Raw genomic sequence first — 115,343 nt, forward strand, 5'->3', positions numbered from 1 at the left:
TATTTCCCTCCATATGGGATATTGCGCTCAAAAAAGAGCTTTTTGAACGACAGGACATAGCGTGTCCGCCAGGGCCTGTCAATAGGCAGACCTCGGCAGGCACGCGCACAAAAAATTTATTTTTATACCAAAGGCTGACAAAAAAACAAGCTGTTAGCCAACGGGCGGCATCAGTAAGCTCGTTTTAGTGGGGCATGGAGCCTGAAAAAAAATGTATGACAAGTACCCCAAGCACAATCAGCCCGAGGCCGAGGCAGGCGGCAAGATCAAGCTTCTGCCCGAAAACCAGCAAGCCCAGAAGCGAAACCAGCACAATGCCAATGCCGCTCCAGATGCCGTATGATATGCCCATGGGCACGACATTGAGCACCTTGGAAAGCAGGTAGAATGAAATACCGTAGCCGAGCAGCGAAGCAAGGGTGGGCAAAAGACGGCTCATGCCCTCCGAATGCTTGAGACAGGCCGTGGCCCCCACCTCGACCAGAATGGCCGCTCCAAGCTGAACATATGCCAATGCGGCAGGAGTCATACCAACCTCTTTTGTATACAGGGGCAGCAAGGCTACCCTCAGGAACTGCGGCGCGGACAACAGGCAACCGCCCGCCGTCCGCGCCGCATATTCAGACCGGAAACCCCTTGGGGCGACAGCCGGTTATTCTTCGTTCAGGGCCTCGGCAAAGCGGGCACGCAGGGCCTGCATTTTTTCCTTGGCATCCAGCAGCTTTTCGGCGCGTTCACGCTCGCGGGCCACCACATCCGCAGGGGCGCGGCTCACAAAGCTCTCGTTGCTCAGCTTCATGTTCACGCCCACCACGTCTTTTTCAAGCTTGGCGATTTCCTTGTCCAGACGTGCCAGCTCGCCGTTCAGATCCACAGCGCCCTTGAGGGGCACAATAACCTGGCAGCCTTCCACCACCGCAGAGGCCGAAGCCTTGGGCGCGTGTACATCCGCGCCGATGGTGAGGGTTTCAAGCCGCGCCAGGGTGGCCATGCACTGACTGCTGGCCTCGAGCAGTTCGGCCTGGGCCGCGTCCACAGGGTGCAGCATGAGGCTGACCTTGTGGCTGGGGCTGATGCCAAGTTCCGCCTTGATGGTGCGCACGGCCACAATGATGCCCTGAATCAGTTCCATGCGACCGGCTTCCAGCGGGCGCTGGCAGGCCGGGCGAGCGGCGGGGTACAGTTCGCGGGCGATGTCTGTGGCCTTTTCGCCAGCCGCCACGGGCAAGGCGGCCCATATTTCGGCGGTCACAAAGGGCACGATGGGGTGCAGCAAGACCAGCAGCTCGCGCAGGGCCAGCCACAGCACATACTGGGCCTCAGCCTTGCGTTTGGGGTCTTCAGACTGCATGTCGGGCTTGATAAGCTCAAGATACCAGTCGCAGAATTCATTCCACAGGAATTTGTAGCCCAGCTGCGCCGCATCGTTGAAGCGGTAGTCGGCCAGGGCCTTGTCCATATCCTGCTTGACCACTTCAAGCCGGTGCAGCAGCCACTGATGGTGCAGGCCGGGAACCGTCTCGGGAGCCACCGGGGCCGGGGCTTCTTCCGGCAGGTTCATGAGGGCGAAGCGGGCCGCGTTCCAGAGCTTGTTCACAAAGTGGCGGTAGCCCTCGATGCGCTCCTCGGAAAGACGGATGTCGCGCCCCATGGCGGCAAAGGCCGTCAGGGTAAAGCGCAGGGCATCGCAGCCGTATTTGTCGATCATTTCCAGCGGGTCGATGACGTTGCCCGTGGATTTGGACATCTTGCGGCCAGAGGAATCACGCACAAGGGCATGCAGATACACATCCTTGAACGGCACTTCGCCCATGAAGTGGATGCCCATCATCATCATGCGGGCCACCCAGAAGAACAGGATGTCAAAGCCCGTAACCAGCACCGAGGTGGGGTACCAGCGGCGCAGATCCTTGGTGTCCTCAGGCCAGCCCATGGTGGAGAAAGGCCACAGCGCGGAGGAGAACCACGTGTCCAGCACGTCTTCTTCCTGCTTCAGCGCGCCGCCGCACTTGGGGCAGACTGCGGGGGCGTCTTCGGCCACCACCAGTTCACCGCAGGATTCGCAGTTCCAGGCCGGGATGCGGTGGCCCCACCAAATCTGACGGCTGATGCACCAATCGCGGATGTTATCAAGCCAGTGATAGTAGGTCTTGAGCCACGTTTCGGGAAAAATCTTGGTCATGCCGGGCACGGCGTCGCGCGCGGCAGGGGCCATCTTGGTGGCGGCCACAAACCACTGCGTGGAAACGTGCGGTTCGACCACCGTATGACAGCGGTAGCAATGGCCCACGGCGTGATCGATTTCTTCTATGCCCTCAAGCTGCCCGGCGGCTTCAATATCGGCCACGATGCGGGTGCGGCATTCTTCCTTGGCAAGGCCCGCATAGGCCCCGGCTTCGGCGGTCATGATGCCGTTTTCGTCAATGGCCTTGAGGAAGACGAGGTCGTGCTTCTTGCCCAGCATCCAGTCGTTATGGTCGTGGCAGGGCGTCACCTTGAGCGCGCCTGTGCCGAATTCGCGGTCAACATAGGCATCGGCGATAATGGGGATCTCGCGCCCAAGCACGGGGACCACGGCCTTTTTGCCTATGAGGGCGGTGTAGCGCTCATCTTCGGGGTGCACGCAAATGGCGGTATCGCCGGGGATGGTCTCGGGCCGGGTGGTGGCAATGGTGATATGCCCGCTGCCGTCGGCCAGCTGGTAGCGCACCTTCCACAACTTGCCCCGGCTCTGCTCGTGTTCCACTTCGTCATCGGCAAGAGCCGTATGGCAGCGCGAGCACCAGTTGATGATGTAGTCGCCCTTGTAGATCAGCCCTTCATTGTAGAGCTGCACAAAAACCTTGCGCACGGCTGCGGAAAGGCCTTCATCCATGGTGAAGCGCAGACGCGTCCAGTCCACGGAATCACCAAGGGCGCGCGCCTGATCAAGAATACGGTGGCCGTATTCATCGCGCCATTCCCACACCCGGTCGATAAAGGCTTCGCGGCCAAGATCCTTGCGGCTCTTGCCTTCCTTGGCCAGGGCGCGTTCCACCACGTTCTGCGTAGCAATGCCCGCGTGGTCGGTGCCGGGCACCCAGAGCACGTTCTTGCCCTTCTGGCGGGCGTGACGGCAGAGCACGTCAATAAGTGTATGGTTGAGCGCATGCCCTATGTGCAGCGCGCCCGTGACGTTGGGCGGCGGAATGACAATGGAATACGGCTCGCCGGGAGCGTCCGGATCGGGCGTAAAGGTTTTGTCATCTTCCCAGTGCTTGCGCCACCGGGCTTCAACGTCATGGGGCTCATAGCCCTTGGGTAGCGTATCCGCCATCTTGCTTTCTCCATGAAAGGCGGCGATAATGCGGTATATGTTTGCCGCACAGCCAATCTGCATTTTATGGGACGCGTCCCACATCTGGGGCCTCATGGCCTGGCGCGCTGTTCGCGCGCTGGGACTGCCCTGCCGCCTGGTTAAGGGACAAGAAATAGCCGAAGGCGCGTATTTAGGCAAGCCGGGGGGCGTCAGCCCCAATGGCGGCCCGCAACAGGGCGGCGCAGGCGTAAGCCTGCTGCTGGTTCCCGGCGGCAACGCACGGCTCAAGGCTGCGACCCTCGGCAAGAACGGGCGCGAGGCCGTGCGCCAGTGGGTGGAACGCGGCGGCAACTATCTGGGTTTTTGCGGCGGTTCAGGCCTTGCCCTGACCCACCCCAACCCCGACCATGGCCTGAATATCTGCCCCTGGGCGCGGGCCGCTTATCCTGAGCGTCTGTACCATCTTATTTCCGGGCATGTGCGCGCCCACGTTGCCAGCGGGCATGAATTTTCGCCCCGCAGGCCCGCCGCGCCAGCCTGCCTGCCCGTGAACGGGCACAATGATACTGGCTCAACTGCCCCCCTGTGCCCCGGTGTTCGCCGCGCTGCCGCGCGGCAGGCCCAGAGCGGAGCAGCGCCTGAAATATTTTTTCCCTCGCTGCCTGTCTGGTGGCCGGGGCGCTTTGCACCTGAAAAAAAAGACAACGTCACCGTGCTGGCCTCCTACGCTTCGCCGGATGCGGATTTCTGGCTGGCGGACCTGGCCCTGCAAAGCCTGCCCTCCAAGGTTTTTTCTCACTGGCGCGACCTTTACGGTCTGAACCTCTCGGCAGATTTTCTTGAAGGCCAACCCATGGCCGTGACCGGAGCTTACGGGCAGGGACGCTATGTGCTGAGCTATTCGCACCTTGAAACGCCACACAGCCCCGACGCCAACGCGTGGCTGGCCCAGTTGCTGCGCAGCATGACAGGCCTTGAGCCAACACGCGAAGATGTGCCCCTGTGGCAACTGCGCCACCCCTGCGCCGCCTGGCCAGAAGGTTCGGGCGGCCCCCTGCTGGACGCGCTGCGCCACATGCGCGAACTGCTTGATCTGGCTGTGGCCCACCACCTTTTCTTTGGGCGCACCCATTGGCTGTGGGGCTGGCGCACAGGTCTGCCCGGCGCGGCCTGCAACAACCTGCATGCGGCCTTGTGCACGGCGGCAAGCCTCGAGCCGTCAGCGGCGGCCTTAACCTACTGGCAGCAGGTGGCCCCGCGCTTTGCCAAGCTTGAAGGCCTGTTTGCCGCCGGAGCGGAAGATTATTTTCTGGCCTGCCGCCTCGCGGAGACCCTCTCCCCCACCATGCCGGACGCCATTGACAAACGCGGCCTTGACCACCAGCGCGAATCGCTGTTCGGGCACCCCATGAACGGCGGGGGCATTCTGGCCGAGCTTCTGGAAATGGTTGAAGAGCTTGTTTACCTTTCCCAGACCTCCATGCCCTGCGATCTGGCCTGATTCCGCTGCGCCCTGATCCGTCACGGCGTCATGCCCCGCCCGCCTCTGCGCGCCGCAAACGCTGGACGCCGAGGCTGCAAGCCGCTATGAGGGCTTTTTGCATCAACCTCCAATGCCAAGGCTCACATGTACGCATTTGATCTCGGCTGCGCCGCCTACCAGCGCGCCTTTGAAATACAAAAACAGGCGCAGGCTTACGTGCTTCAGGGCGGCGATGACATCCTGCTGCTTCTGGAGCATCCGCCCACCGTCACCCTTGGCAAAAACTCCGGCCAGGAGAATCTGCCCCCCAACCTCGCCAGCCTGTGGGGTTCAGCCGTGGATATTGTGCACAGCACGCGCGGCGGCAATATTACCTGCCATTTTCCCGGTCAGCTGGTGGCCTACCCCATCATCAACCTGAAAAAACGCTCCGGCGGCGTCCGGGCCTATGTGCATGATGTGGAAGAAACCGCCATCCGCACGGTACGGCGCTTTGGTATTGAAGCGGCCCGCAAGCCGGGCTTTCCCGGCGTATGGGTAGGCGGCAGCAAGATTGCCTCTCTGGGCATTGCCGTGCAGCGACACGTGACCCTGCACGGTCTGGCCATGAATGTGGACAAGAATCTTTCCCTCTTCAACATCATCACCCCCTGCGGCCTTGACGGCGTGACCGCCACCTCGGTGCAGCGGGAACAAATCGGCGACCCGGCGACTATGGATGCCGTGAAAGTCTGCTTTCTTGAGGCCTTTTGCGAGGTTTTCAGCCAGCCGCTGCCGCCCCTGCAATCGGCGCAAGCCTGCGAAGCCCTGCTCGCGGGCCAACAGTAACGGAATGCAGGACGAATCAAATCACAAGCCCAACACCAGTTCAGGCAATTTGCGGCATGCCGCCGCAGGTGCCCCAGCAAGGACGAAATAGATGACCCAACCCGATTCTTCCGGCAATTCCGGTTCTGCCAACGCCCCTCTGCGCAAGCCCGCATGGCTGCGCCGCCCGCTGGCCTCCGACAAACGCTTTTTCACCACCTCCGCCCTGCTGAACGAGCAGGGGCTTTCCACCGTCTGCAAGGAGGCCAACTGCCCCAACCGGCAGGAATGCTTTTCTTCCGGCACGGCCACATTTCTGATTTTGGGTGAAACCTGTACGCGCAATTGTCGCTTCTGCAATATCCACACCGGCCAGACCAGCGCCCCCGACCCCACGGAACCGCAGCGCGTGGCTCAGGCCGCCGTGACGCTGGGGCTCAGGCATGTGGTTGTCACTTCTGTGACGCGCGACGACCTTGCGGACGGTGGCTCTGCCCAGTTTGCCGCAGTAATTACGGCGCTGCGGCAGGCTCTCCCCGACAGCAGCGTTGAGGTGCTTATCCCCGATTTTCAGGGCAACGCCGATGCCCTGCGCACGGTCATGGACGCCAAACCCCATATCATCAACCACAATGTCGAAACGCACCCCGCGCTCTATGCGCAGGTGCGGCCCCAGGCCGATTACGAACAAAGTCTGGAACTGCTGCGCCGCGTGAACGACTGCGGCATGACGGCCAAAAGCGGCCTCATGGTGGGGCTGGGCGAGACAGACGCGCAGGTGCTTGAGGTGCTCAAGGACCTGCGCACGGTGGGCTGCTCCATTGTGACCATCGGCCAGTATCTGCCGCCCACAAGCCAGCACCACAAGCTTGACCGCTATGTGACGCCGGAACAGTTTGACGAGTACGCCGCCTACGGCAAATCACTGGGTTTGCGCCATGTGTTTTCCGGCCCGCTGGTGCGCAGCAGCTACCACGCAGCCAACTTTGCCTGATTGCGGGCCAATCGCTGGCCAGCCTCTACCTGCCGCAACCGCGCAACCATAAAAAGCGGGCTTTGCTCCCCGGATCACCGCCGGAGAACAAAGCCCGCTTTTCGTTCCTCAAATTTCAAGGACCGGCTTAAACCATGCCCAAGACCTGAAAACCCCATACAAAACCTGTCAGGGTAAAAATACTCAGTCCGTTGGCGACCACCGCCGTAAGAGCCGCTTCTTCCGGTACGGTGCTGTACACCTCGGCGATGACCGTCACCACCAGAGCCGTGGCCGTGGCGCTGACAATCACGCTGATCACGAGCCACAGGCCCGAAACACCCAGGGCCGCCAGCATGGCCCAGCACAACAGCGGGTGCAACACCAGCTTGCAGAGAATAAACCACGCTTGCCGCGCAAAGGCGTGTCCGTGCGCCTGACGGGTAGCCACCACCAGCTTTTGCCGCAAATCCAGCCCCAGAGCCAGCAGCATGCAGGGGGCCGCCGTGTAGCCCACAAGGCTCACCGCGCGGTCAAGGGGAGCCCACAACCCAAGCCCGGAGGCGGAAAGCGCTATGCCCGCCAGAGTCGAAAGCAGAATGGGGTTGCCGAGGATGAAAACCTTCAGGAGCTTGCCCACAAATTTCAGGGGATTGCCGCCGTCCCAGGCCAGCGATCCGGCCAGCGCATCCAGACGGGACTGCCCGATGATCATGACCACATTGGGCGTGAGGGTGCACAGACCAGCAATGAGCATGGCCGTGGCATTGCCGGGGAACAGGTTGGACACGATGGGCAGCCCCACAAAGGCGGCATTGCAGGCGGAACACGAAAGCCCGGCAATGACGCCCGGCCCCACGCCGCGGCGGCAGAAAATTTTGTCGCCCACGTAGCCAAGGCAGTACATCACAAGCTGGGAGCCAAGAATGCCCCCCCAGAAAGCCCAGTGGGCAAGATCCTTCAGGCTGGCCCCGGCCAGCAGGTGCAGAATCAGCAACGGCAGAGCCAGTTTGAGCACATAAATGCCAAGAACAGGGCCAGCGTTTTCGGGCAATACATCGCGACTGCGCAAAAGAACGCCCGCGCCAATAATCAGAAATACGGGCATGACGGCAAACAGCGCTTGAAACATAATCAACCTTTTCCATTCGGATGCGTTTTTCACCCACCGGCGTGTCCGGCTGGCGACGGCGAAACTATGGCGCGGCTTGTCTACCTTGTCCAGCAAAAACTGTTTGGTCGTTCAAACAGTTTTTAAAATGTATAATTACACAATATTACAAAAACCATATCATCTATTTCAAGCCTTTGGCAACCTTTTGCCAAAGGTTCAGCACCGCCGCTTTTCAGCTCAGCCTCACCCAAACCCGCATGCAGGCCATAAAAAAGCCCTCCGTCAATGACGAAGGGCTTTACCAAACATTCAGCCGTCAAATACAGCCGAAAGAATCTGTCTTACTTCTTGGCCTTGGCAGCCTTGTCGTCCTTGGGCGTTTCGGCCTTGGGGGCGGGGGCGGCTTCCGGAGTCTTTTCAGCTTCAGGCGTCACAGACTTGAAATCAAGCTTCTGCTTGTTCACAAGATCCAGCACTTCGTTGGTCACATCGCTCTTGGAGTCAAAAGCGGCGACAGCTTCAGTGCTGATGATGACGGCATAGCCCTTTTCAGTGCGGTAGGTATTGATCACGCGCTGAATGGCATCATACAGCAGGTTTACAACATTCTGCTGCTCCACCTGCATGCGCTGCTGGGCAGACATGTAGACGGCCTGCAGTTCTTTCTGCGCTTCAGCGTCCTTGGGGTTGGCTTCCAGGCGCTGCTGGATGTCGTTAAGCTTGGTCTGCATGTCGCCCTGAAGGCTTTCAAGGAACTTCACGCCGGCCTTGCCAGGTTCGCTATCGCGCATCACGCGCGCCATATCCACCACCGCCACCTTGGGCTGGGCGTTATTGTCGCCCTGTTGGCAGGCAAAAAGCATGAAGCTCAGCAGCAGAGCCAGCGGCATAAAAAAACGGATTCGCATGGTTGTGACCACTCCTCTAATAAATGCCGGGCATAGAGTTGGGGCTCGGCGTTGAAGAACATGTACGTTGTTTTTATAGGCACCACAACCATTTTTCGCTGAAATTCCCTTCTGGACGGCGCTTTGCGCACTCCTGTGCAAGGCAAATCCACATCAGCGCAGCGAGGCGTACTGGGCCTTCATTCGCTGCACCCGGGCAACGTAGAAACGTGTTTCACGGGCAGGCAGGCGCGTGGCAAGATCCCTGTAAAAAGCGTCAACCGTCATGGCGTTTATGTTGTCCACGGCTTCTTCCACGGTCTTGCCGTAGAGCCGCAGAAAACGGTTCGGTCCCATATTGTAGGCGGCAATTGCGCAATATTCCCTTGCCAGAGGGTTGTGCACCCCGGAAAAATAGCGGGTGAACAGGATGTGCAGATAGGTTGTGCCATAGCGGATGTTGGTTTCGGGCACGCGCAGGTCTTCAAAACCCACATCACCCATGCGCCCGTAAAGGTATTTGTGCACTTCATCGTTAGCTGTATCCGGCACGACCTGCATGAGGCCCATGGCCGACTTGTTGCTGACCAGGGTTGGCGAAAAGTCGCTTTCGCTGTGAATGATGGCGTACACAAGCTCGGTGCTCAAATTGTAGCGGCGCGAAAAATTCTCCACCAGATTCTGATAACGGCGGGCTCTGGCCTGTAGTTTTTCCATGTCGTTATCATCAATATCGCCCACAAAGTTATCAAAAACAGTACCGTGGCGCAGCACTTCAATGGCAGCCCTACGCACCACGCGGGGCGAATAGCCTGCCATCATGGCCGTGGGCGTCACCCAGCGCAACGGGCGGCCCGCCGCATCAAGGGCGTCGCCGTAATCGCGGGGCTGGTTGCTGACCAAAAGCGGAATGGAAACACCGTCCAGAGCCAGCAGCGGGGCAAAATCACCCTGCGCATCGCCGGAAAAGGCCAATGAGGGTTCGCCAGTATCAAGAATGACGCCGTCCGGCCCAAAGGAAACAATGCGCCTGACCAGAGCCTGACCTGTAGCCTGACCCGTGGCAGAGCCCGTCGCTGAGGATATCCCCTGCGTTTTGTGGGCACCGGATGCCCGGGCAGAGGTGCTGGCATCGACAGCCAGACGCGTCTGCGGACTACCCCCGGATGTTTGTTCAGAGTGCGGCTCCACCGCCCCGCGCACGGCCCACTGTCGTATGCCGTCGCCCTGCGCCTGAATGGGAACGGGCATGTCTTCGGGACGCAGGCGGGCCACCATGCCGCTCGCGCGGCGGCGCAGTTCCGGCCCCTCGCTCTGCGGCACAAAACCGGCCAGCAGGCCGAGTACCAGCAAGGCGGCGGCAAGGCCGAGCGATATGAGCAATATTGTGTTACGTTGTTTCATGGGCATCCCCGTGGGCGTCGGCACGGCCTTGAGCCTGCCGCCGTCTGACGGTTGTAGGGCTGATCTCATGCACCCTGCCCGCAGGCAGAATATAGCGTCGGAAATCCGACAGCCGAGAATCTTCCGCAACACTTCTTGCAATTCCTTTGCCAATTCTCCACACGTCCCAGACAAACCACTTTACAAAATGTGTACTTTAATTCAGAACAGACGGCCCCTTTTATGAGCTACCGTTGACCAGACCTTTTTTCCCACCTATACTTATTTCTGTGAAAAAAGGCTTGCACGCCATGCGCGCGAAAGCCGCCGCACAGGCCTCAAAAGAGCGCCCAAGGCAGTCATTTCTCTGGGAATCAGGCGGTTCAGCCCGGGCAACAACGTCTTAATACGCGCATAGCCGCGCCGGTTCCCCATGCTGCCAGTCAACACAGGCACCCCGGGGAAATGGAGCAAACCGTGTCCCAGCATTCGCCAGAATACATTCGCGAAGAAATCAAGCGACTCCTCAAATATGCGCCGCCCGAGATGCGCGCCGCAGCCATTGCCCTGCTGCCCGCCGCAAAGCGCTCTCTCAACACCGGCTATCACCCCTGCCTGCGCGGGGTGCCCATGCGCAGCTGGCGCTGCCTGCTCATGCTGCTCACCTCCATATCTGCCATGCAGAACGATACCGAAATGCTGCTGCGCGTTTCCAACGATCTGCTCGCCATTGCCGACCGCATGGCCCCTCCTGGGGAAGTGCTGCGGCAAAGCGCTGAAATTCTTGTCCACGCCCTGTACGCCGATATGTACGTGTGCCGCCTGCGCAATGCCAATGGAGAATGGGTGGCGCGCTCGGCCAATCAGGTGGACGGCGGCAGCATTCCCATCGTGACCCCCATGCTGGAGGAAGGCCTGCGCGAACACCCCGTGATGCGCGCCATTCTTGAAGGGCACGTCCGCTATGTGGTGTCCAACAACCTTCAGGCCCTGGCCATGGGCGGCGAATCGTTCGACTGCATCATCTACAAGGAAGGCTACCGTTCGCGTCTGGCCTTTGTGCTGCGCGAGCGCAGCAACAAACCTCCCTTCGGCCTGGTAATGTTGTATACCAAACGCGAGTATGGCTTTGAAAGCTTTGACGAACGTTTTCTTTCAAAATGTGCCAGCATTGTTTCGCTCACCGTGGGCCGCCGCGTGGCCGTTGCCCGCGACACGCTGGAAAAAGCCGCCGGAGCCATGGCCCACTACGGCAACAACGCCCTGAACGTCATGCGCAATCAGGCGGAATATTGCGGCGAACTGGTGGAAGATCTGGACGCCAACCAGGCGCGCAGTCTGCGCCTTGCGCGCGAGCTGCTGGCCGAGTTTCCTGAAAATTCGCGCGGGCGCATGCTGGGCATGGAGCTGGAACGCGCGCTCGCCCGCAACGACCTCACCGAACTTGCCGGACATCTGGGCGGCGTGCTTGAAGGTACGCGCCGCATGACGCGCATTATCAATTCGCTCAAAAAATCCGCAGACCGGCCACGCCTGATGCACTACGCCCTTGGGCACGATGTGCTGCGCCTTGAGGACGATGTAACCCGCGAGGATTAGTCATGCGAGCCGCCCGGCTTTTTCCCTTTCTTGAGACCATCAGGACTTATTCCGCCCAGGATTTCAAGGCGGACATGACGGCGGCCCTTACCGTGACGCCCATGGCTGTGCCTCAGGCCATGGCCTACGCCATTATTGCCGGGGTTCACCCGCAGTATGGCATCTACGCCTGCATGTTGCCCGTGGTGCTGGCCGCCCTGTGGGGATCATCCCGCTTTATGGCCGCTGGCCCCACCAACGCCATCTCCATGATTATTTTCTCCACCCTCGCTACCATCAGCGTGGGCGGCGAACTGATCAGCACCATGCCAGAAGAATCGCGCATGGCCTATATTTTCGGCATGGCGCTCCTGTGCGGTCTTATCCAGCTGAGCATGGGGCTGGCGCGGCTGGGCGATCTGGTCAATTTTATCTCGCACTCGGTCATGGTGGCCTTTTCCACCGGAGCGGCGCTGCTCATTGCCGCAGGGCAACTCTACATGGCCATGGGCCTGACCGGCCCCAAGCCCTCGGGCTTTTTCAACCAGATGTTCGGCGCGCTGCACGGCCTGCCCTTTATCAATTACTGGAGCCTCGGCATTGCCGTTGCCACCATTGTTCTGACAGTGGCCTTCAAGCGCCTGTCGCCGCGCTTTCCCGCATCACTGGCCGCGCTCGGCGTGATTACGCTCTTTGCCGCCGTGTTCAGCGTGGACGAAAGGGGCGTTCCGCTGGTTGGGGCCATCCCAAGCGTTGTGCCGCCTTTTTCCCTGCCTCCTTCTTTTGATCTGGACGCGGTGCGCGACCTGTTCATGCCCGCGCTGGCCATTGCCCTGCTGGGAACAGTGGAATCACTGGCCATTGGCAAACAACTGGCAAACATCAAGGGCGATGCGTTTGACGGCAGCCAGGAACTTATCGGCCAGGGCCTCGGCAATATCGCCGCGGGCCTTACTTCGGGCATCCCCGGCTGCGGTTCCTTTACCCGCAGCGCGCTTGTGGTCACATCCGGCGGCAGAACGCGCATGGGTACGGTGTTTTCCGGCATTCTCGCCCTGCCACTGCTGTTTGTGCTGGCCCCGCTCATAAGCTGGCTGCCGCTCCCCGCCCTGAGCGGCGTACTGCTGCTTATTTCCTTCAAGATGATAGACATTGACGCCATCCGCCTCTGCGTTGTGGCGACCAGCGTGGACAGGGCCGTGCTGCTCATCACCTTTATGTCCACACTGCTGTTTGATCTTGAAAAAGCCATCTTCATCGGCGTGATGCTTTCCCTCACGCTGTTTATTTACAAGACCGCCCACCCGCGTGTGAACAGGCTTCACAAGGGCGACCCGCTGCTGCGCGAAGGCCCCGCCGAGCTGCCGCAGGGCGTCACCGTGTACATGATTGAAGGAACCCTGTTTTTCGGGGCCATCCACGAGCTTGAACGCCTGCTGTATGCCGAGGACAACGAGCCAACCCGGCTTGTGGTGTTGCATCTTTCGCGCGTGTTCTGGATTGATGCTTCAGGAGCGCATGCGCTTTCGCAATTTATCGAGCGCTGCTATGCCCGTAGCCTGCCGGTTATTCTGGTGGTGGGCAGCCCTTCGGTGCGTACCATCTTGCGACGCACTGGCCTTCTGGATTATCTCAGCAACGGCTTTGTGGCCGACACCACGGGCGAAGGCCTGCGGCTGGCGGCAGCCATGCTGAACCGCTTTGCATGCAGCGATGCCCAGTGCGCGACAGTGGGCGCAGATGTCACCAACGCGCAGCCCGCGCAACCTGTGCAGGCAGCCCCGCCTGCCTCCGGCAGTTCCGGCCCGGAGTATATGGCGCAGTCTGCCCGCGTGGCGCTGGATCCCCAAGGCAACGAGCTGCCCGCCGAACAAACCGCCCCTGCGGAAAATTCCGCAGAACCGCCGCGCATGACCAAGGAGCGCCCGTGACCAAGGTTTTTCAACTGCCCACCTGCCCCGCAAACCCTGATTCCCTGCCCTTTGGCCCCGAGCATCCCTGGCTGGCCCCGCTGGCCGGGTACAGCGATCTGCCCTTTCGCCTGCTCTGCCACGAATACGGCGCAGCCGTGTGCGTTACCGAAATGGTCAGCGCCAAGGGCCTTGTTTATGAAAGCCCCGGCACCAACGAGCTGCTCATGACCCTGCCCGAAGACCAGCCGCTGGTGGTTCAGCTTTTCGGCGCGGAGGCCTCCTTTCTGGGGCGCGCGGTGGAGCTGTTGCGGCAGTCCGGCTTTGGCTGGTTTGACCTGAACATGGGCTGTTCTGTTTCCAAGGTGTTGCGCCAGAGTGCTGGCGCGGCCATGCTGGGCGATACGGAAAACGTGCTTGTTGTGGCCCGCGCCATGATTGAGGCCGCTGGCCGTGGACGCGTGGGCTTCAAATTACGCCTGGGGCTGGACGACACCCGCCCGGTGCTGCCCGATCTGGCCTTGCGCCTTGAGGATGCGGGCGCTGGCTGGCTGACCCTGCACCCACGCACGGCCCGTCAGGGTTTTGGCGGCACCGCGCAATGGGAAGCCATTGCAATGCTGGCCCAACGCCTGACAATCCCCCTGCTTGCCAGCGGTGATCTCTTTAGCGCGGAAGACGGCGTGAACTGCCTTAATAGCACCGGAGCCAGCGGCGTCATGTACGCCCGTGGGGCCATGCACAATCCCGCCATCTTTGCCGACCACGCAGCCCTGCTGGCCGGGAACGCTCCGGTTCAGGCCGATGCCCCCCGTTTGCGGGCCATGATTTCCCGGCATCTGGAGCTCGCCCGCGCCCACTGCCCCGGCAAGGCCGCCCTGTGGAAAATGCGCTCCGTGGTGCCGCGCTACGTGCGCACCCTGCCCGGCGCACGGGCCTTGCGTCAGGAGCTGTGCCGCTGTAATGATTGGGAAGAGCTTGACCGGTTACTGGATATTTTTCTGGGAAGCCCCGGCTAGCAGGGAACAAAGGTGCATGCGGTTACGCTTGCTGCGCTTCTGCAATGCACTATTGCATACAGATAATTTTTTGTTGATGGGTTGGGGTCAGGCGGGGGCAGTGCCGGCACGGCTCCACGCCTGAAAGCGCCGCCCTTTGAAGGAGAGCCATGATGGATGTTTACCGCGCCAAGACAGCGGGCTTTTGCATGGGCGTGAGTCTTGCCCTGCAAAAACTTAACACTGCGCTGGAGCGCAAGGGGGGCACCCCCGAGACGGCCCGCATCTGTACCCTTGGGCCCATCATCCACAATCCGCAGGTTCTGGCGGAATATGAATCGCGCGGCGTGGTCTGCGTCAAGGAAGCCGCGCAACTGCACCCCGGTGATGTGGCGGTTATCCGCGCGCACGGCATCACGCGGCAGGTTGAGGAGCAGGTCAAGCAAAGCGGGGCCGACATTGTGGACGCCACCTGCCCCAAGGTAAAAAAAGCCCAGCTTTCCATCGGGCGGGCCACCGCCGATGGCGCAACCCTGCTGCTTTTTGGCGAGGCGGATCACCCAGAGGTACGCGGGCTGGTTTCTTACGCCTGCGGCCCGGCCCACGTGTTCGGCACGGCGGCAGAGCTTGATTCCCTGCACCTTGCCGAAAACAAGGCCTATGTGCTGGCCTCGCAGACAACTCAGGATCGACAGATATTTCAGGAAATTGTGGAAGATCTGCGCACGCGCATTGCTGACCTTGTGGTGCTTTCCACCATTTGCGACGCCACCCGCGAGCGGCAGGAGGAGGCACGCAACATTGCCTCCTGTGTGGATGTCATGGTAATCATAGGCGGAAGGCAGAGCGGAAACACCCGCAGGCTGGCTGATGTGGCCGCTTTGAACGGCATCGACACCTACCTCGTGGAGCGTGTCGAGGAGCTGGCCGCAGAAAATTTTTCGCAAAAAAATCGTGCAGGTCTAACGGCTGGCGCATCTACGCCGAAAAGTCTTATTGACGCGGCTCATTTGTGGCTGCAGTCGCTTTAATCCCGTTTGCTCCTGAAGCGGTACTTTTCTGGAGGCAGCATGGCCCAGACCAATATTCTGCTGGAAGCCGGCACCAACGAGCTGGAAGTGGTGGAATTCTATCTTGAAGAATTTACCCCTCCTTCTGCCGACGCGCCGCAGCTGGACGAAAATGGCGAACCCGTCCCCGCCAAGCCCTATCGCGGCTACTACGGCGTCAACGTGGCCAAGGTGCTTGAAATTATCCGCATGCCCAAGGTGACGGCGCTGCCCGAAGTGCAGCACCCGAGTGTGCTGGGTGCTTTCAACCTGCGCTCGCGCATTATTCCGCTGGTGGATCTGGCCATGTGGCTGGGCAAAACCCACCCAGCAAAAGAAGAACAGCCCAAAACCATTGTGACGGAATTCAACAACGTCACCACGGCTTTCATGGTTTCCGGCGTCAACCGCATCCACCGCATCAGTTGGGAGAAGGTAGAACCGCCGAACAAGTACGTTGCCGCCGTATCCAACAATACGGTCATCGGCGTGGTCAAACTTGAAGACCGCATCATCTTTCTTCTCGACCTTGAAAAGGTGGTCGCCAACCTCAATCCCAAGCTGGGCCTGCGGCTTGACGATCTGGGTGAAGACTGGACGAATGAAGGCTACCGCGCCCTCGTGGCCGATGACTCCGCCCTTATCCGCGAAATGCAGCGCGACCTGCTGGAAAAGGCAGGCTTTACCGTTGAAGTTGTTTCCAACGGACGCGCGGCCTGGGATCGTCTGCTGGATTTCAAAAAGAGCGCCGAAGAAGGCAACCGGCCCATCACAGACTTCGTGCATGTGGTGGTTTCAGACATCGAAATGCCGGTCATGGACGGCCTCAATCTCACCTTGCGCATCAAGGAAGACTCCATGCTCAAAAAGCTGCCGGTGCTGCTTTTTTCCTCACTCATTACCGAAAAACTGCGCCACAAGGGCGTGAGCGTGGGTGCGGACGACCAGATTTCCAAGCCGGAAGTTACCCAGCTGGCTCACAGGGCCATGGCCCTCATCAAGGCCAGGGAACAGGATCAGGCTTAAAAGCTCCCAACCGCTTTTGCCGTTTTCAAGGGGACTCCTTTTCGCAAGGGGTCCCCTTTACGTTTCTGGCCGGGCGCTGTTTGCAAAGGCGCTTGCCAGAGTGTAAACTCGGCCCAAGACCACCAAGGAGCTTTTATGGCAGTAGTGCTAGGCACGGCAGGGCATATAGATCACGGCAAAACTTCGCTGGTACGGGCGCTTACAGGCATCGACTGCGATCGCCTGCAAGAAGAAAAACGCCGTGGAATCACCATTGAACTTGGCTTCGCCTGGGTTGATCTTCCCGGCGGCGAGCGGCTGGGCATCGTGGATGTGCCGGGCCATGAACGCTTTGTCAAAAATATGGTGGCTGGCGCGGCAGGCGTGGACTTTGTCATGCTGGTCATTGCCGCAGACGAAGGCATCATGCCCCAGACCCGGGAACATCTTGAGATATGCTCCCTGCTGGGCATACGCACCGGGCTTGTGGCCCTCACCAAGACAGACATGGTGGACGCCGACTGGCTCGAAATGGTGCAGGAAGAAGTGCGCGGATTCCTGCAAGGCACCTTTCTTGAAGGTGCGCCCATCTTCCCCGTTTCCGCAACCACAGGCGATGGCGTGGACACGCTGCGCGACCACCTTGCGCGCATGGCTGCCGAGCTGCCCGTCCAACGGCGCAGCGATATTTTTCGCCTGCCGGTGGACCGCGTATTCAGCATGAAGGGGCATGGCACCGTTGTGACAGGCACTGTCATTTCCGGCGTGTGCAACCTTGGCGATGAACTGCGCTTCATGCCGCCCGATTTGCCCACCCGCGCGCGCGGGCTGCAACGTCATGGCAAGGCCGCCGATTCCGTGCAGCCGGGCCAGCGCTGCGCCGTCAACGTGCAGGGGCTGGATGTGGAGGAAATCGAACGCGGCTTTGTGCTGGCCCGCCCCGGCGAACTGTTTCCCTCCAACCGCTGGCTGGTCAGGCTCACCTGCCTTTCCTCCGCCCCAAGAGCCATGCGCCAAAGGGTGGAAATCCATTTCCACCACGGTACGCGCGAATGCGCGGCGCGGGTGGTCTTTCGCGACAGGGACAAGCTGGCCCCCGGCGAAACCGCACTGGCGGAACTGCGTTTCAAGGAACCCATGGTGGGCGTATTTGGCGACCACTGCGTGTTGCGGGCCTATTCGCCCCTGCGCACGGTTGCTGGCGGGCTGCTGGTCAGTCCTCTGCCGCCCGAGTTGCGCGCCAAAGACCCTGAACTGGCCGACAAGATGCGGCTGTTGCAGGAGCTGCCCGACCTGCGCGATGCGGCAGAAGCCATCGGCGGGGGCAAGGCTGAAGCCAAGGCGCGCGATGAGGCCAGGGCCGCGCTTGCACGCGGCGCACTGACCCTGCGCGGTATCGAGGGTGCTGACGAAGCGCGGCTGCGCGCCCTGACGGGCCTTGCCCGATCCGCTGTGGAGGCGGCGCTGCAACTGCTTTCCACCCGTGGCGACGCACTCTGCTGGGACAAGGAAAACCGCTGCTGGATCGGCAAAATTCCCTTTGAAAAGCTGCTGGCCGCCAGTCTTGAGCGCGGGGCCGATCTGCACCGCCGCGAACCTCTCAAACCCGGATTCACCCGGGGAGCCCTTTGCACGGGCTGGAGCCGCAACCTGCCCCCCAAGCTTGTGCAAAAAGTGCTGGATCAGGCCCTCAAGCAGGGCGATCTGGTCACTGAAGGCGAGGGGCTGCGCCTGCAATCGCATACAGTGAGCCTGGCCGCCGATCAGGCGGGCTTGCGCCAAAAGCTTCTGGACGCGCATGCCAGCGCGGGGCTGACCCCGCCCAACGCCAAGGACGTGTTTGAAGAACTCGGCGTTTCCCCCAAGGAGGCCGCCCCGGTGCTGCGCCTGCTCTGCGAGGCTGGCGAACTGGTCAAGATCAAGGACGGCCTGTATTACCACGGCCCGGCCTTGGCCGATATTCTTGAACGTGTGCGCGGCTGGTTCACCACCCATGACAATCTTGATGTGGGCGGGCTGAAAGAACTCCTGGGGCTTTCGCGCAAATATCTGATCGCCTTGCTGGAATATATGGATAATGAGCGCATAACCGTGCGTGTGGGCGACCAGCGCCGTTTTCGCGGGCGCTAGGTTATTCCGTAAACAGGAATTGTCCTTGCATTCTTGCCTTGAATGCTCATATATCTCAGTAATGCTCATTTGCTCATAACTCTTCACTAAGGAGCCCGGATATGTCTGAAAAAATTCTGGTAGTTGGTGGTGTTGCCCTGGGGCCCAAGGCGGCTTGCCGCTGCAAGCGCCTCATGCCCGATGCGGAAGTGATGCTTGTGGACGAAAACGTCTTCATTTCCTACGGCGGTTGCGGCATCCCCTACTACGTGTCCGGTGAAATACAGAATCTCGACGATCTGCGCTCCACACCCTACCATACCGTGCGCGACACCGAATTTTTCCGCGATATGAAGGGCATCACCGTACGCACCCAGACGCGCGCCCTGGCCATTGACCGGGCTGCCAAAACCCTGCTCGTCAAGGACGTTGTTTCCGGCAAGGAAGAAAAGCTGCCTTACGACAAGCTGGTGCTGGCTACCGGCGCAAGCCCGCGTGTTCCCCCCATTGAAGGCAAGGATCTGAAAAACGTGCTTTCCCTGACCCGCCTTGAAGCCGCCGGGGCCATCCGCGCCGCTTGCCAGGAGGGCAAGGTCAGCGAGGCGGTCATTGTGGGCGGCGGCTTTATCGGCCTTGAGGCTGCCGTGGCCCTGGCCGACATGTGGGGCGTAAAAGTCAGCGTTGTGGAAATGATGGATCAGATTTTGCCCGGCGTGCTTTCCCAGCCTCTTTCGCTCATGGCCGCCAACGACTGCCTGACCCACAAGGTTGACGTGTTCACCTCTGAAAAAGTGCTGCGCCTTGAAGGCGAAAACGGCACCGTCACCAAGGTGGTCACGGACAAGCGCGAAATCCCCGCCCAACTGGTGATCTTTGCCGCTGGCTTTATCCCCAACGGGCAACTTGCCAAGGATGCCGGGCTGGAAGTGGCCCCCTTTGGAGCGGTGGTGGTGGACGAGCACATGCGCACCACCGACCCCTCCATCTATGCGGGCGGCGACTGCGTGGCCATCAAGAACATCATCACCGGCAAGATCGGCTACCTGCCCCTGGGCAGCATGGCCAACCGCCAGGGCCGCATCATCGGCACCAACCTTGCTGGCGGCAATGCCAGATTCCCCGGCTTCGTGGGCTCCTGGGCCGTCAAACTCTTTGGTCTTTCCTTCTGCGGCGTGGGCCTTACGGTTGAACGCGCCCGCAAGGAAGGCTTTGACGCCATGAGCGTCAGCGTGGAGCAGCTCGACCACGCCCACTTCTACCCCGAAAAATCCATGATGAGCCTTGAGCTAGTGGTGGACAAGGCCACCAGCCGGGTGCTGGGCATTCAGGGCGCCTGCGCCGACCCAGATTCGCTCAAAGCCCGCATTGATGCGGTGGCTGCGGCCCTGCAGTATTCCAAGCCCACGGTGGAAGACATCTCCAACCTTGAAATCGCCTACGCCCCGCCCTTTGCCTCGGCCATGGACGTGGTCAACGTGGTTGCCAACGTGGCCGACAACGCCCTTTCCGGACGCTTCACCCCCGTGACCGCCGACCAGTTCATGGACTTGTGGAAGAAGCGCAACGAAAACCACGTATTCTTTATTGATTCCCGCCCTGCGGCGGCAGGCAAGGCAGTGCAGGAAAAGCATCCCGACTGGCACGCCATGCCGCTGGAAGAAATCGCCGCCAGAATCAGCGAAGTGCCCAAGGACCGCCCTGTTGCCATTATCTGCAATACGGGTCTGCGCGCCTATGACAGCCTGCTGGTGCTGGCCCGCAATGGCGTGACCAACGTGGTCAACTCCACAGGTGGCATGCAGGCGGTCATCAAGATGGGCCTCTCGCTGTAACATGCCCGCCAGGAAAAAACGCATCTGAACGCTTTCGGGGGAGGGATCTTGCAAAAGGGTTCCTCCCTCGCTTCAATCGGGCACTGGTTTTCTCCACCCTGCGCACTCTGTCAAAATCAACATAGATTACTGCTCGCAGGGCAGATTCAGACTGGAGGCGCATCAAGGGGTCAGCCGCAGGCACCCAAAATCCGTAACATTGAACCAGGGACAAGCCGCGAACTTTGCTGCCCTGAAACATTTGTGATATTTTTTTCATTTACCCTGCGCATTCCAACGTGCCGTCATCATAGGTTTTCCCATCGGGCATGACCCAAACCACCTTGTCAGGTTTCACAATTCATCACTATTTTCCGCATGTTGCGTCTGTCACAATTTTTTTTATTGCGCCCACGATTAAACTGTTCAAACAAACAATTTTATGGTAAGCGCAAAAACGCGCATTCCGTCGGGGCAGACGAGGGTGTGCAGCAAGGCTCCAAAACAAGTGATACCAAGCTTTTTTGGTGGACGCGAAAAGCCGGATTGGGTAGGGTTTTTCTACCACGATTCCACTCCCAGCCTCCATTTTGTGTTCACTTCACGGCACTAGCCGTTGCCCGTCCCTGCCAAGTGCGGGGCCTTATCTCAGGGGCCGATCCGACCCACGCTGATTTTGTAAAAACATTGCGCGCCTGTGGGCGCCAAGGAGGAACAGATGGCTCATATGAAAACTATGGACGGCAACAACGCCACCGCGCACATTGCCTACGCTCTGTCGGAAACGGCAGCCATTTACCCCATCACCCCCTCGTCCGTCATGGGCGAAGTCATGGACCAGTTGGCGGCCAAGGGCACCAAAAACCTGCTCGGCCAGATCGTGAATGTGCGCGAAATGCAGTCCGAAGCCGGCGCCGCTGGCGCTGTGCACGGCATGCTTTCCGCCGGCGCCCTCACCTCCACCTACACGGCTTCCCAGGGCCTGCTGCTCATGATCCCCAACATGTACAAAATCGCCGGTGAACTGCTTCCCGGCGTTTTCCATGTTTCGGCTCGTGCCCTGGCCTCCCATGCCCTGTCCATCTTTGGCGACCACCAGGACGTGATGGCCGCCCGTCAGACGGGCTTCTGCTTCCTGGCTTCCTCCTCCGTGCAGGAATGCATGGACCTGGCCCTCGTTGCGCACCTTTCCGCCATCGACGCCAGCCTGCCCTTCTGCCACTTCTTTGACGGCTTCCGCACTTCCCACGAAGTGCAGAAGATCGAAACCATTGATTACGAAGACATCCGCCCCCTGGTGAACTGGGAAAAGGTGGCCGAATTCCGCGCCACCGCCATGAACCCCGAGCATCCGCACATTCGCGGCACCGCCCAGAACCCCGACATTTACTTCCAGAACCGCGAAGCTTCCAATCTCTACTACGACGCCGTGCCCGGCATCGTGCTTGAGAACATGAAGAAGGTTGAGTCCATCACTGGCCGCAAGTACCGCCTCTTTGACTACGTGGGCCACCCCGAAGCCGACCGCGTGATCGTTTCCATGGGTTCTTCCTGTGAAGTCATTGAAGAAACCGTGAAGTACCTCAACGCACAGGGCCAGCGCGTGGGCCTCGTGAAGGTGCACCTGTTCCGCCCCTTCTCCACCGAGCATCTGCTGCGCGCCCTGCCCGCCAGCGTTACCTGCATCACCGTGCTTGACCGCACCAAGGAAAGCGGCGCTCTTGGCGATCCGCTGTATCAGGACGTGTGCACCGCCTTCCTCGAAAAGGGCGAAGCTCCCACCCTGGTTGGCGGCCGCTACGGCCTGGGCTCCAAGGACTTCACCCCCGGCATGGCCAAGGCCGTGTACGACAACATGATGGCCCTTCAGCCCAAGAACCACTTCACCGTGGGCATCAACGACGACGTCACCAACCTTTCGCTTGATGTGGAAGAAGAAATCGACACCGTGCCCGCTGGCACCGTGCAGTGCAAGTTCTTCGGCCTCGGCGCTGACGGCACCGTGGGCGCCAACAAGCAGGCCATCAAGATCATCGGCGACAACACCGATCTCTACGCCCAGGCCTACTTTGCTTACGACTCCAAGAAGTCCGGCGGCTTCACCGTGTCGCACCTGCGCTTCGGCAAGGAACAGATCACCTCTTCCTACCTGATCACCAAGGCCGACTACGTTGCCTGTCACAAGGCTGCCTACGTGACCCAGTACGACATTCTTGAAGGCATCAAGGAAGGCGGCACTTTTGTGCTGAACTCCAACTGGTCGCTGGCCGACATGGAAAAGCACCTGCCCGCCTCCATGAAGCGCGTCATCGCCCGCAAGAAGCTGAAGTTCTACAACGTGGACGCCGTCAAGGTTGCCCAGGAAGTGGGCCTCGGCGGCCGCATCAACATGATCATGCAGACTGCCTTCTTCAAGCTTGCCAACGTGCTTGATTTTGAAAAGGCCGTGGGCCTGCTCAAGGAATCCATCAAGAAAACCTACGGCAGCAAGGGCGACAAGATCGTCAACATGAATATTGCCGCCGTGGACAAGGGCATGGACGCTCTGGAAGAAGTGAAATACCCCGCTTCCTGGGCCACTGCCACCGAAGGCGCCGCTGCCTGCTGCTGCGACGATGACGAATACATCAGCGCCGTTGTACGTCCCATTCTGGCCCAGCAGGGCGACAAGCTGCCCGTGTCCGCCATGGATCCGGCTGGCTTCATGCCCCTTGGCACCGCCGCCTGCGAAAAGCGCGGCTGCGCCATCGACGTGCCCGAATGGCAGGTTGAAAACTGCATCCAGTGCTGCCAGTGCTCCTTTGTGTGCCCCCACGCCGCCATCCGCCCGGTGCTCGCCACCGAGGAAGAACTGACCGGCGCGCCCGCTTCCTTTGTGACCAAGGACGCCATCGGCAAGGAACTCAAGGGCATGAAGTTCCGCATTCAGGTGTACACTGAAGACTGCCTGGGCTGCGGCTCCTGCGCTGAAGTGTGCCCCGCCAAGGTCAAGGCCCTCGTTATGAAGCCCCTTGACACCCAGATGCCCACCCAGAAAGAAAATCTGGCCTTCGCAGAAGCCAACATCACGCTCAAGGACGAGCTCATGGCTCGCGACACCGTCAAGGGTTCGCAGCTGCAGCAGCCCCTGCACGAGTTCTCCGGCGCCTGCGCCGGTTGCGGCGAAACGCCTTACGTCAAGGTGCTCACCCAGATGTTCGGCGAACGCATGATCGTGGCCAACGCCACGGGCTGCTCGTCCATCTGGGGCGCTTCTTCGCCCACCACGCCTTACTGCACCAACAAGGACGGCTTTGGCCCGGCCTGGGGCAACTCCCTGTTTGAAGACGCCGCCGAATACGGCTGCGGCATGGGCATTGCCTACGAACAGCGCCGTGGCCTGCTGGCCATGAAGGTTCAGGAAGCCCTGAAGGAAGAAACCGCTTCTCCCGAACTGAAGGCCGCCCTCCAGGGTTGGCTGGACAACAAGGACGATGCCGAAGGCTCCCGCAAGTACGGCGAGATGATCATGGCCAACCTGGAAGGCTTTGACAGCCCCCTGGCCCATGAACTGTGGCACATGGACGATCTCTTCACCAAGAAGAGCGTTTGGGTCTTCGGCGGCGACGGCTGGGGATACGACATCGGTTACGGCGGCCTTGACCACGTCCTCGCCAGTGGCGACGACATCAACGTGCTGCTGATGGATACCGAAGTGTACTCCAACACCGGCGGTCAGTCCTCCAAGGCCACCCCGCTTGGCGCCGTGGCCCAGTTTGCCGCCGCAGGCAAGCGCACCGGCAAGAAAGACCTTGGCCGCATGGCCATGACCTACGGCTATGTGTACGTTGCTTCCGTGTCCATGGGCGCGGACAAGCAGCAGGTGCTCAAGGCCTTCCGCGAAGCCGAAGCCTACAAGGGCCCCTCGCTCATCATCGCTTACGCTCCCTGCATCAACCAGGGTCTGCGCAAGGGCATGGGCAAGAGCCAGGAAGAAGCCAAGATGGCCGTGCTTTCCGGCTACTGGCCCCTGTACCGCTACAACCCCGAACTGGCCAAGGAAAAGAAAAATCCCTTCCAGCTCGACAGCAAGGCTCCTTCTGCTGACATTCAGGAATTCCTGGGCGGCGAAACCCGTTTTGCCTCTCTGGAAAAGATGGCTCCCGAAGTCTCCAAGAAGCTGCGCGCCGAACTGGCCGAAGCCTATACTGAACGCTACGCCATGCTCAAGCAGATGGCTGATCTGCCCTACCCCGGCACCAGCGCCGAGTAGAGAGGTCTGACGTTATGACTACCCGCGCCCGCCAGCATCTGGCTCCTCTCCGGGGGGCAGCCTGCTGCTGCGGGCGCGGGCTATGTCACACGCTTGGGATCAAAGGTTAAAGGCCTGGGCGCGGGGAATGCCCTCGCGCCCTTTTCGCGTTAATACCGCCAGCCTGCCGGCACAGCAGGGGAGGCACTATGCACAACGGTCTATACATCACCGCCACCGGGCCCATGACGGGCAAGAGCGCCATTGCCCTTGGGGCCATGCAGCTGCTCACCCGCAGCATGCGCAAGGTGGCTTTTTTCCGTCCCATCATCAACGAACCTCTGTGGGACGACCGCGACCCCGACATCCATCTGATGCTTGAATACTTCAAGCTCAAGATGGACTACGCCGACACCTTCGCCTACACCCAGCGCGAAGCCCGCCAGATCATCAATCAGGGTTCGCGCAACCTGCTCATCGAAAACATCATCCAGAAGTACAAAAAGCTGCTGGAAACCTATGATTTCGTTGTGTGCGTGGGCACAGACTTTCTTGCCAAAGACCCGGTTTTCGAGTTTGAACTCAATGCCGAAATTGCGGCCAACCTTGGCTGCCCGGTCCTCTTGGTCACCAGCGGCTACAATGTGAGCGCCGAAGACATTCGTGATTCGCTCCAGATCACCATGGACAGCCTTGAACCCTATGCGCTGGACGTGGTTGCCACCATTGTAAACCGCCGCAGCCTCACGCAGACAGAACTGGACGAACTGCGCGCCCACTTCAGCACGCAGGAAAGCCCAGCCCTGATTTTCTCCGTTCCCAACGACCCCACCATCGGCCAGCCCACCATGGCTGACGTGAAAAAGGGCCTGGACGCGGAAGTGCTGTTTGGCGAAAAACGCCTGGACGCGCTGGTGGGCGACTACCTTATCGCCGCCATGCATGTGGACAATGTGCTCAACTACATTGCCAAAGACCAGCTCATCGTCACCCCTGGCGACCGCGCTGACGTGCTCCTGGCAGCCATTGCCTCGCGCCTGTCGTCTTCTACTCCCGACATTGCGGGCGTGCTGCTGACCGGGGGCATCCGTCCCTCCGAAAACGTCTGCAAATTCATTGAAGGCTGGACAGGCTCGCCCCTGCCCATCCTGTTGACGCCGCACCATACCTACAAGGCCTTTATGGCCCTGCAAAGCATCATCGCCCCCATTGAACCGGGCGATCTGCGCAAGATCAACAGCGTGCTGGGCCTGTTTGAACAGTACGTCAACGGCAAGGAAATCGAAAACCGCATCGGCGGCGAGCGCAGCAGCCGCATCACGCCCATGATGTTTGAATTCGAGCTGATCCAGCGCGCCAAAGCCAACAAGATGCGCATCGTGCTGGCCGAAGGCACCGAGGAGCGCATCCTGCGCGCAACGGATATCCTCCTGCGTCGCGATGTGGCCGAAATCATCCTGCTGGGCGACGTGGAAGAAATCCGCTCCAAGGCCAGCGCCTTTGGCCTGGACATTGCCAAGGCCCGACTCATCGACCCGGTGAAATCCGACCTGTTTGAAGACTACGCCAATACCTACTACGAACTGCGCAAAAAGAAGGGCATTACCCCTGAACAGGCGCGCGACACGATGACCGACGCCACCTACTTTGCCACCATGATGGTCAAGAAGGACGATGCAGACGGCATGGTTTCCGGTTCGGTCAACACCACGGCGCACACCATCCGCCCGGCCTTTGAATTTGTGAAGACCAAGCCCGGATTCACCGTGGTTTCCTCGGTCTTCCTCATGTGCCTCAAGGATCGCGTGCTGGCCTTTGGCGACTGCGCCGTTAACCCCAACCCCACTGCGCAGCAACTGGCAGAAATCGCCATTGCCTCGGCCCACACGGCCAAGGTGTTTGGCATTGAGCCGCGCGTTGCCATGCTTTCCTACTCCACCGGTACTTCCGGCAAGGGTGCGGACGTGGACGTTGTGGTGGAAGCCACCAAGATCGCGCAGGAAATGGCCCCCGATCTCGCGCTGGAAGGCCCCTTGCAGTACGACGCGGCCATCGACCCCTCGGTTGCCAAAACCAAGATGCCTGACAGCAAGGTTGCCGGTAAGGCCACGGTGTTCATCTTCCCTGACCTCAACACCGGCAACAATACCTACAAGGCCGTGCAGCGCGCTGCTGGCGCGGTGGCCATCGGCCCCGTGCTTCAGGGCCTGAACAAGCCTGTCAACGATCTCTCGCGCGGCTGCACCGTGCCCGATATCGTCAATACCGTGGCCATCACTGCGGTGCAGGCCGCCGCCGAAAAGGCCGCGCAGAAATAGTTGCAGATAATCAGCCCCGGCTGACAGGTGCTTTCGGCGGTTTGCCTGACACGGCAAACCGCCGCATAAAGCCTGCCGCCGCAAAAACATTACTGACGCAAGGCATGCGCCACAAACTGCCGGCCCGCGATCAGAATAAACAAGTTTAAGGAAAGGAAGAGTTATGAAAATTCTGGTGATTAACGCGGGTTCCTCGTCCTGCAAGTATCAGTTGCTGGAAATGGACACGCGCAGCGTGCTCTGCTCCGGTCTTGCCGAACGCATCGGCCAGGAAGGCGGACGCCTCACCCACAAAATCGCCCCCGATACGGACAAGGAAGAAAAGCTTGTTCGCGAGGCCTTCTTCCCCACTCATGTGGAAGCCATGGAACTGGTCATCGCTCTGCTGACCGACGCCGACAAGGGCGTTATCAAGGACAAGAGCGAAATTTACGCCATCGGCCACCGCGTGCTGCACGGCGGCGAAGCCGTGAGCGATCCCGTGCTGGTGAATGAGCGTGTGAAGCAGATTGTGGAAGAATGCGCCGTACTTGGCCCCTTGCACAACCCCGCCAACCTCATGGGCATTGAAGTGGCTGAAAAGCTCTTCCCCGGCGTTCCCAACGTGGCCGTGTTCGATACCGAATTCGGCATGGGCATGCCCAAGGAAGCCTTCATGTACGCTCTGCCCTACGAGCTGTATGAAGAACTGCGCATCCGCCGCTACGGCTTCCACGGCACCTCGCACAAGTATATTGCCAACGCCACCGCCGAGTTCCTTGGCAAGCCCCTTTCCGAGCTGCGCTCCATCACCATGCACCTCGGCAACGGCTCTTCCATGAGCTGCGTGAAAAACGGCAAGTGCTTTGACACCAGCATGGGCCTCACCCCGCTGGAAGGCCTTGTAATGGGCACCCGCTGCGGCACCATTGACCCGGCCATCGTGCCCTTTGTCATGGAAAAGAAGGGCCTCAGCCCCTCCGAAGCCGACACCCTGATGAACAAGAAGTCCGGCCTGCTTGGCCTGTGCGGCTACACCGACATGCGCGATGTGCATGCCCAGGTGGACAAGGGCAACGAACGCGCCGAACTGGCCCTCAAGCTGCTCGTGCGCAGCATCAAAAAGACCCTTGGTTCCTACTTCTTCCTGCTTGAAGGCAACGTGGACGCTCTGGTGTTCACCGCAGGCATCGGCGAGAACGACGACATCGTCCGCGCCATGGTTTGCGAAGGCCTTGAAGCCTTCGGCATCAAGCTCAACAAGGAAGAAAACAGCACCCGCAAGCCCGGCGCGCGCATCATCACCACGCCGGACAGCAAGATCCCCGTGATCATCATCCCCACCAATGAAGAGCTCCAGATCGCCCTTGCCACGGTGGAAGTGCTGAAAAAGTAAGCCAGCTTACTTTTGCCTTATGCATGTCAAAGGCCGCCCCCGAAAGGAGGCGGCCTTTTTGTACTCTTGCACAGAAAAATTGAGCGGATGTGAAAACCGTCAGCTGGCTGCTCCGGCCTCGTGCTTCATGGCTTGCTCAAACTGCTGAATATAGCTTTCCAGCTTCTTTTTGTGGTTGTAGTCGTTGGAACTTTTCACATACAGGCCCCCGCCCACGGCGACTACAAGGGCAGAAACACCCCCAAATTTGGCGCTCATGTACAAGGCATCGGGCAGTCGGCGCACAAATTCATCCATGCTTTCCGTAAACAGATGCATAAGGAAGCTAAAACACACCAGCCCAACCAGAAAAACAATAGTGCTGACTTTACAAACTTTTTTCAGCGGGTACTTTTCAACCACATATTCGTTGGCACGAGCCAGACCGCAGCGCTTCATCACGGTGGCAGCGTCTGCAAATTCGTAGCTTTGAACTGTGGACTCGCCGTGGCCTGTGTTTGAGTTGGCATTGGGGGCTGCGCTGCGAACGGCATAGACCTCCAGCGGCACGCTTTCGCCGAACGAACCATTTTTTACATCTTCGACGGGACCCAGACAGCCCAGTACCAGCGAATCACCCTGTGCAGCCGCAAAGGTTTCCGGCAAGGGCAGTTGCACTTCCGTGCCGTATTCCAACTGAAGGGCAGCGCTCTGCCAGCCTTTTTCTCCACAGGGCATACGCAATGCCATGCCGGTGCTATCCCCCAGTGACACAACAGTTCCCCGCGTGTCGGCCTTGGGCGCTGTGCCCAACACAACCGCCCTTACGGTCATCACGCGAAAATTCCTGCCTTCAACTGTAAAATCCATGAAAACCTCTCTCCATAATGCGCCCGTGGGGCTTGCTTCCCTTTACCGGGGCAGCAGCGTTTCCTCAAGGGCAAGATCTACGGGAACCTCGCGCGAGGGCAGCGACTTATCTATGCGCACCGTGCCCGCAGGGGCGTTGCGCATGGGTTTGACGTGACGCACCTCGGCATACTGTATGCGTGCCCGGGCGGCGTCGCGCTGCCAGCTTTTGCAGGCGGCCAGCGCCCCGGCCTCGTCAAGAGTGCGCGGCGGCACTTCCTGCCCACCGTGGGCGCGGCGAATAATCACGTGCGAACCGGGGCCGTTTTCCGCATGCAGCCAGATATCATGCGGGGCAGCAAGCTTGCGCGCGGCCAGATTACCCTTGGAATCGCGGCCTCGCAGCAGCACAAACCCATCTGAACTTATAAACATCTGCACATTTTTGGGCAAGGTGGCGGCCATTCCGGTACCAACCGCGCGCCCGGTGGGAGCCGCCTCATCGCCAGCGCCCGCAGTGGCGCCCAGCAGGCTGCCAGGCCAGCTGCCGGGCCGGGCCTGACGCAAGGAGGCCAGTTCGTCTTCCAACGCGCCGCGCCGCACGGCCAGATGTTCCATGCCGCGTTGTCCGCGCCGGGCCGTATGAAAAAGACGGGCCATTTGCTCGCGCACTGAATACCGCAGATCCAGCGGTATTTCCCGCGCAGGGCCGTGCGGGCCTTCCTCCACGGTGACGGAAGCCGCACGAAAATCCGCAGGCCAGCGCCACAATTCGGCCTGAAGCGCCAGAGCGTCGGCCTGACAGGCCATCATCTTGCCAAGGCGGTTTTCTTCCTCGCGCAGTTTTTCCAGCAGCTTTGCGAGCTTGCGCGCGCGCCTGTCCAGAGGCTGGGCCGCTTCCCGCGCCTGATCCAGAGCCAGACGGGCAAGCACCATATCCTGCCCTGCCAGTTCGGTTAGACTCAGGGCCTCCGGTCCGCAAAATTCAGCAGTAGATGGAGCGTCCGCATTCTTGCCCTGCAAGGCTCTTTGCTGTTCCGGGGGCAGGGGCCAGGCGCTTATGGCGAGCACCGGACGTGGCATGGCCGGTGCAGAGGCATTGCCGGAGGCAGGTGCGCAGGGGCCGTAGCAGAATATATCGCCGCCCCCTGTCCGCAGGTCTTCCAGTAAGGCCCACTGTTCCGGTTCTTCAAGGCAGGCAAGGGTTCGGCGTAAGGCGGGGGTAAGCACAGGCCACTGCCGCCAGTTGTTCAGGGCATCCGCCAGTTGCGCAGGCTCGGGCCAGGTGGCCTGCTCGTCTTCCGGCGATTCATTCTCGGCCAGAAAGCGGAGCGACGGCCCTTCGCGCAAATCAAGCAGCAGCCAGGTCAGGCGCGGGGATTGCTCCGAGCCTGCATCAGCCTGCCCCAGTTGCGGCAATGGCGGCAGTTGGGGAGCCTCAGCGCCGCCAGCGAGCAGCAGCCACAAACAGCGTTCGCTCCAGCGGGCCACGCAGGCAACGATGCGCCGACCGGCGGCATACTTGCGCAGCCGCATGATGGGCGCTGAAGGTGCGCGGCCCACGCTGATGCGTTGGGATGTGACAAAACAGAACGGTTCCTTTCGCCCAAAGCGCAGGCAAAGCTGCCGCTTGCGCCCACCGCTGTAGACCATGAGGGCCAGCAGTCCATCAGCAGGTTCCTGAATTTTTTCCACCCTTGCGCCAGTGAGCAAGGGGGTCAGATCTTCACAAAAACGGCGGAAAAGATGGGCATCCATAGAAAAAACCGGCTTCAGGGCAAGGTAAATGGCTGGGGAGAAAGCGGGGGCAAGGCGGCAAGGCGCGGCAGACGGCCCGCTCGGATGGAAGGCATTACCCTGCCGAAGACAAGGCCGCACAATGTCCCCAACGCGTGCGCAGATGCAGCAGCAAACGCAGTTCCAGGTGCAACAGATGACAGACCGCAGGCTGGCATAATTGCGCAGAGGGTTCGGGTAACAGCCTCGCCAGCATATCCGATGGGCATGACGCGGCCGTTGCAACCGGGCCAGAAGTCTCGTGGACCCAGTTCGCCAGACCCCCGCCGCAAGGCGGAACCACCGGGAGTCTACCCGAAGTAGCATGCCGTCAGGCGCAAGCGGGAGTGCGCGAGCGCATCGCCCGCCTGGCCGAAAGCAACAAAAACAGTGCCTTTAAGGCAAAGAAATGACGTTAATCGCCGCGAAGGTGTTCGTCTTCTTCCTGTTTGGCTTTGCAGTTGATGCACAAACGCGTCACGGGGCGGGCCTTGAGACGGGGAACGCTGATGTCGTCGCCGCAGTCTTCGCAAATCCCGTAGGTGCCATCGTCAATGCGGGTAAGGGCTGCCTGAATCTTGCGGATCAGGCGGCGCTCACGGTCACGGATGCGCAGGGTAAAGGCCCTGTCGGATTCTGCAGTGGCGCGGTCAGCCGGGTCGGCAAACACTTCGTTGCTATCCGTCAGTTCTTCCAGGGTGCTGTCACCCTTCTGCTTCGCTTCTTCAAGCATGTCGGAAAGAAGCTTGCGAAAGTATTCTAAATCCTTGTGATCCATTTAAATCCTCCGGCGGACGCCGCTGGGGGGCGCATGAACGGTCTACTAATAGGCCTGGCAGGAGCATGCATGGAGCAAGCGATTCGCACCGCATATCCTGCATTGGCCAGCCATGCGGCGGCATGGCCCGCTCAGAGCACCTCTCAATGAAAATGCTCTTTTGATGCAATGGACTCATATAGCTACATGCGCAACCTTTGTAAAGCTGTGCCCTCAAGATTACGCAAAGCATGTACTTTGGCGACTGGCACAAACAGAAACCCCGGTTAAACCGGGGTCTAAGGTGCCATAAAAGCACAACAATAAGAAGCTATGATGATCATTGCATGGCAATCAGGCTCCAGCTGGATCGTCTTCCCGTCCGGCTTCAAGCCGCTCGGCCTCGTAGCGGGCTTCGCGGGCTGCTGCCTTGGCGGCATCCTGTGCGGCCTGCCGCTCGCGCGCTTCGGCGCGGATAACGCCCTTGATCTCGTCCCAGGCAGGCTCGTTCCACAAATCCTCACAACGCTGCGTGGGAACGGATACGTCTGTAAATTCCTCGCCACGGCGGGCGCGCACAAACACATCCCCCCCGGTGGCCACGGCCTTGGGCGCGTAGGAGGCCGTCATCTGACAGGCGGTGCGCAGCACGCCCTCGGGCCACAAGGCTCCGTTGCGGGCCAGAGCCAACGGCCCCGGCATGTCGCGCATGCGCAGGATAAGATCGTCCGGGCCTGCGGCTGCGGCCAGCAGATCATTGTCCGCGCTGTTGCGCCCAACGCACAGCCAGTAGTGGTTCTGCCCATCGCTGTGCCAGAACTGACGCCCAAGATTGGCAAGGGTAAAATCACTGGCGCTTGGCTCCGGCAAACGGGTGAGCACCAGCCAGTAGCGGCGGGCGTTCTCACGCTCGGTCAGGCGGCAGCCGCCCCCCGGCGTGGGAATTTCCTTGATGCCGTATTCCTTGGCAAGGTTCAGCTGCTCGGTGCGGCCCCGGCCCCAGATGCCCAGCAGACGCGAGCGGTCCACAAGCCCGCTTTCTTCAACAGGAGTCGGCAGCAGATGCTTGGCGCACAGTGGCCGCAACAAGATATCGGCCACGGCGGCATCACGCATGATAACGTTCAGCGTGTCGCGCCGCTGTGACATGGGACGCTGCCCCAGAACCTCGCCCGAGGCCAGGGCCTTGGCGCCCACACTTTCCATATATTTGCGGGCCTCGCGCAGCAGCAGGATCTTGCAGTCAACGCAGGGGTTCAGCACCTTGCCAAAGCCGTGTTCAGGCCTTTGGCGCAGCATGGCGGCAAACTGGGGGCCAACATCCTGAGTAACAATGTCAAGGTCGTAAATCTTGCGCCAATGTGCGGCCACCGCTTCGCCGCCAAAAAAGGGCGAATAAAAATGCAGACAGCGCACGGCAAGGCCTTGGCGTTCGAGCAGTTTTGCTGTGAGCAGACTGTCGAGCCCGCCGGAAAACAATACTATTATTTGGGGAGAATCGCTCATGCCCGCGCTTGTACGACAGCAATCGCCGGTGCGCAAGGGGCGCATGCAAGCCTTGCCCAGCTTTTGCCTGCTTGCAATTATCATTATCAGGAATTAAACTCAATTAATAGCGGCACAAGCGCAGCCTCTCCGCCGATCTGGCATTTGCCTTGCTCGCCTTGGTCTGCTACACTAATGCGCTTGAAGATATTTTTACCCGGAGCAATGAGCTATGGCGAAGAAACCGGCCATGAGTCAGGAAAACGCGCGCGCCGAAGCCTTGGGCACCGCACTTGCTACCATCGAACGCAAGTACGGCAAGGGCGCTGTGATGAAGCTTTCCGACGATGCCCACGTCAATATTCCCGTAATCCCCACCGGTTCCATCGGCCTTGATCTGGCCCTTGGCGTGGGGGGGATTCCGCGCGGGCGCATCAGCGAAATTTTTGGCCCGGAATCTTCGGGCAAAACCACGCTGACCCTCCACATTATTGCAGAATGCCAGAAAATGGGCGGCACCTGCGCCTTTGTGGACGCAGAACACGCTCTTGACATTGCTTACGCCAAACGTCTCGGCGTCATCACCGACGAACTGCTCATTTCGCAGCCCGATTACGGCGAACAGGCGCTGGATATCGCCGACATGCTCGTGCGTTCCGGTGCGGTTGACCTTGTGGTAGTGGACTCTGTGGCCGCGCTTATTCCGCAGGCCGAACTTGACGGCGACATGGGCGAAACACAGGTGGGCGGCCATGCCCGCCTTATGTCGCACGCCATGCGCCGCCTCACTGGCACCATCCATAAATCCCGCACGTCTGTGATCTTTATCAACCAGATCCGCATGAAGATCGGCGTGACCGGCTACGGCAGCCCCGAAACCACCACCGGCGGTAACGCGCTCAAGTTCTATTCTTCCGTGCGCCTTGATATCCGGCGCATCCAGACCCTCAAGGACAAGGAAGAATCGTTTGGCTCGCGCACCAGGGTCAAGGTGGTCAAAAACAAGGTTGCCCCGCCCTTCCGCAGCGCCATTTTTGACATTCTGTACGGTCAGGGCATTTCGCGCTCCGGCGAACTGCTTGACCTCGGCATTGAAGCCAAGATCATCGACCAGAGCGGCTCGTGGTTTGCATTTGGAAGCGAAAAGCTCGGCCAGGGCCGCGAAAAAGTACGGGCGCTGCTGGATGAAAACCTTGATCTGCGCAACCAGATTGAAGCCAAGGTTGTGGAATTTCTGGGCCTGAACCCCAAGGAATTTGTACCCACAGAAGAAGACCTGGACGAAGGCGAAGCCCCCACGCCCACTTACGAATAAAGGCCATTTTTTACCTGCGACCGCGCGCCTTGGTGGTGCGCGGTCGTTGTTCGCGCAGACCCCATTACGGAGCCAGTAAATGCTCACCGCCAAAGAAATACGCCGCCGCTACCTCGAATTTTTCAAACGCCACCAGCATGAAATTGTCGAATCCGGCCCCATTATTCCGCCCAACGACCCCACCTTGCTGTTTACCAATGCTGGCATGGTGCAATTCAAGAAGCTGTTTCTTGGCGAGGAAAAGCGCGCATACAGCCGCGCCACTACCTGCCAGAAATGCCTGCGTGTTTCGGGCAAGCACAACGACCTTGAAAACGTGGGCCGCACCGCGCGCCATCACACGTTTTTTGAAATGCTGGGCAACTTTTCTTTCGGCGACTATTTCAAGCGCGAAGCCATCACCTGGGCCTGGGAATTTGTGAGCAAGGAGCTTGAACTGCCCAAGGAAAAGCTCTGGGTCACAGTGTTCCGCGAGGACGACGAGGCCGCGGCCATCTGGGCCGAGGTTGCCGGTCTGCCCGCCGACCGCATCGTCCGTATGGGCGAAAAAGACAACTTCTGGACCATGGGCGATACCGGCCCCTGCGGCCCCTGTTCCGAAATTTATGTGGATCAGGGCGCAGACATGTCTTGCGGGCCGGACTGCGGCATCGGCAAATGCGACTGCGACCGGTTCCTTGAAATCTGGAACCTGGTGTTCACCCAGTTTGACCAGTCTGCCGACGGCACTCGCGTGGCTCTTGCCAATCCGAACATTGATACGGGCATGGGCCTTGAACGCATGGCCGCCGTTGCCCAGGGCAAACGCTCCAACTTTGACTGCGACCTGTTTCAGGAAATCATCCAGTACGCCGCCTCGCTTGCCAATGTGAGCTACAGCTTCAGCGCTCCCGACACCAACGATGTGGATACGGCCCTGCGCGTCATTGCCGACCACAGCCGTTCGGCGGCCTTCCTTGTGGCTGGCGGCGTGCTGCCCTCCAACGAGGGCCGGGGTTATGTGCTGCGCCGCTTGATCCGCCGCGCCCTGCGCTTTGCCACGCTCATTGGCGTGAACGAACCCTTCATGTACAAGGTGGCCCGCAAGGTTACGGAAGTGATGGGCGATGCCTATCCCGAGCTGACCGAGCATGCCGACTTTATCGCCCGCGCCGTGCATGAGGAAGAACAGCGCTTCTCCCTCACCCTGCAAAAGGGTCTGGAACTGCTGGACGAAGAACTGGCATCCCTCAAGGCAGCCGGGCAGACGCAGATTCCCGGTGAGTTCTGCTTCAAGCTGTACGACACCTACGGCTTCCCGCTCGATATCGTGACCGACGTTGCTGAAAAGCGCGGCTTCACCGCTGACGCCAAGGGCTTTGAAAAGCACATGGGCGAACAGCGCAAGCGCGCCCGCGAGCATCAGAAAAAGGGCGGCCTGCTGGGTCAGACAGACGGCGCGAATGTATTCAAGCCCCTGCTGGATGCTGGCGTAACCAGCACCTTTGTGGGTTATGAACGCCTGACCGAAACCAGCCCCCTGACCCTGCTGCTTAATGCCGCTGGCGAAGAAGTGGCCGACCTCGGCGAGGGCGATACCGGCTACGCCATTACCGCTGCCACACCTTTTTACGGCGAGGGCGGCGGTCAGGCTGGCGACATGGGCACACTGGCAAGCACCTCTGGCGAGGCGCGGGTACTGACCACCCACAAACCTGCCCCCACCCTGTTGGTGCATGAAATTGAAGTGACCAAGGGCGAACTGCACAAGGGCGGCGAGGCCACCCTCAAAGTGGACGTGGACCAGCGCAAATCCACGGCCCGCAACCACACCTGCACCCATCTGCTGCACGCTGCCCTGCGCCGCGCGCTGGGCACCCATGTGAAGCAGGCCGGTTCTCTGGTTGACCCGCACCGCCTGCGTTTTGACTTTTCGCACATTGCGGCCCTCACACCTGAAGAACTGGCGGCGGTGGAGCGCGACGTGAACCGCGCCATCATGGCCGATCTGCCTGTGGCCGCCAGGGAAATGCCCGTGGCCGAAGCAATGGCAACCGGGGCCATGGCCCTGTTTGGCGAAAAATATGGCGATATTGTGCGTGTGCTCACAGTTTCCGGCGCGGAAAAGGGCGAACCTGAATCCGTGGAACTGTGCGGCGGCACACACCTTGAGCGCACCGGCGAGGCCGGGGCCTTCATGATCGTTTCTGAAAGCGGCGTGGCCGCCGGCACGCGGCGCATAGAGGCCGTAACCGGCTGGAACGCCTATGCCCAGGCTGTTGAGCAGCGCGCGGAACTTGCCGCGCTTTCGGGCATACTCAAGGCGCGCCCCGGCCAGTTGGCCGAACGCGTGGCCGCCCTGCAAGGCGATGTGAAAAAGCTGCGCAAGGCCTCGGAAAAAGCCGCCGCCGCACCTGCCACCGGGGCCGATCTGGCCGCCCGCGCGCAGGACGTCAACGGGGTGCGCATGCTGGCCGCCAAACTTGATAATGTTCCTGTGAAAGCCCTGCGCGAAGTCATGGACGATGTGCGCTCGCGCCTTACCGACAATGCCGTTGTCTGCCTGGCAACGGCTGAAGACGGCAAGGTTGGGCTTTTGCTTTACGTTTCCAAAGACCTGCACGGAAAATTCACTGCTCCCGCGCTTATCAAGGACGTGGCCGCTCCCTGCGGCGGCTCCGGCGGCGGCAGACCCGACCTGGCCCAGGCGGGCGGCACAAAGGCCGATGGCATTGACGAGGCCTTTGCCGTGCTGAAACAACGCATCGAACAATAAGGACAAGGCCATGATAGGCATTTCCAAGCTGTATTGCGGACAGGTCGAGCCTTCCGACGCCCTGCGTTACGGACGCGAATCGGGCAAGCTGCCCTCGCACCTGCTGCAATTCTCCAAAGATAAGAAGCCCGTTGTGGTCTGGAACATGACCCAGCGCTGCAACCTCAAGTGCGTGCACTGCTACGCCCACGCCATTGAAGTTGATGGCTCGGACGATATCAATACTGCTCAGGCAAAAACCATGATCGATGATCTGGCGGCCTACGGCGCGCCGGTCATGCTGTTCTCCGGCGGCGAGCCGCTGGTGCGCAAGGATCTGGTGGAACTTGCCAGCCACGCCACCTCCAAGGGCATGCGCGCGGTTATTTCCACCAACGGTACGCTTATCACCAAGGAAAAGGCCCGCGAACTCAAGGAAGTGGGGCTTTCCTACGTTGGCATTTCGCTGGACGGCATGGAAGCAGTGCACGACAAGTTTCGCGGCGTGCCCGGTGCTTACAAAAAAGCGCTTGAAGGCATTGCCAACTGTCAGGCCGAAGGCCTCAAGGTGGGCCTGCGCTTTACCATCAACAAGCGCAACGTGTCTGAAATTCCCGGCATCTTCCGCCTGCTCAAGGATCTGGAAGTGCCCCGCGCCTGCTTCTACCACCTGGTGTACTCTGGCCGTGGTTCCGAGCTTATCAAGGAAGACCTGGATCACGCCGAAACCCGTCAGGTGCTCGATCTTATCATGGATGAAACCCGCGCCCTTTTTGACGCTGGCAAGCCCAAAGAAATCCTTACTGTCGACAACCACGCCGACGGCCCCTACGTATGGATGCGCATGAAGCGCGAAGATCCCAAACGGGCCGAAGAAGTGTTTGAGCTTTTGCAGTACAACGAGGGCAACAGCTCTGGTCGCGGCATCGGCTGTATTTCGTGGGACGGCAAGGTTCACGCTGACCAGTTCTGGCGCGACCACACCTTTGGCAACGTGCTGGAACGCCCCTTCTCGCAGATTTGGGACGACCCGCAGATCGAACTGCTGCACAAGCTCAAGGACAAGAAGACCCACGTCAAGGGCCGTTGCGCCAAGTGCCAGTTCCTGAACATCTGCGGCGGCAACTTCCGCGCCCGTGCCGAAGCCTATTACGGCGACGAATGGGCTCAGGATCCTGCCTGCTATCTGACTGATGAGGAAATCGGCATAAAGTAGCGCTCCGGCGCAGCCCTTTTTCCGCTGAATGTGCAAGCATGGCGGCGCGCCCCGGTCGTAGCCCGCTACGTTCCGCCCAGGCGCGCCGCTTGTTTTTTATGTGGACAAAAGGGCATACTGATACTGCGCAAAGCACCCGGCAACCGCTGTGCAAACAGCAACAGTCACGGCTGCCGAGCCTTTGCCATACAGAACAACTACTGCATCACCGGCAGCATTGCCGCACAGGCTGGCCAAGCACCGACCTGCAACTCGCAGAATAAAGGATAACAGCCATGACCACATTCCATAGAGGCCGCCGCCTTCGCGCCACCCCGGAACTGCGCTCCATAGTACGCGAAACCCCGCCCCTTCTGGTTGAAGACTGCATCATGCCCTATTTCGTTGTGGAAACTGACGACAAGGGCTTTCGCAAAGAAATAGGCTCCATGCCCGGCCAGTTCCAGCTCAGCCTTGCCGAACTGGAAAAGCAGGTGGAAAAGGCCGTGGATACAGGCCTGAAATCCGTCATTCTTTTCGGCATTCCCGAGCTCAAGGACGAATACGCCTCCGGCGCTTACGCCGAGGACGGCATCGTGCAGGAGGCCGTGCGTCTGCTCAAGCACCGCTGGCCCAAGCTTTACGTGATCACTGACGTCTGCCTGTGCGAATACATGAGCCACGGGCATTGCGGCATACTCATGCCCTCTGGCGAAGTGAACAACGACGCCACCCTGCCCCTGCTTGCCAAAACAGCGGTGAGCCATGCGGCGGCAGGCGCGGACATGGTTGCCCCTTCCGATATGATGGATGGCCGGGTAGCCGCCATCCGCGAAGCGCTTGACGAAGGCGACCTTATGGCAACGCCGATCATGTCCTATGCCGTCAAATATGCCTCGGCCTACTACGGCCCCTTCCGCGAAGCGGCGGAAAGCGCCCCGGCCTGCGGTGACCGCAAATCCTATCAGATGGACCCGGCCAATGCCCGCGAAGCCCTGCTTGAGGCCTTTGCCGACCTAGAAGAAGGCGCGGACGCCCTGATTGTAAAGCCCGCCGGGCCATACAGCGACATCATCCGCACCGTGCGCGACAATACCAGCGTACCTCTGTGCGCCTATCAGGTGAGCGGCGAATACTCCATGATCCGCGCGGCTGGCCTCAATGGCTGGATCGACGAGCGCGCCGTCATGCTGGAATCCCTCACGGGCCTGAAGCGAGCCGGGGCGGACATGATCATCACCTACTTTACAGAAACCATCCTGCGCGAAGGACTGGCACGATAATGAGCAATCATCCTCACACCATGGGACACCCCGGCGGGCATCCTGCCGGACACCAGGGCGGGCACCCCGCAGGCGCTGCGGGCAACCCTGCCTCCGGTCATCCGGACGGCATCTCCGCCCCCCTGCGCACCCTTGAGGACGGCAGCCCCGCCTGTCGCCTCATCGCCTGGGAAGTGACCCGCTCCTGCAATCTTGCCTGCAAGCACTGCCGTGCCGAGGCTCACACGGAGCCATACCCCGGCGAGCTGTCGACCGAAGAGGCCAAGGCCCTCATCGATACCTTCCCGCAGGTGGGCAAGCCCATCATCATCTTTACCGGCGGCGATCCCATGATGCGGGCCGACGTGTACGAGCTGGTGGCCTATGCCCACAGCAAGGGGCTGCCCTGCGCCTTTTCGCCCAACGGCACCCTCATAACCCCCGAAAACGCACAAAAAATCAAGGATGCCGGAGTCAACCGCTGCTCCATCTCCATTGACGGGCCGGACGCCGCCAGTCACGACAGCTTCCGGGGCGTGCCCGGCGCGTTCGAGGCATCGCTGCGCGGCATCGAATACCTCAAATCCGTGGGCGTGCCCTTTCAGATCAACACCACGGTCACGCGCAACAATCTGAGCAGCTTCAAAAAGATATTTGAGCTGTGCGAAAGCATCGGCGCTGCCGCATGGCATATTTTTTTGCTGGTGCCCATGGGGCGCGCCTCAGGTCTGGCAGATCAGGTCATCACCGCGCAGGAATACGAGGACGTGCTGCACTGGCTGTATGATTTTCGCAAGAGCACCAGCATGCACCTCAAGGCTACCTGCGCGCCGCACTACTACCGCATCATGCGCCAGCGCGCCAAGGAAGAAGGCATCAGCGTTACGCCCGAAACCTTCGGTATGGACGCGCTCACGCGCGGCTGTCTTGGCGGCACGGGCTTCTGCTTTATCAGCCATGTGGGGCAGGTGCAGCCCTGTGGCTACCTTGAGCTGAACTGCGGCAACGTGCGCGAAACTCCCTTTCCGCAGATATGGCGCGAGAGTAAATACTTTTTGCAGTTCCGCGACCAGTCCTGTTATACGGGCAAGTGCGGCGTGTGCGAATATCACAAAGTCTGCGGCGGCTGCCGCGCCCGCGCCCACAGCATGGACGGCGACCACATGGGCGAGGAGCCCCTGTGCACCTATATTCCGGCCAAACTGCGCCGCAAGGAAAACCCCTGAGCCACACGAGGAACGCCATGACGCAGCCCACGGCCCACGCGGCCACCACCGAAACGCTGATGGACAGCGTTGACCGTCAACTGCTGGATATCATCCAGACAGGCTTTCCCCTCACGCCGCGCCCCTATGCAGATCTGGGCCAGATGCTTGGCATCAGTGAGGAAGAAGCTTTTGAACGCGTGCGCGGCCTCAAGGCCCGCAAGATCATCCGCCGTCTGGGGGCCAACTTCCAGTCGGCCAAACTGGGTTTTGTGTCCACCCTGTGCGCCGCCAAGGTGCCGGACGACAAAATGGACGACTTTGTGGCGCGGGTAAACGCCTGCCCCGGCGTGACGCACAACTACCTGCGCGAGCATGCCTACAACATCTGGTTCACGCTTATCAGCCCCTCGCGGGAGGAAAGCCAGGCCACGCTTGATGCCCTCACTGAAGCTACCGGCATTGCCATTCTTAACCTGCCTGCCACCAAACTGTATAAAATCCGTGTGGATTTTCGCATGGATAATTGAAACAGTCAGTTAATCGGTACCCGACTGCCGGGCGCATCTGCCCACTACGTATTCCTTCAGTCTAGCACATCTCCACCTGGGGTGCCCTCACGCAAGCGCCCCCAGGTGGAGCCCCCTCTGATTGCCTGCCGTTAAAATTGAATGTTAATTTCAATTTAACACCTAAACCATTTGCCTACCAGATCCGAAAAGTCTTTTAGACAAGAACCAGCATAGGGGGGAGAATGAATATTTCTGTTAAATTCAAGGCATTGCTACTCGTCAGCGCAATGATGCTGGTATCGCTTGGTGGTTATGTTCTGTTGCTGCTCAACATGACGGCTATGGAGCAGGAATATAACGAGCAAACCAAGACTGCGGTTGAACAGAGCATCCGCACCGAGGCAGAAAAAATTAACACATATATGGCGCTGGTGCAGGAAGGTGCCGCCGCCATAGCCATAGCCGGGCAAAATCTGCGTCATGTCCAGCAGGGGCACGAAGCGGATCTCGGCGATGACGTTGCAGCCATGCTCAAGGCGAGCCTCACCCGCTACCCCGAGGCTTCGGGATGCGGCCTCTGGTTTGAACCGGGCGCTTTCCGGGCCGATCAGCGTTATTACGGCCCCTACGCATACTGGGACAAAGGCAAGATTGAAATGACCATGGAATACAGCACGCCTGAGTACGATTACCCCAGGCAGCCATGGTATACTCAGGCCATCCCCGAACAGTGGGACAGAAGCAAAAAACGCCAGGACAGCGTCTACTGGTCTGCCCCGTATCTGGACGAGACCTCCCACAAGCTCATGATAACCGTGGCGGGCATCATGCATGACCGCCAAGAGCGCATTGTCGGCGTGTCCACCCTGGACGTGAGCCTGGAAAACCTCCGCAAGACCGTGGATGGCATTAGAATCACCCCCAATTCCCGCGCCTTTGCCGTTGATTGCAGAAGCGGGCTCATTGCCGCATTTCCCGCTGACAGCGCCCTCTTGCTGCAGCCGGTGGCAAAGCTACCCTTCACCGGGGCAAAAAACGAGCTCACCACCACAGCGCCTGGGAGCCTCGCCCAGTACACACTTATGGTCAACGGTCAGCCCACCACGGTTTTTTACAGCGTATCTCCCACAGGCATGGGCCTTGGCATAGCCATTCCCGATGCCGAACTCTTTGCAGAGGCCCGGCAGCTGGCCGAGAGCAACCGCCACACCGCCATGGGTGCTGTGGGCATACTCCTTGTGCTGGCCTGCGTAGTTATTCTGGTGTTGAACAGAACCATCATCAGCCCCATTCTTTCACTGGCCTCATTCTCCCGCTCTGTTGCGGCGGGCAACCTTGAAACGCCCATCTCATCCGCCTACCAGAGCGAATTTTCCGTTTTGCGCAACGCGATGGTATCCATGCTGGAATCACTGAAAGAGAAAATGCGCGAGGCAGACAACCGCACCACCGAGGCCCGTATAAGTGCAGAAAATGCCGAGCAGGCGCAGCATACAGCAGAAGAAGCCACCCGCAAGGCCGAAAGCGCCAGAACAGAAGGCATGCGTGACGCCGCCCAGCGCCTGAGCCAGGTTGTGGCAGCCCTCACAGCGGCCCTTGGCAGTTTGGCTGCCCGTGTGGATGAAACATCGGAAGGCGTGGAAACGCAAACACACAGAATTGCGGAAACTGCTTCTGCCGTGGAAGAACTGAGCGCATCCGTGCTCGAAATAGCCAAAAACGCGGAAACCACCGCAAAGCTGTCAGAAGACTCCCGCCATGCCGCCGAGCAGGGCTCGCAGCAGTTTACAACCGTGCTGCAGGACGTAAGCGCCATTCACAAGGATTTTCAGACTGCCTGCGACTCGGTGGACGACCTGAGCAACAAGGCCGATGCCATCGGGGCCATTGCCCAGACTATTGAAGATATTGCCGACCAGACAAACCTGCTGGCCCTCAACGCGGCCATTGAAGCCGCCCGGGCGGGTGAGGCCGGACGCGGCTTTGCCGTTGTGGCCGATGAAGTTCGCAAACTGGCTGAAAAAACCATGACCGCAACGCGCGAGGTGGGGCAGTCCATTGATTCCATCCAGCAGGCAGTGAGCGGCACCCTCGGCAGCATGGGCAGCACCAAGGAAGTGCTTGAAAAATCCATTCAGGAGGTCAACAAGGCGGAAAGCCTGCTTGGAACTATTGTCAGCCTCGCCATGGAATCTTCCGATCAGGTACGCGCCATCGCCACGGCTTCCGAGCAGCAGTCTGCCGCCACAGGCGAAATCAACGCCTCCGTGTCTGCCGTGAGCAGCATTGCCGAAGGCACAGCTACTGCCATGCAGGAGGCTGCCAATGCGGTTGAGGCCCTCAAGCGCCAGTCTTCTGCCCTCGCCGAACTGATAGCAGAGCTGGAAAAAGCCTAGGCCCGAACCTAACCCGATCACAACTAACCGCCATGCCTCGTTCTTTCATAAGTTCGAAGCATGGCGGTTTTTGTAACCCACACTGGGGGAGCAATAGCTTTAAAATACATTTCATCAAGGCAGCCGTGGCTACCTTGCCATGAGCGCAAACACTCCCCAGCCAAGATACTCGCGCGTATACATGGCGTAACGCTTTGGCTCGTTGGTCAGCTGGTCGCGAACTTCTTTGGCAAAGTCGTCATCCGGGTTGGCCTCAAGCCAGCGCCGCATGGTCAGCCACTTGGCAGCTTCGTACCTGTCCCAGCCATCCTGATTTGCCAGAACCATTTCCACAACATCATAACCAAGATCACCAAATGATTCGATGAGCTTGGGCAAAGTGAGAAAGTCGGCAACGGCCGTTGCGCCGCAGCCTCTGGCAATGTCTTCCGTGGGCGGCATGCGCAGCCAATATGGCTCGCCAATGAGGACAATCCCGTCGGAGCAAAGGCTTTGCGTCAAAAGCTCAATGGTGCCCGCAACGCCGCCGCCTATCCATGTGGCCCCAACGCAGGCGGCCAGATCAACCTTTTCAGCCGCAACGTAGCCTGCGGCGTCAGCGTGGACAATCTCCACCTGACCAGTAACGCCAAGCTCCTGCGCGCGGTGCCGTGCCTGCCCGCAAAACAGCGGGCTCATGTCTACGCCAAGGCCTGTGATGCCGTAATCACGCGCCCATGTGCAGAGCATTTCGCCCGAGCCGCAGCCAAGGTCGAGCACTCGGGTTCCCGGTTTAAGACGCAGCGCGGCCCCGAGGGTAGCAAGCTTTTCTGAAGTATACGGATTATGGATGCGGTGTTCGCTTTCCGTAATGGTGAAAATACGTGGGATATCCAACATTGTAGCCTCCTTGCCTTATTTCATGTCGTTCGGGATATTGAGTGCGATACGCCATTCAATAGCCACTTTGCATGTTGCAAAAAATCAAAGACACTTCATTTCATTTTTTATAGCTATGATAGGCGTGCAGTCATCCATTGCACGCCAAACATGCACTGGAATATTATGCAATACAGATGGAAAAAGCATTCTACTTGTTATTTCAGAAATGAATAATCGCAAATATGCAACCATACATCGATTAGGCAGGAACCACTAAACTAAACAATGAATCGATTGTCACCCAGACATGACCGGCAATGGAGTGAACGTAATATCCGCCCCACCGGATCAACGCAACATCGCGCAAAAATAGCGCAAAATGGGGGACTCTGCCTGCTTGCCATAACTGCCCATCTTTAGTACACAAGCATTGCGTTGTTCCATTTAGCAAATCTCTAAACTTTTTCTCGTGGCTTTCCTCAACACATACGCCCGCGACCCCACGGCTTAGCCCGTTGCAGCCGCGTAGCGCAGCGCACTTGAGGCTTGACGTCCAGCCAACGCATAAGGACTGTGCATGACCAGCACCCGTCGTTTTTGCCTGCCGCTCCGCACGCTCTTTGCTATCGCCGCCCTGCTTTGTGCAGCCCTTCTGTCACAGCCAGGCGCTGCTGTTTCGGCCCCAGCCGTTCCGCCGCAAAGTTCCCTTGGCGTATGTTCCGCCATTTTATACGACCTTGACCGCGACGCCATACTCTTTGAGCAAAACGCCGACCAGCGCATTCCCCCGGCCTCGCTGACCAAGGTCATGTCCATGTTTCTTGCCATGGATCAGATCAATTCCGGCCTGGCCCGCATTGACAATACCACTACCATCAGCCGCAATGCGGCCCGCACCGGCGGCTCGCGCATGGGCCTCAACGAGAATGAGCTGGTTACGCTCGACCAGCTCCTCACGGGCATGGCTGTTTCTTCCGGCAACGATGCCAGCACGGCAATGGCCGAGTATGTGGGCGGCTCCGTGCCCGCGTTCATCAACATGATGAATGCCAAGGCCCGCGATCTGGGCATGCGTGACAGTTACTTTGTCAATCCGCATGGCCTCCCGGCCAAGGGGCAGTACACCACCGCGCGCGACATGCTGACCCTTGCCCGCGCCTATCTGCATACCTACCCCGATGCGTTACGCTTCCATAATACCCATGTACTGAACTACCGGGGCCGCGTCACCTGGAACAAAAATCCCCTTCTTGGGCAGTACCCTGGCGCGGACGGCCTTAAAACCGGCTGGATCAACGCCTCGGGCTACAATATGATTTTCACGGCGCTCAAGGGCGACAAACGCCTGCTGGCCGTTATCATGGGCGCGCCCGATTCGCAGATCCGCAGCATTGAAGCCTTCCGCCTGTTGGATGCCGGTTTTGAGGTATGCAACAGCGAGGCCCCCACAGTGCTGGCCGCTCTGGACACCCTGCCGCGCGAAAAGTATCACCCCGACATCCGCAAGAATGCCCGCGAGGCATACCATCAATTTGCCGGAAACGACCAGGGCGAGGGTGCCCAGACCGTACACCGTGCCAAGGCCACAAACCACAGCAAGCAGGCCAAGGCGACCAAGACGGCCAAAAACAAAAAGAAAAACGTGGAAAAAGTCGCCCGCCAGCGCAGCAATGGCACCGATGGGCAGGCAGCCCGCCGCGTTGCCAACAGCGCAAGCTAAAGCAAAGCCGCCCAACTGAAAATTTTGAAGGCCCGTGAACCACAAAGGTTCACGGGCCTTTCTTATAAAACCGCGGGGGGAGAGACGTTCCACGCTATTGCGCAGTGTAGCCACCGTCTACAGTATAACAACCGCCTGTAATGAACGATGCTTCATCTGAAAGCAAAAAAGCCGCCAGTTTGCCCACCTCTTCCGGTTTCGCCATCCGTTTCATGGGGTGTGATTCCGCCATCATCTGCCGAACGCTTTCCGGCAACTCTTTCATCCGGGGGGTATCAACATAGCCTGGGGCCAGAGCGTTTACACGTATACCTTTTTCTGCAAATTCCAGCGCAACAGATTGCGTCAGTCCCACAACGCCATGTTTGGCGCAAGTATAAGGGGCAATCCCCGGAATCCCCACCATGCCGTTGACGGCGGAAAGATTGACCACCGCGCCACCTCCGTTCCTGAGCATGGCGGGGATAGCATACTTCATCCCATAAAAAACGCCGCTCAGATCCGTCTGGATAACTTCCTGCCAGTCTTCCACATCATAATCGCATATGGAGACGCCATGCGGCCCGGTTATACCCGCATTGTTCACAAGATAGTCAATTCTTCCCCAGCGCTCCATGATGGAATCAATCAAGTTTTTGACGGAAATGTGGTCTTTGACATCTGCAATCATGGGGAAAACGCGTTGTCCGGATGGATCCATGTTCCGTGCCGTGGCCTCGATAGCCGCACTGTCCCTGGCCGTTATAACCACTGTAAGCCCACGGCCATAAAGCTCCTGAGCGATGGCTTCGCCAACGCCAGTGGAAGCGCCTGTAACTATGGCGATATTGCCCCTAAATTTCATTGGTTACGCCTTTTCCTTTCCCTTGGCGGACGAAGCTACGATTTTGCGGCAAAGGGTCGCAAAGGTTTCGCGTTCCTGTTCCGACAAGGCGGCTTCGATAGTGAGCAGCAGTTCTTTTCTGAATTTTTCCGCTCTGTTAAGAAAATCTCTTCCCTCGGGAGTGATTGATATGTCGTAACTGCGCCTGTCGGTTCCGCTTTTCTTTTGCACAATATAATTTTTATCCAAAAGCCTTTTGGTAAGCTTGGACGTGCCAGATTGCGAAATTCCACGCAGGGAGGCCAGTTCCGTGGTGGTTTTGCTGCCGTTCGCGACCAGGGCATCCAAAATTTCGTATTGCGCGGTGGTGATGCCTTCCACATTGAATCGGTTAAGAGTGTTGATTACCAAACATTGAAAAGGGATGTACGATTTTTCCAACATATCGTTTTCCATAAACACCTCATATATAGAACTGGGGAAATATATTCCTCGGTTGATATATGACTGTGTCATGTATTTAGTCAAGAACACTGCGCGCCCCCGGTGTCGCCCCAAATTAGGGCTGACCAAGGGCGTTAACATTCTTTAAATTTGTGGGATGTTGCTGTGTTGAAAAGAGAATCAGCCTCTGTCCAGCACACGGAGCGACACAGCTTCGGCCAGATGCCGCGTGGCAATGCTCGCGGCATCGTCCAGGTCGGCAATGGTCCGGGCCATGCGCAGCACTCTGGCGCATGCCCGCGCGGAGAGGGAAAGACGGTTGACCGCAGCCTCCATCAAGGCATGCCCCTCGGCATCCAGCGCGCAATGCTGATCAAGCAACGCGCCTGAAAGCTCCGCGTTACAGCGCGGCCCATTGCTGCCGTAGCGCGCCCGCTGGGTTGCCCGGGCTTTGAGCACGCGTTCGCGCATCTGTGCGGACGAAGCACCGCGGCCTGCACCGCGAAAATCCGCATAAGCCACAGCAGGCACTTCCACATGCACGTCAATGCGGTCAAGCATGGGGCCGGAAAGTCGCGACTGATAGCGCACCCGTTGTTCCTCGCGGCAGGTGCACTGGTGCGTAGGGTCGCCGTAATAGCCGCATGGACAGGGATTCATGGCTGCCACAAGCATGCAGGCAGCGGGAAAGTTCACACTGTGCGCGGCGCGCGCAATGGCAGCCACGCCGCCTTCCAGAGGCTGGCGCAGCGCCTCAAGGGCTGTTTTGCGAAATTCCGGCAGTTCGTCCAAAAAAAGAACGCCTCGGTGGGCAAGGCTCACCTCGCCGGGGCGCGGGTATCCCCCGCCGCCCACAAGGGCCACGTCGGATATGGTGTGGTGCGGCGCGCGGAAGGGCCGCACACGCATAAGTCCGGCCTCGGGCGGCAGCTTGCCCGACACGCTGTATATCTTGGTGACTTCCAGGGATTCTTCAAAGTCCAGCGGCGGCAGAATAGTGGGCAGGCGCTGAGCCAGCATGGTTTTGCCGCTGCCGGGCGGGCCTATGAGCAGCACGTTGTGGCCACCCGCCGCGGCCACTTCCAGCGCGCGTTTGGCAGCCTCCTGCCCTTTGACTTCGGCATAATCCTGCCTGTAGGCAGGAGCCTCGAGCATATCAGCCACCGGTTCGCACAGCGGCTCCAGCGGCTCCGCGCCAGCCAGAAAGGCCGCACAGCGGCCAAGCCCCTCAGGCGCGAACACCTTGAGTCCACGCACCACCGCAGCTTCCGCGCCGTTGCCAGGGGGAACCACCAAGCCTGCGGCTTCATGCTCACGCGCCAGCAGGGCCAGGGGCAGCACGCCGCTCACCGGGCGCAACGCGCCATTGAGCGAAAGCTCGCCCGCAAGGTACATACCCTGCAAAGGCTCCGCAGGTATAATCCCCGCAGCAGCCAGCAGCCCAACGGCCAGCGGCAGGTCATAGCTTGCGCCGCTCTTGCGCCGCCAAGCCGGGGCAAGGTTTACCGTAATCCGCGCCGGGGGCAGCTTGAAGCCGCAGGCTCGCAAGGCGGCAAAAACCCTGTCCTTGGCCTCGCGCACCGCTGTTTCCGCCAGCCCCACCATGGTGAAGCCGGGCAGTCCCTGCCGCACGAAGTCCACTTCCAGTTCCACGGGGTAGGCATCCACACCCTCAACCCCGCCGCTGTTCAAACGGACAACCATGCGCTCTCCTTGACCCTGCAAATGATAAGCGGCGCGGATTGTTGCATCTATCCGCGCCGCAAAAATCTTGCCGTCAGGCGCACCGGGCAAATCCCCTCTACGTCTGCAAGCAGAATGTACCGCCAGATGCTATTGCACGGCCTTGCCGATGCGATCCCAGCGGATATCACCCAGACCGCCCCACGACCAATAGATGCGCCAGGCTTTGGCGCGTATGGCGCTGCGGTCCACAAGGCCCCAGAAGCGCGAATCCATCGAGTTGTCCCGGTTGTCGCCCATGACAAAATACTTGCCTTCAGGCACGGTGATCGGGCCGAAGTTGTCGCGCACCGGCTGGATGCGGTCAGGCTCGGTAAAACGGATGTAGGCTTCCTTTACCGGTTCGCCGTTGCGGAACAGCTGCTTGTTGCGCACTTCAATGGTGTCGCCGGGCGTTCCAATGATGCGCTTGATGTAGTCCACGCTGGGATCATTGGGGTATTCAAAAATGATAATGTCGCCCTTGACCGGGTCGCTCCCCTTGTAAATGTAGGAGTGGGTAAAGGGAATCTTGATGCCGTAGGAAAACTTGCTTGCCAGCAGGTGATCGCCCACAAGCAGGGTTTTAACCATGGATTCCGAAGGAATCTTGAATGCCTGCACCACAAAGGTGCGGATGACCAGAGCCAAAATAAGCGCGACGAACAGAGCTTCGCCGTATTCCCGCCACAGGGGTTTGGGGGGGCGCTGTGATTGCAGAAGCATTGCCATGTGCGAATATTCCTCATGTGCCCTTGGGGCTGGTGAGCGTTACATTTTCGGTCGCAAAGTATGCCCTGATGCGAAAGTAAAGGCAAGGAGCAGTGCTTCTTCTCCCTGCGGTTCCGAAAAAAACAGGCCCTCGCCCGGCATCTGCCGGAACAGGAGCCTGTTCAGCAATCACAATGCGTTGCCGCTATTGAGCCTGGAGCAGGCTACCTTGCAAGGTTCGGCTGCTCCGTAAAAGACTCTAGTGGAGGCGCAGGGCAAAGTTGACCACAAAGCACAGGGCAATGACCACCATCACCACGTTAAGATCCTTGAAACGCCCAGAAAGCACCTTGATGCCGACCCAGCTCACAAAGCCAAAGCCAAAACCCGTGGCGATGTTGAAGGTAAGCGGCATGCTGATGATGGTCAAAAAGGCGGGCAAGGCAACGGTAAAGTCCTTGAACTTGATGCGCCCCACTTCCTGCATCATCATGGCGCCCACGATGATCAGCACCGGGGCCGTGGCATAGGCCGGAGCCATGCCAATCACCGGCGCAAAAAACAGGGTGAGGAAAAAGAGCACGGCAATGGTCACGGCGGTCAGCCCGGTGCGCCCGCCTTCGACCACGCCCGCCGCGCTTTCAAGATAGCTGGTGGCTGTGGTCGCGCCCATGACGGCGCTGGCCATAGTGGCGATTGAGTCGGAAATCAGGGCCTTGTCCAGATTTTCAATGTGCCCGTCTTCACGAATGAACCCGGCTTTCTGCGAAAGGCCGATGAGCACGCCCATGTTGTCGAACAGATCAACCATGGTCAGGGTAAAAATGATGGAGATCAGGCCGTGGTGCAGCGCGCCCTTGAGGTCCATCGCCATGAAGGTCTCTGTGGGCAGGAGCAGGGATGTGTTGATGATGCTGCCCTGCGGCATATGTGGCCCGTTCAGCACCATGTCCGCCGCCGCAATGGCCACGATGCCGATGATCATGGCTCCCGGCACGCGCAGTGCAAGCAGCGCGCTGATGAGGAAGATGCCCGCCACCGAAAGCAGGGTTTTAGGGTCGCCCAGGTTGCCGAGGGTCACAAAGGTGGCCGGGCTGGCCACCACGAGGCCGCAGCTCTTCATGCCGATAAAGGCGATGAATGCGCCAATACCCACCACAATGGCGTACTTGAGATCCATGGGAACGGCGTTGATGATAAGCTGGCGCACCTTGGTGACGGTGAGCAGCAGAAAGACCACGCCAGAAATGAACACAGCGCCAAGGCCAGTCTGCCATGTATAGCCCGCAGGGCCGCAAACATAGTAGGCAAAAAAGGCCGTGATGCCGAGGCCGGGCGCTACGCCCACGGGGAACTTGGCCCACAGGCCCATGATCAGCGTTGCAATGACGGTAATCCAGATGGTGGCCGCCACGGCGGAATCCTTGGGCATACCGGCGTCAGCAAGCATGCTGGGAACCACAAAAATGAGGTAGCACATGGCCATAAAGCTGGTAAGGCCAGCCCGTATCTCGCGCCGAACCGTACTGCCTCTGGCCGCAGGATTAAACATTTTTTCCAGTATGCCCATGACATCCTCCTCTTGTTGCCGCACCGCGCGCCCAAGATATCAAGTTGTTTTGCGCCGGGGCAGCAGCCCCCATGCCGTTAATCTCTTTGCTTTGCCCTTTGCAGCACAGCCGCTTGCGGCCATCGCTTCCGGGCCTCGCCCCGAGCCTGTGCCCAGATTGGACCTGAACCACAGCCGGAGCGGCCTACCCCTCTACCACCAAATTCTGTTCATCTTATAGAAAGTACGGCGAAATCCGTAATTTCCGCCGTCTGTTCGCATTGTTGGCCCGCCAACCGTGCAGCGGGACAAATATTCTACCCCAGAAAGGCCCGTATGCCCGTAAAAATCACCTGTGCCGCAATGGCGGCCAGCAAAAGCCCCGTCAACTTGGACAGCACGGCAATGCCCGTGCGGTGCAGGGCGCGCACCACGCCATCGGCCATGCACAGCAGCACAAACATGCCAAAGGCAGCGGCCAGCAGCGAAAACACGCCCACCAGCACCTGATGCATCTCTGTGGCGGACGCGCCCATGACCATTACCGCGCCGATGGAGGCAGGCCCCATGCCAAGCGGTATGGCCAGCGGCACAACGCTGATGTCGCCCTCCTTGCCGGAAAGCGCATCCTTGCCGTCATCGTTCATGAGGGAAACTGCCGTAAGAAAAAGCAACACGCCCGCGCCAATACGAAAGGCGTCAAGCGTGAAGCCGAAGAGCGAAAACAGGTGCGGGCCAAACAGGAACAGCGTAACGCCGATAAGAAAGATGGCCGCAGAGGTTTTGGCGGCCACCATGGATTTCTGTTTTTTATCAAAGCCCTTGGTGCCGCTGATAAAGGCGCTCAGCACGGCAGGGGGCGTCATGAGCGCATAAATTTTGATGCTCGTGCCCACAACTTCAGTAAAAAATTCCATGCGAACTCCCCTTCCTGCGCCGGAAGCCTGGCGTTAGAGCAACTTGCCTGCCCTGCACGAATTGTTGCAAAAATCCGCACATAAAATGTTTGCAAGGCAATATATCTTGTCCGTTGCCCCAATCATTGCCCTACAGGAAGTTACTCCTGAAGGCAGACTGGAGGCCTTGCTGGCAAGCAAACATTTCAAAATGAAAACACACCAAGGAACACGCGTCGCGAAAGGCCAGAATTTATGAAGGCGGGAGTATGTCATGCAAGAGGCGGCATGTCCATAGCGTCAGCCCGCCTGAACCTGAAATTTCCTACACTGGCGCGCCTTGCACGGCCTGATGCCTGCACGGTTTCAAGCACCTGCTGCCAGCATGCCAGCAACCTTGATCAATGCTTCAAAAGCAAACAACAGACCCTGCCGTTCCTGCGCGCCATAGGAGCGTGCAAGAACGACAGGGTTTGTCAATTTGTGGCAGGGGCCCAAGCCGCGTTAATGCCCCACGCTGACGTCTGTCACCACCTGGCCTTTGGGTTTCACACTGAGGCCGCAGCCGCCAAGATTCAGCAAGGCGGCGCACAGGGCAACGCAAGACAAAAGCAGCGCCAGACGGCGCAACTGCTTGCGGCCTTTAGTCACGGGGTTTCTCCTGAGTAATGCGGGCTCCTGCCTGTACATCCTGAGTAATCCACACATTGCCGCCGATGACGGCCCCCTTGCCCACTGTCACGCGGCCAAGAATCGTGGCCCCGGCGTAGACAGTGACGTTGTCGCACAGTATGGGGTGCCGGGGGTTGCCCTTGGTGAGGGTTCCGTCCGCATTCTTGGGAAAGGAGAGCGCGCCCAGGGTCACGCCCTGATACAGGCGGCAGTTACGCCCGATGATGCAGGTTTCACCAATAACCACGCCTGTGCCGTGGTCGATGAAAAATTCCTCGCCAATGGCCGCACCGGGGTGGATGTCGATACCCGTTGTGCCGTGGGCCATTTCAGAAATGATGCGCGGAATGACCGGCACCTTGAGTTTGTAGAGTTCGTGGGCAATGCGGTGGTGAAACATGGCCCGCAGCGAAGGATAGCAGAAAATGGTTTCGCCGGGGCTGGTGGCCGCAGGGTCGCCCTCGTAGGCGGCCTTGGCATCGCCAGCGAGCAGGCGGCGTATTTCCGGCAGGCTGTCCATAAATGCCAAAGCGGCTTGCTGGCCCTCTGTTTCGCACGAGGTGCAGGGAATGCCCAGCCCCTCGCAGCTGAAGCAGAAGCCGCGCACGATCTGCTCGCCCAGCAGGCGGTGGATGCTGTCCAGGTTGGCGGCAAGGTGATAGCGCATAGATTCGCGCCGCACAGTGGCCGCGCCAAAATAGCCGGGAAAGATCGCCGCGCGCAGACGCTCTAGTATTTCAGAAAGCACCGGCAAAGACGGCATGGGCGCGCCCTGCCCCGAGCGGTGCCACACGGTGCTGAGCGAATCTTCGCGGCAGAGGCGTTCAACAACGCTGTCTATAAGGGGCATGCCGGTCGTGGTGATGTCCTGCTTTTTGTTCATATCAAAATCCTGCGGAAATATTCGGTTGCGCTTGAACCCACAGGCGGCTCAGCCTACTGCGGGCATCCCGGTAATTCTTATAAGTCTACATGGAGTTGCCCGCTGCCGCAATGGGCAGCCAGAGCCGCTCCAGAGAATACATGATAAATCAGGCCCTTCGTTAAAACTTTTAACGTAAGCTGGCGTTCCTTACTTCAAACCACCCACCATCCTCTCACAAAGAAGCTGCATGCAGAAGAAATATTCCATACGCTACGCGCCCTAAAAAAACTGGCCCGTTGTTATTCAGTAAGCACGCTCCGGGCATAAGCAAGCCCGCAGCCGCAGCCTAAATCCACAAAACTGTTTTCAGCGTTTTTCCCTTCTGTCTTGCCTGCCCGAATCCGGCAAGTTGGCAGATGGGCAGACGAGCAGATGGCAACCGTGCCGCCGCCATGCCCGCAGGCGGGGTGCAGAATGCCACGAGCTGGAGCAGTCAAGCCACAGACCGCCGCACCGGCAAGCAACCCCACACGCAAAGCCGCGCGGCATTATTAGCTTCGATTCACACCGTGTTAAGTTTTGCAACCAGCGCGTACGCAATATAAACGGGCACTGGGGATTTTGTGCAGCAGAATTTCATAAAAATACATCTAACTAATTAAAAAATAAAATTATATTTCTTGTGGCATGATTGCTGCTTAGCCATGAGCTATCGTAACAAGCGCCGCAAGCTCTCGGCAAATGACGGCTCACGTTACGTCAAAACAGACAAGTTATGCGCGGAGTGTCCGCGATTTTATTGAATATGTTGTCGCGGTCTTGCTGGACGCTCATGCCATCGGCAGCCGTTTGGAAGACCCCAATTTTGCACACCGCGCCAATGCGGTTAGCGAGGAGAAAAAATGCTGACAAAAGAGGATATTCGCACACATATCGCTTCATTTATCGGTGAAAAAAACATGCTCACCAAGCAGGAAGACCTCGTTTGTTACACCTACAATGCTGGCGGGGCGGCCCCATCAGCCTTTCTGCCTATTCTGGTAGCACTGCCCGTCACCGCCGAAGAAGTTTCCAAAATCGTCGGCTTCTGCAATGAGCACAAAATCAGCGTGGTTACACGCTCCCAGGGAAGCGGCCTCAGCGTCAACGCCATTACTGAAAGCGACTATTCCATCATCATTTCGATGCAACGCATGAACTCCATCATTGTGGAGCCGGAAATCCTGATGGCTGTCGTTGGCCCCGGCGCCATCACTGCCGACATCAAAAAAGCTGCTGCCGCGCACAGCCTCATGTACCCGCCGGACCCTGCCAGCTTCACGTTTTCTTCCATCGGCGGCAACGTGGCGACCGATGCAGGCGGCTTGCAGTGCGTCAAGTACGGCACCACCAAAAGCTACGTCACGGGCATGCAGGTCGTACTGGCTTCGGGCGAGATCATCCGCGCGGGCGGCAAGTGCATCAAGGACGTGACCGGCTACAACCTGACCCAATTGTTCACTGGCTCTGAGGGTACGCTTGGCGTCATAACAGAAATCACCCTCAAGCTCATTCCTCTGCCGCAGGCAAAGCGCGCCATGCGCGTTGCCTTCAACAACATTGAAAACGCCGCCAAGGCTGTTTCTGCAATCATGACGAGCGGCGTTGTGCCCTCCATCATGGAATTTCAGGAACAGACTTTGATCCGCGCTGTTGAAGACTACACCCATGCCGGTCTGCCCGTGGATGCGGGCGCAATGCTGCTGATCGAAGTGGACGGCGACGTTTCCACCCTCAAGCCGCAGGTGGAAGTGATCCGCCGGGTGTGCGAGCAGCTGGGCATGGTCGATTTTCACGTGGCAGAAACCGCAGAAGAAGCCGAGCAGCTCTGGGTTGCGCGGCGTTCCGGCCTGCCCGCCCTTGCCCGCGTGGCAAAGGGACGTTTGGGCGGCGACCCGGCTGTGCCCATCAACAAGCTTGCCCAGGCCGTGCACATGCTCTTTGAAGTGGGCAAAAAGCACGGCATCAAGGTGAGCTGTCAGGGCCATGCGGGCGACGGCAACATTCATCCGCACTTCTTCTTCAACTCTGATGAAGAAAAGAAAACAGCCGCCAAGGCCCGTTCCGAATTCCATTACGAAATCATCAAGATGGGCGGGACAGTTTCTGCGGAGCACGGCGTGGGCCGCGAAAAAGCGCCCTACATCACCAAGCAGCTGGGCGAAGCTCAGGTCGGGGCCATGCGGGCCATCAAAAAGGCTCTTGATCCCAACAATATCCTGAATCCTGGCTGCATCTTCGGAGGCCAGGCATGAGCAAGTCCCTGGACGAATTGAAAGCAGCCGCCCTCAAATGCACCCGTTGCGGGCAGTGCCTCACCATCTGCCCGGTTTACGGCAAGACATACGAAGAATCCAATTCTTCACGCGGCAAGCTTTTTCTGCTGCGTTCTCTGGCGGACGGCACGGTAAAGCCCACCAAGGAACTGATGGAACTGGCCGCCCGTTGCACCCTGTGCATGCGCTGCAAGGCCATCTGCCCTTCCGGCGTCAACACCACCGACCTGATCATGGCCTTACGCCGCAAGATGGCGGAAGAAGGCCAGCTGCCAGCCGCAAAGAGCATCGCCTTCAAAGCTGTCACCAAGGGTCGGCTGTTTGATATGGCCCTGAGCCACGCCAAACCTTTTCAGTCCATACTCTTCAAAAATACGGAAAACGGCGCGGGCAAGGTTTCACGCATTCCCATCCCCGCCGCAGGGCTGAACCTGCGCCGCGTTGTCCCGGCCCTGGCCGACAAGCCGCTGCGCAAGATCATGCCTGCCGTCAGCAGCCCCAAGGGATCCGCCCGTGCTCGAGTGGCCTTTTTCCCCGGCTGCATGCTCAACTATGTCTATGTCAATGCAGGCAAGGCCCTCATAGACGTGCTGGTTGCCAACGGCGTGGAAGTGCATTTGCTGGACAACCTTCAGTGTTGCGGCACGCCACTGTTTTCGTCCGGCGATTTTGACGGCGCGGCCCTGCTGGCTGAAAACAACGCGCGCGTCCTTTCGCGCGGCAGCTTTGACGCCGTCATCACCGGCTGCGCCACCTGCGGCTCGGCCCTCAGCAAGGAATACGGCGAGGTGCTGCAAAACAGCGACGCGCTTTCTGCGTGGGAAGGAATCAAGGACAAGGTCTTCGACTTTTCCGACTTCCTCATCAAGCTTGGCCCTGCGCCCTATGTGCAGAACGTCCCCCTCAAGGCGACCTATCACGATGCCTGCCACCTTGTGCGCGGCATGGGCGTTTCCAAGCAGCCCCGCAGCCTCATCCGCGCCATACCCGGCCTGCGCTTTGTGGAAATGAGCCGCCCCGATGTCTGCTGCGGTTGCGCGGGCACGTTCAGCGCCACCCACTACGAGCTGTCCCAGCAGATTCTGGCAGATAAAACCAGCGATATCCTGTCCACAGGGGCAGATGTTGTCGCCACGGGCTGTTCTGCCTGCAAGATGCAGCTTATCGACGGTTTGAGCCACCGCGGCGCAAACGTTCGAGTGCTGCACACTGCCGAACTGCTTGCCAAGGCATATGGCCTGTAACAGGGCCATGCCGCGTCCCTACGCGGCATCCCTTGCGGGCATGCTTGCTGTTTTGATTGAGCCATCTGCACAGCGAGCATGCCCGCAGGGGAAACAGTATCCAATCAACCGCAGAATATTCATAACGCCCTGTTATTTAATTTTTCCGCGGGAATAACGGATCAGCCCAATATTTCGCAACCGTACACAACGTTAACTTTCGCAACACAGCCGAAAACATAGTTAACCAAACAATCCAGCCTTTAGAAAAAAGAGAAGCAATTTCAGCGCAGTGCGGCAATCAATTTTTTGGCACAATACTTGCTAAACTAAAAACTGCAACTCTTGGATAATGGCAGGAAAATACACTCTCAAGCGCCTGTATTTTTCATATAAAAAAGAGAATTACAGCCATTACAACTGCAATTGATGCCGTTACATTCGACAAATGAAGTTGTTTTGCACAAAGCAGTACACATCAATTTGAGCAATGGCAGAATAATTACTGGTGGCACCACAACGGAAACGAGGTTTAGAAAGGCAATGAAAAAACAAAGCAAGCTCATCCAGGGTAACGCCGCCATAGCCCAAGGCGCGTTCTACGCAGGAGCGCGGTTTTACGCCGGGTATCCCATCACCCCTTCGTCCGAAATTGCTGAAATCGCCTCGCGCGAGCTCCCCAAGCTTGGGGGTATTTTCATGCAGATGGAAGACGAACTGGCGAGCATGGGCGCCATCGTAGGTGCATCACTGGCAGGCGTGAAGTCGTTCACCGCCACCAGCGGCCCCGGTTTTTCGCTTATGCAGGAAAACCTCGGCATGGCGACCATGGGCGAAGTGCCTGTGGTGGTAGTGAACGTGCAACGTTCCGGCCCATCCACAGGCCTTGCCACCAAACCGGCCCAGTCCGACATCATGCAGCTGCGCTGGGGACGGCATGGCGACCAGGAAATTATCGCGCTGACCCCGGCCTCGGTACAGGAATGCTTTGACCTGACGGTCAAGGCCTTCAACCTGTCCGAAAAATACCGCGTACCGGTCATCATGGCCCCTGAAGAAGTCTGCGGCCACATGCGTGAAAACGTCGTCATTCCTGACCAGGGTGAAGTGGAGGTGGTTGACCGTAGCCAGCCCACCTGCGCACCCGCCGACTACAAGCCCTTCTGCTTTGATGAAGGCGCGGTTGCTCCTCTGGCACGCTATGGCAGCGACTATGTTTTCCATGTCACCAGCTCCATGCATGGCGAAAACGGCTTTAGCTGCAATACGCCCGAAAATGCCGGACGCAGGGTCGCCCAACTGCACACCAAGATTGCCAAGGGCCGTGATGAGATCGTCATGACGCGCTACTTCGGTAAAGAAGACTGCGACACCCTGATCATTACTTCCGGCGTGGTCACCCGTGCGGCCCGCAGTGCCGCGCAAGAGGCAAATGCCAGCGGCGGCAAGGTTGGCGTTCTCCAGCTGCAAACCCTGTGGCCCTTTGCCGATGTGGAAGTGCGGGAAGCCGCACGCAAGGCCAAGCGTATTGTTGTTGCTGAAATGAACTATTCCGGCCAGCTGGCTGGAGAAGTGAAAAAGTATGTGCCGGATCCATCGCTGGTTGTTGGGGTTAACAGCTACAACGGCAGCATCATGACCCCGGCCCAGATCGCAGCCGCCTTGAAGTAAAGGAGAAATACAATGGCACAGGCTATTTCACGCTCGCTTCTTAACAAAGAAGCACTGCCGCTCATGTGGTGTGCGGGCTGCGGCAACGGCATTGTCCTGAACGCGCTTTTGTGCGCCATGGACGAGCTGAATCTCAAAAAGGAAGACGTTCTTGTCGTCACCGGCATTGGCTGCTGGGGCAAGGCCGATGATTATATTTCCGCCAATGCCCTGCATACCACGCACGGGCGCGCCCTCACCTTCGCCACCGGCGCCAAGGCGGCCAACCCCAATCTCCACGTCATCGTTCTTATGGGCGATGGCGACGGCACCACCATTGGCGGCAACCATCTTATCCATACGGCCCGCCGCAATATGGACCTTACGGCCATCATTGTGAACAACCTGAACTACGGCATGACCGGCGGCCAGTATTCGGCAACCACGCCCAACGGAGCCATCACCAGCACTTCTGTTGGCGGCAACCCCGAGCGCGGCTTTGACGTGTGCGATCTGGTCCGCGCAGCAGGGGCCAACTTTGTGGCCCGCGAATCCGTCACCAGCGGCATGCGCCTCAAAAACCGCATTGTTGCCGGTATCCAGAAAAAAGGCTTTTCGCTTATCGAAGCCATGAGCCCCTGCTCCACCCTGTTCGGCCCCCGCAACAAGATGAAGCAGCCTGTGGATATGCTGCGCAATCTCAAGGAAAAGGCCGTTTCCCAGGCAAAGTTTGATTCCATCGAGAACGCAGCGGATCTTGGCTACTTTGTCACCGGCGTCATCGCCGACAAGGACGTTCACGATTTCAACACTCGCTACGAGGCCGAGCGCGCGGTGATCACGGCCGCCAAGGGAGGAAAGTAGCATGGCCCAGTATGAATTTATCATGGCTGGCACCGGCGGGCAGGGCCTTGTGTTTTGCGCGTCCTTCCTTGCTGAAGCCGCTATTCTGGGTGGCCGCAACGTGGTGCAGTCCCAGTCGTACGGCATCTCGCAGCGCGGCGGCTTTATCAGCGCCGAAGTGCTGATGGATGATGCGGAAATCCTTTTCCAGCAGGTCGTCAAACCCAATCTGATCATTGCGCTGAACGAGGTTGTGGGCACCCGTTACGACAATGCCGTAGCCCCTGTTGTGTACGACACCTCGCTCATGAAACCCCGCCAGCTGAGCAACTGGATCGGCATCCCCATGACCGAGATCGCCCACGAGCTGGGCGCGCCCAAATCGGCCAACCTTGCCGGTCTTGGAGCGGCCATGGCGCTTACCGGCGCACTGCCTCTGGACACGCTGCTGAGCATCGCCGAGCGCAAGGGCAAACCCGAAGTGGCCAAGATTAACATGGAAGTGATCAGGCGGGGCGCTGCTGCCGCCCAAGCTGCCCGGGGGGGAAACTGATGAGTGAGGAAAAGAAAACTTTTGAAGTTTGCGTGGACGCCGTGCTCTGCAAGGGCTGCGGCTACTGCAAGGAACTCTGCCCCAAGTCTGTTTACGACTTCGGCACGGAATACAATGCGGCTGGCTATCTCTTTATGACTCCGGTCAATGCGCAGGCCTGCATAGGCTGCCGCACATGCATGATGGTCTGCCCCGACTTTGCCATTGAAGTTTTGGAAAAATAACAGGCCGGAGTCAGTCATGGTATACAAGAGCTTTGACGAACTTGAAGCAGCAGTGATGCAAAAAGCCCACAAGTGCAAGGTGGCTGTGGTGGAAGCCGCAGACGAGCATGTGCTTGAAGCTGTGCGGCACGCTGTTGAAGTGGGCCTTGTGGAGCCGCTGCTGTTTGGCAAGAAGGAAGATATCGCAGCAAAACTCAAGGCCATAGGCCTGCCGGGCGATGCCTATCCCATTGTTGAAACTGCCACGCCGCAGGAATCCGCCACAGGGGCTGGCATGGCGGTCAAAGAAGGCCGGGCCAACTTTATTCTCAAAGGCCTGATCCAGACCGGCGTTCTTCTCAAGGGTCTGTTCAAGGAAGAAACCGGCTTCCGCACCGGGAGGCTGATCTCGCACATGAACATTGTGCAGGTTGCCACCTACCCCAAGCTTCTGGCCCTGTGCGATGCCGCCATCAACATCGCGCCTTCGCTCGAACAGAAGCGCGACATTATCCAGAACGCGGTGGATGCCCTTGCGCGCATGGGCATTGATAATCCCAAGGTTGCGGTGCTGGCCTCTGCGGAAACCGTTAATGAAAAAATGCCTGAAAGCATTGACGCCGCCGCGCTGAAAGAAATGAACAAGAACGGCCAGATCACCGGATGCCTGATTGAAGGCCCCATATCCTATGATCTGGCGGTATGCGCGGAATCAGCCGCCACCAAGGGCTATGAAAGCCCCGTTGCAGGTGATGCTGACCTGCTGGTGTGCCCCAATATTGTCACCGCCAACGTGCTTATCAAGTGCCTGCGCCATACGGCCAACGCGCTGACCGCAGGCATAGTGGTGGGCGGCAGGGTGCCGGTGGTGCTCAATTCCCGCGCCGCGAGCGCTGAAGACAAGTTCAGAACCATGGTTCTTGCGGCCTCTGCTGCGGGGTAGCCAACTGCGGATGGGCTGGCCCTGCCGCTTGTTCCCCTGAGCCAACCGCTCGCAAGGTTTCAGGCTGCCGCGCTGCAATGCCGCTCAGCGCATCAGGCGCGGCAGCCCATAACAGCAAGAGCATTTTACATCGTTCCACAAGGATATGACATGGCGGAAACCAACTATACCGTTCTTTCCATCAATCCCGGTTCCACCTCCACGCGGATTGCCGTTTACAAGAACCACGAGCTTTTGTTCCAGAAAAAAGTGGATCATCCGGCAGAATCCCTGCGCGGGTTTGAAAGCAACGTCGCCCAGTTTCCCATCCGGCTGGATGCCATACTGAAGGCGCTGCAAGAAGAGCAGTTTGACCTGCACCAGCTCTCCGCCGTGGCCGGGCGTGGCGGCAAACTGCCCCCACTGTTGCAGGGCGCGTATCTTGTTGATGAGGGCATGCTGGATTTTCTGCGGCACCGCCCCATTGACGACCACGCCTCCAACCTCGGCGCATTGCTGGCGCACGAAATCGCCAAGCCGCTGAACATCCCCTCCTACATCTATGATGCCGTGGTGATGGATCAGATGGAAGACATCGCCAAGCTCTCCGGCCTGCCGGAAATTCGCCGCAAGGCCTCGTGCCATGCCCTCAACATGCGTGCCATGGCCATCAAGGCCGCCGCGAGCAAGGGCTGGAAACTGGCGGACAAGAACATCATCGTCAGCCACATGGGTGCGGGCATCAGCGCCACGGTCATTCATCAGGGGCGCATGATTGATGTTATCACTGATGAGGAAGGCCCCTACTCGCCCGAGCGTTCCGGCGGCCTGCCCAACAGGCAGCTCATCGACCTGTGCTTTTCGGGCAAGTTTGACCGCCATTCAGCCACGCGGCGCACGCGCGGTCAGGGAGGCCTGATGGCCTACCTTGGCACCAACAACGCCCTTGAGGTTGAACACCGCATTGCCGAAGGCGATGAAAAAGCCCGCCTTGTGTACGACGGCATGACCTATCAGGTCGCCAAGCACATTGCCTCGCTGGCTGCGGTCATCAACGGCAAGGTGGATGTTGTTGTGCTTACCGGCGCATTGGCCAACTCCTCGTACATCATTGACCGCGTGGTGCCCCGGATACAGTTCCTCGGCGAGGTCATGGTACTGCCGGGAGAAAACGAGCTGGAAGCGCTGGCATACGGAATTTTGCGCGTACTGCGCAAGGAAGAAGGTTTCCATACCTTCCACGAATAGTCAGGTGCACCCGTGTCGCGCTGCTTACCCCAATCCCTGTAGATCAAGCAGCCCCCTCAGGGGCAAGGCGGATCTCCGCCTTGCCCCTGCGAGCGACATACCGTTCCGGCCTGTTGGCGCATTGCTGACAACGCAACATTTAACTTGCTTATTGACATAGTTAGCGCAAAAAACACTGGCGCACGGCACATTGCAGTTAGCTGAAAAACAAACAATATTTTTACGATACCCATGGCGCAAATGCGGCCCAAATCGGGATCAAAAACAAAGCGCATAAAGAGATTCTGTGGATATCTCAAACGCGTTTAACAGACTGGTTGTTTGTGTTTGGCATGCGCGCACTAGAGCCCGGCAAGAGCGTTATTGTGGTTGTATCTGAAGTGACGCTCAACATATGAAACAAAAGATATTTTTACGTTGGGTTGCTTGCGCCTCTTTTGCATTTCCGGTCTGCTCCGGGGTTTTTAATTTTTCGTTCTTTTTTGCCCTGAGGCCGTTCCATTTTTTTACACAGAGGGAGTGTCATGGCTGAAATAGCTGCTGAAAACAAAGGGAATCTGGTCAAGAACATTCGCCTTGCGGGGTCTGTTCTTTCCATCATCCTTGGTATCTGGGTTGCCCTGCAAGCGCCACCAGAAGGCCTGAACGAAAAGACCATGATTGCTCTTGGCATCACCGTGTGGGCTGTGGGTTGGTGGATCACCGAGATCGTGCCAGAATTTGTCACCGGTTTGATGATGTGTATCTTGTGGTCGGCCTTCAAGTGCGTGCCCTTCAAAACAGCGTTTGCCACGTTTTCCACCTCCGGCTGGTGGATCATGGTCGGTGCATTCGCCCTGGGCGCAGTGGCAGGCAAAACAGGCCTCTTAAAGCGCATCTCGCTCTGGGTGCTCAAGCTGTTCCCTGCCAGTTTTGCCGGTCAGGTATGGGGGCTGATTGGTTCGGGCACTGTGATCGGGCCGCTCATTCCCAGCATGAACGCCAAGGCCACGCTTTCTTCGCCCATTGCCATGGGCATCAGCGATGAACTTGGCATTGAACGCAAGTCCAACGCGGCCAATGGCCTGTTCGGCGCATGCTATGTGGGCTTTATCCTCATGGGCCACATGTTCATGAGCGGCTCGTTCAGCCATTACGTGCTGGTGGGCATGCTGCCCGAGGCTTATCGCGGCGTTACGTGGCTGCAGTGGCTTTTGTGGTCGTTGCCCTATGGCGTGTGCGTTTTCCTCGGCATGGGTCTTTTCATCGTGACCTGCTACAAGCCCAAGGAAAAAGTCAGCCTGCCCGCAGGCTACAGCACCGCCCAGCTTGAAAAACTCGGGCCCATGACCCGTAATGAAAAGCTGTGCATGGGCGTGCTTATTGTCACCCTGCTGATGTGGATGACCGAATCGCTGCACAAGATATCTGCCGGTGAAGTTTCCCTCATGGCCATGTGCACACTCATGCTGCTCAAGGTTATGGACAAGAATGATTTCAAGACGGGCATCGACTGGTCGTCCGTTGTTTTCGTGGGCAGCATCCTGAACATGGCCTCGGTTATCCAGTCTCTCAAGGTTGACCGCTGGCTTGGTACGGAGCTGCAGCCCCTTCTTGCCAACGTGATTTCCGAACCCGCCCTGTTCATTGTGACCCTGGTGGTTGTGGCCTCGCTCGTCAAACTGGTTATTGTGTCGCTCACGTCCGCCTCGGCCATCTTTGTGCTGATTCTTCCGCCCATCATGATCGCCCACGGCATGAACCCCTGGATCGCCTGCATGGTCACCTTTGCCGGCAGCGATATCTGGTACCTGAGCTACATGAACTCCATTTACCTTTGCGCCCATTTCGGCACACAGGGCAAAATGGCGCGGCACTCAGCCATGATTAAACTTTCGGCTGCCTATACTGCCATATGTATAGTGGCCTTTCTTATCAGCATACCCTACTGGAAAATGCTCGGCCTCATAAAATAACGGGGTTCCGGCGTATCCGGTACGCAAGTCAGATTTGTTACGCAGTCGCGGCATGGATTTTATTGTGAAGTCCTTGCCGTGACTGCGTCGTTGAACAGAATATACTGGATAATCGCGACATACATGGTGCAAGACATTCCTGGCTTGCGTTGCTTGCATGGCAGGGCAATGGGCACTGATGCAAGACCGGTTTTGACCTGTGCTTTCTCAATACCTGCTGTATTCATTCAATATTTCATGCTGTTCATGTTTACTTTGCATACAGCGAGGTTTATGTTTTTAACACCGCCCGGCGCATACGCCATGTGCGAACCATTCAGATGACGAGGCCCCCATGCTGCCAGCCAGTTTCAAACCGCGTATTCTTTGTGTTTCCATTTATGGTGAAATGGCCCAGCTTGTGCGCCACTCCGCAGGCCAGTTCGGCGTTGAGGTGGATGTATTTGATGGCGGCATTTACAACAGCGGGCACCTCCACGCGCTTGAGGTGGAAAACCGTTACGATGTCATCATCAGCCAGGCGGGAACGGCCATTGCCATCCAGCATATGGTCAAAACACCTGTGGTGCCCATCCAGATTACAGCCAACGATATCGTCACCCCCCTGCGCGAAGCGTCAGAGCGTCATCAGAACCTGCTCTGCATCACCTACGACAGCAACCTGAGCGTTGACATTGAATCATTGGCGGCCTTTGCGCGGCTTAAAAATTTCCGGCAGGTCATCTACCGCAACGAGCAGGACTTCAACAGTATCATTACTCGCCTTCCCACGCTGAAAGATGTTGCCATTGTCGGATTTGGCGGATGCGTCATTGAAAAGGCGGCACAGTACGGCCTGCCATACTATCTCATACGTTCCAGCAAGGACAGCGTGCATCAGGCTGTGCTTTCCGCCCGCAACATTGTTGACCAGCACATCAAGGAGCGTACACGCTCCCGCCGCCTGAACAATATTATCAACTATTCTCTCAGCGGCATCGTTTCCGTCAATCGCGACAAAACCATTGCCATCTGCAACCGCCCAGCAAAGCAGATGCTTGACCTGCACGGCAAGAAGCTGGTGGGCATGGACATTGATGCCCCGTCAACGCCGCCGGAACTCAAGCAGATGCTCGGCAACGGCGAATACACCGTGGACAAGGTCTTGCCCCTCAAGGGCAAGACCCTTGTGGTCAACCGCGTACCTATCCGCGTTCGCGAGCATGATCAGGGCACCATCATTGTTTTTCAGGAACTTTCCAAAATCCAGAAAATCGAAGCTGAGGCCCGCGTACAGCTTGCCAGCAAGGGTTTGGTGGCAAAATACAATTTTTCAGACATCATCGGTTCAAAAAATACCCTTGGCCCGGTTGTGGCCGAAGCCAAGCGCTATGCCCGCAGCAGCGCCTCCATTCTCATTGAGGGAGAAACAGGTTCCGGCAAGGAGCTTTTTGCCCAGAGCATCCACAATTTCAGCGAGCGCAAAAAAGGCCCCTTTGTGGCCCTGAACTGCGCGGCCCTGCCCGAGCACCTACTGGAGAGCGAACTTTTTGGCTATGAGGAAGGGGCCTTTACCGGAGCGCGCAAGGGCGGCAAGCCGGGCATGTTTGAGCTGGCCCACCGGGGGACGCTATTTCTGGATGAAATCAGCGAAATGAGCCTCGCGACGCAGGTGCGTCTGCTGCGCACCTTGCAGGAAAAAGAAATCTTCCGCATTGGCGGCGACCGCGTAATCAACATTGACGTGCGCATTATTGCGGCTTCAAACCGCGACCTCTACGCCATGGCGCAGGAAGGCTCTTTTCGGCGCGACCTGTTCTTCAGGCTCAACATCTTGCCGCTGCAAATACCGCCACTGCGCAAGCGCAAGGAAGACATCCCCACGCTCATTGCCCATTTTATCAAAAAAAGCCATCAACACGTGGCCGGACGCAGCCGCCTCAAATTTGACAATGCAACGCTTGCCGCGCTGTCGGCGCACGGCTGGCCGGGCAATGTGCGCGAACTGGAGCATATTCTGGAGCGCGTGTTTACCCTCTATGACGAGCAACAGGACTTTGACGCGCTGATTACAGACATCATGCGGCGGCACTGCCTGCGGCAGGGCATGTCTGGCCCATGCCACCCTCTGGATGATGTTTTGCAGGTACCGCGCGGCACCATGGCAGAGATGGAACGCTTCATTCTTGAGGCCTCGCTTGAAGAGCACGGCGGCAACAAAAAGGCCCTGGCTGACGCTCTTGGCATCAGCCGCGTGACCGTGTGGAAAAAGCTCAAGGAACTTGAAGGCGAAGAACAGGGGCAGGACTGACCCCAAGGCGAATATGACCTGAAGCCAGCCGCGCATCTGACGCCCATAATCACGGCTGGTCTTGCTTTAGTATTTTTGCCCTACAGTTTTTTGCGCTTTTGCCGATCAGATGGATGCACAGGTTCGCACAAGCGGCCAAGGAGCAAGCCATGGACGATGTGAAGATGGGCATGAGCGTAAGCCTGGCCAGAAGCGCCTTGAACATTCAGGCCAACATGTCTGCAGCGCTTATCAGTGGCACTATTGATAAGGGCGCGGAAATGGAGCAGAACATGCGCAGCCAAGGGCTTGCCGCCGAGGGCATCGGCGGAAAGCTGGACGTGCAGGCTTAATACGCTTTGCCGTACGAAGAGGAACAGCCGCCGGGTACTGCCCGGCGGCTGTTGCGCGTTGAGAGGGTAAACCACGAATCAGGATCAGGCTGCGGCCCGGCAGCAATCGGCCATCTTGGCCTTCTGCTGCCGTCGTTCCGACATTTTTTCGTTTACCCGCGCGCGTTGACAAATACCCGCAGAATAGTAAGGCTGTATGCGCCGGTTCCCGGCCCAGATTCTGCCCATATCCGCACAAGGAGTTTTTGTGAAAATTCTTGTAACACCCCGTTCTTTCGGCAAAACAAATCCCGAGCTGTTTGACCGTCTGGCCCAGGCCGGGCTGGAAGTGATACGCAACGACACGGGCGGCATTCTCTCCGCCGAGCAGATGAAGGAAAAGCTGGCCGATTGCGCTGGCGTTATTCTTGGCGTTGACCCCATGGACGCCCCGGTGCTGGCCGCTGCCCCCGCCCTCAAGGCCATTGCCAAATACGGCGTTGGGCTGGACAATATCGACCTTGCGGCCTGCAAGGAGCGAGGCATCGCGGTTTCGCGCACCGTGGGGGCCAACAGTAATGCCGTGGCCGACTACGCCCTGACCCTCATGCTCATGGTGGCCCGCAAAGCCGGGCTTATCGACCGCCGCTGCCGCCAGAAAGACTGGGGCAAGATCACCAGCATTGACCTGTACGGCAAAACCATCGGCATTATCGGCCTTGGGGCCATTGGCCGCTGCGTGGTCAAACGCGCACAGGGCTTTGGCATGAAGATTCTGGCTCATGATGTTGTGTGGGACGATGTCTGGGCCGCCAAGGAAGGCGTGGAACGCGCAGATGTTGACCGCATTTGCCGCGAGGCCGACTTCATCACCCTGCACACGGTGCTGACGGATGACACCCGCAACCTCATCAATGCCCAGCGTCTTGCAAGCATGAAAAAGACAGCCGTGCTGATCAACACCGCGCGCGGCGGGCTTATTGACGAAGCCGCCCTGCTGGCAGCCCTGAAAGAGGGCAGCATCTACGGCGCGGGCCTTGACGTATTTGAACAGGAACCCCCGGCTGATGCAGCATGGTATGAGCTGGACAACCTTGTGATGGGTTCGCACTGCTCGTCCTCCACCGCAGGTGCCACGGAAACCATGGGCAACATGGCAGTGGCCAACCTGTTGCGCGATCTGGGGCTGTAAGCAGCTTCACGGCCTGAATAGTACGCGCCTGTGGGCGCGAAATGCAGCCCGCCCGCATCCTCACAGGAGAATGCGGGCGGGCTTGTTATTTACTGTATCAGAGGGCGATGACGACCCTAGCCGCCCTGATTGGTCGTTAACTGCTGCACCGCAACCTGAACTGTCTGCTCGGCGCTGTCGATGGTTATGGTTGTGCTATGCACATCCCACACGGTTCCATTGCTCGCAGTCTGCGTTGTGGTTGCCCATGTATGCGAAGCATCAAATGACACAGCGGTACTGCCGTCACTGCCAGTGCTGATGGAAACCCCGGCCTTGGTTGCAATCGCCGCCATGTCGGTAAGATTTTCCAAAGCACTGCCGGAAGCACTGACCATGACTTCCACGCCCGTGATGCCGTCCACGCCCTTGGCGTGTTCCGCTCCTGTAAACAGCTCATCCACGCTGCCGCCCTTGACCACCAGCATATCCGTGCCGATGCCGCCGTCAATGGCATCACCCTTATGGAACACCAGCACATCATCACCAGCACCGCCATAGAGGTGGTTGCCACCACCATCTGCGGCAAAGGTATTGGCTCCGCCGTCAAGGAAGTCACTGTCAGCGCCGCCGTACAGATGATCGTTGCCAGCACCGCCGTAAAGGTGATCGCCTGCATTGCCAGCATAAAGGGTATCGTTGCCGTCTCCACCGTGCAGTTCATTGTGCCCTATGCCGCCGTAGAGGATATCGTCGCCGCTGCCACCGTAAAGGCTATCGTCATGGCTGCCGCCGAGAATGACATCATTATGCTCTGTGCCGGTAAGGTTGCCATCGGCAAAGAGTAACTGCCCGCCGACTGCATCCAGTTGCGCGCCATTGTGCAGATCAATACTCAAGCCACCGGAATGGGTAGACTCGGTACTGGTTTCATGACCATCTGTTACATTGAAACCAAAATGGTCATGCACATGCCCATCGGAAGAAGAGTCATAAGCATTCCGGAGAGTGCCAAGAGCGCTTTCTGCCGTGCCAAGAGCATATTCATAGCTGCCGTCAGTATGCATATGCATGGTGCCGAGGTGACTTCCACTGGCATCGGATTGGAATGCCAACACATCGGAGTGCTCATTATTGATCGCTGTGACATGCCCGAACAGCAGCCCATTATCCACATCTATCGCAATGGGGGCCTCGTTGGTGCCATTTACCGACACAGTTACACTGGAATCCACCGCGCCAATTCCGTCGTTAACGCCAAGCTTTACAGTGTAGTCAGTATGCGTACCCTCCCGCATGCTGGCAGCGAGGGTGGCATCAGCCACAAAGGCATAACTCCATTGCTGGCCAGAACCCGATGTGTCTGTACCGTCGTGCGTAAACGTGAAGTTGCCGATCTGGGTTTGGGCAACATACGCGCCGCCAGAGTCTTTCACTACATTTGCAGAAACACCGCCGATGCTGACCGACAGGGTGTGGGCATTCGCCACATCTGCATCGCTGAATGCGAATGTTCCGCTTTCCGTAGCCGCATTATAGGTCGAGGCTGTTACCACCGGCGCATCGTTGGTGCCGGTGATGTTGACAACAACGTCATGGCTTACCGTGCCGCCGTGCCCGTCATTCACTGTAACGGTGAAGGTTTCCGTGGCTGGCGCACCCTGGGCCAGTTCGTGGTTGGTCAGGGTGTATTTGTAGTTGCCGGAGGCATCCAGAGTCAGCTGCCCGTAGTGCCCTTCCACAACAGCATTTGTTGCACCGGAAGCCGTGGCGCTGCTAGAGCCGTAGGCAATGCTGTATGTCAGCAGTCCGGCATCGTTGGTGTCCACGTCCGCAGCACCCAGGTTCCCGGTGAGAGGGATTGCCCCCTCCACAATGGAAAGGCTGGGGGCAGTGAAGGTGGGGGCGTTGTTCACGCCCTTGAGGGTGATTGCCAAGGTCTGACTGGCCTCCACGCCATGCGGATCCACAGCCACAACGGTAAATGAGCCACCTGCGGTTACAACGTCCTTGCCCTGGGCCTCGAAGTCTTTGGCGTAATCAGCATCAAGTGTATAGGTATACTTTTGGCCATCAAGCTTGAGCGTACCGTGCCCGTCGTGCAGCTCCGTCACATACTTGCCGTCAGACTTGATGTAGTAGGTCAGCTTGTCGCCATCATCCACATCGGAGGCGGGAATGGTGCCCGTGAGCATCTGAGCGCTGGCCCCATTATCCGTGAGCGTTGTGGAAACTGCATTAAAGGCCTTCATGACTGGGGCGTCATTGGTGCCGGTAATGGTGATCGCAACCGCGGCTGTATCCGTTAAACTACCATCGCTCACGCCGATTGTGGCGTTTACATGCAGGGTTTCACCCTGGGCAAGATGGGCAATGCCGTCCTTATTTCCCTGGAAGCTGTAGGTGCCGTCCTTGTTCAGCTGCAACCACCCCATATCCACAGATTCATAGCCAGATTTTGTGCCTGTGTGCCAATTGCCACTTTCATCTCTGTAAGCCGTAACTTTCTCTCTGACATATGCGCTGTCCAATGTGGATGTGATGGCATGCCCGTTGAGGTTGAGCGTGAGGCTGTCGCCCGCATCAACATCGTACGTCACTGCCGTCCCGCCGACTGTCAGGTTTGCCTGACCGTCGGCCACAAAGAGGGCCGCGCCCGAACCAGCCACACTGGAACCATCGGCATGCAGGGTAATGACAGGGGCATCGTTGACACCATTCACGGTGACGGTGAGAGGCGCATCAGTGTAGCCGCCATGTCCATCGCTCGCGCGAACCGTGAAGGTCACTTCATGCGATTTCCCGTCGCCAAGCTGTTGCACAGCCTCGCTGCTGGTATTGAGATGGAATTCGTACTTGCCATCCTTGCCCATGATCAGGGTGCCATAATCGTTGTCCGTGACCATACCCGTGGCTTTGCCATCGCTGCCTACAATGGCGAAGCTAAGCGCATCCTTGGGCGCACCGGTCGCGGTTACGTCCGGATCTGTAGCGGTAATGGAACCCTTGGCCACCATGTCCGCCGGGGAATCTTCCGTTACCGCGACATCAGAACCAGCCACCAGCACAGGGGCATTGGGCTTGTCGTTGGCGTAATTGAGGTCGGCAACAAGCGTGACGCCGACCTTGTCGCCATCAGTATTACCATTGGAAAGAGTCAGCGTTGCGCTGTCTTTCATATGCCCGCTGTAGTTTGCGCCGTCAGCAGGAGCCGCATAGGTGTAGGAGAAATTGCCGTTGCTGCCCTTGGTGACAGTGAATATGCCGCCGAGCTTGCCCGTAACCGTATACGAGGTTGGTTCAAGCTTGTCTGTTTCACCCTTGTCAACATCAGCCAGGGTGAAGGAGCCAGAAGGGTCTGTTTGCGCCCATGTGCCGTCCGCATGCTGCTCCAGGGCCACGGTATCGTTCTGCGAAACCACGTACGGCTTGTCGTTGCTGCCATTGATGGTGATGGTGATTGTTTTGTAATCGCTGCCATTGGTAATCTCAAACTTCTGAGTAATGCTATCACCAGCCCGGAGCTGCTGCACTTCGGAGCTGTCGTTGTTCAGCGTATACGTATAGGAACCGTCGGGCAGAAGTGTGATGGTTCCGTACTTCGTGGGAATGCTGCTGACATTTTTTTCAGCATGTAATGGAGTAGTGCCATTAGCGTCTACAGTTGTATATTTGCCCGTGAGGCACAAGCCCGAATCGTATTGGGGGTGGTGGGAATTTTTTTCATCCAGTACGCTGCCCTTGGCAAATGTAGTGCCGTCCTCCTGAACCTTAACATTATCAATCGACTGAATATCAAGATCACCAACGCTGCCGCTACCACTGCCACCATCGCCGAGCGATGGTGCCTTTACATTGATAACCAGCTCAATGGGTTTATCTGCCACAGCGTTGTTTTCGTCGCGCACATAAACCTTGAATGTCTCACTGGCCAGCCCGCCAATGGGATGTCCTATGGCAAAGTCTTTATATTCCTGGCCGTTGAAGTCTAGCACGTACTGGTAGGAACCATCAGAATGGATTACCAGCGTACCGTATTCGCCCTTTATGCTCTGTGTGAGATTGCCTGTGGTGTTTCCCTTATTGTCTTCTTCCAGGGCAAAGAAGCTCAATTTGGTACCATGGTCCACATCGCTGACGATGTCTTTGGTGGTAAGCATACCACGCACCACAACATCGCCGCCGTGGGAGTTTGACCAAACCGCGGTTTCGTCGCTGTCCACAACAACAGTGTGCCCGGCAAGCTCCCCCTTGAGGAAGCTGGTGATGTCGTCTGTGCGACCGGCCAGTTTGAGGATATCATCCAGCGCGCCAAGTTTGTCCAAGAAGCTGTTGACGCCGCTGGCCATATCAACAAGAGCTTTAATAGCATTGGCTTCACCAGCCAGGGCTATAAATCCCTGAGCAAGCAACCCTCCGTGATCTTTGATATTATCAATAATCTCTTTAGCTTCCTGCTCCACATACTTCTGGAGCAGATTCTGGTGGGTCACAAGGTAGTCTATTGCCGTATCCCCGGTTATGGCTCCAGTAAACTGGGCGGAGCTGTTTTCAACGCCCGTGAAGCTGTCGGTATACTTGTCTACCGAAAAGGCTCCCTGCGTAATATCCACCACCGGCACATCGTTGGTGCCGGTGATGGTAATGCTGAGAGAGCCATCAATGGACTGACCGTGCGAAGCACTGTCGCTGTGGGCGGTTATGTCGAGGTTCACACTGACATGTTCATTCTGGGCCAGACTATTGAATGCCTTGCTGCTGGTATCGGGCGTGAAGGTATAGGAACCATCCCCGTTCACATGCAATGTGCCGTAATCGCCGACCTTGTAATCATATCCGCCAGTAGCAGCACTGCTGCCGCTGACAGAGTGCGAACCCGTATCGTCAGTGTAGGACAGGGTCTTGTAGGTGTAGGTGTGGTAGCTGTCTTTCTCCGCGCCTGCGGTGAGGTTCTTGAGGGCATGATCATCGGCATCCAGATTGGTATCCGGATCATTCACCCCAAGATACCCGCGAATAACCCCGGCAGCGAGTATTCCACCGCTGGCATCAACAGGCTGCGCCTTGTTGGCGCCCAGCTTGTCAGCCTCGGTATAGTGCAAAACGCCCTGGATTGAACCTGTAACGCCGTCCTCCGTGATGTTCAGCGTGTTGCCTGCCAGCTTGCCTGCGGCATCCTCACCTGTGATGGTAATGACAATGGGCTTGATTTCAGAATACGCGCCGTCGGCATCCTTGACGCGCACATAGAAGGTATCGGTAACAGAACTGCCCTTGGCAAGTGATGTCAGATCCTCTGTACGTTCATAGCGGTATGCGCCAGTGGCCTGATCAATGATCAGGCGACCGTATGTGCCTTGCTGAACTGGTGTGTCGCCAGAGTAGTCAGTGGTGGACTTTACCAGCGAGAAGGTGAAACCCGAAGATACCGTCTGGGCTGTGCCCCCGGTCTGTTCATAATCCAGCAGTTCTACCTGTCCGGTCGTGGAATGCGCATCGCTTTCAGCCAGGGTGACGGCAGGGGCCTGCGTAATGATGGGCCTGTCGTTGGCGCCCTCAATGCGGATGGATACTGGGACGGGGTCCTTGCTCGCCTCCGCCCCCGCACTGTCATGAATAACCACAGAGAAGTTGTCCTCCGTGTGTCCATGAAAGTTCAGCTTCTGCACATCGGCATCAGTGTTGTCCACAGTGTAGACGTATTTGAACACGGACGTGCCGTTGGCGTCAGTATGCGAGGTATCCTTGGAGATGGTCAGCGAACCGTTTTCCAGCTTGATGACAATATTGCCGCTGGCATCTTTGGCGGCCTGCCCCACGTCAAGAGTGCTGGCAGAACCACCCGTAAGGGTCAGCTTGCCATCGGCATCTATGCTGGCTGTGCCCGTTTGCAGACCTGTGCCAGCCATGAGGGCATTCAGATCGCAGTTCTTGCCGCCCACCTGAATAACATAGTGCAGCTTGGCACTTTCAGCAGCGGAGGCGAGAGCGTTGTTGTCCGTGGTATCGGCATCGTGCGCGCCAATGTAGCCAGTGGCAGTGCGCACGCCAGCGCTACCGTCCTGCATTTTGGCGGCATTGGCAGCAGCAGCGGCACTGGTGACCGGGTTGACACCAGACTCCACCACAGCATTGCTGGGCGTGACCCAGCCTGTATTGATGATGGTGGGATCGTCATGGCCGTGGATAGTCACGGTGACTTCCTTGATGTCGAAAGCACCGAACTTGTCCACCACTGCCACCTTAAAGGTCTCGGAATGCTCTTCATTCTTGCCAAGACTGATGACGTCGGCATTATTTTTAGCGATTGTGTAGGTATACTTGCCAGTGGCAGGATCAATGCTGAACGTACCGTATTTGCCATCCACTGATGTGCTTGTGGCTGGTGTTGTACCTTCATCGCCAGTCACGCCATTCGCCATGATACCGAATTTTATTGTTGTGTCCGGGCCAGTGACGACATCGTCGGGGTCTTTAACCGTGATATTACCATTAACGGAAGCGGCTGTGACGGCAGTCTGGTCGGTGACGTCAAGGTTGGCAGAGGCGAGTGTAAGCTCGGGCTTGTCATTGGTGCCGTAAATGACGATGGGGATGGTCGTTGGCGTTGAAGACGCGTTGTGTTCGTCCACAGTCACGGCCTGGAAGTTCAGAGTGAGCGTTTCACCGGAACCAAGAGCGTTGACCACGCTGCTTGTCGTATCCAGCACAAAGGTATACTTGCCCGTGCCCTCATTGAGGAAGAGGGTTCCGTAGTGGTAGGCAGCGTCGCCCGAATGGCCTTTGGCGTAGATGTCCACCGCCGTGGCATTGCCACCGCCAGTGCCGGGATATGCACCAGTGCTCGCAACCATGTCTGCGCTGATGGAAGCAGGCGGATCTGACGGGAGTGAACCATCCTTAACAACGGTGCCAGCCACGGTGCCCGAGGCAAGCTCGCCGGAATCCGTGCCCATATGCTTGTAAGCGTTGGGGTCGCCGGCTGAAACGGTGTTAATGAGGCCGTACGTCAGCTTGGCTCCATGATCAGAATCCGTGCCAGCCAACGTGCCTTCAACCGAAGCTGCATAGCTGTTGCCATGGGCAGTTGGCGTTGCCGAGTCTGCTGGCATATGAGCATTGCCGCCGTCCAGCCGTCCGTCGTCCTTCAGCGTAAGGGTTTGGCCCGTCACGGAGGGCGCATCGTTGGTGCCCTGTACGTTGATAGCGATATTGTGCGCCACAGGATTGCCGTGACCGTCCGTAACGGAAATGGTGTAATTCAGAGTTTTGGTTTCGCCTTCGGCTAGACTTGCAGTTTTGTTTTGATTAACAGCGTAGCGGTACGAATAGGTGATGGATTCCGAACTATCGCTGTTGACACTACGCAATTCTTCGACCGTCAGCTTGCCGTAATCATCGTTGACGCTCCATTTGTTGTCACCCATCATGATGACAGGCGTGGCAATCTTGCCGCCGCTCAAAGTGGCCTTGAGGACATCATTGGTGTCCATGTCCGTCACGGTAAACGAACCGCCGCTCACTGCCTTGGAACCATCGTTCAGCTTGCTGCCGTTGGCGGCCACATTATTGTAGCCCGGGATGGACGAACCAGAACTGGTGTGCGCCGGGTCCGACAGAGAAACCACGCCCGCTTCCTTGACAGTCAGGGTGCCGCTGTTCTTGTTAATCAGGGTCTGATCGTTGGCGCCAGTGATTGTGAAGGACAGGGGTTTCGTGTCTATGGAGCCGTGCAGATCCTTCACCGTGATCTGGAACGTCTCGGTATGGGTTTGTCCCTCGCCCAGATTCTGCACCGCATTGGAGCCATTGTTCAGATCATACTTGTAGGTGCCGTCCGGATTGACGGTAAAAACGCCGAAATTGGTCGTATAGGTAGCCACTCCAGTTCCTGGATCCACACTGGCCGTACCGGTAGTGGTTTCACCGTTGGAGGTGCCGCCAGCGATGGCATAGCTATGGTTGGCCGCGCCGTTGGTGCTGCCCTTGAACGCGCCGTCAGCATCGGCATCAGCCACAGTAAAGGTGCCGCTGGCCTGATAGCTGCCGCTGTCTTCCTTAAAGGAACCAGCGCTCGGTGCTGCCAGGGAAAGGTCTGGCCTATCGTTTGTGCCTGTGATGGTCACGGTAATGGGCTGGGTTACTGAGCCTCCATGCCCGTCCGCCACTTTGACCACAAAGGTTTCCGTGACTTTCTGGTTTTCGTTGAGCGCATCGGCCTTGTCGTTGTCGAGCGTGTAGGTATAAGCGCCAGTCTTGGGGTCAATAACAAGTGTGCCGTAGCTGGTGGTTACGGTTGTTGCGCTGTTGGCTCCACTGTTGTCCACCGTGGTGCCGGTTCCGGCGGCCACGCTGAAGGTCAGCTCGGGTTTGCCGCCAGAATTGTCGTTATCGTCCACATCCGTGGCGGTAACGTAGCCTTGAGCCGCAACCGTGCCGTTGAAAAGATCATTGGAGTGGCCGGGGTCATGGCTGCCCTGCACGCCCTTTTCAATCACGTCAACAGTGATAGCGGAGCTGCCAATGACGGGATTGTCATTGGTGCCATTAATAACCACTGTTATTGCCTGGGAGTGGTTAGCTCCATGGATATCTGTGGTGGTAACGGTGAAGCTTTCCGTGTGCGACTGCCCGTCTCCAAGCTTCTGCACGGCTGGTTTGCTGTTATCCAGCTCGTATGTGTATTTGCCGTCAGACGTCAGGGTCAACGTGCCGTAGTCCGTTGCGACGGAAACGGGGTTGCCAGCATGGCTGCTTACATTCATTGCGCCGCTGGCGGTCTGTCCCATGCCTGCAATGGAGAGGGTCTGACTGGCACCATCGTTATCAGGATCGGCCACGGCCCAGGTACCTGCGGAGGTGGTTGTGGCAGCGTCTTCCTTCAGTGTGCCGGAGTCGCCGGGAGTTATGGTCAACTGGGGCTGGTCGTTGGTGCCCGTGATGGTCAGGCTGATGGGCTGATCAACGTGCGCGCCCTTGCTGTCCGTGACCGTAACCGTAAAGTTATAACTGCGAGTTTCGCCCTCATGGAGGGCCTGCGTGGCGCTGGCGTCATTATGCAGGTCGTAGGCATACGTGTAGGTTTTGCTGCTGCCGGAATCGTTGGCAACGGCGGTGCCAGCCTTAAGCGTAAACGTGCCTTCAGGCATTTCTACAGTGAAGGTACCCTTACCATCGCTTGTAACGCTTGCGCCCGGTAATTCCTTCACCGCGATATTGACGGCCTGAGTGTCTTTATTGTCCACATCGGTCACGGTAAAGCTGTGTCCAGAATCTGCATCCTTGGATGTGCCTGCAAAGGCTTCATTGGGGTCGCCTTGCACATTCTTGACGCCGAGTTCCACCACCGACAGTGCGGCGAGAGTCGGTGCGGTAGTGATAACAGGCGTGTCATTGGCACCCTTGACGGTAACGCTGACGCTTTCCTGCACATAGGCGCCAAAGCTGTCGCGCGCCACCAGACCGATGGAAACATCCCGCGAATCGCCATCTTGCATGCCCTGCACGGCGGGCGAATCATTGTACAGAGTGAACTTGTAGGATGCGCCCTTGGTGGGGTCTGCATCTTCTGTCAGAGTGAATTCGCCCACATAGTTTTTGGCTGTGGCGGCGGTGGATGCATCCGTGGTGGCCGTTAAGGTATGCCCGTCACTGGCAAGCACCACATACACCTTGCCGTGCATGGTGTCGCTGCCGGGCTGGATCAGACCGTAGTGCAGCGAGTCGCCATTATCCACATCATGCCCGATGATCGTGCCGGTCACAGAGCTTTGGGCGGTGCTGTCGCTGGCTTCAGTCAGAGTGGCGCTCAGGGCGGTGCTGCCGCTTTGGCCGTTCCAGGTGTTTTGCGTAATGGTGGGCGTATCGTTGGTGCCCAGGATGTTGATAACAATGGCGTTGCCCGCCACGGTGCCATCCCGCAGGGTTGAGCTGTTGCCGTCTTCAGCGCCGTGCTCGTCACGCACATAGGGCTCAAACTTCAGGCTGACCTGCTGGCCCTCGGCCAGTTTGTTGGTGGCCCCCTCGCCATCGGCGTTTTTCAGCGTAAACGTATACGTGGCCGTGGTGTCGCTGGTTTTTCCCAGCACCAGATCGCCATAATTGGTGCTGATGACAATCTGCCCGCCCTGCTCGGCTATGCCCGTCACCACCACATCGGAAGTAGTATGGTCGGGATTGTTAACAGAACCGATCACAAACGTGCCCTTGAGGGTGCCGTCAGCGTTGACGCTGGTCATGTCCAGCAGATTGCCGTTCACATCCTTGAGGCCAAAATACAATTGCGCGCCGTGGTCGGGATCATGAGCCGTAATGGTGCCGCTCAGGATAGCCTGCACACCGGGTGCACCGTTCAGCTCATCCGCATGCAGTTTGTCCCCCACAGGCTGGTCGGCGTAGACGCCGCCTTCCTTGAGCGTCAGCGTAGAGCCAACCCCCGTAATATCCGGCGCATCGTTGATGCCGGTAATTACCACGTTGATGGGCTGGGTCACGGTATGGCCCTGCCCGTCACTGATGGAGAAGACGATGTTGTCGGCCTGCTTCTCGCCTTCAGCAAGGCTGTCTGTGGGACTGTCGGGATCCTGCTTGAGGGTGTAGGTATATTCAAAGGTGACATTGCTGCCGCCGCCCTTGGGCGTGATAACAAGCGTACCGTAGTCGCTTTCAATAGTCGTGGGGCCAGCGGTGCTGACAGCTACAACCTTGCCGCCCATGTTCACGGTGGTGGTCAGGCTGTCGCCATCCGGGTCGGCCACAGAAAATGAGCCGCTCTGGCTGACCACAGGCGCGGCGCTGGCGGTTTTGCCGTCCCATGCGGATTCCGTGAGGCCAATGGCAATGACTGCACCACCAGTGGACAACGTGGGTGCGGCATTGGTGAGAAAGGACGAAGCGTAAGGATTGATGTTCGGCTGGGTATCGCCGCCAAAGCCAAGACGGTAATCAAGCCCGTCAAGATGATTTACGCCGTCTTCAAGCCCCGCGTTGGCAAAATCGCTGTATCTGCCACTGCGGGTGGGCGATGCTGAAGGGCCAGCGGCAGGGGCAAGGTCAGGCCCGAAGGCGTTGAAAAAATCCGCACCCGCAATGAGCTGACCGTCAACCTCAAATGAGGGGATGTCGTCCTTGTTGTACTGGGTGTAAAAATTCTGCAATTCAATGGCTGCGCCATCGTCAAAGCGGAAAAAGAGGCTGTCGGAGCCTTGCGGGCGTTCAATGCTGACCTGGTCAGCAGAAAAATCAAGAACCATGCGGGCATCGGGCGCGCTGGGGATAACGGCAGTCTGACCGGCGGAGGGGCGAACAAGCTTGATGTCTGCCATGGAAAAACCTTCTTTTTACTGGGCATTACAACAATACCCGGTTTAACGCGCAAAACGGCATAAGCCGCAAAAACGGCACTCACGCGTTTGCGGAAAAAGGGCGCCAATGCGCCGCAATGACGGGGAATAAAGAAGGGGAAACCTTCGCGAATAAAAAGGAAATGCGTCCAGCAGCCAATGCTGCCGACAGCCCTTTTTATCGACACACCGGGACCCGAAGCAGGTTCGGCGTAGTAGTCATGTCTATGAGAGGCCCAGGGTCGGCCTCCGCCAACTGGCCCGCGCAAATACGGCTGCTGCCGCCACGCGTGATACCCAGCTCTGGCAAAAACACTTTGCCGTGGTTTGCAAGGATATGTCAAGCAGCCCGAGCATTTCCCCCGCCGGGCAAAACTTTCTCCATAATCTGCCGAGCGCCTCAATCCAGACTTTTTCAACGATATCCGCATCCTCACGGAGCAGCCAGCTGACTGTTCAAACAACCCATCTCTCGCAACGTCTCTATAATATTGATTACTACCATATATAAAATATTTGCATACAATATATAATACCATTTACAACTGGAATTATTTTTGTATTATACCCTATGATAAACTAGAGATCTGCCGAATGAGATTGCATTAACAAGCGTTCCCCCAGACGCTTTTGCACCATTAACTGGCAACATCCATCGTGCGGAGGGGAAAATGATTAAGCTTTCTACAATGCAAAAATTGTTTGGACTTTCATTGCTCCTTTCACTCTTTACAGTTGCCATCGGTACATATTCAGTTGGCAGCCTCAGCAATCTTTCTGATGGCATAGATAATCTTTATAATATCCATGTTAAAGGGCTTAATACCGCTCGGGATATTAATGTAACCGTGCTAAGGTTAATCAGAGAAGAAAAGAATCTCATTCTTACCAATGAAGCTGGTGAAATACAGCGCTGCCTTCAGCTGCTCGCCGAGGAAAGGAAAAAGCTGGAGGCCCTGATGCAAACTTTGCCCAAGTATTTTACATCGGGTGAAGGCAAGGCGCTCTGCGACAAAATGATCCAGTCTATTAAAGCATGGCTTGTCCTGCATGAAAAAGTTATTGAACTCGGGCAAACAAGCGATGCCGCCATGAACGAGCAGGCGCAACAGCTCTCCAACACCCAGGCGCGGCAAGCCATGAGAGACGTTGCACAAGCCATTCAGGCGATTGTTGAACTTAAACTGCACCGAGCAGATGAGCTGAACCACGAAAGCACTCGTATGTATGAAACCTCACGCCTCATCACCATTATTGGCATTATTGCCTCTGTGCTGGTGGGCCTTGGGCTGGGCTTTTTCATGGCCCGCAACATGCTGCGCCAGTTGGGCGATGAACCCGCCTCACTTTCAAAGCTGGCTCTGGCAATCGCTGGCGGTGATCTGGACGCGCGCTTTGACCCGGCCCGCACAGAACAGGGCGTGTTTGGCGCCATGAAGAACATGGTAGCTACGCTGAAAACCAAGATCGCCGAAGCCGAACAAAAAGGCCTGGAGGCAGCGGAAGAGTCGAAAAAAGCCCAGCAGGCAACCCTTGAGGCAGAGGCTGCCCGCAAGCAGGCAGAACGGGCCAAGGCCGAGGGCATGTTGCAGGCCGCCCGCCAGCTTGAAAGCGTTGTGGGCATTGTCAACACCGCCTCCGAGCAGCTTTCCGCCCAGATCGAACAGTCCAGCCGTGGCGCTGACGAGCAGTCCAGCCGCGTGCGTGAAACCGCCACAGCCATGGAAGAAATGAACGCCACCGTGCTTGAAGTGGCCCGCAACGCCCAACAGGCCGCGGACGCCTCCTCCCAGACCAAGCAAAAAGCCCTTGAAGGCTCCAATATCGTCAGTGATGCGGTCAAGGGCATTGAAACTGTCCGTAATCAGTCGCTGGCCATCAAAGAAGATATGAATGCCCTTGGCAAACAGGCTGAAGGCATCGGTCAGGTCATGAACGTGATCGCCGACATTGCAGACCAGACCAACCTGCTGGCCCTCAATGCGGCCATTGAGGCAGCCCGCGCGGGCGATGCCGGGCGCGGGTTTGCCGTGGTTGCTGACGAAGTGCGCAAACTGGCGGAAAAAACCATGTCCGCCACGCAGGAGGTCGGGCAAGCTATCCGCGATATTCAGGAAGGCACCCGCAAGAATATTGAAAACGTGGACAAGTCGGCAACGTCTATTGAAAGCGCCACCACTCTTTCTGTAAAATCAGGCGATTCCCTGCAACAGATTCTCACCCTTGTGGAACACGTGAACGATCAGGTGCAGTCCATTGCCACTGCCAGCGAAGAGCAGTCCGCCGCCAGTGAGGAAATCAACCAGTCTGTGGAACAGGTCGCCACCATTTCTACCGAAACCGCCCAGGCCATGGAACAGGCCTCGCGCGCAGTTTCCGAATTACTGGAGCAATCGCAGGTACTGCAACGCCTTATCTCTGAAATGAAGGCTCAGGGGGAAGCTGCATAGGCAGAACTGCTGCTTTGCACCGTGCAGAATCGCCTGTTGCAACCATCGGCCTCCGGCTTTGCAGGCACCTTTCGGGCAAACCCCCTCATGCGGGGTTTGCCCCGCCACTGGCGGCATGACTGCGAGTTAAGGTAAAAAAACTCTCTCCCCATATGCCCTCGCGCAGCAGGGGCGTAGCTGGCTCCTCCTTCCCTGGCGCGTTGAATAATCAACAACACAAACGCCAATTCTCCCCCGCGCTTTTTGCTGTGATGACCCGTCTTCCTCCGATGACGCAATATCGCGCGATACAAAAATGCATCAAAGTGCCACAGCAGAACAATTCCCAAATGTTAAAACCCGCACTGTTGCCAAGTATTAGGTCGCTACTATACAGCTTCTACATTCACAATATTTTTTCAGAATTTTAAATCTACATTTACTATAAACAAAACTCAAATTTATTCATTTTTATTAAACAATTTAATTACAAATACGATTTCGTTAATTTTTTTTACACACCCCTGCAACTAGCATCAGCCAAATACATTCTTTACAAGCAATATTCTTCGCCCTAATCTTATTACATAATCAGCCGATAATATAACTGGATACCATTTAATGCTGATTGTTCACTCAATAATATAAGGATTTTGTTCATAGTAGCAGGATTCAATCGTTGCGCTGATCTTTCGACGCCAATCTCAGGGGGGGGCAAGGATAATGCATTCCATCAAACAAAAAATTGCGCTGGCTGCGGGCATTGGGCTGATCGCCACGGCTGCCATACTTATGGCTTTCGGGCTGTATTCCACCAATAAAACTAAGGAATTTGTCTCTGACCAAGTTTCGCAGCTCTTGGAAAAAAGCGCCATTTCATCCCTTGAATCGCTGGTTTCTGACAGAGCTTCCGTTGTGGAAACTGCCCTCCAGGACAACATTGACACTGCCCGCACAACAGGAAAGATATTCGAGGTCTTGCGCGCCAATATCGGCAGCGAACACCTGCGTGATCTTTTTGTCAAAATTCTGCGCGCCAACCTTGATAACAACCCCACATATCTGGGTTCATATTCCGCATGGGAACCCAACGCCCTTGACGGCATGGATGCCCTCTACGCCAATACAGAAGCCCACGATGCATCAGGCCGCTTTATTACGTACTGGAACCGCGATGAAACAGGCAAGATCAGCCGACAGGCCCTTGTGGAGTACGAAAGCGATGCCAAGCACGCCAACGGCGTGCGCAAGGGCGGCTGGTATCTTGGCCCAAGGGAAACCGGCAAGGAAAGCGTGCTTGACCCCTTCCCTTACATTGTGCAGGGCAAAACAGAGTGGCTGACCACAATCTCTGTGCCCGTCAAGGAAAACAACAAGTTCCTTGGTGTTTCCGGCACAGACCTGCGCCTCACCTTTTTGCAGAAAATGGCTGAAGATGTTGATGCGAAAATCTACGGCGGCAAGGGCGATGTATTCATTATCAGTTATGATGGGCTGGTAGTTGCCAACAGCGGCGACGCCTCAATGGTCGGCAAAGCATTGAGCAATGGCTTGCCCAATGCGGACAAGGTCATGCCCAATGTGCGTGACGGCAAGGCCTATGCCGGGCTGAGTGTGGACGGCAAGTCCATTGTGGCATACGCCCCGGTCAAGCTTGGTCGCTCCGGCAAGTTCTGGTCAGTACTTGTCAGACTGCCCAGAGATGTTGTGCTGGCTGATGCCGATGCCCTTGAGGCGCAACTCAACGAGCGCGCCAAGAACGATGCCTTAAATCAGATCATGGTCGGCGCAGGCGTGGCCCTGTTGGGCATAATCTGCCTGTGGTTCTTTGCGGGTTCGCTTACGCGGCCGCTCATCAGGGCCAAGGACTACGCCGAAGGCGTGGCCGCTGGCGATTTCAGCGGGGAACTGGTGGTGAACCAGCAGGACGAAATCGGCGTACTGGCCAGCTCTCTGCGCACAATGGTCGCCAATCTGCAAGCAATGATCGCGGAGGCGCACTCCAAGGGCGAGGAAGCTCAAAAAGCCATGCAGGAAGCGCAGGCCGCCATGCAGGAGGCCCACGCCGCCAAGGCCCAGGCAGAGCGTGCCAAGGCCGAGGGCATGCTGCACGCTGCCGGGCAGCTTGAGGGCGTGGTGGAAATCGTCACTGCGGCCTCGCAGCAGCTTTCATCCCAGATTGAGCAATCGAGCCGTGGTGCGGACGAGCAGTCTGGCCGTGTGCGCGAAACCGCCACAGCCATGGAAGAAATGAACGCCACCGTGCTTGAAGTGGCCCGCAACGCCCAGCAGGCAGCGGACGCCTCCACCCAGACCAAACAAAAGGCTCTTGAAGGCTCCAATATCGTGAGCGATGCGGTCAAGGGCATTGAAACTGTCCGCGATCAGTCGCTGGCCATCAAGGAAGACATGAACGCCCTTGGCAAGCAGGCCGAAGGTATTGGGCAGATCATGAACGTGATTGCCGACATTGCCGACCAGACCAACCTGCTGGCCCTTAACGCCGCCATCGAGGCCGCCCGCGCTGGCGATGCCGGACGCGGATTTGCGGTTGTGGCCGATGAAGTGCGCAAGCTGGCGGAAAAGACCATGGCCGCCACGCAGGAAGTGGGACAGGCCATCCGCGACATTCAGGAAGGTACCCGCAAGAACATTGCCAACGTGGACAAGGCTGCCGTAACCATCGAAAGCGCTACAGATCTTTCCGTACGCTCCGGCGAAGCCTTGAGCCAGATATTCAACCTTGTCGAACAGGTTAACGACCAGGTGCAGTCAATCGCTACTGCAAGTGAGCAGCAATCTGCCGCAAGCGAAGAAATCAACAAGTCTGTTGAACAGGTTTCTGCAATTTCTGCTGAAACAGCACAGGCAATGGAACAGGCATCAAGTGCCGTTTCTGAGCTTGCGCAGCAGTCAAAAGTACTGCAAAATCTTATTCATGAAATGAAAACACAGAAATAAATAGCGCAATACATAATGGCTTGCCCGGCCCTTCCTCACGCTGATGCCGGGCAAGCCATTGACACACCTTCACTTTCACTGCATTAACCTAGGAGAATATTTTCCAATCAGCGATGCTGCATTTTTTGAAATAATATTTTTAAACTGCTGGCAAGCCTGACAGACTCGCAACTCCAACGGCCCAGGAATTCTATGCGCGGCTTTATTGCTGGAATATTGCTTTTTATGGCGATCGCATCCATTACGACCGCCGCAATTCCTGCCCCCGCTCTGGCAGCAGACAGCCAAGCCCCGATCATCATTTCCCTTCCCCGTGAAAACGAGCCTTATTCTTTTGTATCCATGTTCGGCGAACCCTCAGGTTTGCTTGTGGATATCTGGCGACTATGGGGCGAAAAAGTCGGGCGAGACGTCAAATTTCGCATGGGGGAATGGCCTGACTTGCTAACCGATGTCCGCTCCGGTCAATCGCAAATCCATGGCGGACTTTTCCGCTCCGCCACCCGCTCCCTGCTGCTGGATTTCGGCCCAGCGCTCTTTCCCTCGCGCGGCGTGATCATTATGGCTTCGGGTGCCAACGCTGATCTGGACAGCACTCCGGCACCGGTTATCGCCACCCTCAAGGGCACCATCCTTGAAACACATCTGCGCACCCGCTACCCCACCCTGCGTCTTTTGTCGCTGGCATCCTTCAAGGACATGATCATGGCTGTGGGCGGCGGCCTGGCTCAAGGCGTTGCCGGGCCGCTCTTGCCGCTTATCAGTGCCATCGACCGCCTGGGACTCAACGAAAAATTTTCCACAGAGCCTTTCCCTCTGCTGGAAGATACCCTCCGGCCCGGCGTACGCAAAGGCGATATGGGCACTCTGGAACTTGTGGAACAGGGCATGGCCCAAATTCCCCGTGCGGAACTCATTGCCCTGGAGGAGTACTGGGTGCGCGTTCCCGCCATGCGGGAAACAAACAGGGTGCGCCGCCCCCTGAACCTCAGCCCGCATGAGCGCCAGTGGCTCGAAACGCATTCGCGCTGGCGCGTTGGTTTTCTTAAGGACGGAGCACCGCTCGCCTTTACCAACAAGCAAGGGCAGTTTGACGGCATCAGCGCTGATATTTTGCGGGCTGTCGCAGGGATTCTGGGCGTGGAAATTATCCCCCATCCCGAGGCTTCTACCCGAAACCTGAGCACAGATCTGGCGACCCAGCTGATAGATGTGGTGCCCTTCAGCGAAAAACTGCCGCCTGCGCACGAAAATACGCACCAATGCAGCCTGTTGTTCTATCTGCCACTGGATGTGGTAACCAGGGCCAATGCGGGTTTTTCCGTTACCAGCCCCCGTGACCTTGCAAAAAAAACCGTAGCCGTGCTGGCATATCCCGGCGTGGCAATCCAGTTGGAAAAACTCGTGCCCAGCGCCATTATGGTTCCCTTGCAGGTCATGGACGATGCCCTTAATGGGCTGCGTTCAGGGCGCTACGATGCTGTTGTGGGCCTCTCTGTTTCCGTCAGTTTTTTTCTGACCAACGGCGAGCGCAACGACCTCAGGCATACCCGGCTGCCCGATCTGCGTTATGCGGCGCAAATTGCCTTTCGCTCTGACTGGCCAGAACTTCCCAGAATTTTTGAAAAAGCCTATGAGAGCATCCCCTACACCAACCTGCTGGAAATGGCCCAGCGCTGGGGCAGTCTGCGGCTCGAAAAGGATATTGATTGGGAACGCATCAAGCAGGTGGGCGGCGTGGTCGCCCTGCTTGTGGGCAGTTTTTTGTGCGTAATGCTGATTGCCAACCACAGGCTCGCGCGCGAAAGCCAGGCCACCCAGATTGCGTTAAGCACCCTGCGCCAAAGGGAGCGGCAGCTTAAAACTGTTATGGACAACCAGCCAAGCATGGTCATGCTGATCGACACGGCTGGCAGATATGTACTGGTCAACCGTCAGTTTGAACGATTTATAGGCCGCCCGGCAGAAGCCATGATCGGCAAGAAGAACGAAGATAACCTCCCCCCGGAAATTGCCGCTGCCGCAACACTTGCTGATGCAGAAGTTCTGAGAACCGGGGAGCCGCTTACCTGTGAAGAGTCCTACCGCAATGCCAGCGGCGACCTGCGAGATCTTGATACCTGCAAGGTTCCGCTCAAGGACGACAGCGGCAACATCTTTGGCATTGTTATTACTGCCACAGACATTACAGAAAGACGCAAGGCCGAGCGGCAGGCCCTGCGTACGCAGACAGAAATGGCCCAGATATTCAACGCCGCGGGCAGCGCCATGCGCGTGCTGGACACCAATCACATTGTCTTGCAGGCCAACGATGCCTTTCTGAAACTGCACGGATTCAGCCGGGAAGAAGTGATCGGCGTTCGCTGTTCCGACTACACGCAAAATTCAGAAAAATGCACCACATGCGCAGTTACGCGAGTGCTTAACGGCGCGCCCAAAGCTGCGGAAACCACCATGCGCCGCCGCAAGAACGGCGATGAAATTTACTGCGATATTGTGGCTACGCCCTTTCTTTCACCCGAAGGGGAACTGCTGGGGGCCATTGAAGACTGCCGCGATGTCACAGAGCTTGTAAAAAGCCAGCGGGCCATGCAAATGGCCGCGCGGGCTGCAGAAGAAGCCAACCGCGCCAAGAGCGAATTTCTGGCGAACATGAGCCACGAAATCCGCACTCCCATGAACGCCGTTATCGGCATGGCCTATCTCGCCCTGCAAACCAAACTCACGGGCAAACAGCACAACTACCTCTCCAGCATCAAGGATTCCGCCAAATCGCTGCTGCGCATCATCAATGACATTCTGGATTTTTCAAAGATTGAAGCGGGCCGCATGGATATTGAGAATGTGGACTTTGAGCTGGACGAAGTGCTGCAAGGGCTGGCAAGCCTCGACATTGTCAAGCTGGCCGAAAGCAAGGTCGAACTGCTGATTGACGTGGAGCCGGACGTTCCCTTCATCCTCATGGGCGACCCTCTGCGGCTGGGGCAAGTGCTTATCAACCTTGTGGGCAACGCCATCAAGTTTACCGATCAGGGCGAGGTTTGCGTGAGGGTGCAGCGGTGTGAAGCCGTGGGCAACAAAATAACCCTGCTTTTCAGCATCCGCGACACTGGCGTGGGCATGTCGGAAGAGCAGAAACAAAAGCTGTTCCACGCATTTTCGCAGGCCGATATGTCCACAACACGGCGGTTCGGCGGCACAGGTCTGGGGCTTTCCATTTCCAAAAGGCTTGTGGAAATGATGGGTGGCACGATCACTGTCGAAAGCACGCCCGATCAGGGCAGCACATTTCTCTTTACCGCATCTTTTGAGCTGCCCCCGGCTGGCCTTGCCACACTGCCGGAGGTGGAGGCGCTCTCTGGCCTGCGCGTCCTGTTGGTCAACAGCGACAGCGCCCAGAGGGAGAAGCTGGGGCAAACCCTTGCTGGCCTTGGGCTGCAATACGGCGAGGCAGCAGACGGCACTCAGGGTGCGCGCGTTGCCGCAAAAGCCGCCAAGGCAGACATGGCATACGAAGTCGCGCTGATCGATTGCAACCAGTCGGAAAAAATCAATCTGAAAGCAGTAGCCCGGCTAAAAAAATTGCAGAACATGCCCGTCATTATCCTGGCCGGGGTTCACAATCTGGGCAGACTCAATGCGCAGGCAACAGCCCTGGGCATCAATAATGTCCTCTGCAAGCCTGTTTGCAGAACAACGCTGCTGCGCGCCATTCAGGAGGCCACGCGCAGCAACCAGTCGACAGCAGACAACCTGCTGGCCAGCAACGAGTTGCCAAGGTTTATAGAGGGGCTGGAAGGCCAGCGTGTGCTATTGGCTGAAGATAATGAAATCAACCAGATTGTCGCCAAGGAGCTGCTGGAAGGCATGGGCCTTGTGGTGGATATCGCCGATAATGGTCGCATAGCCTTGGATATGATTTGCAAAGGCGCATACGCAGCCGTATTCATGGACATACAGATGCCCGAAATGGACGGATTTGAGGCAACACGCATGGTACGCGCCACACCAGGGTTCCGCCATTTGCCCATCATTGCCCTCACAGCCCACGGCATGGTGGGCGACAGGGAAAAATGCCTCAAGGCTGGCATGAACGACCACATTTCCAAGCCCATCGACCCCACGACTCTGGCAGAAGTTGCCATGCGCTGGTGCCGCAAATCCGATGCGGGCGTCCCCCGGCAAACGGTCGATTTGTAGGAACCCGCCTCCTCGCCCTTCGCGCCGCCCCTCTGTACTGTTTCCCATACACTGCATCAAACAAGCTGCCTCTGATGCGCTACGATTGCTGCGCTGCCCCGATGCCTCAGGCCCCGGCGCTGGCGCTGTTTGCATGCCCGGGCCGTATGAGCAGCCATGTGCCTGTGAGCGCTGTAAAGGGCGCAACCGTCACAAGCCCGATACTGCCAACCAGTGTGTTCATGATTTCAGCGGAAACAAAGGGCAGGTTGAGGGCGTTTTCCAGCGGGATGCCTTGCGCCATGAACAGCATCAACGTGGCAATGTAGCCGCCGGAGTAGGCCAGCAACAAGGTTGTGGTCATGGTGCCCACAACGGCGCGGCCCACCCGCAAGCCCGAGGCCAGCGCAGCTCGGCGGGAAATGCCGGGATTCTGCGCCGCCAGCTCGGCCATGCTGGCAGCCACATCCATGGCAAGATCCATCAGCGCGCCGGAAGAAGCCATGAATATGCTGGCAAGAAAGATGCGCGTCATGTTCAGGTGCGGATAGCCGGAATAGAGCACGGTTTCCGCATAGGGGCGCACGGCCCCGTGCAGTTGGAACGGCCCTGCAAAAGCCAGCGCAAGCGCACAGGTGGCGGCAATTCCCAGCAGGGAGCCAAGCCAGGCAGCCAGCCCGCGCCGGTTCATGCCGCCCACAAGCAGGATGGTGGCGGCTGTTATGGCAGTGGTGACACCCAGCCCCAGCAGTATGGGGTCTACATCGCGCAGTAGGGCCGGAACCAGCGCCTTCCAGATCATCAGTGCAGAAAACACAAAGGAGAGCAACGCCTTGAGGCCAGTGGCCCCGGCAAAGGCCAGCAGCAACAGGGCAAATATGCCAAAGGCCATGGCCTGCGTGTGCAGCCGATAGTGATCCTGCGCCACGACATCGGCCACCTTGCCATCGCGCAGGGTAAGCACCATCAGGGCTGTGTCGCCGGGGGCGAATACTTTATCCAGCTCCATCTTGCCCACCAGATCATTGCCCGCCTGCCATGTCTGCCCGGCATAGGGGCCATCGATGGCGCGCATGGTCACATATTGCGTCCCCATGCGCACAATGCCGTACTGATGCACCCGCTCGTTGTCCACGCTCAGCACCGTTGCACGGCAGCGCACCGCATTATCCGGCAGGCGGTTTTCAAAACCTGTGGGCAGCAGGTACAGCGCAAGACAGGCCAGTCCCAGCACCACGCACAGCAGGGCATCGCGCCTGGTGGAGCGCAAGGGCATATGCACCGCGGCAGCCCCAATCTGTGCCGTGGACAGCGATTGGGCCTGTATGTGCGGATGCGCCTGATCTGTTCCGTGTATGCCTGCCGGGTTGTCCGACAACACTCCTTTTTCATCCTGCTGCGCCATGATGACTCCTGCGTTACACTCGCGCTTTTTACCGATTTTGCGCCATAATAAAGGCCGGACAGCAGGCATATAACCCCGCCGCCCGGCCCGCAAATTACGCTCCCCTACGCTAGTTGGCGGCTGTCGCCAGGCTGACTGCCGGGCTGGCAGCAATATTTGCGGCAGGGCTGACAGCGGCGGCAGTTTTCTTCATCCCCATGATTTCAGCCATGCGGGCAAAGATATCTGTGTTGTCGTAAAACCCGCCAAAGCGATCAGCGCCCACGCCCCCGGCAGAGGTCAGCACCGGAACGCCCGTGTGGGAATACGTTGTCCACGCGATGCCCGATTTCTGGTTGAGCAGATGGGTAAGGGTAACAGTGAACGGCTCATATTCGCCGTAGAGCAGGTAATCCTGATCCGAAATGTTCTTGCTGTCGCCGCCCTTCATGCTGCGTTCAAAGGCCGCGCGCAGCTCGTCCACCTCGTAGGGTTTCAGCACCATGCCTGCGGCGTCGCCATCCTTGGGCAGGGCGGCGGCTTGGGCATCAGAAAGCACCACGAGGCCAAAGTTTTCCTTCACCAGAGGCAGCACGTCTTCCAGCTTTGCCTGCGGATTGGCCTTACGGAAGGCGTTGAATTTTTCGTCAAAGGCCACGTAGGATATCTTCTGATTTTTCAGGCGGGTGTGGTACGAATCGTACTTGGTGCCCGCAAAGCCGATGGACATGCCGCCGGTTTCGTGGTCGCCCGTTACAATGACCAGGGTGTCATCCGGGTGGTTGCGCATGAACTGCATGGCCTCGGCCACGGCGGCGTCAAAAGCCAGCACATCGGTGATGGAGCTTACGGCGTCGTTGGCATGGCAGGCCCAGTCAACCTTGCCGCCTTCGATCATCATGAAAAATCCTTTGGGATTATCCAACAGTTCAAAGCCCTTGCGCGACATCTCGGCCAGCGAGACGTCGTCCTTGGCGGCATCCATGGCGTAGGTCATTGCGGATTCGTCCTGAAGGCGCGGATTGACGAACACCACACGTTCCTTGCCGGGCTTGAGCGAGCGGAAATCCTGCGCGTTGTTCACATAGTGGAATCCATTGGCGCGGATGGCGTCCAGCACGTTGCGCTTGTCGCCTTCCATCTTGGATTTTTTGCCCGCAGGATCAAGAAAACCGCCGCCAGCAAAATAGTCCATGCGGCTTGCGGCCAGTTCAAGGCCAATTTCGTAATAATTTTTGCGGCTGGGCTGATGCGCGTAAAAAGCGCCCGGGGTGGCGTGGTCGAGCGACACGGTGGACACTATGCCCACCTTCATGCCCTTGTCGCGCGCCATTTCGGCAATGGAAACCACGGGCACGTTCTTGCCGTCCACGCCAAGGCCGCGATTGGTGGTCTTGACGCCACAGGCCATGGCGGTTCCAGCGGCGGCGGAATCCGTAATAAGCGAATCAATGGAATATGTAGTGGTCGCGCCCTGCACGGGCAGCTGGCTCATGTTGAGCTTGACGATGCCGGGGGTGGTGTCGCCCTTCTGCGCAGCCAGATACAGCTCCGCCGCGTTGCGCTGGGCCATGCCCATGCCGTCGCCTATGAGCAGAATGACGTACTTGGCCTGCCCCGCATGGGCAACCCCCATAAAGCCGAACAGCATGACGCAAAGAACAAAAGCCGCTCGTGCGGCATTGTGCCAACGAAAATGGGCCATGACCCGAACCTCCTGCATGAATGCGATGGTGGAAAGCCCACGAATATCGGCCAGCCTTCCCCAAAACCATACAAGGCTGCCTGCGGGCTCTGCAATGGGCTAACGCTCGCCCATGCGGGTGACGCTTGCGTTACGGGCAGCCGCATGTTGCGTGACGACGGGCGATGTGCAACCTGTTACCGCACCCTTGGCATGCAAGGCAACGCAAAACGGCCTGCCCGCAGTTGCGGACAGGCCGTTCACATAAGGCGTCATCAGCCCGTTAGTAGGGCAAGCCAAGGCCTGTTGCGGTGTGGATGGTATCCTTGAAAAAGACGATGCGGCTGAGCAGCACGGCGCAGAGCACAAGCAGGCCAAGCGCGCAGGCGCGTTGCCGCGCAGCGTACGTCAGGCCAAAGGCCGCGCCCAGCAGCGCCAGCCCGCCCCAGAACAGGGGCGAAGCCAGCCACGCATGGGCCGTGGCCTGCATGATCGTACCGCCGGAGGCCCACACGCAGGGCACAATCAGCAGCACCGCCATGAGCATACCCAGAAACACCCGCAGCACTCCAACCCGGTTTTGCGCAAAGGCCGCGCCCAACGAAAGACTGGTGAGGGCAAAGAGCAGCATGGGCACGCCGTTGCTGATGGCAGGCATGGAAATGACGGCATAGGTCATGCCCTGCATGATGATGCCCGCAAGCCCCGCCACGGCAGTGACTACGCACAGCAAGCGCGAAGGCTTGAAGCAGCAAAGGCAGGCCAGCGCGGCGAACAAGCCAAAGACCAGCCCTTCCCTGCTGAGCCAGGAACCGCCCATATTGGTAAGCGCCGTTGCGGCGCGCCAGGGCTGGGCCAGATGCAGCATGGAAGCCGCCAGCCCAAGCAGGGCGGCCCCGGCCACAACGTACCATTCCTTGCCGCCAAAAGGGCCAACCCCTGCGGCCTTTCCGGGGGCCGAGGTTACGGCCCCGCCAGCCGGGCGCAGCATTCCAAAGGCCGCAAATACGGCCATGCCCACGGCAAGCTGGGTAAGCACCGTAAAGAAGACAAGAGGGAATTCGTAATGCATGGTTTTACCCCCTGACCTGACGCGGCATCCTGGGCAGGATAAACCGGGTGGAAGGATTAAGGCGCGGCATGGCGGGATAGCCAGCCGGATTCTGTACGGCGTTGGTGTCGTCAAACTGCTCTAGATCCACAAGCTCCAGCGCGCCAGTGGGGCAACCCTGCACGCAGGCGGGCAACAGCCCGGCATCAAGGCGCTCATGGCACATGCTGCATTTTTCCGCATGCTTTTCCGCCTTATTGAAGCGCGGCGCGCCGTAAGGGCAGGAGCGGATGCAGTTTGTGCAGCCGATGCAGGTTTCCTTGTGGTGCACGACCACGCCGTCAGGGCGCTTTTCGTACGAGGACGTCGGGCAGGCATCCATACAGGCGGGATGCTCGCAATGGTTGCACGCCAGCGAAAGAAAGGCCCTGTCGTGGTGCGGATAAATGGCCTCGTCCAGCGGATACACCTGCCGCCAGACCATGTCCGGCTCCAGCTGGTTGAAGTTTTTGCAGGCCATGGCGCAAGAGCGGCAGCCAATGCACTTATCCATATCCATCAAGAACGCGCGTCTTTTACTCATGCCAAGCCTCCGTTCACCGCAACCACGTCTGCAAACTGATCGTGAATGGCAACACCCGGCGAACCGGTTTTCATGGCCCCCATGTCTGACGAGCAATCGTCCACAAGGTTCTGCACGTTAAAGTCGAGCTTGCGGAACCATGCCTCGTACATGACCAGACAATCCGTAGCCACGTTGGTGCTGAGCCGCGCCCGCAGGCGCACCTCGCCTATGCCGTTGAACACCTTGACCATGCTCATATCCCTGATGCCGCGCTCCTGCGCCGCCTTGGGGTGGATGTAGACATATGGCTCGGGATAGAAGTTTTCCATCCAGTCCAGATTGATAAACTGGGAGTGCAGGCCAAACTGCACATGCGGGGTCAGCAACCGGAACGGCCCGTTGGCCTTGCGACCTTCCACAAATTCGGGCAGGGCCTTGAAGCCGTTTTTGGCGCATAGGTCGGACTTGAACTCGTACTTGCCCGAGGGCGTTTTGAAGGTGCCTTCCGGCCATGCGGCAGAGGATTTGCGTTTGGCCTTGACCGGCCCTTGACGCAGCGTCTCCCAGCTGGGGATGCCAAACAGGTCGTAAATGCCCTTGTTGCATTCCTTTGCCATCCATTCCTTGCCGTCCACTTCCTGCGGGAAGGTGCACGTCCCGGCTTCCTTGCGGTTCATGGCGCGGGAGAGGGCCGCCGCGATTTCAATGTTCGACCGCGCCTCGTGCATGGGCTTGATGGCCTGCTCGTTGAGCGAAAGCCAGTAGTGCCAGTAAGATACGTTGATCGTCCATTCCTCAAAAAGCGTTGTCACCGGCAGCACGATGTCGGAATGGCGCACGGTTTCCGTAAAGAACTGCTCTACGGAGACAACCATATCCAGCTTTTTGAAGGCCCGCTCCAGCTTGTTGCGGTCAAAATCCTGCGCAAAGGGATTTTTGCAGGATACCCAGAGCATTTTCAGCTCCGGGTCTTTCGCATCCAGAATTTCCTGGGCAATCCTGTTGATGTTCAGGGAGCGGTCGGTATAGGCGGCCTTTTCACCGCCGCCAAAGTCAAATTCGCCCTTGGGACCGCCGCCGCCCACAAAACCCTTGGAGCCTGCGGGGCGCTGCTGCGCCATGGCGTGATAGTTGAACCCCCAGGTTTGCAAATGCCCGTAGCGAGCGCCGCCGCCCTCAACACCCACGTTGCCGGTCATGGCCACAAAGGCATCCAAGGCGCGCACCATTGCCCCGCCGTTGGTGTGGCGCTGCATACCGTAGCCAATCCACACGGTCGCGGGGTGGGCCGAAGCAAATTCTTCCGTCACTGCGCGGATTTCATGGGCGGGAACGCCAGAAACCTGCGCCGCCCACTCCACGGTGACGTTGGCCCGCAGGTAGGCCGCAAATTCGTCAAAACCCACGGCCCGGTTTTTGACAAAATCCTGATCCACATGACCAGAGTCCAGCAGATGCCGGGCCATGCCGAGCGCAAGCGCCCCATCGCCGCCAGCGCGCACCTGCCAGTACACATCGCCCTTGGCCGCCGTCTGGGTAAAGATGGGGTCAATAACCACCACCTTGGCGCCCTTCTGCCTGGCCTCGTAGATGTACTTCATGGTGTGCATGGAACACCACGCCGGGTTTGCGCCCCACACGATGATGTACTTGGCCTTAACCATGTCTTCCGGGTCATTGCACCACATGTCGCCAAAATCATAGTTTTGGGCGTCAATACCCGCAGGCCAGCAGGGCGTACCCACAAAGCGGCTGGTGTACCCGAGGGAAGACATCATGCCTTCCACGCCGTAGTTGGTGATGCCGAAGTTGCCGGAATATTTGGTAAGTCCCAGCCCCAGCAGGTTGCCGTCCTTTTTTTTCAGCTCCAGAATCTTGTCCGAAATCCGGTCCATGGCTTCGTCCCAGCTGATTCTGCGCCAGTTGCCCGAACCACGGCCCTCCTGAATCATGGGATACTTGATGCGGTCAGGGCTGTAGACCCGCCGGGGATAAGAATAGCCCTTTACGCACAAGGCCCCCTGTGTGAAGGAGGATTCCGGCGCGCCCTCCACAAACTGCACAATGCCGTCCTTGACGTAGGTCTTAATGCTGCATGTATCGTAGCAGTTGCGGGGGCAGGCGTTGCGAAACACCTGGTAGGCAGAGGGGTCAAAGGGTTTTGCCTCGCTGCGCGCAGGCAGGAGCAACGAACCGGAAACGCCGCCAAGCGCGCCCGCAGCCCCGGTCGCCAGCAATCCTTTAAGGAAGCCGCGCCGTTCTTTTGAGCAATCAGATTTATGCATACATACTCCTTTGCGTGCAATGACACAGCCAATATTCAAGACAGCGCAGGGCCGCCTGTATTGCGGGCGTAGGCGCGTCCGCCTTGCGCGCCCTTGCCACAAAAGCGGGGAGCCACCGCGCCATGTGCTCATCCACAAGCCAGGCAAGGGCCTCGCGGGCATGAGCGCGCAGGGGGTCGCCGCACTCGGGGCGCAACAGCAAGGTCAGCATAGTCCAGGCTTCCAGCTCGCAGGCGATGAAGTCGTCCGGCTGGCCCTCCGGCGCGGCAAGGCCAAGGGCTTGCAATATTTCGCGCATATCCGTTGCGGCATTGCCCATGAGCCGGGGTTCCGCTTCCAGATACACCGAGGCGTAGGGAGGCGCAGGCACGGCCTGCGGCCCCACAAACAGCCGGTTGAAGGCGTATTCTTCCGTCTGCCAGTCAAGGGTTCCGGGTAGGGTTTCAACGGGCGCAAAACGCGTGGCCGCAGCAGCCAGCGCGTCAGCATCCGCGCTGCTGAAAAAGTCGCGCAGGGCCTGAGCCAGGGTCTGCATTTCTGGTAATGATGGGGACATTCAAGCCTCCGGGCAGGATGCCCCAAGCGAGGCATCACGAGCATTTTGATACGTTATTAAAATGCCCGCTCTGTGTGCTGTGCGCCAGAGTGAATGTTTGGTGAGAGATCGGGTATACAGCTATACCCGATTAATCGGAATTGGGTAGAAAGGGATAAACGAGAGAGCGAGGCAAAGAAATGTCAGGCTGGGAATGCGATCTGGCAGAGCCTCAGGCCTGACTGGTAATCAGGTACATGGCAAGCTGGGTATCATGCCCGCGCACGCCAAGCTTGCGCCGGATGTTTCTGCGGTGAGTCTGCACTGTCTCCGGCGAAATGCGCAGGATGGCGGCAATCTCCTTGGTCGTGCGTCCGGTCTGGATCCACTGGCAGATTTTGAGCTCGGCAAGGGTCAGCTTGCCCAGCCCCTTGCCTTTAACCATCTGCTCCTGCGCGGAGCCTGTGCCGCCAAGGATGCGCTCAAGCTGCTCGCGCGCAAGCTCGATTCCCTGCTTGCGGGCCGAGGCATCCTGCTCCCTGCCCAGTTCCGCCAGGGCGGGCCACAGAAAGCTGCGCACGTTTTCGGCCAGCGCATCGCTCTGCTGGCAGCGCTCTTCCTCAACATGGCGCAGCACGTTGCGCAGGGTGATGTTCAGCTCTTCAAGGCGCTGCTTTTCCTGCTGGAGATCCTGCGTTTGCCGCTGCACCGCGTCTTCGAGCATTTCCCTGTGCAGCACGTGCGGCGTTATGTTGGTCAGCAGGAGCAAAAAGTCGCCGGAGCTTGCCATGCTCAGGTCGCCCAGCGAAGCCATGGAAAGCCGGAACACCAGCCCATTGCCAAAGGGAGAAATCTCGACAGTCTGCCCCACCTTGTAGCGGGCAAAAAATGCTTTGGCGTCTGCTTCTTCCAGACCGAGCGCATCCCAGACGTATTTGTTTTCAAGATGTTCACCCGCGTACTGCCGCAAGGAGCGGTTGGCGGTGACTATGCGACAGGCGGAATTCATGACCAGCACGCCGTCGGATGTGGCGTTGAACACGTTTTCAAAGCGGCACTTTTCCACGGTCAGCAGGCGGAACAGATCATCCTGATCAAAGGTGTGGGCGCTCTGGGAAGCCTGCATGCAGGTTTCCATCCACACGATTTCAAAAGCCTGACTGTAAACCTCCACCAGCCGCGCGGCCAGGGCCGCAGCGCGCTCCGTTACCTCAGGCGCGAGGCGCGGCAGGGCTTCAAGGGCATCCTGCACCGCCAGGGTAAACGTTTTGTAGCAGCCCAGAAACATGCTGCCGGTGATGCCTCGCCGCAGATGGCGCAGGCCCGAACTTTTCAGCGCGTCGGCCCAGCCGTCGGCATTGGTGCGCAACGTCTCGAAAGAAGGCGGCGTATTGCGGTCGGCATGCCCTTTCACCGCGTCCAGCAGCCCGTCGCAGGAGGTCATGCAGTCTTCCCGCCGGGCTGTGGTAAAGGACAGGTAGCCCGCAGCCTTCATGCGCACTGTCCATTGCCCGAGGAAGACCTCGGCGCAGTCGTCAAAGTGGTTCACCGCGCCAAGCGCACTCCGCCACTCTTCGCTGCTCAGGTCAAAAAGACCGGAAGACGCGTTTAGCTCCGCAGGGCGGGATGTATGACTTTGGGAAATCGCTTTTGACATGGCTGCCTTAACGCGCATGGACGCTTGCAAGAGGGGCTACGCGGGATTCAGGGCAAGGACTGGTTGCGGGTGTGGAACAGATCACGGGCGTGGTTCTGGGGCGGGACGCGCAACGAATAACGGAAACGGCACGCTTACAAAAATGTGACGCACAATCACTCTTTCTGTCAAGACCGTGAAAGGCCGGGGCGACACATGCAAAGATGAAAGGCTTGTAATAAGTACAATTACGGGCGCTCCCGCCCGAATGCATGGCAGGAGGGAATGGGCATAAGGGGCACAGATAACACTTACGTGAAATCCACACCCACAGACTAGGGAGAGGCTAGGGAGAAAAACAGGGAATAAACAGAAAAAGGACTCATGCATATACTGCATAAGTCCTTGAAATCTATATGGTGCCGAGGGACAGAATTGAACTGCCGACACGGGGATTTTCAGTCCCCTGCTCTACCAACTGAGCTACCTCGGCCCATTAGGCCTTGCCGCCAGAGCGTTTGCTCTTTCACAGCGGCTGGAAAAGTCTTCTATCTACTTGCGCTGACTTTGGCAAGCTTTTTTTTAAGAATTTTGCACAACGGCTTGAAATATGGCTTTCTTCCGGCCATACTTCCCCCCGTCAACAGATCAAATCAAGGATTTATCGTGCCTTTTCACAGCCCCATACCCCCAACATTGCGCGATCTCGACGCACTGCGCAACATTGGCGTCAGGCGCGTCATCATGCAGGCCCTTGTTACCGGCGGCGTCACTGGCGCTGTTATCGGCCTTTTTCGCCTTGCTTACGACCACATCAACGCCGCCCTTGTGCACACCATACGCCAGCACGACCTTTATGACCCTGTTGTGGCCGCCTGGATTTTCGGCGGTTTGGCGATATTGGCCCTGCTGGCACTGCTGGCCCTGCGCCTTGAACCCCTCGTGAGCGGCAGCGGCATTCCGCAGGTGGAGCTGATGGTGCGCGGGCAGATGCGCATGAACTGGCTGCGCGTATTGCTGTGCAAATTTGCCGGAACGCTCGTTTCCCTCAGCGGTGGCCTGTCGGTTGGCCGCGAGGGGCCTTCCATCATGATGGGCGCAGCCGTGGGGGCTGGCGTAGGGCACCTGTGGGGCGAGCGCAGCGGGCAGAGCCTGCCGCGTTACCTTGTGGGGGGCAGCGTTGCCGGGCTTGCCGCCGCCTTTGGTGCGCCTCTGGCGGGCATGTTCTTTGCGTTTGAAGAAATGAAAACCATCCTCAGCGCCCCCATGCTGCTGTTTACAGGTGTGTGCGCCCTTGCCGCGTGGTTTGTGGTGCAGGTTCTGCTTGGATTCGGCCTGGTGTTCCCCTTTGCGCAACAGCCCTTCATCCACTGGACGCAGTGGTGGATCATCCCCTTTGTCGGCATTGGCATGGGCGTTCTGGGCGCTTTTTATAATCTGATACTGCTGCGCCTCACCCATTGGGCCGACCACAGCCCCCTGATGCCCCGCCCCTTGCGCGTGCTCCTGCCCTTCATTCTGGCGGGCGCGTTGCTTTACCTCTGCCCACAGGTGCTTGTGGGTATTGGCTTCAGCACCTTGCAGCTTGAGAGCCTGCCCTTGCCCTTGCTGGGCCTCTTCGGCTTGCTGGCGGTAAAGATGGCCTTTTCATGGATAAGCTTTGCCTCAGGCGTTTCCGGCGGCCTGCTCATGCCAGTGCTGCTCATGGGTTCCATTGGCGGGGCATGCATTGCCTCGGGCCTGCAATCTGCCGGAGTAATCAGCCCGGAACAGACCGCCACGGTGCTGACCCTCGGCATGACAGGCCTTTTTGCCGGTTCCGTGCGCGCACCGCTGACCGGCGCATTTTTGCTGCTTGAAATGACAGGATCGTTCCACAACATTCCCACGGTGGTGCTCACGGCTTATATTGCCGCCTTCACCGCCAATGCCCTGCGCTCCGAGCCTGTGTACGACAGTCTGCGCGCCCGCTGCCTTGATCTGGCTGGCGCGGCAGCCCCAAGCGACAAAAATGGCAATGATACCGATGCGTCAGGCAGCGCAACACAACTGCAAAAATGAAAGGTCGTGCAAAAGGCGCACGATGCCGCAAAAAATTTATTCATATAACCATTCGTTATATTTGAATTTTTAAAAAAATGCTTGCGTTTTGGAATTGGAGTGTCTATGTTCACCAATTGCAAAACCAACCGCGCCCCATGGAGTAGGTATGACCCGTAAAGACCGCACAGAAGGCATATACAGCCGCCGAGAAGTACTGGACGAAAGTGAGCGTCGTCAGTACTGCCTTATTCAGCTCAAAGATTTGCTCTCCTACGCATACCGCTATTCAGAAGACGTTAAAAAACGCTTCGACCGTGCGCAGTTCAATGTGGAGAAATTCAAAACACTTACCGATATAAAGCACATTCCCATCCTGAAGAAGAAAGAACTTATCTTCCTTCAGTCCATGGGGCCGCGCCTGGGCGGTCTGCTGACCAAGGATATCGGCGAGCTCAAGCGCATCTTTTTGTCGCCTGGGCCCATCTTCGATCCCGAAGACCGTGGAGAAGACTACTGGGGTTACACCGAAGCCTTCTATTCCGTTGGCTTCCGCCCCGGCGACGCCGTGCAGAACACGTTCAACTACCAGTTGACGCCCGCTGGCCTCATGTTTGAAGAGCCGCTGCGCAATCTGGGCTGCGCGGTTATTCCCGCCGGCCCCACAGACGCCGCCACCCAGCTCGACATCATGCAGAAGCTGCGCGTCTCCGGCTATGTGGGCACGCCCAGCTTTCTCATGCACCTTGCGCAAAAAGCCGAAGAAAAAGGCCTCAACCTGCGCAAGGATCTTTTCCTCGAAGTGGCCTTTGTCACCGGCGAGCGCCTGTCTGAAAAGATGCGCTCCCAGATGGAAAAGAAGTACGACCTCGTCATGCGTCAGGGCTACGGCACCGCCGACGTGGGCTGCATCGGCTACGAATGCTTCCACAAAACCGGCCTGCACATTGCCAACCGCTGCTACGTGGAAATCTGCCATCCTGACACGGGCATCCCGCTGAAGGACGGCGAAGTGGGCGAAATCGTGGTGACGGCCTTCAACAAGACCTACCCGCTCATCCGCCTTGCCACGGGCGACCTTTCGTACATTGACCGCAGCCCCTGCGCCTGCGGCCGCACCAGCCCGCGCCTTGGCAGCATTGTGGGCCGCGTGGACACCACCGCCCGCATCATGGGCATGTTTGTGTACCCGCATCAGGTTGAACAGGTCATGAGCCGCTTTGAAGAAATCAAGCGCTGGCAGATCGAAGTCACCAACCCCGGCGGCATCGACGAAATGACCCTCTTTGTGGAAACCAGCGGCTTCAAGCGCGAAGAAGAGTTGCTGCACCAGTTCCGCGAAAAGATCAAACTGCGCCCCGAACTGCGCGTGCTGGCTCCCGGCAGCCTGCCCCCGCAGATCAGACCCATCGAAGACAAGCGTCACTGGGATTAACCCGCAGATATACGCAACAAGCCCGGCCAAAAGCCGGGCTTGTTTTTTGCAATTCCAAAAAAACCGCAAGCGGCGTGGAAAAGAAGCAAAGCACTTTTTCCACACTGCAATTTTTACGGTTTACTTTACGTATCAAGCGCAAGCGTCATATCAAACCACTGCGCTCCGCCATGACTTGATTTCGAAATTCCATCATTCACATAACCAAAGCATTCATAGTAGCGAATCAGTCGCTCTTTGCACGTCAGTATGACTTTCTTTTTGCCTAACTTTTTAGCTGTTTGCACAAAATTTTTCATGAGCTGGGAGGCAATGCCTTGCTCCCGAAATTCTGGAATCACAGCCAGCCCGAAGACAGTTAGATTTTCACCAGTCGTATTATGGTGAGACGTGCTATAAAAAAGTTCATCGTATATGACGGGGCTATCGGTAGCGCATCCGTTAATATACCCCACCAATCTACCGCCAACTTCAGCCACAAGAAAAGACTCAGGAAAAGCCGCAATTCTTTCTTTAAAGGATGCCCGTGAGGCGGCTTCAGCCGCAGGAAAGCACACGGATTCTATTTCAGCTATACTCTCCAAATCATCCTGACGAACACTTCTTACTGTGAATTCTTGCATGCAATTTACTCTTTACTGGTGATTTTGCTGGCTTGCCCCTGTCTCTAGTCGATCATGCTTTGTACCAAGTTGATGTCAGCCTGAGAGCACATGACAGGCCTCGGCCAACCAATAATCGCAGTGAATCAGTACACAGGCGCACGCAAATTAGGCCCAGGGGAGTATTCTACCTTGCTGATGCACATTCGGCCCTTTGTTTTTTCCACATATACTACGATATCTGGTGCGTACTCTTTGTTATAGCCCATGCTCACAGGTACAAGGCTTAGGCTTTCGTTTACGGAAATGGATTTACCCACCATGAAGTTTTCCAGAGATTCTTTTAAAACCTCTTGCCCCTTCTGGTAATAATCTGTGTCATCGGCGCTCACGCCTCTATTATAGTCAAACTGAACGCGCTTGGCTGTACATCTGCACACATATTTGACTATGCCCGGATCAAAGACAGGTAGATCCTCAAACGAGCTTTGTCGTTCACCAAACGACAGTGACTGCTTAAGATACCATTTATAAAAATCACGAACAAACGATTCCACGTCCTGCGCGTGTACAGATTGTGGGCATGGCTGAAGCAGGTTCATGACAAGAAATATGCATGCGAGGGAAAGCTTTTTCATACGGATTTTCCTGCTCTTTAATATGGGTAAATATCAGATACGGATGCAATTTTAAAAACAGAGTCAACTTTTTTTACATATGCAATTACAGTACTCTCAAATTTTTCTCCCTTAAACGTGACAGGAACAACAAAAACATCATTTGTCATTTTGAGAGCATCTTTCACTACAATACGGCATTCTTTAAATACCGTAGTGCTACTGCCGAACTGTATAAAATAATATAAATCTGACGAGCCTCTCCTTTTAAGATATGCAATAAGAGATTCATTTACATACTCCGGCAGCTTTTTCTCTTCAAGAATGTCATCAATCTCATAATGCTTAATGATATACCATTCATAAAACTCCTTAACAAATTCCTGCGGCGTTTGTGCTGCGTCTGCCGCCTTGGGGCAAAAGAAGCCAAGGCACAGCAGACTTGTGAGCACACAAATAAGTATTTTGCGGATGCGCATGTATTTATTCCTACGTTGATTTTGCAAACTGCGCCCGGCGAAACACTGTTCACCGGGCGCATGCATGAATAACTTTTAAATGCGGATTGCGGCCAGCTTTGAACACGCGAGAGAAGGCATGCCCAGCACAATCACGCTGATTTCAGCCTGAGAGCACATGGCGCGACGTGACCCATTAATAAGCGCCGCGAATCAGTACACAGGCGCGCGGAAATTAGGCCCAGGAGAATCTTCTACTTTGCTGATACACATACTGCCATTTGTTTTTTCCACATACACTACAATATATGGGGAGTATTCCTTCCTCATACTAACAGAAACAAGCCTGAGATTATCACTCACATCTATTGACCCACCGATCTTAAAATCTTCTAACTGCTCTTTTACAACGTCTTGCCCCTTTATATAATAATCAGCGCCATTGCCGCCGACCCCTCTATTATAGTCAAACTGAACGCGCTTGGCTGTACATCTGCACACGTATTTAAATATGTCTTGATCAAAAACAGGTAGCTTTTCAAACAACGGCTGAGGTTGTTTAACAAACGACAGTGATTGCTTAAGATACCACTTATAAAAATCACGAACAAATGACTCCACATCTTGCGCGTGCGCAGATTGTAGGCATGGCTGAAGCAGGCTTATGACAAGGGATATGCAGACTAAAAGAAATTTTTTCATATGTATTTTCCTGCAACTTAATATGGGTAAGCGTCTGATACAGACGCAATTTTAAAACCAGAGTCAACTTTTTTTACATATGCAATTACAGCACGCTCAAAGTTTTCCCCCTTAAACGTGACAGGGACAACAAAAACATCATCTGTCATTTTGAGTGTATCTTTCACTACGATACGGCAATTCTTAAATGCCATAGTGCTACTACCGTGTTGTAAAAAATAGTATATATCAGAAGACGGCTTGGCTTTAAGATACTCAACAAGAGATTCCTCAACGTATTCCGGCAGTTTTTCCTCTTCAAGAATGTCTTTATTTTCATAATGCTTAATAAGATACCATTCATAAAATTCCTTAACAAATTCCTGCGGTGTTTGTGCTGCATCAGATTCCTTAGGGCAAAAAATCCCAAGACACAGCAGGCCTGCGAGCACACAAATAAATATTTTACGAATGCGCATGTTTTTATACCTCTATTGTTTGTTGCAATACCTGCCTCCGGTGGTGAATACGGGCACCGGAGGCAGGTATTGGGTGTTGTTATCGTTTTCGCATGACTAATGCGGAGATACAAGCTGCTCACCTATATCACTTAGCTCATTTATGATCGCCGGTAAATAACATACGGCGCGTCAACCTCTTGATAGTCTGTGGCTGCGTATATGCTGTTTTGTCTAAAGTCTGATATCCATCGCTTTCCATCAAACATGGCAGCATGGCCATAGGGGTGTCCTTTAATAGCCTGAAAAATTACGACATCACCTTTTTGTGGCTTTTCACCCAGAGCCACTGTTCTAAAGCCTACGTCGCGCAAAATGGGCCCAAACCCACAAGCACCGTACTTCGGAGAAGAATTTAATGAGGTGTTCATTCTTAGCCCACCCGCCTCAATGGCCTGACGGACATACGTTCCACAATCACCAGTGGAATCTTTATGTGATTGTGTTTGCAAGTGCGCGATGGCCGCGTCGAGATCCCACTTGGGCAATGGTTTGTCATTCGGCAAAATTTCCTCCCTCCGCATCATGCCGTTGCGCGATATGGCAGACCGCTTAAGCTCTTCCCTCTCGCTCATGGCATTGCGACCAATATTTGCCCGGTGCATAACCTCTCGCGATACTGACGCCCGCAGTTCCTGCCCAGAGGTAGAATAACCTGTTGCGCTGCCCACCGCGTTGGTAAACTGACCGACTGCATCGCGTGGATGCTTGCTCTCATCCCAGGCCAGCCCGCTGGCATCGTGCCTGTTGACCGGGTCATCCACGCAATAGTCGTACAGGTCGCCATCGCCGCGCGTGTCGTTTGCAGGGTCAAGCGACATAAATCTGCCAATGCGGGATCATAGTCGCGCCAGTTAAACCGTATGAGGTGGGTGTCCCTGTCTTCCAGCCCGGCGCAAAAACCTATGGGCACATAGAGGCAGGGTAAGGAATCATAAACAATTTTGCCAAAACTGCTGCGCACCACCTCCTTGACCACCTTGCCGTCTGGCCCCACAAACAGGCGTGGCGTGCCCAGATGATCGCAGCAGCACGCCAGCACGAGTGACGACCGCGCCGATGCCGCCCCTGCAGGGGCGCTCCCGGTCATTGCCCCTCCCAGAGCGGACTTCTCCGGCTTGCCAGCATCAGAAGAGTTGCGAAACTGTTGGTATGCAGAGAGGCACTGGCACACTCTTTCCTTACGATTTGCTGCGCCAAACCAGTGCAACCAGCCGTCCGAGCCGTTGCGTTCATTTTCCGGAGCGGCATCAGCAGCCAGAACCGTTTTGCCCAAGGGGCGAATGACTATCCTGCTCAGGGTGCCGTCCGCATCATAGGCATAGCCATACTCCAGCCGCAGTTCATGGTCGCGGAAGCCTGCGAGCCTTGCCTGATCGTTCCAGCGGTATTCGCCAGTAATGTCGTTGTGGCGGTAACGCCTGTAAAGCCTTGTGCCCTTGTAGGCGTAGCGCAGCTTGCAACCATCATTGAGCTCGGCCCTGCCCAGCATGGTACTGCTGCCGTAGGCAAGGCGAAGGCCGCGCTTGCCTGCGATGCTGCTTACCGAACCGTATTTGTCATAGGCATAGCGGTTTTGCCCGTCGCTTTCCAACTGGCCTTTGTCATTATAGCTGTAGCGCGATTTTTCCATTGCGCTTGTTGATGCGGAAGGGCCGCCCTCATACCAGACCTTGCTGCGCACGCGCTGGCCAGAAGCGCTGTATTTATATGTTTCCGCAATGGCAGCGTTGTTTTTTACCTCGGTCAGCCTGCCCTCGGCATCGTAGGCATACTCCAGCACATTTGCGGCCCCGTTAAACTGCTCTGTTTTGCAGGCAATGCGTCCAGCAGCGTCATACTGATACTGGATTTCCAGGCCATTCTGTCTTTTCACCACGTGCGCGTCACGCATAAGAACCTCTTTGTTTTTTGTTCATCCCAAGAATTTCACGCATGGATTTCCAAATCTGCGGGCTGCTAGAATGGTCACCACACTTCAAGTCGGGGGCCGAACAAAATAAATGCCACAAAAATTTTATTATGTAAGACTGAAACATTTCAGTAAACTGGAGGTAAATTTTTGGCGCATGCAGCACTAATAATATGTGATATTTCAGGTTGTTAAAGAGAGGCACATGAGAGCAAAGAAAGTAGCAAATTTTCACCATATTTATAACTATATGATTTTATTTAACAAAAAAATACTTAAAATTTGTATTTTTTCACTTCATAAAAATCACAACTACTTAATATAAAACAATTTTTTGTAAAATAAAACGTGATGCCTTTTTTAAGACATCACGTTTTTCGCGCATGAATCGCTCGTGAATCTGCGCAATTTGCAAACAGAAGCTTCAGCCGCATGGGTAAGCACGAAGGCCCGGTATGAAGCATCTGGTAAAAATGTGCCTTGCCCACCGCCATAGGCGAGGCATTCGGCGTAGTTGCTACGCGCCAGACTTCATTTTTTGCACCAGGCCCTGCAAATCGCGCGTCTGCCCCGCCAACTGCTCCACAGCCTGCGCGGACTTGTTCATAATCGAAGCCGTATCGCGCGAAATACCGTTAATTTCATCAATACTGCGGGTGATTTCTTCTGATGTGGCAGACTGTTCTTCGCTGGCGGTGGCAATGGCGCGCACCTGATCGCTCGCGCCGTCAACCATGGTTACAATCTCCCGCAGCACCTCGCCGCAACGCCCGGCCAGTTCCGTTGTGCGCTCCACAGCGGCAAGGGCACGCTCCATATTTTCTATGTTGGCGCTGGTGCCGCTCTGGATGCCGCTGACAGCCTCGCCCACCTCGCGGGTGGCCCCCATGGTTTTTTCCGCCAGTTTGCGCACCTCGTCCGCCACCACGGCAAATCCGCGCCCGGCGTCGCCAGCCCGCGCCGCCTCAATGGCCGCATTGAGGGCCAGCAGATTGGTCTGATCCGCAATATCTGAAATGACAGACATGATCTGCCCGATGTTGCCCACCATGCCGCCCAGCGTATCCATGGAATTTTTCAGCTCGGCGGAGACGCGCCGCACCTCGTCCATACCGTCCACCACCTGACGCATGACGCCGGAACCTTCAGTGGCCCTGTTGTGCGCGGCATCCGTGCTTTGCGCGGTGTGGGCGGCATTCTGGGCAACCTCAAGCACGGTGGCGTTCATCTGCTCAATGGCTGTGGCGGCCTCGCCCACGCGGGCAGACTGGCGCTCCGCACCAAGGCTGGCCTGACGCACCTGCGCAGATATATCCCCGGAAACGGACGAAATCCCCTCCACCGCGCGTTCAAGCTGCGCGGCGGCTTCCATCATTCCCTCCGCTCTGGCGCGCTCTGCTGCGGCCTTGGCGGCCTGTGCTTCTTCCGCTGCCTGGCGGGCGCGGCGGCCTTCTTCCGCAGCCTCGGCGCTTTTGTGTTCGGTTTCGGCTATCTTGCCCTTGAGCGTAGCTACCATACCCTCAATGCTGTCGCGCAGCGCGGCCATTTCCGCACTGTAACTGCCGCTGGCCCGGGCCTCGAGGTCTCCGCCAGCCACGGCGCGCGCAAAGCTGATCACCCGCCCCAGAGGCCGGGTTACAGACAGCAGCACCAGCAGGGCAATACCCGCGCCGCATACAACGCTGCCGCAAATGGAAATCAGCAGCAGGCGTTCTGTACCGCGCGTTTGTTCGGCCAGTTCTCGCTGGCTGGATACCACGCGTTCCATGAACTGGGTTTCCAGCGCTTCCAGATTTTTTTCGGTAGTATGAACGTGATTCTTGTAGGTTGTGTAGTAGGCATTGGCCTGTGCGGCACTCATGCCGCCAGAACCGGAGGCTATATCTGAAGAAGTGCGGCGCACCACGGCATCGTAAGCCGCAAATGCCTGTGCTGCCTCCTGCGCCAGGGCCTCGGCCTTGGCTCCGGCCTGAGGATTGCCATGCAGGGCGGCCTCCAGCTTTCGCATGTTTTCGCCCAATCCAGCCGAGACCTCATTCAGCTTGCCCATATATCCTTTGAGCGCCTTGCTGTCGCCCATGTTCAGCAGGATGTCTTTTTCAGCCTTGCGGTAAAGCTGCATGTCCAGAGATGCTTCGTGCAGCAGATTGATAGTGGGCAGTTCATGCCTGCCCAGCATGCCCAGCGTTTCGCGCTGCGCGCGCAAGGCCAGCATGGCCAGACTGCCAGATATGACAAAAACCAGCAGGATTACGCCAAAACCGCTTGCCAGTTTAACCCGAAGCGACATGCCCATAGTGTCCTCCACTACGCGGATAAATCGTGAGGGGGGATCTATTTTGATCATCCTACCAATAAACCGCACTAGTCAACGGCAATTATGGTCAACGCCGCAAAATGCATGCACGGCGTTGCCTTCTTGCCTGAACTGTATCATTTTAAAAATCATGCACGGCTGCACAGCAGGCCGCGCCGAACCCCAGCAAGGAGAATCCCGTGAGCGCTAACACCAGCGAACAGGCCTTGGCAAGCCTTATCAAGTGGCTGCGCAACCGCCATGCCGAAGTTATGGCGGCAGAGGCGCAGGCCCTTGCCCGCCTTGACGCCGGGGATACCCCCGGCCATAATGAACATATGCGCCTCAAGGCCGAACTGCTTGCCGCCATGGCCGAAGACGCCAAGCCCCAGCTTGAGCCTCTGCCGGGCGAAACGCGCTTCAATTACGCCCTCGCTCTAGAAGGCTTTTCGGCAAGTGCCAGAATGTCTTTGCGTCTGAACTCAATTTTTTATATGTCAGCCCTGCTCTATCCCGATGATCACAAGCCGGGACAGCCCGACAACCTCACTCTGTGCATTGACCGCATGGAAAAAATGGGCCTTGATTTCAAAACAGAATAATCCGGGTCTGAAATTTTGACCTTGCCGATAGCTGGCAAGGCTTTATCTTGCAATACAGCAACGCCGCAGGCAGCACCCAAGCGCTGACGGCTCAATACCCCACAAGGAGATCCCCCATGAAGCTTCTGCACATAGCTCTCGCTGCCGTGCTCTGCCTTTGGGCCGCCTCTGCCCAGGCCAACCCCGCCGCAACCGATGCACCCAAGGTTGATAAATTCGAGCTTATGGATACCAACAAGGACGGCAAGGTGTCCTACGAGGAATTCAAGGCGTACTTCCCCAACATGCGCGAAGAAGCCTTTGCCGTTATTGACAAAGACGGCGATAAAGCCATTAACCGCGCTGAATGGGACGAATTTGTGTCCAACCATTCCTCCGGCCACATGGGCGGCAGCATGGGCAACATGATGGGCGGCCAGGGCGGCATGCCCGGCAACGACATGATGCCCACCCCCGGCAGCGCAGACATGCCCCTGGTGACGCCCCCCAATGGCAAATAAACGCCCCGCGCCATTTCCGCAGCCCTGGCGTCAGCACGGCGACCAGGGCTGTGCTGCTCCTGAGCGGCAGCCCGAAAGATCCAAAGCGGCTGCCGTTCCGCTTTCTGCTGACGCGCCCAAGGGTGCGCCGCGCCGACAGGGCGCCAGAGCCTCCGCACACGCAGACAACAAGGCCGCGCCCACGCGCAAGCCGCCCTTTCCCGATCTGCTGCGAGAGAACGCGCAGCAACGCAAGGCTGTTGCCCCAGAATCTCTGTGGGCGGACGCGCCGCAGGCAGACGCTGCCGGAGCGCAGCCCCAGGGCCGCTTGCGTCAGCCTCGTTTTGTGCCCATGAGCGCGGAAGAAATGCGCGCCCTTGGCTGGGATCAGCTTGATGTGCTGCTGATCAACGGCGATGCCTACGTTGACCATCCTTCGTTCGGCAACGTGCTGCTGGCCCGCTGGCTGATCCACCACGGTTTCCGTACCGGCATTGTGGCCCAGCCCGGCTGGGAAAATACTGACGATCTGCTCGTCATGGGCCGCCCGCGCCTGTTTGCCGGGGTGAGCGCCGGTGCGCTTGATTCTCTGCTGGCGCACTACACGGCCTTTCGCAAAAAACGCCACGACGATGCCTATACGCCCGGCGGCAAGGCGGGAGCGCGCCCCAACCGCGCGTGTCTGGTCTATGCCAACCTTGCCCGGCGGGCCTTTCCCGGCCTGCCCATCATTCTTGGCGGCATTGAGGCCAGCCTGCGCCGCGTTTCCCACTACGATTTCTGGACAGACTCCCTGCGCAAACCCATTCTTATGGATGCCAAGGCTGACCTGCTCATCTGGGGCATGGGCGAAAAGGCCATTATCGAATGCGCCCAACGCCTGGACAGGGGCGAAGATATTCGCGGCATCCCCGGCACGGCCTGGATGAACAAGCTGGATGCTTCCGGGCAGCCGACCAATCTGCCGCCGGCCCTTGAGGGTGAACCGTGGGTTGCCCTGCCCTCGCATGATGAAATTCTGGCGGACTCTTTCCAGTTGCTCAAACTGACGCAGGAACTGGAACGGCAGGTACACCGCCTTGACGCCTGGGCCTTTGAGCCAGTGGGCGACCGCGCCGTGGTGCTGGCCCGCCCGGCCCAGCCGCTGACCACCGAAGAAATGGACGACCTCTACACTCTGCCTTTCACCCGGCTGGCGCACCCGCGCTACCGGGAGGCTATCCCAGCGGCAGAGATGATGCGTACCAGCATCACAAGCCACAGGGGGTGCGGCGGGGGCTGTTCGTTCTGTTCTCTGGCTTTGCACCAGGGCAGGCGCATCAGCTCACGCTCCGAGCAGTCCATCCTTGCCGAGGCGCGTCTGCTGGGGCAGCAAAATGTGGCCCGTGGCAAAGGCCCGGTGGCGATTTCTGACGTGGGTGGCCCCACCGCCAACATGTGGCAGGGGCACTGCGCGCTGGACAGCCGCACTGCGCAGAACGATGACTCGGCCAAGCCACGAGTCAAAAGCGCCTGCCGCCGCACCAGTTGCTGCTTTCCCAGTGTGTGCAAATCCTTCATCACGCCGCAGCGCAAACATGTGGAGCTGCTGCGCAAGGTTGCCGCCTTGCCGGAAGTCAAGCAGGCCCGCGTGGCGAGCGGCGTTCGCGCCGACCTTGCCCTGCGTGACGCCGAGGCCCTTGCCGCCTATACAGGGGAATTTACGGGCGGTCAGCTCAAGGTTGCGCCGGAACATTGCGCGCCCTCAGTGCTTGAACTTATGCGCAAGCCCTCGCTGGACGTGTTTGAGGCCTTTCTGGAGAGCTTTGTACGCCAAAGCCGCGCCGCAGGGCGGGAACAGTATGTGGTGCCGTATCTCATGAGCGGCTTTCCAGGCTGTACGGATGAAGACATGCGCACCCTGTCGCACTGGCTGCGGCAACGGCACTGGAATCCGCAACAGACGCAGTGCTTTATCCCCACGCCCGGCACCATTGCCACGGCCATGTTTTATTGCGAGCGCGATGAGCTGGGTGAGCCGATTTATGTTGCCCGCACAGATGCCCAGCGCATGCGCCAGCACTACATCCTCATGCCTGCCCCGGAGGATGGGGATGCCCCCCGGCGGCCCGGTTCGCGGCCCGGTGTCAGGCCAAGCACCCGACCCGGCACGCATGATGACGCTCGCAAACCTGAGGGAACCCGGCCCGACAAAGCTGGCAAGCCTCAGGACAGGGCAAGGCCCTCCCGTCGCCCGCAAGGGCTGATGGATGACAGGCCTGCACGGCGCGAGGATAGTGATCGCGGAGCTACACAAGGCAGACCGGGCAGGGGCGAAAGCCCGCAAAGGGGCAAAGACTCACGCTTCGGTTCTGATGATCGAGGCGCTGACCGTAACGGCAAACGAGGCGATGGACGGCGCGGCGGAAGACGCGCGTAACTGTGCCAACAGGTGTTTCGCAAGGAGGCAACCATGTCCCGCCCACTGACTTCAGAAGATGATCGGCTGACCCGTCTGGAAGAACTGACCTTCTTTCAGGAGGAACGCATCAAGGCACTTGATGCGGCGCTTACCGCTCAACAGTTGCAACTGGACAAGCTGGAGCAGGATTTTTCCGATGCCACATCCGTGATCCGCCTGTTGCGCGAGAAGCTTGGCGACCAGCCGGAAAATTCGCTGCCGCCCCACTCCATGCCCGAACGCTGGTAGCAGATGCGCCCGACGCGCAGTTTATAACTGCTATAACTACCGAGGGCAGCAGACGCACACCGCCGCCAGCAAGGCTTATATGCTCAGCGTACTAAGAACTGCAGCAAATAAAAAACCCGCCATTGGCGGGTTTTTTATTTGTCTGAGGGTTCGGGGTAAGGCCCCAAACCCTCTCACAGACAGTCTTTGCTTTAAAAGCCGAAGCCGTCGTTGTTGGCGCCGGAAGTACCGAAACCGAAATCATCCGGCACCGCGTTTTCTTCAGCAGCGGGGGCAGCTTCTTCACCGGCAGCGGCAGCGCCAGCGGCAACGCCGCCCACAACCATGCCTTTCAGGCCGTCCTTGATGGCGTCCTTGATGTTCATCATCAGTTCGTCATGGTTGATGGCGACCTTGCCCTGGAATTCGGCAACCTGCTTGCGCAGCCCGCCCATATCGGTGTTCATGGTCTTGATTTTGGCTTCAAGCTCATCAACCTTCTTGGAAAGAGCGGCAGCGCGGGCTTCAGCGGGTTCCAGAGCGCGCACGCGGTCTTCAAGGGCCACGGCGGCGGCGGTCTGCGCAGCCATGCTGGCGTAGGTTTCGCCAAGGTAGTTCAGCACCTTGTCGCACAGGGCCTTGGTCAGGCCGTCCATGCAGGTGAGGGAAACATTGTCGCCAAGGGCGCTGCGGCCAGTGTTGACAAAGGCGTCCCAGGACTGGCCTTCAACCCAGTTCAGGTCGGCAAACTTGGGGTACCAGCGGGCCAGCCATGCGGCGGCAAAGGGGCCAACGGCCTTGGCGCAGGTATCACAGGCAACGGAACGACCGGCAACAAAACCGGCGATTTCCTTGACGTCTACGCCCTCCTTGCCCACAACCAGGGCAAGCACGGACTCCACGGGAAAAACCTTACGAGATGTATCGGACATGGCGGCCTCCTCCTCGGAGATCGTATTTTTTTCAGAAAAGCTCACGGGGAACTGTGCGCATCCTCAAGGGCGGCCCCCGGCGCAAGGCCAGGGGCCAACGCCGTTAGCTTCTGCCGTACATGCGGGCGTAAACCAGGGCCGCCGTGCGGTACACGAAGTGGCCAAGCTTAGACCAGGGCAGATACGCGAAAAGCATCCACACAAATACCAGGTGCAGGTAGTACACCAGGAAGGCGGGCACAACGACGTCCGCCAGGCGGAAGCACTGCGACAGCACACCGGTGACGGCCACCAGCCAGATGATGCCCAGCAGATACCAGTCGTGCCAGCTTGAACCCTGGAACTTGGGGTTGAGCATCACGCGGCGGACAGTCAGGATGGCAAGACCGGCCAGCAGCATGAGCGCGCCCAGATTGGCCAGAATCTTCACCGGGAAGAGCAGCGGCATGGGCGTTTCAATGTGGATGAGCGGAATAACCTTGCCGCCCCAGTGACCAACAGCCACAACCGCCGTAACAAAGGCCAGAATGGCGAAGCTGTAAACCAGCAGCATGTGGCCGAACTTACGGTTGGGGGTCTCCGTGCCGGTGGCGGGGCCGTCTTCGCAGTCGTCAAACTTGCGGTGGGTGATGACTTCATCCCACAGCACGTCCCACAAATGCCAAACCCAGCACTTTTTCTTGCCGATGACGGCCAGTGAGCCTTCAGGCTTGAACATGCCCCAAAGTTTCATGACGCCCCGCGCGATGATCAAGGCCGCGCCAAAGAAGGTGAGCATGAAGATGGGGTCGATGGTGTAGTCGCCGTAAAAAATCTGACCAAAAACAATGCGGCCATCGGCTGCGCGGGGGAACCACTGACCGCCGTTGAAACCGGCGCGGATCCACCACACAAAGAGCCACAGCACAGCCGGGATGGCGAAGAGCACGGGCAGGCCAGCGGGCTTGCTCATGAGCTTGCCCACCACGGTGGGTTCGGTCAGTTCGCGGTAAATGACGTTGCGCGCTGCGCCCATGAGGTCCGCAGGCTTGGCGCCGCGCGGGCAAAGGTCGGAGCAGTTGCCGCAGTTGTGGCAGAGCCACAGGTCAACGTCGGCGCGCAGCTTGTCTTTAAGGCCCCAAGAAGCCCAGACCATTTCTTTGCGCGGATAAGGCGCATTGGCCGGAGCGAGAGGGCAGGCCACGGAGCAGGTGGCGCACTGGTAGCACTTCTTGAGGGATTCTCCCCCAGATTCTTCCAGCGCCCTGACAAACTCCATATCAGGTTTGATTGTACATTGTGCCATTGCTGCCATCCTCCTACATGCCCTTG

79 protein-coding genes and 1 tRNA gene (1 of these 80 only partly in view) are annotated in these 115,343 nt (G+C 57.8%); 42 read left to right on the top strand and 38 right to left on the bottom strand.

The genetic code is table 11. The features are described 5' to 3' along the window. Positions 1–184 precede the first annotated feature (184 nt). Positions 185–529, bottom strand: a complete 345-nt coding sequence (locus tag ACUZ9P_RS03195; RefSeq protein ID WP_022659737.1) for a DMT family transporter — start codon at positions 527–529, stop codon at positions 185–187. 123 nt (positions 530–652) lie between these two features. Further along, the gene (locus tag ACUZ9P_RS03200; protein ID WP_449248622.1) at positions 653–3,316 is read right to left on the bottom strand and encodes a valine--tRNA ligase; all 2,664 of its coding nucleotides are present in this window, start codon (positions 3,314–3,316) and stop codon (positions 653–655) included. A 28-nt stretch (positions 3,317–3,344) separates the two neighbouring features. On the opposite strand from ACUZ9P_RS03200, the gene ACUZ9P_RS03205 reads away from it, so the two are divergent. The 3 genes from ACUZ9P_RS03205 to lipA all read left to right on the top strand — a co-directional run bounded on the left by ACUZ9P_RS03205 (position 3,345) and on the right by lipA (position 6,582). Continuing rightward, positions 3,345–4,799, top strand: coding sequence for a BPL-N domain-containing protein (locus tag ACUZ9P_RS03205; RefSeq protein ID WP_449248623.1), 1,455 nt, complete (start codon positions 3,345–3,347; stop codon positions 4,797–4,799). Positions 4,800–4,925: 126 nt separating this feature from the next. Next, positions 4,926–5,609 (top strand): lipoyl(octanoyl) transferase LipB, encoded by a 684-nt coding sequence (lipB, locus tag ACUZ9P_RS03210; protein WP_449248624.1) that lies wholly within the window; start codon positions 4,926–4,928, stop codon positions 5,607–5,609. Between the two features lie 91 nt (positions 5,610–5,700). Then, positions 5,701–6,582 (top strand): lipoyl synthase, encoded by an 882-nt coding sequence (gene lipA, locus ACUZ9P_RS03215; RefSeq protein WP_449248625.1) that lies wholly within the window; start codon positions 5,701–5,703, stop codon positions 6,580–6,582. A gap of 127 nt (positions 6,583–6,709) precedes the next feature. Here lipA and ACUZ9P_RS03220 read toward each other — a convergent pair whose 3' ends face one another. From ACUZ9P_RS03220 to ACUZ9P_RS03230, 3 genes are all read right to left on the bottom strand, one after another. Beyond that, entirely contained in the window at positions 6,710–7,693 is a 984-nt protein-coding gene (locus ACUZ9P_RS03220; RefSeq protein WP_449248626.1) for an AEC family transporter, read from the bottom strand. 323 nt (positions 7,694–8,016) lie between these two features. Next, positions 8,017–8,583, bottom strand: a complete 567-nt coding sequence (locus ACUZ9P_RS03225; RefSeq protein ID WP_449248627.1) for an OmpH family outer membrane protein — start codon at positions 8,581–8,583, stop codon at positions 8,017–8,019. Positions 8,584–8,736: 153 nt separating this feature from the next. Beyond that, positions 8,737–10,035, bottom strand: coding sequence for a transglycosylase SLT domain-containing protein (locus ACUZ9P_RS03230; protein ID WP_449248628.1), 1,299 nt, complete (start codon positions 10,033–10,035; stop codon positions 8,737–8,739). Positions 10,036–10,422: 387 nt separating this feature from the next. Between ACUZ9P_RS03230 and ACUZ9P_RS03235 the strand changes: the two genes are divergently transcribed. From ACUZ9P_RS03235 to ACUZ9P_RS03280, 10 genes are all read left to right on the top strand, one after another. Then, the gene (locus ACUZ9P_RS03235; RefSeq protein WP_027180987.1) at positions 10,423–11,544 is read left to right on the top strand and encodes a hypothetical protein; all 1,122 of its coding nucleotides are present in this window, start codon (positions 10,423–10,425) and stop codon (positions 11,542–11,544) included. 2 nt (positions 11,545–11,546) lie between these two features. Continuing rightward, positions 11,547–13,454, top strand: coding sequence for a SulP family inorganic anion transporter (locus tag ACUZ9P_RS03240; protein ID WP_449248629.1), 1,908 nt, complete (start codon positions 11,547–11,549; stop codon positions 13,452–13,454). Next, the gene (locus ACUZ9P_RS03245; protein ID WP_449248630.1) at positions 13,451–14,452 is read left to right on the top strand and encodes a tRNA dihydrouridine synthase; all 1,002 of its coding nucleotides are present in this window, start codon (positions 13,451–13,453) and stop codon (positions 14,450–14,452) included. Before ACUZ9P_RS03240 ends, ACUZ9P_RS03245 begins: the two co-directional genes overlap by 4 nt. A 152-nt stretch (positions 14,453–14,604) precedes the next feature. Further along, positions 14,605–15,462, top strand: coding sequence for a 4-hydroxy-3-methylbut-2-enyl diphosphate reductase (gene ispH / locus ACUZ9P_RS03250; protein WP_449250226.1), 858 nt, complete (start codon positions 14,605–14,607; stop codon positions 15,460–15,462). Between the two features lie 39 nt (positions 15,463–15,501). Then, the gene (locus ACUZ9P_RS03255) at positions 15,502–16,506 is read left to right on the top strand and encodes a chemotaxis protein (RefSeq protein WP_449248631.1); all 1,005 of its coding nucleotides are present in this window, start codon (positions 15,502–15,504) and stop codon (positions 16,504–16,506) included. Positions 16,507–16,641: 135 nt separating this feature from the next. Next, the gene (gene selB / locus ACUZ9P_RS03260; protein WP_449248632.1) at positions 16,642–18,615 is read left to right on the top strand and encodes a selenocysteine-specific translation elongation factor; all 1,974 of its coding nucleotides are present in this window, start codon (positions 16,642–16,644) and stop codon (positions 18,613–18,615) included. Between the two features lie 101 nt (positions 18,616–18,716). Next, a complete protein-coding gene (locus ACUZ9P_RS03265; protein ID WP_411330152.1) occupies positions 18,717–20,426 on the top strand; it encodes an FAD-dependent oxidoreductase in 1,710 nt (569 codons plus the stop codon). Positions 20,427–21,123: 697 nt separating this feature from the next. Next, positions 21,124–24,657: a pyruvate:ferredoxin (flavodoxin) oxidoreductase gene (gene nifJ / locus ACUZ9P_RS03270; protein WP_449248633.1), complete on the top strand. Its 3,534-nt coding sequence runs from the start codon at positions 21,124–21,126 to the stop codon at positions 24,655–24,657. Positions 24,658–24,845: 188 nt separating this feature from the next. Continuing rightward, positions 24,846–26,954, top strand: coding sequence for a phosphate acetyltransferase (gene pta / locus ACUZ9P_RS03275; RefSeq protein WP_022659720.1), 2,109 nt, complete (start codon positions 24,846–24,848; stop codon positions 26,952–26,954). Positions 26,955–27,117: 163 nt separating this feature from the next. After that, complete coding sequence (locus ACUZ9P_RS03280; protein WP_192112697.1) at positions 27,118–28,329, top strand: acetate kinase; 1,212 nt, start codon at positions 27,118–27,120, stop codon at positions 28,327–28,329. Positions 28,330–28,428: 99 nt separating this feature from the next. On the opposite strand, the gene ACUZ9P_RS03285 is transcribed toward ACUZ9P_RS03280, so the two are convergent. From ACUZ9P_RS03285 to ACUZ9P_RS03300, 4 genes are all read right to left on the bottom strand, one after another. Then, on the bottom strand, positions 28,429–29,178 hold the full coding sequence (locus ACUZ9P_RS03285) for a hypothetical protein (RefSeq protein ID WP_449248634.1): 750 nt from the start codon (positions 29,176–29,178) through the stop codon (positions 28,429–28,431). 42 nt (positions 29,179–29,220) lie between these two features. After that, entirely contained in the window at positions 29,221–30,915 is a 1,695-nt protein-coding gene (locus tag ACUZ9P_RS03290; RefSeq protein ID WP_449248635.1) for an NFACT RNA binding domain-containing protein, read from the bottom strand. A gap of 433 nt (positions 30,916–31,348) precedes the next feature. Next, positions 31,349–31,711, bottom strand: a complete 363-nt coding sequence (gene dksA / locus ACUZ9P_RS03295) for an RNA polymerase-binding protein DksA (RefSeq protein WP_022659715.1) — start codon at positions 31,709–31,711, stop codon at positions 31,349–31,351. Between the two features lie 333 nt (positions 31,712–32,044). Then, positions 32,045–33,196, bottom strand: a complete 1,152-nt coding sequence (locus tag ACUZ9P_RS03300) for a tRNA(5-methylaminomethyl-2-thiouridylate) methyltransferase (RefSeq protein WP_449248636.1) — start codon at positions 33,194–33,196, stop codon at positions 32,045–32,047. 211 nt (positions 33,197–33,407) lie between these two features. Between ACUZ9P_RS03300 and recA the strand changes: the two genes are divergently transcribed. The 7 genes from recA to ACUZ9P_RS03335 all read left to right on the top strand — a co-directional run bounded on the left by recA (position 33,408) and on the right by ACUZ9P_RS03335 (position 43,794). After that, positions 33,408–34,490 carry a recombinase RecA gene (gene recA / locus ACUZ9P_RS03305; RefSeq protein WP_022659713.1) on the top strand — a complete coding sequence of 361 codons (1,083 nt, stop codon included), beginning with the start codon at positions 33,408–33,410 and terminating at the stop codon, positions 34,488–34,490. Positions 34,491–34,569: 79 nt separating this feature from the next. After that, the gene (gene alaS / locus ACUZ9P_RS03310) at positions 34,570–37,245 is read left to right on the top strand and encodes an alanine--tRNA ligase (protein ID WP_449248637.1); all 2,676 of its coding nucleotides are present in this window, start codon (positions 34,570–34,572) and stop codon (positions 37,243–37,245) included. Positions 37,246–37,255: 10 nt separating this feature from the next. Then, entirely contained in the window at positions 37,256–38,440 is a 1,185-nt protein-coding gene (gene ahbC, locus ACUZ9P_RS03315; RefSeq protein WP_022659711.1) for a 12,18-didecarboxysiroheme deacetylase, read from the top strand. Between the two features lie 275 nt (positions 38,441–38,715). After that, entirely contained in the window at positions 38,716–39,702 is a 987-nt protein-coding gene (gene hemB / locus ACUZ9P_RS03320; protein WP_298996101.1) for a porphobilinogen synthase, read from the top strand. Further along, positions 39,702–40,907, top strand: coding sequence for a heme b synthase (gene ahbD, locus ACUZ9P_RS03325; protein ID WP_449248638.1), 1,206 nt, complete (start codon positions 39,702–39,704; stop codon positions 40,905–40,907). Before hemB ends, ahbD begins: the two co-directional genes overlap by 1 nt. Before the next feature lie 59 nt (positions 40,908–40,966). Continuing rightward, entirely contained in the window at positions 40,967–41,416 is a 450-nt protein-coding gene (gene ahbA, locus ACUZ9P_RS03330) for a siroheme decarboxylase subunit alpha (RefSeq protein ID WP_449250227.1), read from the top strand. Positions 41,417–41,640: 224 nt separating this feature from the next. After that, complete coding sequence (locus tag ACUZ9P_RS03335; protein ID WP_449248639.1) at positions 41,641–43,794, top strand: methyl-accepting chemotaxis protein; 2,154 nt, start codon at positions 41,641–41,643, stop codon at positions 43,792–43,794. 129 nt (positions 43,795–43,923) lie between these two features. Here the strand turns inward: ACUZ9P_RS03335 and ACUZ9P_RS03340 are convergent, their stop codons facing one another. Further along, entirely contained in the window at positions 43,924–44,670 is a 747-nt protein-coding gene (locus ACUZ9P_RS03340) for an SAM-dependent methyltransferase (RefSeq protein WP_449250228.1), read from the bottom strand. A gap of 562 nt (positions 44,671–45,232) precedes the next feature. Between ACUZ9P_RS03340 and ACUZ9P_RS03345 the strand changes: the two genes are divergently transcribed. Continuing rightward, a complete protein-coding gene (locus tag ACUZ9P_RS03345; protein ID WP_449248640.1) occupies positions 45,233–46,375 on the top strand; it encodes a D-alanyl-D-alanine carboxypeptidase family protein in 1,143 nt (380 codons plus the stop codon). Positions 46,376–46,469: 94 nt separating this feature from the next. On the opposite strand, the gene ACUZ9P_RS03350 is transcribed toward ACUZ9P_RS03345, so the two are convergent. The 8 genes from ACUZ9P_RS03350 to epsC form a co-directional block, all read right to left on the bottom strand. Then, the gene (locus ACUZ9P_RS03350) at positions 46,470–47,219 is read right to left on the bottom strand and encodes an SDR family NAD(P)-dependent oxidoreductase (protein WP_209818235.1); all 750 of its coding nucleotides are present in this window, start codon (positions 47,217–47,219) and stop codon (positions 46,470–46,472) included. 3 nt (positions 47,220–47,222) lie between these two features. Next, positions 47,223–47,654, bottom strand: a complete 432-nt coding sequence (locus ACUZ9P_RS03355) for a MarR family winged helix-turn-helix transcriptional regulator (RefSeq protein ID WP_449248641.1) — start codon at positions 47,652–47,654, stop codon at positions 47,223–47,225. 168 nt (positions 47,655–47,822) lie between these two features. Beyond that, positions 47,823–49,346, bottom strand: a complete 1,524-nt coding sequence (locus ACUZ9P_RS03360) for a YifB family Mg chelatase-like AAA ATPase (protein WP_298996111.1) — start codon at positions 49,344–49,346, stop codon at positions 47,823–47,825. 129 nt (positions 49,347–49,475) lie between these two features. Beyond that, positions 49,476–50,096: a signal peptidase I gene (gene lepB / locus ACUZ9P_RS03365; protein WP_449248642.1), complete on the bottom strand. Its 621-nt coding sequence runs from the start codon at positions 50,094–50,096 to the stop codon at positions 49,476–49,478. Positions 50,097–50,334: 238 nt separating this feature from the next. After that, entirely contained in the window at positions 50,335–51,645 is a 1,311-nt protein-coding gene (locus ACUZ9P_RS03370; protein WP_298996115.1) for an NCS2 family permease, read from the bottom strand. Positions 51,646–51,941: 296 nt separating this feature from the next. Next, positions 51,942–52,541: a MarC family protein gene (locus ACUZ9P_RS03375; RefSeq protein WP_449248643.1), complete on the bottom strand. Its 600-nt coding sequence runs from the start codon at positions 52,539–52,541 to the stop codon at positions 51,942–51,944. Between the two features lie 483 nt (positions 52,542–53,024). Further along, positions 53,025–53,171, bottom strand: a complete 147-nt coding sequence (locus ACUZ9P_RS03380) for a hypothetical protein (RefSeq protein WP_449248644.1) — start codon at positions 53,169–53,171, stop codon at positions 53,025–53,027. Continuing rightward, on the bottom strand, positions 53,164–54,075 hold the full coding sequence (gene epsC, locus ACUZ9P_RS03385) for a serine O-acetyltransferase EpsC (RefSeq protein ID WP_192112680.1): 912 nt from the start codon (positions 54,073–54,075) through the stop codon (positions 53,164–53,166). Before epsC ends, ACUZ9P_RS03380 begins: the two co-directional genes overlap by 8 nt. An 884-nt stretch (positions 54,076–54,959) precedes the next feature. Between epsC and ACUZ9P_RS03390 the strand changes: the two genes are divergently transcribed. The 12 genes from ACUZ9P_RS03390 (at position 54,960) to ACUZ9P_RS03445 (ending at position 68,762) form a co-directional block, all read left to right on the top strand. Further along, complete coding sequence (locus ACUZ9P_RS03390; protein WP_449248645.1) at positions 54,960–56,351, top strand: FAD-binding oxidoreductase; 1,392 nt, start codon at positions 54,960–54,962, stop codon at positions 56,349–56,351. After that, complete coding sequence (locus ACUZ9P_RS03395; protein WP_449248646.1) at positions 56,348–57,616, top strand: (Fe-S)-binding protein; 1,269 nt, start codon at positions 56,348–56,350, stop codon at positions 57,614–57,616. The genes ACUZ9P_RS03390 and ACUZ9P_RS03395 overlap by 4 nt, the downstream gene beginning before the upstream one ends. A gap of 522 nt (positions 57,617–58,138) precedes the next feature. Further along, entirely contained in the window at positions 58,139–59,266 is a 1,128-nt protein-coding gene (locus ACUZ9P_RS03400; RefSeq protein ID WP_298996126.1) for a 2-oxoacid:acceptor oxidoreductase subunit alpha, read from the top strand. Positions 59,267–59,278: 12 nt separating this feature from the next. Beyond that, positions 59,279–60,109 carry a thiamine pyrophosphate-dependent enzyme gene (locus ACUZ9P_RS03405; RefSeq protein ID WP_022659691.1) on the top strand — a complete coding sequence of 277 codons (831 nt, stop codon included), beginning with the start codon at positions 59,279–59,281 and terminating at the stop codon, positions 60,107–60,109. A gap of 1 nt (position 60,110) precedes the next feature. Beyond that, on the top strand, positions 60,111–60,641 hold the full coding sequence (locus ACUZ9P_RS03410; RefSeq protein WP_298996129.1) for a 2-oxoacid:acceptor oxidoreductase family protein: 531 nt from the start codon (positions 60,111–60,113) through the stop codon (positions 60,639–60,641). Next, a complete protein-coding gene (locus ACUZ9P_RS03415; RefSeq protein ID WP_022659689.1) occupies positions 60,641–60,865 on the top strand; it encodes a 4Fe-4S dicluster domain-containing protein in 225 nt (74 codons plus the stop codon). Before ACUZ9P_RS03410 ends, ACUZ9P_RS03415 begins: the two co-directional genes overlap by 1 nt. A gap of 16 nt (positions 60,866–60,881) precedes the next feature. Next, the gene (locus ACUZ9P_RS03420; protein WP_449248647.1) at positions 60,882–61,787 is read left to right on the top strand and encodes a bifunctional enoyl-CoA hydratase/phosphate acetyltransferase; all 906 of its coding nucleotides are present in this window, start codon (positions 60,882–60,884) and stop codon (positions 61,785–61,787) included. A gap of 150 nt (positions 61,788–61,937) precedes the next feature. After that, complete coding sequence (gene buk / locus ACUZ9P_RS03425; protein WP_449248648.1) at positions 61,938–63,014, top strand: butyrate kinase; 1,077 nt, start codon at positions 61,938–61,940, stop codon at positions 63,012–63,014. Positions 63,015–63,538: 524 nt separating this feature from the next. After that, positions 63,539–64,969: an SLC13 family permease gene (locus ACUZ9P_RS03430; RefSeq protein WP_449248649.1), complete on the top strand. Its 1,431-nt coding sequence runs from the start codon at positions 63,539–63,541 to the stop codon at positions 64,967–64,969. Between the two features lie 334 nt (positions 64,970–65,303). After that, complete coding sequence (locus tag ACUZ9P_RS03435) at positions 65,304–67,259, top strand: sigma 54-interacting transcriptional regulator (RefSeq protein WP_449248650.1); 1,956 nt, start codon at positions 65,304–65,306, stop codon at positions 67,257–67,259. Between the two features lie 149 nt (positions 67,260–67,408). After that, positions 67,409–67,591 (top strand): hypothetical protein, encoded by a 183-nt coding sequence (locus ACUZ9P_RS03440; protein ID WP_022659683.1) that lies wholly within the window; start codon positions 67,409–67,411, stop codon positions 67,589–67,591. Positions 67,592–67,838: 247 nt separating this feature from the next. Continuing rightward, entirely contained in the window at positions 67,839–68,762 is a 924-nt protein-coding gene (locus ACUZ9P_RS03445; RefSeq protein WP_449248651.1) for a phosphoglycerate dehydrogenase, read from the top strand. A 116-nt stretch (positions 68,763–68,878) separates the two neighbouring features. Here the strand turns inward: ACUZ9P_RS03445 and ACUZ9P_RS03450 are convergent, their stop codons facing one another. Continuing rightward, entirely contained in the window at positions 68,879–80,065 is an 11,187-nt protein-coding gene (locus ACUZ9P_RS03450) for a VCBS domain-containing protein (RefSeq protein WP_449248652.1), read from the bottom strand. A 707-nt stretch (positions 80,066–80,772) separates the two neighbouring features. Between ACUZ9P_RS03450 and ACUZ9P_RS03455 the strand changes: the two genes are divergently transcribed. The 3 genes from ACUZ9P_RS03455 to ACUZ9P_RS03465 all read left to right on the top strand — a co-directional run bounded on the left by ACUZ9P_RS03455 (position 80,773) and on the right by ACUZ9P_RS03465 (position 89,673). Beyond that, positions 80,773–82,533, top strand: coding sequence for a HAMP domain-containing methyl-accepting chemotaxis protein (locus ACUZ9P_RS03455; protein WP_449250229.1), 1,761 nt, complete (start codon positions 80,773–80,775; stop codon positions 82,531–82,533). Positions 82,534–83,235: 702 nt separating this feature from the next. Then, a complete protein-coding gene (locus ACUZ9P_RS03460; protein ID WP_449248653.1) occupies positions 83,236–85,473 on the top strand; it encodes a methyl-accepting chemotaxis protein in 2,238 nt (745 codons plus the stop codon). A gap of 225 nt (positions 85,474–85,698) precedes the next feature. Further along, entirely contained in the window at positions 85,699–89,673 is a 3,975-nt protein-coding gene (locus tag ACUZ9P_RS03465) for a response regulator (RefSeq protein ID WP_449248654.1), read from the top strand. A 106-nt stretch (positions 89,674–89,779) separates the two neighbouring features. Here the strand turns inward: ACUZ9P_RS03465 and ACUZ9P_RS03470 are convergent, their stop codons facing one another. The 8 genes from ACUZ9P_RS03470 to ACUZ9P_RS03505 all read right to left on the bottom strand — a co-directional run bounded on the left by ACUZ9P_RS03470 (position 89,780) and on the right by ACUZ9P_RS03505 (position 99,285). Further along, complete coding sequence (locus tag ACUZ9P_RS03470) at positions 89,780–90,928, bottom strand: YibE/F family protein (protein WP_449250230.1); 1,149 nt, start codon at positions 90,926–90,928, stop codon at positions 89,780–89,782. A gap of 238 nt (positions 90,929–91,166) precedes the next feature. After that, positions 91,167–92,741 (bottom strand): alkaline phosphatase, encoded by a 1,575-nt coding sequence (locus ACUZ9P_RS03475; protein WP_449248655.1) that lies wholly within the window; start codon positions 92,739–92,741, stop codon positions 91,167–91,169. A 262-nt stretch (positions 92,742–93,003) separates the two neighbouring features. Then, complete coding sequence (locus tag ACUZ9P_RS03480) at positions 93,004–93,792, bottom strand: DmsC/YnfH family molybdoenzyme membrane anchor subunit (protein WP_449248656.1); 789 nt, start codon at positions 93,790–93,792, stop codon at positions 93,004–93,006. Positions 93,793–93,796: 4 nt separating this feature from the next. Beyond that, complete coding sequence (locus ACUZ9P_RS03485; RefSeq protein ID WP_022659675.1) at positions 93,797–94,354, bottom strand: 4Fe-4S dicluster domain-containing protein; 558 nt, start codon at positions 94,352–94,354, stop codon at positions 93,797–93,799. Next, the gene (locus ACUZ9P_RS03490; RefSeq protein ID WP_449248657.1) at positions 94,351–96,621 is read right to left on the bottom strand and encodes a molybdopterin-dependent oxidoreductase; all 2,271 of its coding nucleotides are present in this window, start codon (positions 96,619–96,621) and stop codon (positions 94,351–94,353) included. The genes ACUZ9P_RS03485 and ACUZ9P_RS03490 overlap by 4 nt, the downstream gene beginning before the upstream one ends. Next, a complete protein-coding gene (locus tag ACUZ9P_RS03495; protein ID WP_449248658.1) occupies positions 96,614–97,177 on the bottom strand; it encodes a TorD/DmsD family molecular chaperone in 564 nt (187 codons plus the stop codon). The genes ACUZ9P_RS03490 and ACUZ9P_RS03495 overlap by 8 nt, the downstream gene beginning before the upstream one ends. Before the next feature lie 211 nt (positions 97,178–97,388). Next, on the bottom strand, positions 97,389–98,813 hold the full coding sequence (locus tag ACUZ9P_RS03500; RefSeq protein WP_449248659.1) for a LuxR C-terminal-related transcriptional regulator: 1,425 nt from the start codon (positions 98,811–98,813) through the stop codon (positions 97,389–97,391). Positions 98,814–99,209: 396 nt separating this feature from the next. After that, positions 99,210–99,285 (bottom strand) — tRNA-Phe (locus ACUZ9P_RS03505). A gap of 173 nt (positions 99,286–99,458) precedes the next feature. On the opposite strand from ACUZ9P_RS03505, the gene ACUZ9P_RS03510 reads away from it, so the two are divergent. Next, positions 99,459–100,853, top strand: coding sequence for a chloride channel protein (locus tag ACUZ9P_RS03510; RefSeq protein WP_449248660.1), 1,395 nt, complete (start codon positions 99,459–99,461; stop codon positions 100,851–100,853). 148 nt (positions 100,854–101,001) lie between these two features. Continuing rightward, entirely contained in the window at positions 101,002–102,267 is a 1,266-nt protein-coding gene (locus ACUZ9P_RS03515) for a phenylacetate--CoA ligase family protein (RefSeq protein ID WP_022659670.1), read from the top strand. Between the two features lie 125 nt (positions 102,268–102,392). Here ACUZ9P_RS03515 and ACUZ9P_RS03520 read toward each other — a convergent pair whose 3' ends face one another. From ACUZ9P_RS03520 to ACUZ9P_RS03555, 8 genes are all read right to left on the bottom strand, one after another. After that, positions 102,393–102,890 carry a GNAT family N-acetyltransferase gene (locus tag ACUZ9P_RS03520; RefSeq protein WP_449248661.1) on the bottom strand — a complete coding sequence of 166 codons (498 nt, stop codon included), beginning with the start codon at positions 102,888–102,890 and terminating at the stop codon, positions 102,393–102,395. A 125-nt stretch (positions 102,891–103,015) separates the two neighbouring features. Next, on the bottom strand, positions 103,016–103,507 hold the full coding sequence (locus ACUZ9P_RS03525; RefSeq protein ID WP_449248662.1) for a hypothetical protein: 492 nt from the start codon (positions 103,505–103,507) through the stop codon (positions 103,016–103,018). A 17-nt stretch (positions 103,508–103,524) separates the two neighbouring features. Then, entirely contained in the window at positions 103,525–103,965 is a 441-nt protein-coding gene (locus ACUZ9P_RS03530) for a hypothetical protein (RefSeq protein ID WP_449248663.1), read from the bottom strand. A gap of 192 nt (positions 103,966–104,157) precedes the next feature. After that, the gene (locus ACUZ9P_RS03535; RefSeq protein ID WP_192112657.1) at positions 104,158–104,646 is read right to left on the bottom strand and encodes a hypothetical protein; all 489 of its coding nucleotides are present in this window, start codon (positions 104,644–104,646) and stop codon (positions 104,158–104,160) included. Between the two features lie 17 nt (positions 104,647–104,663). Further along, positions 104,664–105,104 (bottom strand): hypothetical protein, encoded by a 441-nt coding sequence (locus tag ACUZ9P_RS03540; RefSeq protein WP_449248664.1) that lies wholly within the window; start codon positions 105,102–105,104, stop codon positions 104,664–104,666. A 140-nt stretch (positions 105,105–105,244) separates the two neighbouring features. Beyond that, positions 105,245–105,718: an NlpC/P60 family protein gene (locus ACUZ9P_RS03545; RefSeq protein WP_449248665.1), complete on the bottom strand. Its 474-nt coding sequence runs from the start codon at positions 105,716–105,718 to the stop codon at positions 105,245–105,247. Further along, positions 105,715–107,037, bottom strand: a complete 1,323-nt coding sequence (locus ACUZ9P_RS03550) for an RHS repeat domain-containing protein (RefSeq protein ID WP_449248666.1) — start codon at positions 107,035–107,037, stop codon at positions 105,715–105,717. The genes ACUZ9P_RS03545 and ACUZ9P_RS03550 overlap by 4 nt, the downstream gene beginning before the upstream one ends. Before the next feature lie 535 nt (positions 107,038–107,572). Beyond that, positions 107,573–109,351 (bottom strand): methyl-accepting chemotaxis protein, encoded by a 1,779-nt coding sequence (locus ACUZ9P_RS03555; protein ID WP_449248667.1) that lies wholly within the window; start codon positions 109,349–109,351, stop codon positions 107,573–107,575. Positions 109,352–109,551: 200 nt separating this feature from the next. Between ACUZ9P_RS03555 and ACUZ9P_RS03560 the strand changes: the two genes are divergently transcribed. The 4 genes from ACUZ9P_RS03560 (at position 109,552) to ACUZ9P_RS03575 (ending at position 113,121) form a co-directional block, all read left to right on the top strand. Continuing rightward, positions 109,552–109,953 (top strand): hypothetical protein, encoded by a 402-nt coding sequence (locus ACUZ9P_RS03560; protein WP_449248668.1) that lies wholly within the window; start codon positions 109,552–109,554, stop codon positions 109,951–109,953. A 116-nt stretch (positions 109,954–110,069) separates the two neighbouring features. Then, complete coding sequence (locus tag ACUZ9P_RS03565; RefSeq protein WP_449248669.1) at positions 110,070–110,453, top strand: EF-hand domain-containing protein; 384 nt, start codon at positions 110,070–110,072, stop codon at positions 110,451–110,453. Between the two features lie 331 nt (positions 110,454–110,784). Further along, entirely contained in the window at positions 110,785–112,851 is a 2,067-nt protein-coding gene (locus ACUZ9P_RS03570; protein WP_449250231.1) for a YgiQ family radical SAM protein, read from the top strand. Between the two features lie 33 nt (positions 112,852–112,884). Then, positions 112,885–113,121, top strand: coding sequence for a SlyX family protein (locus ACUZ9P_RS03575; RefSeq protein WP_022657521.1), 237 nt, complete (start codon positions 112,885–112,887; stop codon positions 113,119–113,121). 191 nt (positions 113,122–113,312) lie between these two features. Here the strand turns inward: ACUZ9P_RS03575 and ACUZ9P_RS03580 are convergent, their stop codons facing one another. The 3 genes from ACUZ9P_RS03580 to ACUZ9P_RS03590 all read right to left on the bottom strand — a co-directional run. Next, positions 113,313–114,032 (bottom strand): hypothetical protein, encoded by a 720-nt coding sequence (locus ACUZ9P_RS03580; RefSeq protein ID WP_298996184.1) that lies wholly within the window; start codon positions 114,030–114,032, stop codon positions 113,313–113,315. Between the two features lie 103 nt (positions 114,033–114,135). After that, positions 114,136–115,317, bottom strand: coding sequence for a quinone-interacting membrane-bound oxidoreductase complex subunit QmoC (gene qmoC / locus ACUZ9P_RS03585; protein ID WP_298996186.1), 1,182 nt, complete (start codon positions 115,315–115,317; stop codon positions 114,136–114,138). Positions 115,318–115,330: 13 nt separating this feature from the next. After that, positions 115,331–115,343 carry the end of an FAD-dependent oxidoreductase gene (locus ACUZ9P_RS03590; RefSeq protein ID WP_298996188.1) on the bottom strand. It continues 2,252 nt past the right edge of the window, so 13 of the gene's 2,265 nt are visible here — the last part of the coding sequence; the start codon falls outside the window, past its right edge; its stop codon occupies positions 115,331–115,333.

It is taken from the genome of Desulfovibrio intestinivivus (genome assembly GCF_053570665.1).

What these genes read in the sequence shown, in the direction of transcription:
- ACUZ9P_RS03195 (WP_022659737.1), bottom strand. Translation starts at nt 529, where the DNA reads ATGACTCCTGCCGCATTGGCATATGTTCAGCTTGGAGCGGCCATTCTG.
- ACUZ9P_RS03200 (WP_449248622.1), bottom strand. Translation starts at nt 3,316, where the DNA reads ATGGCGGATACGCTACCCAAGGGCTATGAGCCCCATGACGTTGAAGCC.
- ACUZ9P_RS03205 (WP_449248623.1), top strand. Translation starts at nt 3,345, where the DNA reads ATGCGGTATATGTTTGCCGCACAGCCAATCTGCATTTTATGGGACGCG.
- lipB (WP_449248624.1), top strand. Translation starts at nt 4,926, where the DNA reads ATGTACGCATTTGATCTCGGCTGCGCCGCCTACCAGCGCGCCTTTGAA.
- lipA (WP_449248625.1), top strand. Translation starts at nt 5,701, where the DNA reads ATGACCCAACCCGATTCTTCCGGCAATTCCGGTTCTGCCAACGCCCCT.
- ACUZ9P_RS03220 (WP_449248626.1), bottom strand. Translation starts at nt 7,693, where the DNA reads ATGTTTCAAGCGCTGTTTGCCGTCATGCCCGTATTTCTGATTATTGGC.
- ACUZ9P_RS03225 (WP_449248627.1), bottom strand. Translation starts at nt 8,583, where the DNA reads ATGCGAATCCGTTTTTTTATGCCGCTGGCTCTGCTGCTGAGCTTCATG.
- ACUZ9P_RS03230 (WP_449248628.1), bottom strand. Translation starts at nt 10,035, where the DNA reads ATGAGATCAGCCCTACAACCGTCAGACGGCGGCAGGCTCAAGGCCGTG.
- ACUZ9P_RS03240 (WP_449248629.1), top strand. Translation starts at nt 11,547, where the DNA reads ATGCGAGCCGCCCGGCTTTTTCCCTTTCTTGAGACCATCAGGACTTAT.
- ispH (WP_449250226.1), top strand. Translation starts at nt 14,605, where the DNA reads ATGGATGTTTACCGCGCCAAGACAGCGGGCTTTTGCATGGGCGTGAGT.
- ACUZ9P_RS03255 (WP_449248631.1), top strand. Translation starts at nt 15,502, where the DNA reads ATGGCCCAGACCAATATTCTGCTGGAAGCCGGCACCAACGAGCTGGAA.
- selB (WP_449248632.1), top strand. Translation starts at nt 16,642, where the DNA reads ATGGCAGTAGTGCTAGGCACGGCAGGGCATATAGATCACGGCAAAACT.
- ACUZ9P_RS03265 (WP_411330152.1), top strand. Translation starts at nt 18,717, where the DNA reads ATGTCTGAAAAAATTCTGGTAGTTGGTGGTGTTGCCCTGGGGCCCAAG.
- nifJ (WP_449248633.1), top strand. Translation starts at nt 21,124, where the DNA reads ATGGCTCATATGAAAACTATGGACGGCAACAACGCCACCGCGCACATT.
- pta (WP_022659720.1), top strand. Translation starts at nt 24,846, where the DNA reads ATGCACAACGGTCTATACATCACCGCCACCGGGCCCATGACGGGCAAG.
- ACUZ9P_RS03280 (WP_192112697.1), top strand. Translation starts at nt 27,118, where the DNA reads ATGAAAATTCTGGTGATTAACGCGGGTTCCTCGTCCTGCAAGTATCAG.
- ACUZ9P_RS03285 (WP_449248634.1), bottom strand. Translation starts at nt 29,178, where the DNA reads ATGGATTTTACAGTTGAAGGCAGGAATTTTCGCGTGATGACCGTAAGG.
- ACUZ9P_RS03290 (WP_449248635.1), bottom strand. Translation starts at nt 30,915, where the DNA reads ATGGATGCCCATCTTTTCCGCCGTTTTTGTGAAGATCTGACCCCCTTG.
- dksA (WP_022659715.1), bottom strand. Translation starts at nt 31,711, where the DNA reads ATGGATCACAAGGATTTAGAATACTTTCGCAAGCTTCTTTCCGACATG.
- ACUZ9P_RS03300 (WP_449248636.1), bottom strand. Translation starts at nt 33,196, where the DNA reads ATGAGCGATTCTCCCCAAATAATAGTATTGTTTTCCGGCGGGCTCGAC.
- recA (WP_022659713.1), top strand. Translation starts at nt 33,408, where the DNA reads ATGGCGAAGAAACCGGCCATGAGTCAGGAAAACGCGCGCGCCGAAGCC.
- alaS (WP_449248637.1), top strand. Translation starts at nt 34,570, where the DNA reads ATGCTCACCGCCAAAGAAATACGCCGCCGCTACCTCGAATTTTTCAAA.
- ahbC (WP_022659711.1), top strand. Translation starts at nt 37,256, where the DNA reads ATGATAGGCATTTCCAAGCTGTATTGCGGACAGGTCGAGCCTTCCGAC.
- hemB (WP_298996101.1), top strand. Translation starts at nt 38,716, where the DNA reads ATGACCACATTCCATAGAGGCCGCCGCCTTCGCGCCACCCCGGAACTG.
- ahbD (WP_449248638.1), top strand. Translation starts at nt 39,702, where the DNA reads ATGAGCAATCATCCTCACACCATGGGACACCCCGGCGGGCATCCTGCC.
- ahbA (WP_449250227.1), top strand. Translation starts at nt 40,967, where the DNA reads ATGGACAGCGTTGACCGTCAACTGCTGGATATCATCCAGACAGGCTTT.
- ACUZ9P_RS03335 (WP_449248639.1), top strand. Translation starts at nt 41,641, where the DNA reads ATGAATATTTCTGTTAAATTCAAGGCATTGCTACTCGTCAGCGCAATG.
- ACUZ9P_RS03345 (WP_449248640.1), top strand. Translation starts at nt 45,233, where the DNA reads ATGACCAGCACCCGTCGTTTTTGCCTGCCGCTCCGCACGCTCTTTGCT.
- ACUZ9P_RS03350 (WP_209818235.1), bottom strand. Translation starts at nt 47,219, where the DNA reads ATGAAATTTAGGGGCAATATCGCCATAGTTACAGGCGCTTCCACTGGC.
- ACUZ9P_RS03355 (WP_449248641.1), bottom strand. Translation starts at nt 47,654, where the DNA reads ATGGAAAACGATATGTTGGAAAAATCGTACATCCCTTTTCAATGTTTG.
- ACUZ9P_RS03360 (WP_298996111.1), bottom strand. Translation starts at nt 49,346, where the DNA reads ATGGTTGTCCGTTTGAACAGCGGCGGGGTTGAGGGTGTGGATGCCTAC.
- lepB (WP_449248642.1), bottom strand. Translation starts at nt 50,096, where the DNA reads ATGGCAATGCTTCTGCAATCACAGCGCCCCCCCAAACCCCTGTGGCGG.
- ACUZ9P_RS03370 (WP_298996115.1), bottom strand. Translation starts at nt 51,645, where the DNA reads ATGGGCATACTGGAAAAAATGTTTAATCCTGCGGCCAGAGGCAGTACG.
- ACUZ9P_RS03375 (WP_449248643.1), bottom strand. Translation starts at nt 52,541, where the DNA reads ATGGAATTTTTTACTGAAGTTGTGGGCACGAGCATCAAAATTTATGCG.
- epsC (WP_192112680.1), bottom strand. Translation starts at nt 54,075, where the DNA reads ATGAACAAAAAGCAGGACATCACCACGACCGGCATGCCCCTTATAGAC.
- ACUZ9P_RS03390 (WP_449248645.1), top strand. Translation starts at nt 54,960, where the DNA reads ATGCTGACAAAAGAGGATATTCGCACACATATCGCTTCATTTATCGGT.
- ACUZ9P_RS03395 (WP_449248646.1), top strand. Translation starts at nt 56,348, where the DNA reads ATGAGCAAGTCCCTGGACGAATTGAAAGCAGCCGCCCTCAAATGCACC.
- ACUZ9P_RS03400 (WP_298996126.1), top strand. Translation starts at nt 58,139, where the DNA reads ATGAAAAAACAAAGCAAGCTCATCCAGGGTAACGCCGCCATAGCCCAA.
- ACUZ9P_RS03405 (WP_022659691.1), top strand. Translation starts at nt 59,279, where the DNA reads ATGGCACAGGCTATTTCACGCTCGCTTCTTAACAAAGAAGCACTGCCG.
- ACUZ9P_RS03410 (WP_298996129.1), top strand. Translation starts at nt 60,111, where the DNA reads ATGGCCCAGTATGAATTTATCATGGCTGGCACCGGCGGGCAGGGCCTT.
- ACUZ9P_RS03415 (WP_022659689.1), top strand. Translation starts at nt 60,641, where the DNA reads ATGAGTGAGGAAAAGAAAACTTTTGAAGTTTGCGTGGACGCCGTGCTC.
- ACUZ9P_RS03420 (WP_449248647.1), top strand. Translation starts at nt 60,882, where the DNA reads ATGGTATACAAGAGCTTTGACGAACTTGAAGCAGCAGTGATGCAAAAA.
- buk (WP_449248648.1), top strand. Translation starts at nt 61,938, where the DNA reads ATGGCGGAAACCAACTATACCGTTCTTTCCATCAATCCCGGTTCCACC.
- ACUZ9P_RS03430 (WP_449248649.1), top strand. Translation starts at nt 63,539, where the DNA reads ATGGCTGAAATAGCTGCTGAAAACAAAGGGAATCTGGTCAAGAACATT.
- ACUZ9P_RS03435 (WP_449248650.1), top strand. Translation starts at nt 65,304, where the DNA reads ATGCTGCCAGCCAGTTTCAAACCGCGTATTCTTTGTGTTTCCATTTAT.
- ACUZ9P_RS03440 (WP_022659683.1), top strand. Translation starts at nt 67,409, where the DNA reads ATGGACGATGTGAAGATGGGCATGAGCGTAAGCCTGGCCAGAAGCGCC.
- ACUZ9P_RS03450 (WP_449248652.1), bottom strand. Translation starts at nt 80,065, where the DNA reads ATGGCAGACATCAAGCTTGTTCGCCCCTCCGCCGGTCAGACTGCCGTT.
- ACUZ9P_RS03455 (WP_449250229.1), top strand. Translation starts at nt 80,773, where the DNA reads ATGCAAAAATTGTTTGGACTTTCATTGCTCCTTTCACTCTTTACAGTT.
- ACUZ9P_RS03460 (WP_449248653.1), top strand. Translation starts at nt 83,236, where the DNA reads ATGCATTCCATCAAACAAAAAATTGCGCTGGCTGCGGGCATTGGGCTG.
- ACUZ9P_RS03465 (WP_449248654.1), top strand. Translation starts at nt 85,699, where the DNA reads ATGGCGATCGCATCCATTACGACCGCCGCAATTCCTGCCCCCGCTCTG.
- ACUZ9P_RS03470 (WP_449250230.1), bottom strand. Translation starts at nt 90,928, where the DNA reads ATGCCCTTGCGCTCCACCAGGCGCGATGCCCTGCTGTGCGTGGTGCTG.
- ACUZ9P_RS03475 (WP_449248655.1), bottom strand. Translation starts at nt 92,741, where the DNA reads ATGGCCCATTTTCGTTGGCACAATGCCGCACGAGCGGCTTTTGTTCTT.
- ACUZ9P_RS03480 (WP_449248656.1), bottom strand. Translation starts at nt 93,792, where the DNA reads ATGCATTACGAATTCCCTCTTGTCTTCTTTACGGTGCTTACCCAGCTT.
- ACUZ9P_RS03485 (WP_022659675.1), bottom strand. Translation starts at nt 94,354, where the DNA reads ATGAGTAAAAGACGCGCGTTCTTGATGGATATGGATAAGTGCATTGGC.
- ACUZ9P_RS03490 (WP_449248657.1), bottom strand. Translation starts at nt 96,621, where the DNA reads ATGCATAAATCTGATTGCTCAAAAGAACGGCGCGGCTTCCTTAAAGGA.
- ACUZ9P_RS03495 (WP_449248658.1), bottom strand. Translation starts at nt 97,177, where the DNA reads ATGTCCCCATCATTACCAGAAATGCAGACCCTGGCTCAGGCCCTGCGC.
- ACUZ9P_RS03500 (WP_449248659.1), bottom strand. Translation starts at nt 98,813, where the DNA reads ATGTCAAAAGCGATTTCCCAAAGTCATACATCCCGCCCTGCGGAGCTA.
- ACUZ9P_RS03515 (WP_022659670.1), top strand. Translation starts at nt 101,002, where the DNA reads ATGACCCGTAAAGACCGCACAGAAGGCATATACAGCCGCCGAGAAGTA.
- ACUZ9P_RS03520 (WP_449248661.1), bottom strand. Translation starts at nt 102,890, where the DNA reads ATGCAAGAATTCACAGTAAGAAGTGTTCGTCAGGATGATTTGGAGAGT.
- ACUZ9P_RS03525 (WP_449248662.1), bottom strand. Translation starts at nt 103,507, where the DNA reads ATGAAAAAGCTTTCCCTCGCATGCATATTTCTTGTCATGAACCTGCTT.
- ACUZ9P_RS03530 (WP_449248663.1), bottom strand. Translation starts at nt 103,965, where the DNA reads ATGCGCATCCGCAAAATACTTATTTGTGTGCTCACAAGTCTGCTGTGC.
- ACUZ9P_RS03535 (WP_192112657.1), bottom strand. Translation starts at nt 104,646, where the DNA reads ATGAAAAAATTTCTTTTAGTCTGCATATCCCTTGTCATAAGCCTGCTT.
- ACUZ9P_RS03540 (WP_449248664.1), bottom strand. Translation starts at nt 105,104, where the DNA reads ATGCGCATTCGTAAAATATTTATTTGTGTGCTCGCAGGCCTGCTGTGT.
- ACUZ9P_RS03545 (WP_449248665.1), bottom strand. Translation starts at nt 105,718, where the DNA reads ATGAGCGAGAGGGAAGAGCTTAAGCGGTCTGCCATATCGCGCAACGGC.
- ACUZ9P_RS03550 (WP_449248666.1), bottom strand. Translation starts at nt 107,037, where the DNA reads ATGCGTGACGCGCACGTGGTGAAAAGACAGAATGGCCTGGAAATCCAG.
- ACUZ9P_RS03555 (WP_449248667.1), bottom strand. Translation starts at nt 109,351, where the DNA reads ATGGGCATGTCGCTTCGGGTTAAACTGGCAAGCGGTTTTGGCGTAATC.
- ACUZ9P_RS03565 (WP_449248669.1), top strand. Translation starts at nt 110,070, where the DNA reads ATGAAGCTTCTGCACATAGCTCTCGCTGCCGTGCTCTGCCTTTGGGCC.
- ACUZ9P_RS03570 (WP_449250231.1), top strand. Translation starts at nt 110,785, where the DNA reads ATGAGCGCGGAAGAAATGCGCGCCCTTGGCTGGGATCAGCTTGATGTG.
- ACUZ9P_RS03575 (WP_022657521.1), top strand. Translation starts at nt 112,885, where the DNA reads ATGTCCCGCCCACTGACTTCAGAAGATGATCGGCTGACCCGTCTGGAA.
- ACUZ9P_RS03580 (WP_298996184.1), bottom strand. Translation starts at nt 114,032, where the DNA reads ATGTCCGATACATCTCGTAAGGTTTTTCCCGTGGAGTCCGTGCTTGCC.
- qmoC (WP_298996186.1), bottom strand. Translation starts at nt 115,317, where the DNA reads ATGGCACAATGTACAATCAAACCTGATATGGAGTTTGTCAGGGCGCTG.